Consider the following 115,343-nt stretch of genomic DNA (forward strand, 5'->3'; position numbering starts at 1 on the left):
CTTTTCTATTGCTTTTTTAAACAAACCTACATGGACCTTTTCATCTAAATCAAATTTGTGGTATATATATTAATTTACACTAGTAAATTCACTTGATACTCCAGCATAATCATCCATCAATAATTCTACATAGTATTTATTGTGTCCTAAAACTTTTATTTCTGAGTATGGTTCATCACTTGAGTAGCCCTTTCTCTTGTGCATATCGTAATGTGCATCACTCATAATACATCCTCCTTTAAAATTAGCATATGATATTAATTGTATTCATCAAAGCTTTGACATATAACTTTATTAGGATAGTTAGGGTTTAATAAATAACTTAAATTAATAAAAAATCCATGCTAATAAAAATTAACATGGATTTATATTTACCTTTATATTTGTGCAATTATTTTCTGTATCTATTCATCTTTTCCTGCTACTGATAACTCTTTAATAACAACTGAAGGTGAACCTATACTACTCATTGGAAATTCTAAATCGTCTCCTATAACTTCAATATCTTTTAATAAATCGAAGTAATTACCAGCTAATGTAATTTGCTCTACTGGAAATGCTTTTTTACCATCTTTAATATAAAAACCTTTAGCTGCTAAAGAAAAATCTCCTGTTACTGAATTTGCCCCTGAATGAAGACCTGCAAAACTAGTAACCATCAATCCTTCACCTATATCCTTCATAATTTCATCTAGAGATTTTTCTCCTTTCTCTATATAAAAATTAGTGGGATATATGCTTATAGGTGATGAATATGAAGATTTTATTCCATTTCCTGTAGTCTTTATATTTGCCTTATTGGCTGTCTTTAAGTTATGAAGTAAAGTTATAAGCTTTCCATTTGAAACAACTTCTTTTTTAAATGTAGCTACTCCCTCATCATCGAAAGGAGTAGATGCCATACCATTTTCTAAAAGTGGGTCATCAACTATTGTAACTATAGGAGATGCTATCATATCTCCCTCTCTATCTTTCAACAAAGATAATCCTTTTTGGGCTGAATCAGCATTAAATATTCCAGAAAATGTACTAAGTAAAGATACCATTGCTTCATTAAACAATATAGTTTTATATTTGCCTGATGGTATACTCTTTCCACCTATTTTAGATAAAGCATTTTCAACTCCAAGCTTTGCTATCTCACAAGGCTTTATTTCTTCAATAGAATTTGCTATATTATATCCCACTCCATCATACTTTTGTCCATTGTCTTCTATGATAGGAACTACAAACCCTATAAGCATATTAGTTTTATTACTTAAATCAAGACCTTTAGTATTATGTATACCATTACTTGATACAGAATAAGATATAGTGCATCTAGATAAATTTACTACCTTATCTGAATAAGCTTTAGTCTCTCTTTCCATTTCTAGAGCTAAATCAATCAACTTATCTGCTTCTAAATTTTCTAACTCTTTAGAATAAGTCTTTACATCATTATAGTGCTTATCGCCTTCATATATAAATTGTACATCTTCATTTTCGATAGCTCTTACCCCATCTTTTACATTTTTTATCAACATATCAACAGCTTTATCATCTAAAATTTCTGTATAAGAATAACCTACCTTTCCATTTACCTTACCTCTAAAAGATAAACCAAAAGACTTATCAAGATTGTATTTCTCAACTTCTCCTTCATATATATTTATACTTAAATTTTCCCCTGTGGAATAATACACTTCACACTCTTCAAATCCTTCACTTAGAGCTTTTTTAAATAATATATCCTTAAAACTTTTAAGTTCCATAATTATCCCTCCTATCTTCCACCTACAGTAATTTCTTTTACCCTTATCATAGGCTGACCTACATTAGTTGGTATACTTCCTGATGATGAACCACACATACCCTGAGCTTGTTTTAAGTTATCACCAACCATATCTATATTCATAAGTACATCGCTACCTTTTCCAATTAAACTAGCACCTCTAACTGGCTCTTGTATTTCTCCATTTTTTATCAAGTAACCTTCTGAAACTGCAAAATTAAACTCTCCTGTTACAGGATTTACAGACCCACCACCCATTTTTTTAGCATAAAGTCCATCTGATATTGACTTTATAATATCTTCTGGTTTATCTTCTCCAGCAGCAATATAAGTATTAGTCATTCTCGAAGTAGGAGCAAATTTATAACTCTGTCTACGAGAACTTCCTGTAGGATTCATTCCCATTCGTCTACCATTAAGTTTGTCTATCATATAAGACTTCAAAATCCCATTTTCAATCAGTATATTTTTTTGAGCTGGATTTCCCTCATCATCTATATTCATAGAGCCCCAGTAATTTGGTATTGTACCATCATCTATAGCTGTAATCTTCGTAGATGCAATTTGCTGACCTAATTTATCTGCAAATACGGAGTTTCCCTTTGCAACTGATGTAGCTTCTAAAGAATGTCCACAAGCTTCATGAAATATTACTCCACCAAAGCCATTATCTATTGCTACCATCATATTACCTGCTGGACAATTTTTAGCATGCAACATAGTATGTGCTACTCTAGCTGATTCTTTTGCATAGTATTCTGGGTCTATATCTTCAAATATTTCAAATCCTTTACAACCTCCAGGTCCTTCAAATCCAGTTTGATTTTCATTACCTTTAGATGCAATTGAACTTATTCCCAGTCTGGTTCTTATTCTTCTATCTTCAACATATATACCTTCAGTGTTTGCAATTAATATTTTTTGGTCTTTATCTGAATAGCTAACACTTACTTGAGATATATCACTACTAAATTCTTTTGCACTCTTATATGCAACCTTCATAACATTTACTTTATCTCTATTACCTATTGAATTTGGATAAATTTTTATATTATGTATGTTATTTATTTTAATACTGTCATTTAATATTACACTTTTTCCATCTTCCAATTTACCTAATGCAACAGCAGCTTTATACGCTACATCCAACAAACTATTTAATGAATTGTCACTTGTATAAGCATATATACTCTTTAACCCTTTAAATATTCTTATTCCTATACCATAGGTTCTTCCACCTATTGCATTTTCTACTTTATTATCTATTAAGCCAATAGAATTATTTATAGTGTCTTCTTCAAAAATCTCAGCAAAATCTCCTCCAGTAACTAGACACTTTTCTAATACCTTTGAAGCAATATCTTTTGAAAGCATAAATTTACCTCCTATTTTAAATTTTTATTTAACTTTTATTCAATCTTTTTTACTTGTTAATCATCATTATATACCAAATTGCTTATGAATATATTATACATATGTTTTACACTAAAATGTTATCACATTTTTATTTATACATACCCATTTATATAAGAAATTAAAATGTATAATATTATTTACTATAGAAAATAATACACTCATACATAATAAATTTTAGGAGTGAAATATATGAATCAAGAATATGTAAAAGGTAAACCTATTTTTACCAGTATAAATAAAATTCCAAGACAATTTCCATACCTTACTAATGATATTGATACAGATGTTATAATCGTTGGAGGCGGCGTAACAGGATGTATTTGTGCATACTATTTAGCTAAAAATAATATAAAATCAGTTATCCTTGAAAAAGGAAGGATTGCGCATGGAAGTACTAGTGTAACCACATCACTTTTACAGTATGAATTGGATGACAATTTGATAGATTTGACAGAAGTAATGACTCTAACTGATGCCTTAAAAGCTTATAATCTTTGTGTATCAGCACTTGAAGAGTTAGATAAATTTATAGAATTGCATGGAAATAAGTGTGATTATGCAAAAAGAGATACTTTACTTTACACTGCCAATAAACTTGAAATAAAAGCTATAAAAGAAGAATATGATTTAAGAAAAGAAAATGGATTTGATGTTGAGTATATTGATGAATCTACAAATCCTTTTGGTTTTGATTTAAAGTCAGGATTGATAGCAAAAAATGGTGGACGAGAACTAGACCCATATAAATATAGTCAGCATCTCATTGATGTAAGTCTAAAAAAAGGTCTTGAAGTATATGAAAATACAGAAGTAAAAAAAATAGACTTTTCAAATGATAAAGTAACAGCTGAAGTGTCTTATGGTTACAAAGTTTATGGCAAAAAACTAATTGTGGCTACAGGATATAATACAAGTTTATTTACAAATAGAAATTTTGCAACTAAATCTAATACCTTTAATATAGCTACAAAACCACTTAAAGATATTGATTCTTGGAAAGACAATATTCTGATTAGAGACAATTGTGACCCATATAATTATCTAAGAACCACTAAAGATAATAGATTGATTATAGGTGGCGAAGATGTAGACTTTAGTGATATAGAAGATGAGGCTTTAGCAAATAAAAAATATGATATTTTAGAACAAAGGCTAAAGGGCATGTTTAAGGATATAAAAGATATACAAATTGAGTACAAGTATTGTGGTTGCTTTGCTTCTACTTTAGATAACTTAGGTTTTATTGGACCTGATAACAAAAACCATAACTTATGGTACTGTTTAGGCTATGGAGCTAATGGAATACTTTTTGCAATATTAGGAGGTATAATGCTTAGTAAGCTATACCTTGGAGAAGAAGATAAAAATATGAGATTATTTAAGGTAAATAGATTTGACAAATAGATGTTATTATATATTAAAAGACTGTACTAAAAAAACTTTAGAATTCTAAAATCTTATTTTTAGGCAGTCTTTTATAATAATTTATTTAAAAATACTTTATTTAGAATTAAATATAAAGTAAAATATTAAAATATCACTGATAAAATTTAGTTATGATAATAATCTTTAAGTTTATTTGATGAAATATGGAGGAATTATTATGAAAGAAATACTTGTTATTGCTCCTACTAAAGGAACCTATGAAAAATCGATTCACATAGTAAAAAAATATAAGTATACAAACATTGATGTTGTATTTGGTAATTTAAAAGAAGGAATACCACTTGCCGAAAAAAGTATTAACCATGGTACTAGAATTATCATAAGTAGAGGTGGAACTTACAATATGTTAAAAGAAACATATAACATACCTATAGTTGAGATTAAAGTAGATGCTTATGATATTATAGAAAGCTATAAGGAAGTTAAAAATTCAAATGAACCATTTGGGATAATTGGATTTAATAATGTTATATATGGCTTTGATATTATAGAAGAAATATTGAATAAGAAAATAACGATGATTGAAATTGAAAAGGAAGAAGAAATTTATGATGCTATAGAAAAATATAGAAAAAAAGGCATCAATACATATATAGGTGATACTACTGTTGCACATATTGTTGAAAGACTTAATTGTAAGGGAATATTAATTGAATCTAGAGAAGAAAACATACTTAGAGCCATTCAACAAGCTGAACAAATACTCGACGCAACTAAAGATGAGCAAAAAAGAAGATTACAGATAGAAGCTATGACAGATTTTGTACATGATGGAATAATAACAGTTGATAAAAATTTTAAAATCACATTATTTAATAAGAGTGCTGAAAAAATATTTGGTATAAAAAAAGAAAATGCACTTTATCATAATGTTATAGATGTTATTCCAAACACAGTTTTACCTCAAGTAGTTGAAACCATGGAACCACAAATTGGTGAAATACAGAATATAGGAAGTACAAAAATCATTACAAATAGAGTTCCAATTATCGTTGATGGTCAAATTCAAGGAGCAGTTTCTACATTTCAAGACAGTAAGGAAATAAGTTCATTTGAGCATACAATAAGAAGAAGTCTATTAAACAAAGGTCTATCTGCTAAATACACATTTGATGATATAATCTATGCAAGTGAAAAAACAAAAGACTGTATAGAAGTTGCAAAAAAATATGCTTGCTATGATACTCCAATGATTATTACAGGGGAATCTGGTGTTGGCAAAGAGTTATTTTGTCAAAGTATTCATAATTATAGCAAACGTAAAAATGCTCCTTTTGTTGCTGTAAACTGTGCTGCAATACCTCCATCTTTAATAGAAAGTGAGTTCTTTGGATATGAGGAGGGCTCATTCACAGGAGCAAGAAAAAAAGGAAAAACAGGTGTATTTGAATTGGCACATGAAGGAACAATCTTTCTCGATGAAATAAGTGAAATTCCAATTGAACTTCAAGGAAGATTATTAAGAGTCTTGCAAGAAAAGCAAGTTATGAGAATTGGTGGTGATAAAGTTATTCCCATAGATGTAAAAATAATTTGTGCTTCAAATAAAGACTTAAAAGATATGATGCGTGATGGTTTATTTAGACGAGACCTTTACTTTAGAATAAATATATTAACATTGTATCTTCCTTCACTCAAGGAGAGAAAAGAAGACATCATAAAATTATCAGAATTTTTCATAAAAAAATATTCAGCTAAATACAATAAGATACCTTTAATTATCACTCCAAATATCAGACAAGCTCTTCTTGAAAAAGAATATGAAGGAAATATAAGAGAATTAGAAGGAATAATCGAGAGAGCTGTTATTATAGAATCATTTGATTCAATTTTATCAGAAAAATACAATAGTGAATATGCAAATACTATAAATGATACAGATAAGGCTGATTTTAAATGTAATAACTTAGACTTAAAAACACTAGAAAAGAAATATATCTATAAAGTCTATAATGAAAATAATAGAAACACTACAAAAACTTGTGAAATACTAAAAATCACTCGCTCCACCCTATGGAGAAAGTTAAAAGAAATTGAAAGTGATGTTTAAAAATAATACATATATAATATATCGAAACGTTTTATGTTTAATTTTAATACATAAAACGTTTCTTTATTTCTATTTAAAATTCTACTACATAATAAATAGATTATTTTTTTTGCTACATTTTTCCATATAATTTTTTTAATCTAAGCAATCTACAGTATTTTATACGAATATTAAAAATACTTATAAAAATAAAAACTATATAACACCTCTATTGGCATAGTAATTGCTTTTAAATACTTATATAAAAATTAAAAGGAGTGATACTAGATGCATATCTTAAAATCGGTGAAAAAGATACCAGGAGGACTTATGGTCTGTCCCCTGCTATTGGGAGCACTATTTAATACAGTATGTCCACAGGCTCTTGAAATTGGAGGATTTACAACTTCCTTATTTAAAACTGGTGCAATGAGTATACTTGCTCTATTTTGTCTATGTAATGGCGCTCAAATCAACATAAGACAAGCAGGCAAACCTTTGACTAAGGGCATAGTACTCACGGCAACAAAATTTGTAATTGGTGCAGTACTAGGTATTATTGTTAGTAAATTCATTGGGCCTAAAGGCATAATTGGTATTACACCTCTTGCTATAGTTGCTACTATGACTAATTCAAATGGAGGTCTATTTGCTGCTCTTGCTGGTGAATATGGAGATTCTACAGATGTTGGTGCTATATCTATCTTATCTCTAAATGATGGTCCATTTTTTACGATGCTTGCCTTTGGAGTAACTGGACTTGCAAATGTGCCTATAGTAGCTTTATTTGCAGCACTCATACCAATATTACTTGGATTTATACTTGGTAATCTCGATGAAGATATACGAGAATTTCTTGCACCTGGTACAACATTGTTAATACCTTTCTTTGCTTTTCCTTTAGGAGCTGCATTAAACTTTAACCAAATTATAACTGCTGGATTCCCTGGAGTTATACTAGGTCTTGCTGTAACTCTAATAACAGGTATGGGTGGATATTTTGTAATGAAACTTATACGTGCAGAACATCCAGCAGTAGGTGCAGCTACTGGTACGACAGCAGGTAATGCGGCTGGTACTCCTGAAGCTTTAGCCGCTATTGACCCTACACTTGCTACAATCGCGGCTGTTTCAACAGTACAAGTTGCTGCAGCTATCATTGTTACAGCAATATGCTGTCCAATGCTCGTCTCCTATTTGGATAAAAGAGAAAAAAGAAAAAAAGCTATTTTTAAAACAAATAAAAACATAGAAGTAAACTAATATTTTTAGGAGGTAAAAATATGAATGCAATTATTCATGCAAATGAAAAAGACAATCTAGTTACATGTGTTAGACCTTTAGTTAAAGGTGAAAAAGTTTCAATTGATGGAAAATCTTATATAGTAAATGATAATATTCCTGTTTTTCATAAAATGGCTACAGAAGATGTGAAAAAGGGTGATGTTGTTTATAAATATGGAGAGATTATAGGAATTGCAACAGTTGACATAAAAACTGGTGACTATGTTCATGTACATAATATTGAAAGTACGCGTGGTCGCGGAGATAAAAAATAGGAGGTAATAAAAATGAAATTAATGGGTTATTTAAGAGAAAATGGACAATATGGTATTCGTAATCATATTTTAGTTATTCCAACATCTGTCTGTTCAAGTGAGACAGCTACAAGAGTTGCAGCACTTGTTCCTGGAGCAATAGCTATCCCACACCAACATGGATGTTGTCAAATTGGCTCTGATATAGAGCTTACAGAAAAAACATTGATAGGATTTGGTAAAAACCCTAATGTAGCTGCTGTTTTAGTAGTTGGACTTGGATGTGATGGTATTCAAGCAAAAGATTTAGCATCTGAAATATCTACAACAGGAAAAAAAGTTGACTATGTTGTTATACAAGAATGTGGTGGAACACTAAAAGCAATAGCTAAAGGTGCTGAAATAGCAAGTCAGATGGCTCGTGAAATATCAAAAGAAGTAAGAGTTGAATTTGATATGAGCGAAATTACATTGGCACTTGAATGTGGTGGTTCTGACCCAACAAGTGGAATTGCATCAAACCCTTCAATAGGAATTGCATCAAATCTTCTTATAGATGAGGGTGGCAGTAGTATATTAAGTGAGACTACAGAAGTAATTGGTGCAGAACATTTATTGGCTACTCGCTTTGAAGATGAAAACATGAAAGAAAAATTTCTTAAATTTGTAAATGATGTAGAAAAAAGAGCAATTACTATGGGAGAAGATTTACGTAGTGGTCAACCTACTCCAGGTAATAAAGCTGGTGGATTATCAACAATTGAAGAAAAATCACTTGGCTGTATGTATAAAGCAGGGAACAAACCATTTAAGGGTGCTCTTGAATATGCTGAAATTTTACCTTCAGATAAAAAAGGTTTATATTTTATGGATACTCCAGGTCAAGATATAGATTCTATCACTGGTATGGTGGCAGGTGGTGCACAGATTGTAATCTTCTCAACTGGTAGAGGTACTCCAACAGGAAGCCCAATTTCGCCAGTTATTAAAATTACTGGAAACAGTGATACATACAATAAAATGATAGATAATATCGATATAAATGCAGGTAGAATTATAACAGAGGGCGCTAAAATTAAAGATATAGGTAAGGAAATATTCGATGAAATAGTGGAAGTATGTAATGGTAAACACACTAAAGCTGAAAGCCTTGGCCATAGAGAATTTGGTATTTACAGAATTGCATCTACTTTCTAGTTTGTAATAAATATAAGGTATTGTTTTATGAATTCAATATTTATACATATACTATAAATTAAAAATCTTTTATAAATGTTTTTTCAACCTCAAAAAGGACTGTATCAAAATAGTTAAAATAATTTTGAAAACAGTTCTTTTTTTATTTATAAAATATTCTAATTCATAACAATATTATTTAATTAAATTCCAGTATAAATTATAAGAATAGCTCCTCTACTTTTTAGAATAATTTACATAAGAATAGACGTAAAGATAAAATTTAGTACCTTCACAGATAGAAATATTTGGTATAATATGTCTGAGAGGAATCTTCTTTGTAAACCAATAAAGGATGGAGGATGGAACATAAAAAATGTATACTAAAAGCGTACAAAATAAAAAAATAATAATTACCCTATTACTAACACTCCTTATAATTGTGTCCTTAGTTTGTGTTTCTTTTGTTATGACACTGCGTAAAGTAACTCATCGTGAAACAGAGCGGTATCTTACAGAAATCTCAGAGAGTGTCTCCACTACAATTAATGAAAAATGTAAAAGTATATTTAAAATATTATACTCTATAGGAGATACTTACTTTCAGTTTAGTGATAACAATAAAAATGTCACTGAATATTTATCTAAAAAATCAAAATTACTGAAGTTTGATTGGTTAGGTGTTGCTGATTCTAGTGGGAATTTTATAGGCACTGATGAAAGTACAGGTAATGTTAGAGGGCAGTATTTTTATAGAAAAGCTCTTCAAGGTGAAGAGACAATTACTCCAATCAAATCTCAATCTGGTATATATGGAATTTTATATTCTGTACCACTTTATAAAGATGATAAAATAACTGGAGCTATTACTGCTTGGAATACTCTTGATACTATGAGAACGTTACTAAGCGTGGAGAGTTTTGGTGGTGAAGGATTTTCTCAAATCATTGACAAAAATGGAAATTTCATTGTAAGTTCAGACAACAAAAACGCACCAAAAAATGTTGTGAACTTTTTTGACACAATTAAAAAACATGGAAGCTATACTGGTAAAGATACTCTTAGAGAAATGAAGACAAATTTAAAAGAGAACAAAAAAGGTTCTATGTACTTTACATTGGATGATGGTATTTATAAAGCTATGCACTATGTTCCTCTGGAAGAGGAAAATCTATATCTACTTTCAATTGTTCCAGTAAAGGTAGCAAATGCACAGTTTGATTTACTTCTAAAAAAAGCAGTCTTTATCAACATTTTAATTATTATATTATTTTTATTACTTATCCTATTAATTATATTTATAAATCGCAAAAATAGAGAGCAACTTATAAAAATCGCCTATGTAGACCCTGTAACTAAAGGCTATAGTAAGGCACGTTTTGATATGTAAGCTAAAACAATCATAGAATCAACTTCAGCAGGAACCTATTCATTAGTATCTATAAATATTAATAAATTCAAACTTATTAATGATTCTTTTGGTAGTGATGCTGGAGATAAAACATTAAAATATATACATGATGTAATTGCTAATTATTTGGAACGAAAAGAATTACTTTGTAGAGTTTCTAATGACCAGTTTAATATTCTTATTAAAACTATTTCACAAAAAGAAATTCTTAAGTACATAGAAAATATTACAAATGATATTAACAGTTTCAACAAAGATAAAGAATGTAAATATTTTATAGCTCTTTCTATAGGTGTCTATAAAATTGATGACCCAAATATACCACTAGTATCAATTCAAGACCGTGCAAATGTAGCACGAAAAAACATTAAAGGAAATACTGTAACTCATCCACTTTACACATGTGTATTTTATAGTGATTTAGAACGTTTGAGAATGCTTAAAGAAAAAGAAATGGAAAATAGAATGGAAGAAGCATTAGATAATAATGAATTTGTAGTCTATCTCCAACCTAAAGTAAACCTTAAAAACAATAATATTGTAGGTGCAGAAGCATTAGTGCGATGGCAAGACCCAGATAGAGGTCTTATTCCACCAAATGATTTTATTCCTTTTTTTGAAAAAAATGGCTTCATCATCAAACTTGACCATTATGTGTTTGAAAAATCGTGTGCCATGATACGAAAATGGATAGATAATGGGGAAACTCCAATACCTATTTCAGTTAATTTTTCACGTGCTCATTTAAATAATAAAGATTTTTTAGAAAAATACAAAACAATTCGTGATAAATACGATGTCCCTGCTAAACTTTTGGAAATCGAATTAACTGAGACACTCATCTTTGATAACTTACAAATGTTACTCAATGTAATAGACCAAATCCATGAGGAAGGTTTTCAATGTTCACTAGATGATTTTGGAAGTGGATATTCTTCACTTAACATGCTAAAAGAAATAAAAGTTGATACTCTAAAACTTGACCGAGCATTTTTTAGTTCTCCCAACGCAGATAATGTATCTGAAAATTATGTAATAGAATCTGTAGTTGAGCTAGCAAAAAAATTAAATATGAATAGTGTATCAGAGGGTGTTGAAACAATCTTACAGATGGAATATCTAAAGAAAATTAATTGTGATATGATACAAGGATATGTTTTTTCTAAACCTATACCTCAAGAAATATTTGAAAAAATGACTTTTGGAAAAACACTAGATGAAGTCAATACAAACGATGCTGTAAAATAATATCCTGTCTCTATAAAATGATTTTAATCATTTTGAGACAGGACTTTTTATTTTTCAACATTTTATGCTTGATTCATCTTAAATTCTCGTCTTAAGAACAATAATACAATTATCATAGCAATAAAATCTGCAATTGGCTGTGCTAACCAAACTCCATCTAAATTAAATCGAATTGGAAGTACAATAATTAATGGTATAAATAAGATAAACTGTCTCAAAAGAGTCAAAAACATAGAATGTTTAACTTTACTCACACATTGAAAATACACAGGCCCAACAATAGAAATCCCCATTATAGGTAAGGTGATTAAATTTATATTTATACCTCTTACAGCTATTTCCATTAGATTTGAATCTTTATTGAATATGCCAACAAATACTTCAGGGTATACCTGCACTACTAAAAATCCAAAAGATAATATAACTATAGATACTATGATAGACAATATTAAGGTTTTCTTTGCACGTTCAAATTGCTTTGCTCCATAATTATATGATATTATAGTTTGCATACCTTGATTTAGACCAAATACTGGCATCATAAACATCAATAAAATAGATGTAAGAGCTGTCATAGCTCCAATAGCTAAATCTCCACCATAAGCCTTTAGAGAGTTATTAGTAAATACATGAGTTATACTTATAGCTACTTCCATTGCAAATGGTGTCATACCTATTGCAAATATTTTTTTTATTATATTTGTATCTAATTTTAAATTGTATTTTTTTAATTTTAAATTAGATTTTCCTCTTATAAAATAATGTGCTACCCAAGTAAACACCACTACTTGACAGAGTACAGTTGCTATAGCTGCTCCTTTTATACCTAAGTTAAACACAAATATGAATATTGGGTCTAATATCAAATTTAGTATACAACCTACTATCATTGTTCTAGCTGCTAACTTAGGATTTCCCTCTGCTCTAATTGCATTATTTAAAGAAAATGCAATTAGATTAAATGGAGTTCCAACCAATATAACACTCATATAGTCTTTTGCATAAGATATTGAATCTTTGCTTGCTCCCAAAAGAAAAAGTATGTCTTCTAAAAAAACTAATCCTAATACAGTTATAATTATAGAAATAATTATAGATAGTGTAAGGGCATTACCCAATATTTTTTCCGCTTCTTTTTTATTTCTTTCTCCTAGCTTTATAGACAAGCTTGTACTAGCACCTATTGATACTAACATTCCAAAAGCTATTATCAGTGTAAACACTGGCATAGTTACACCAAGTCCTGCAATAGCTATAGACCCAACTCCTTCCATAGAACCAATAAAGGCTCTATCTACTACATTGTAAAGCGATGTTACCATCATAGCTATGATTGCAGGTATTGAGTATCTAAATAATAAAATCCATATTTTTTCATGTCTTAATGCTTCTTGATTTTCCATGTTGTCACCATTTATACCATGTCATAAGTTATACAAATTGGTTTATTTGTCCTTGGGTCTGTGGCTATTTCTGCATCGATATTAAACAACTCCTTCAGATTGTCTTTTGTCATAACATCGTATGCATTACCTTGACAAACTATCTTACCCTTCTTAATACCTATCATGTGGTCAGCAAATCTTGCTGCATTATTAAGTTCATGTATTACCATGACAATAGTTCTTCCTTGTTTTTTGTTTAATTCCTCTAATAATTTTAGTATTTCTAATTGATGAGCTAAATCTAAATATGTTGTAGGCTCATCTAACAAAAGTATATCAGTCTCTTGTGCCAAAGCCATAGCTATCCATGCTCTTTGTCTTTGTCCGCCTGACAAATCTTCCATATTTCTATCCTTAAATTCTGAAATTCCAGTAACTTCTAAGCTCCAATTTACAATATCTCTGTCTTCTCTACTAGAATTTCCAAATCCACTTTTATGAGGGAATCTTCCATATGAAATTAGCTCTGAAACAGTAAGCCCACTAGGAGCTTGAGGGCTTTGTGGAAGTACAGCCATACTTTTCGCTATCTCCTTAGATTTTTTCTTATATATATCTTCTCCATTTATATATATACTTCCATTTTTAGGACTAATAATTCTCCCTATTGTTTTAAGTATTGTAGACTTTCCACAACCATTAGCCCCTATTATAGTAGTTATTTTTCCTTTTGGTATATTTAAATTTAAATCTTTTATAATATCTGTATTTCCATATGATACATTTAGATTTTTAGTATTTATACAATTCATAGTAACACCCTTTCCTAATCATTTGACAACATTAAATAAATAAAGTATGGTACTCCTATTATGGATACAACTATACCTACTGGTATTTCTATAGGAGCAAGAAGATTTCTAGATATAGTATCTGCCACCAAAAGTAATAATGTACCTATCAGTGCTGATACTGGTATTAGTCTTTTATGTCTCGGACCTATTATCTTTCTTCCTATGTGTGGTGCTATTAAACCTAAAAATGAAATACTACCTGCTACTGATGTTGATACACCAGATAAAATTACTGCATATATTATGAGTCTTCTTCTTTGCTTCTCCACATCTACACCAAGACTTGTAGACACTTCATCACCTAAGTTCAAGACATCAATATACTTAGCCTTATATATAGTTATTCCCATAAAAATCACTATAAATGGAAGTACAGCTATTACATATTTCCAACTAGTTCCCCAAATGCTACCTGATGTCCATACCATAACTCTATTAAATTCTTGTGTTGTAAATTTCAATTGAAATATCGTCAAAATTGAAGTAAAAGCTATATTTACACCTATACCAATCAGTAGTAACCTTGATGAATTTATTCCACCTTTCCATGCAAGAGAATATATCAAAAATGCTCCAAACAAAGCTCCTACAAGTGCAACAACTGGCATTGTAAATACAGTGAGATTACTCATACCTTCATAAACATTACCATTCATAAGATATATATAAACTACTACAAATAATGCTGCTCCTGAATTTATACCCAAAATTCCAGAGTCAGCCAAATCATTCTTTGTAACTCCTTGAAGTATTACACCTGCTGTTGATAATGCTGAACCAACCAATAACGCTATTATTATCCTTGGCAATCTCAGTTTAAATATTGCAATTTCATGATTACGTTGACCTTGTCCTATAAAAGTCTTTATGACATCCATTGGTTCTATAGAAAATGAACCTAAATTTAAACTAACTAGAAAAGCAATAAAAATAAGTACCATTAAAATTGAAATAACAAGTAAAGTTTTAGAATTTGTTTTTATAATATTTTTCATAGCACCTATTTATTCCCCTTTCTAACAAGATATATAAATATTGGAACTCCTATAAGAGCTGTTATAGAGCCCACCGGAGTCTCATATGGAGGATTTATCATTCTACTTAATATATCCGTATATACAAGTAGCACAGCTCCTAGAACCAAAGAACTTGGTATTATATACTTATAATCTGAGCCTACTATTCCTTTAGCTATCTGAGGAACTATAAGACCTATAAAAATAATATTACCTGATACTGAAACAGATGCTCCAGTCATTAATATTACTAATACTATACATATAAATCTAACAATGTCAGTTTTTTGCCCTAACCCTATTGCCACTTCTTCTCCAAGACTTAAGATAGTTATTCTTGGTGCCATAATCATAGATAGGATAAATCCAATACCTCCAACTATAAATAATAGTTTTATCCCTTCCCATGTTACGCCTACAAGTCCTCCTGATATCCAAAAACTTAATTGCTGAGATAGATTAAAGTACATAGATATTGCAGAGGCCAAAGAAATTAACAATGTCCCAAGAGCTACCCCTGCAAGAGCTAATTTTACATTATTAACTCTTCCCCTTGATTTTGAACTTACAAAATATATAAATAAACCACTTATACTTGCTCCAATAAATGCAAATATCATTACACTAAAGTTCCCATGTATAAGTTTAGGAAATTTTTGTTGAAGTACTAATGATATTGCAATAGCAAATGTAGCTCCCTGTGTAATTCCTATAACAGAAGGTTCAGCTATAGGATTTCTTGTTATTCCTTGCATTATAGCACCTGAAACTGCTAAAAATCCTCCAACAAGTGCTGCTGCTATTGCCCTTGGAAGTCTAACATCCTTCACTATTCTCATATTTATTCCATCTTCCATATTTATTAAACTACTTATAACAGTCGATAGATTCATATCTTTAGCCCCAATAGTTATGGATAATACAATTCCAAATACAAGTGCAACTATACTTATTAATATCAACGAATAAGTCAGATTTTTTTTACTAAGTGTAGTCAATTATCCTACCTCCTTTTCCCTTTTAATTCTAGTGCAGTAATATATTTATTAAGTATTTTATGATTTTAAACTTATTAAAAATAGGTGTGAAAAATGAACATCATTATCTCACACCTAATAAGTTAAGAATTACTTTGTTAATTCATTTTTAACTGATTCTAATAACAACTCTTTTCCAATTGGATTATATGATTGGCTGAAAAATGGAGCTGCATCAAGTATTGTTACGTTTCCATCTTTTACTGCTCTCATTTGAGCCCATATAGCACTATTTTCTAAATCTTTTTTATCTGATTCTGTAGCTATCACAATTATATGGTCTGCATCTATATCTGTAAGACCCTCCATACTTACCATTGGCAATGTTATTCCATCTTGCTTTGGCATATTTTTAGGTCTAGCTAATTTCATATCATCATTAATTAAAGTTCCAATTCCTCCATCACTAAACACCATAAATTGTCCTGAACTTGCTAACACTGGTAAATAAGTTTTTTCTCCATTTTTTTCTACAACTTCTTTACCTAGTTTTGTAGCTTTTTCATCATACTTTTGTAACCAATCCTTAGCTTTCTCTTCTTTATCAAATATTTTTGAAACATCAGTTAACTTACTTCTCCAGTCATTTGCATAATCTTTCATCATGACTACAGGAGCTATTTCTTTTAATTGGTCATAGATTTTTTCTTGTCTTTGACTCATTATTATTAAATCTGGATTTGCTTCTAATATAGCTTCCATATCCATAGTATCCATCATAGAGTGACCTACTATCTTTACATCTTTAAGTTCTTCTCTTATGTAACTTGGCAATTTATCAGTTTCATATGAGTCTACATTTGCTGTTGCAATAGGTTTATGACCAGCTATTAACAATTCCTCACTACTTCCTGATATATCAACTATTTTTTTAGGATTTGATGGTATCTTCACCTCTCCCTTAACAGATTGTACAACTCTTGTATCTGATTTTTCTTTATTATCTGTGTTACTATCTGAACATGCCGTAACAAGTACTAACGTAGTTATAATAGATATAAATATTGCTAATGATTTTATTTTTTTCATGATTATTTCTCCTACTTGTTTATTATACTTACATGATATTGATTATCATAAGCACATATTTATTATAGCATTTTTCTAGTTTTAGTCAATATTATTTTGCAAAAGGATAAAAATTCCTAATTAATCTTAATTAAATATACTATAGATAAGGTTTTCTTTCATTGAACAATAAATTTTATATCTGTTCTTTATGTAAATATAATAAATAGAATGACTTTTCAGTTAAACAATGATAAAATGCAAGATACAGAATAGTAATTTAGTAAGGAGGATTTAAAGCGTGGTACATTTAGTATATTGTGATAATGCAGGTAAAAAAGGAGAAAAGGTATTAGATAAAATTTTAGCTGGAACGAAGACAATGGTAATTAGAGGTGCTGCTGGTAGAAAAATACCACATAGCAGAGTATTTCAAGGAGAGTTACTTTATTTTATGGAAAAAGGAACTTCAAGAATTTCTGCAAAAGCTACTGTTAAAAAAGTAGACAACTATATTAAATTAACAGAAGATGAAATTTGTAAAGTTCTAGATGAAAATCAACCAAAACTAAATTTATCTGATAAGCAAAAAGTTCGTTGGCATAAAAAATGCTTATGCTTAGTTGAATTTGAAAATGTTCAAGAAATAACACCTCTTGATTTCGACCATCAAGGGAATATGGATGATTGGCTTATTATTGAAAAAATTGAAGATGTAGTTGTAGGTACTAGTATACCTTACAATTACGAGAAATCTAAATTTTAGAACATTAATAAAAGAATAATAAATTGCTAAGTTATAACTTTTTAACATATTTTAATAAAAAAGAGTGTTTTTAATAATTATAGAAATTATTAAAAACACTCTTTCATAATAGTTAAATTACACTACTTGCTTTCCAATCTTTCATACAAATCTACAAATTCTTCTGCTAGTTGTTGAAAGTTCATAGATGTCATTAAATGGTCTTGTGCATGAACTAATATAACACTCATTTCAGTTTTATTACCACTAGCTTCATTTTGTATTAACTCTGTTTGGAACTTATGTGCTTTATGAATTGACTCTTTTGACTTTTCAATACACTCTCTAGCTTCATCTATATTTCCGTTCTTTGCTTCTTTTATAGCTTCAAAAGCTAGACCTTTTGCATCGCCTGCAAATCCAATTATTCCAAAAGATATTTCTATCATCTTCTCATCCATCTGTATACCTCCTAAATATCTCTATAGCTTGATATGACTAATCCATTTTCTCTCAAAAACTCTTTGACTTTTTTAGATGTAAGTATTTTATGCTCTTTTGTTCTATCAATTGCATAAGATGTAGAATTTAAAATATAATCATCTAAAAAAGCTGGGTGAGACATAATATCTACTACATCATACTTCATTATTTCGTCTATATTTTTTATAAAATACTCTTCACTTACATTTTCCTTATAAAAACTATCAATTAATGGGACTATTTTTGAATACTCCAAATTATATTCAAATCCACCTCTTATTGGAAGATTATATTTATTTACAATCTTCTCTATTACTGGTTTTAAACTTACTAAAGTATGGATATGATGGTGACTATCCAAATGAGATATGTCTATTCCAAGTTCTTTTACTCTCTCTATTTGAGCACAAAGTTCTTCATAAATCTCATCATAATCCATTTTTTTAATAATTTCGTCTGTAATTCTTCTAATAAAAAAACCTTCTTTATCAACAATAGTTTTTAAGTTAGACAATAATGGTCTACCACAACTTAAAGTCATATGAACTCCACAATTTAAATCTCTATTTTCTTTAAGTAGCTTTACTCCATGTTCTACACCAGGCATATTTGCCATCATAGATGTGGACTTAACTATTCCATTATTATGAGCTGATATTATACCATAATTCACAGCTTCGCAATATCCAAAGTCATCTGCATTTATTATAATTTTAGTCATACCATAACCTACTTTCTATAAACTATCTATTAAATCTAGGAAGATAATCTTTATGAGCTTCTAACATTTCATCTAATATAGTTTTTGCCAAATCATCCGATGGAATCAATGGATTTATACAAAGTGCCAATAAAGCAGATTCATAATCTCCATATACAGCTGCTTTGGCTGCTAAAACTTCAAATGACTTAATTTGACTTACTAACCCATGTACAGAATCTGGTAAATAGCCTATACTTAATGGTCTTGGTCCATTTTTTGTTATTACACTACTTACTTCTACCGCCTGCTCATCTTTAAAGTCTCTTATAGCCCCATTATTTAATGTATTAACTACTTGGATGTCTTTTTTATCATTGTAGATAGAACTTATTAGATTACAAGCAGCATCACTATAATAAGCTCCTCCTCTTTTTTCAAGTTGAGGTGGTTTTATATCTAGCTTTTCATCTTTATATAGTTCAAATAATTGTTCTTCTAATTCTTTAACCACTTGACCTCTAGCTTTTCCCTCTTTAAACTCTATTAACTCATCTTCAAGCATTTCTTTAGTTTTATAATAATATCTATGATATGGGCAAGGTATAGCACCTAAAGATTTTATAAAATCAGCATTAAAATCAATTGCCTTTATATTTTGCATACTTATATCTGCTTTAACAAATTTATCTATTGCTTCTTTTGTAACATCTTCTCCGTCTAAAGCTACATTAAGACCATAAACCATATGATTAAGACCTGCAAAATCCATACTTATTCTATCACTTTCTACATTGAATAGTTTAGCTACATCATTTTTTAAATGAATTGGTACATTGCATAGACCTATATATTTTTTAAAGTTAGTGTATTTGAATACAGCTTCTGTTATTATTCCTGTTGGATTTGTAAAGTTCACCATCCATGCATTTGGACATAATTCTTCCACATCTTTTATTATATCAAATATAACTGGTATTGTACGAAGAGCTTTAAACAACCCACCTGCACCATTAGTTTCCTGTCCCATAACTCCATGAGATAAAGGAATAGTTTCATCTTTAATTCTTGCATCTAAAAGACCTACTCTGAGTTGTGTTGTTACAAAATCTGCGTCTTTTAAAGCTTCTCTTCTATCTAAAGTAAGATTTATTTTCATATCTATTCCAGCTTTTTTTACCATTCTTTTAGCTAGATTTCCTACTATCTCTAGTTTTTCTTTTCCATCTTCTATATCTACAAGCCATAACTCCTTTACAGGTAGCTCCTTATATCTATTTATAAAACCTTCTACAAGTTCAGGAGTATAACTTGAACCTCCCCCAATTGTAACTATTTTTAGCCCATTTTTCATCTCATTATACCATCCTTACTTATAATTTAGTATATATTACAGAACTTTATCTATTTATTTCCGAATAAAATTACCTAGTTGTCAATTTTTGTTAATTTTTTAGCTTCCATTTTTTCAGATGCTATAACAAACGGAATATATATTAATATTGACAATATTAAATTAAATAGTGCTAAAGCTCCTCCAGTCCAATCACCTGTAGCCATTGCCCCACCTAATATAGGAGGTGTTACCCAAGGTATTTTAGGTAAAATTACTGGTGCTACTAATCCAAAATCTATTGCTAAATATGATACAGCACTACATACTACTGGTGCAAGTACAAATGGAATCATAAAAATAGGATTTAAAACTATTGGAAGCCCAAATATTAATGGTTCTCCTATGTTAAATATTGCTGGAGGTCCCCCTAACAATATCATCTCTTTACGTCTTCTCCCTGCTATTAATAAAGCTACAATTAATCCTAATACCATTCCTGAACCACCTAAATACACAAATGCATCAAAGAATGAACCTGCAAGTACATGATAGCCTTCAGTTGCACCTGCTTGAGCTAAGGCAGCGTTTTCTCCACCTAATTTCATAAGTATTGTTTCTGTAAAAGGAAGTGCTATATTTGCACCATGAAGACCAACAGTCCAAAGTATATGAATTATAAATGCAATAAGCATTGTAGAACCTAAACTATCAGCTACATTTGATAGTGGTGCTCCTAAGTAAGTATTCAAAATATCTGTTAAGAAATTTCCATCTGAAAGCATTTTTATAAATATTCCTATTACAGTAAATATCATTATAGTCAACATTCCTGGTATTAACTTTGCAAATGATCTTGAAACTGCTGGTGGAACTCCATCTGGCATTTTTATAGTTAATTTCTTTACTTTAGATAATCTTACAAATATCTCAGCAGACAACAACCCTATTAATATAGAAGAAAATAGTGCTGCTGTTCCTAAGTAAGTCTGTTGTATCATTCCCCATCCTTCAACTGCGCTAGTACCACCTTCTGGAACTATCTTACCAATTTGTGGAGCCATTATAAAAAAGATAGATAGTGCTATAAGACCAGCTTGTAATCCATCACTTTCATAAGACTTTGCTAGGAAATAGGCAACACCTATTACTAAAAATACTGCCATCGTACCTATAGCTCCCCACCAAAGGTCTCCTCCAAACATATTCCAATTTTCTCCAAATATACTTGCCATCAGATTTTTATATGCTTCTAATGGCAAGTTGTTTATCAATGTTCCCAATGCACCTACCATAGTTATAGGTATCATTGCTATAAATGCATCCCTTACTGCTACTAAGTGCCTTTGAGCTCCTACCTTTGCAGCTACAGGCACTATATATTTATCCATAAATGACATGAATTTTTCCATTTTACATCCTCCAGTACAACTTTATTTTGAATTATTTAATTCCACTGCTCTATCTAAGACAGCTTTCCCATTACATCTTCCATAATCCATCATATTTATAACTTCTACTGGAATATTATATGGTTTTGCCATTTCAGTTGCTTTTCCTAATACATATCTAACTTGAGGTCCTAAAAGTAAGACATCACAATTTTCTATTTCATTTTTTAAGTTCACTTCTGATATAGCCCATATTTTTGCTTCTATACCGTTTTCCTTCGCGGCATTCTCCATTTTTGTAACCAATAAACTAGTTGACATCCCTGCTGAACAAGCTAACATTATTTTTATCATTTTCTTACCTCCAAATTAGAATTTATTAAGTATCTTTTTAAGTCATAATATCTTTAAACTATACATTTAAAGTGTCCTTATTTATTAATTTTTATTTTAATGTATATATTTTATTTTTAAATGTATATACATTTATTTCTTGATATTATTATATATCAAATGTATATACATTTCAAGAAAACTTTTTCATTTTTTCTTAATTTTTATTCGACAACAGCACTTAAAGTTAAAGTATATCCATGATGATATGTGTGTGAGTATTCAAAAACCTCACTATTTTGCAACTTACAAACTTGATTTATATATAAAAGTGCTTCTGGTTCTTCAATTTCTAAATTAGTCATACATTCCTCATTTGATATTACAGCTTGTACTTCTCTCTCTGACATAGCTATTTTATATCCACATACTTCTTCCACAAAATTATAAAGTGAATTTTCACAATGAATTTTATTTAAATTTGGAAATAACTTAACTGGCATATATGTAATCATATATGAAACCCTCGTTTCATCTGCCAATCTTACTCTTTTTATCTCCCATACATTTTCTCCTAAGCTAATATTCAATTTACTTGATAATTCTTCATCTGCTTGAACTATTTCAAGAGATACCAATATATTAGATACTTTATAGCCTTTACTTTCCATCTCCTTAGTAAATCCACTTACAGAAGATATATTATCGTATATTTTATTTGCGAGTACTATACTTCCTACACCTCTTTGCCTAGTTATATAACCTTCCTTAACTAGATTATTTAATGCTGACCTTACAGTCATTCTAGTCACATTAAATTCTTCACTTAATTGCTTTTCAGATGGGATTAAATCCCCTTCTTTCAAACTATCTGAATTTATTAGTTCTCTTACATGATTTTCTATAACTTTATAAATTGGTTCTTTCATTTAATTCACTCCTCATCAATTCGAACTTTTATATGATAAGTTAATTTTATATACAAATAAACAAAATGTCTATACATTTAATATAAATTAAATTTTATTTAGATACCTTATATAATTTCCCAAGTTTAAGCAAATATATAAATAAACTTATCATTAATATTCCCTTTAATATACTTGATAGTGTTATACTCCACCAAACACCATTTAATCCTAATATTTCTGGTCTAGATATAAAGTAAGCTAGTGGTACTCTTGCACCAGTCAATACAGTAACTATTATAGAAGGTATATAGGTTCTACCTAATCCTTTAAAAGCTCCTGTTGTTATTATTTCTAGACACATAAAAAATTGAGAGTATCCTAATATTTTAAGATACATAGCTCCTTTTTCTATTGCTTCACTTTCATCTATAAAAACAGAAAAAATACTTCCACCTGCAAATATCAATACTAAGGTTGTCATTATTCCAAGTATAGAAGATACAATTATAGCTATTTTACATCCTTTATTTATTCTAGAATACTTTTTGGCTCCATAATTTTGTCCAACAAAGCTTCCTAATGCAACAGCTAATCCTTCAGCAGTCATCCATGATATTGCTTCTATTTGTGACCCTACTTTTTGCACTGCAACTGCAACAGGCCCCCATGAAGCCACTATTACACCAAGCAACATTGAAAATATTGTAAACATTCCACTTTGTATAGCTACAGGAAAACCTAACTTATATAACACTTTATAGTATTTAAGTTCTATTTTTCTGAAGATTTTTATCTTAAAATACTCCTCTTTACTCTTAAGTATTATATATAGAAAACATGTAGTAACTACTATTTGTGCAAATACAGTAGCAATAGCAGCCCCTGCAACTCCAAGTTTTGGAGCAGGTCCCCATCCAAAAATTAGCACAGGGTCAAGTATAATATTAGTTATTAGCCCTATTGTATTGATGCAAAAAGGTGTTCTACTATTCCCAAGTCCATTGAAAATTGCAGTAAATACTGGATTGATAAAATAAAATACCATACCTAAAGCTACTATTATTAAATATTGTCTGGACATAGATATAACTTCTAAATCTCCCAATCTGAAAAAACCTATTAGTTGTTTATTGAGTACTATCAAAACCATAGTATATATTATTGCCAACATAAGGTTTATTTCTACTGCTGATTTTATATATGATTTAGTAGTGCTTATATTATTTTCTCCTATACTTTGTGCTACCTTTACTTCACCACCTACTTTTGAAATCATAATAAATGCCATTGCAAGCCATGGAAAAAATCCCGCTGTCCCAACTGCAGCTACTGCTTTACTTCCAGCTTTACCAACCCATATCATGTCTATCATGTTATATCCCATTTGTATAAATGAAGTCCCCATTATTGGGAGTGATAGTTTAAGTAACTTTTCAGTAATACTTCCTTCTGTTAAATCAAGTCTATTTTTCACTTTCCACCTCTTTTATATTATAATTATAAAATTAAAAAGCCCTTTAATTGTACACTTAAATCAACTACTATGTTTATTTAAGTAAATTTACCATCATAAATAAATTTATTATATTTAAACTCAATAAGTTGAAATAAAGTTACTAATTTAAAATGATTTTTAGCTTCTACTTTTCTAATCTACCATATATTATTTCTCTATAACAGTACATTTAACACCTTGAATATCTATATTATTCTTCCCAGTCATTAATACAAATTCTACTCTGTACAATATACCCCATTTACAAGAATTTACTTATAATATAGCATTTTTAGATTATTTAATATATATTACCTGTCTATGTAGTTTCAAATTGTGTTAACTATAATAAAATATGGTAATGTTTATCATTGATTTTCAGCAATAGATATAATTATATCACTATCTCACCACTATGGTTCTTATTTTAATACCATTAAGTAAATATATCAAAATCACCAACAAACTTGTTATATAGGCCAATATATTCCACTATATTTTCCAAAGATTGACAAGTTTTTTTGGGGTTGATATACTAATACTTAAAATATTTTAAATTCGTATGAGGTGAAGCAATGAACATAAATGAATATATCAAAGACTCTGTTTTAGTTTTTGATGGTGCAATGGGTACATACTATTCCAAACTAAAAAATAGTCCTTTCAATTGTGAAATAGCCAATATAAATGATGCATCTACAATATTGTCTATCCACGAGGAATATATAAAAGCTGGATGTATGGCTATTAAGACAAATACTTTTGCAGCAAATGAAACACTTCTAGAGTGTGATTTTAAAACTGTCAAAGATATTATAAAAAGTGGGTATGAAATTGCATTAGAGGCAACAAGAAATACAGATGTATTTATATTTGCTGATATTGGTCCAATACCTGCTCTAAATGATAGAAATTTGTTACCTGACTATAAGAAAATAGTAGATGTATTTTTAGAAATTGGAGCAACTAACTTTCTATTTGAAACATTTAGTAGTGATGAATATTTACCAGAAATCTCAAGTTATATAAAAGAAAAACAACCAAATGCATTTATCTTAACAGAATTTGCAGTTAATCCAGAGGGCTTTACTAGACTTGGAAAAAGTGGAACTAACATCTTTAAATCTATTTCCAAGGACAAAAATATTGATGCATTAGGATTTAATTGTATCTCTGGCCCACACCATTTATTACATTTTATAAAGACACTTGATATTAATGACAATATAGTTTCTATTATGCCTAATGCAGGCTATCCAACTATTATCAATAATCGTACATTTTTTGAAGATAACTCAGACTATTTTTCAGAACAGATGCTAGAAATATTAAATCAAGGGGTTCATATACTAGGTGGATGCTGTGGTACAACACCTGAATTTATCAAAAAAACTGTTAAAATAATAAATTCTTTATACAAAGGCAATGTTGCCATAAAAAATGATATTTCTCCAAAAGAAAAAATTAAATCTGTAGCAAAAAACGAGCTCTTAGAAAAGCTTGATGGAGGTAAAAAAATTATAGCAGTTGAATTAGACCCTCCTATTGATACAGATATTGAATTTTTTATGAATAGTGCTGAAAAACTAAAAAACTACGGAGTTGATGCAATAACAATTGCTGACTGCCCTATAGCAAGAGCAAGAGTTGATAGTAGTTTATTAGCTTGTAAAATAAAGAGAGAGTTAGACATCACTCCTATTCCACATATGACATGTAGAGATAGAAATATTAATGCTACAAAAGCTCTTCTTTTAGGATTAAATATTGAAAACATAAACAACGTGTTAGTAGTAACTGGAGACCCTATACCTTCTGCTGAAAGAGATGAAATAAAGGCCATGTTCAGTTTTAACTCTTCTATACTAGCAAATTACATAAAAACTTTAAATAAAGATACCTTTAATACTCCATTTAATATATTTGGAGCTTTAAATATAAATGCAACAAACTTTGATTCTCAACTTAAGCACGCTAAGATTAAAATAGAAAATGGGGTTACTATGTTTTTAACTCAACCAGTTTTAACAGAGCAAGCTTTATTAAACTTAAAAAAAGCTAAGGAAATACTTCCTGCAAAGATACTAGGTGGAATTATACCTGTAGTAAGTTACAAAAATGCTTGTTTTATGAATAATGAAATTTCAGGAATTACTGTTTCACAAGACATTATAGACATGTACAAAGATGCTTCAAAAGAACAATCTACTAAACTTGCTATCAATATATCAACTCAAATAGCAAAAGAAATTGAACCTTATGTAGATGGTTATTATATTATTACACCATTTAAAAGAATTGACATAGTATGTGATATATTAGCAGGTATTAATAAATAAAATAATTATAATATAAATACTATTAAGATATTATAATGTTTATTTATTAAAGTATAGTGTAATTTTAAAAAGCCTTGTATTTGAATCTTTTAAGCTAAATTATAGATTGTAATTTTTAGATGATTTTGATAATATAGATGTATATTATGGTAATATTTATAGATATACATTAATTATGGGGAGATTTTGTGAAATATTTTTTTACAAAAAATTTGGGATATGGAAATAAATAAAAAATTCAATAGAGTTGATATGCAAGTTTCAATACTTACTGCAATTATTGTAATAATTTCTTCTTCATGTGTTTATTTTTTTAATTATGCACTCACTTATAATGATATGATTTATACTTTAAGTGAGAGGTCAAGACATATATATAAGTATGTAGAAAAAAATCTTGATAAAGATACCTTTATTGAAATTAATTCTGAAAAAGACCACTCAAAAGAGTCTTATAAAAGTGCTAAAGTGCTATTGGAATCTGTAAAAAATACTACTGGAGTTATGTACTTATACACTGCAAAAAAAACAAAAGATGGCTCATTAGTATATGTTGTTGATGGTTTAGATTCATCTAGAAGCGATTTTAGAAATGCTGGTGATTTGATAGAAAAAGAGATTTGGGGTGACCTTAACAAAGCACTAGATAATAATATATTGCTACCTAAAAAAATAAAAAAAACATCTTGGGGACATATATTTATATCGTACTTTCCCATCCATAATGATGTTGGTAAAGTCGTTGGAGTAATGGGAATTGAATTTGAAGCAAAACATCAATACAATACCTTTAGATTTATAAGTATAGTTACTCCTTTTATAGCTTTATTAACCTGTTTAATATCAGCATTAGTAGCAGTAATCCTGTTTAAACGTATATCTAATCCTACATATACTGATTTTGCCAATACTGATTATCTAACAGGATTAAAAAATAGAAACGCTTTTGAAATAGATATGAATAACTTAAACAATTCAAATCTTAAACAACCAATTTCTATAATGTCAATAGATTTAGATGGCCTTAAAAAAATCAATGATAAATTTGGCCATCAAACAGGAGATTTATACATTAAAAATGCAAGTAAAATTATACAAGATGTAATAAATAAAAAACATATAGTTTATCGCGTTGGTGGAGATGAGTATATAATTATTTTAAAAGATTCCTATCATGAAGAAATAGATAGTATTGTCAATAAGATTAATTTAAAAATAATTGAAGAAAACGCTACTAATGAATTAAATTTATCCATGTCTATTGGATATGCAGTTTTCGATGAAAACTTAGACAACTCTTTATTTGATACATACCATCGTGCAGATTCTGAAATGTATTGTAACAAAAGAAAAATTAATAAAAACGATTAATATTTATTTTAAATTTATATAAAAAAGTCTATTCTATAAACAATAAATTATAAGAATAGACTTCTTTAATATGTGTATTTTTATACAATAACTTCTTTAGTTAAAATTTGCTCTTTTTTCCAAACGATTTTTTATAAATTCATGTATTACCTTAACTAGTACATTTGTAATTAATATCAATACAGCTAGTGCTGCTGCTTGTGCTGTACTTCCCTTATCATCTAACTGTACAATTGATATAGCTGCTACCTTTGAACTTGCTGTATATATAAATACTAGTGCTGATATTGTTACCATAGAATTTAAGAAAAAATACATAAAGTTTTCTAAAACTGCTGGTAAACAAAGTGGTATTGTTACATTCTTAAGAATTGATGCACTATTTATTCCCATTGATTTTGCCACCATGTCTAATTCTTTGTCCACTTTCTTAATAGCTGTAGTTGCAGTTATAAAAGCTACTGAGAAAAAATGTACCACATTGCATATAACCATAATAAATAATGTTCCATACAATCCATTAAACAAGTTCTTAATGTATATTGTATCCATTAGATTAAACTCTAATTTATTAAAGAATAGTACATAAGCTATACCTAACACTAACCCTGGTAATGCCATAGGCAATGTACTTAAAAAATACCCAAATGATTTTAAATATGGAGCTTTTTCTGTTTTTTCGTTTAGATATGCAAATAAGAAAACAAAACTTGTCCCAAGAATAGCTGTCAGTAATGACATTTCTATTGAATTTATAAATGGCTTAATTCCATCAATACTACTTTTCATAGAAAAGTGTTCAAGTGTAAGTCTTAAATCATATGGCCAAACAGATATTAGTGAAGATAAGATTACAGTCAACATTACAGCTATTATTCCAAATGCAATAATTCCTACAATGACTCCAAATATACTGTCTCTTAACTTATTAAATTTAACCTTATATGGGATTGATTTTGAATTTATATATGAATTTTGATTTTTTTCGATTTTTTTAGTTACTATAAAAGATATTATTGCAGGTATCAAAAGTAATATTGATACAGTTGCTCCCATAGGCATATTTTGCTGCCCTATAATTTGCTTGTATACATCTATTGATAATACATTGAAATCTCCTCCAATAACTTTTGGAGCTCCAAAGTCTGTAAAGCACAATGTGAATGATACAAATGCTGAACTTATTAAAGAGTACTTAATGCTAGGTATCGTTATACTTAAAAACTCTCTTATCTTGCTTATTCCCATAGCATTGCTAGCTTCATATAATCTATAATCAGTTGAATTTAGTGATATATAAAGTATCTGAAATGATTGAGGAAATACATATATAATTTGTGCTAATACTATTCCAATTGAACCATATATCGGAATATTTATTCCAAGTAAATTAGTCACTACCCCTTGATTTCCAAATAAATATACCAACCCTATAGCATGCATCATTGTAGGGGCAAACATAGGAAACATCGCTATAGATTTAAGAAGTCCTTTAAACTTAATCTTTGTTCTTGTTAGTGCATATGCATACACTAGTGCGAGAGTTAAAGATATTACAGTTGATATAACAGATACAAATATTGTATTTTTCAGAGAATTTAACAGTGCTTCAGAAGCTAAATACTCTTTAAAATTTTGTAATCCAACAAAAACTCCATCTTTATCTAAAAATGCTTGTACAAACAGATAGATTATGGGCGCCAATAAAAATATTACCAAAGACATAACTAATACTGTAAGCATACATTTTTTTATATCTAAATTCATTTTAGATTTAATATTTAAACTTTTAGAACTTATAGCATTATTATTCATATATTTATGCTCCTTTAACTTTTGGATACTTTAAATAGTATTTTTCATCTATACTTACACTTACAAAGTCACCCTCTACTAAATTTAAATTAACCCATTCTTTTATAGAAACATCACTTATTATAAAATTTTCATTTAATTTATCTTTTATTTCTACTCTCAATAGATTCCCTCTAAATTCTATATTAGATATTGTTCCATGACAATTTTCTTTTGTTGACTTTTCTATTTGAACATATTCTGGTCTTACAGTTAATATAGAATCGCCTCTATCAAAACAGTTTGTATCTCCTATAAATTGAGCTGTAAATAGGTTTTGAGGATTTTGATATATTTCTTCTGGAGTCCCTATTTGCATTATGTCACCGCCATTTAAGATTGCAATTTTGTCTGCCATAGTTATAGCTTCTTCCTGGTCATGTGTTACCATTATTGTTGTTATATTTAATTCTTTCTGTAGTTTTTTAATGTCCATTCTAAGTTTGTGTCTAACTTTTGCATCAAGTGCAGACATTGGCTCATCTAAAAGTAAAAACTTTGGCTCAAGTGCTAATGCTCTTGCTATTGCAATTCTCTGTTGTTGACCTCCTGACAATGCTTTAGGATACTTATGAGCTTCATTACTCAATCCAACTGTTTCAAGCACTTCTCTAACCTTCTTATCTATCTTTTCTTTTGGTACCTTTCTTTCTTTAAGCGGAAAAGCTATATTATTATATGCTGTCATATTTGGAAATAATGCATATGATTGAAATACTATCCCAAAACCTCTCTTTGATGGCTCTAACTCTGTTATATCTTTATCTTGAAGAATTATAGCTCCACTATTTACATCTTCAAGCCCTGCTATTATTCTAAGTAATGTAGTTTTTCCACATCCACTAGGTCCAAGTAAACATAGAAACTCACCTTCTTCAATATCTAAACTAATATTGTTTAACACTCTTTTTTGGTCATAACTCTTGAACACATTATTTATTTTTAAGTAACTCATATCTAATCTCCCCTTATACAATTATATTTGTTTTTTTAATTTTATATTTTAATTTTTCTTATAAATTTCTTTTCTCTATTTCTATTAAAAAATCCATTTAACTTTTACTTACTTTCAGATTTTGAACCATACTTTGATTCCCAAGTTTTTAACACTGCACTTCTATTTTTTGATGCAGAGTTTAAATCAACTTCTTTAATCAGCTGTTCTAATGGACGTTTAGAGTAACCTTTTGGTACAGGATTATCTGTCTTTATAGAAGTCACTGCTACTTCATGTGCATATCTGTCCATAGCTGAATCACTTATTGCCCAATCTAAAAACAATTTTGCTTCTTTTTTTATATTATCTTTCTTAACCAAAGCATTTGCTTCTAAATCCCAACCTGAACCTTCTTTTGGAAATACTACTTCTATAGGTTCTCCACTAGACAATTGCTGTGTAGCTCTATATCCAAGTGTAATGCCTATTGGGTATTCTCCTGAACCAGCTAGTTTTGCAGGTTTCGAACCTGAATGTGTATATGTAGCTATATTCTTATGTAGTTTATCCATGTAATTATAAGCTTCTTTTTCACCCATCATTTGAATAAGTCCTGATACTGTAAGATAACCTGTACCAGATGATGCTGGATTTGGCATTGTTATAAGACCTTTGTACTCTGGTTTTATTAAATCATTATATCCTTTTGGAACATCTAGACCTAATTTTTCAAGTTCTTTGTAATTAACTACTATTGCTGTCTCTGGTACACTCATACCTACCCATGATACATCTTTTCCAGTATCCTTAAATCTCTTATCTACCTTGTCATAATTTTTAGGCTTATATGCTTCAAGTGCCCCATCTTCTTTTAGTTCTATCATATTCATTGCTGATAATCCCCATATAACATCTGCTTGTGGATTATCCTTTTCTGCTAATAATTTTGAAGCTATTACACCATGAGAATCCATAACTATTTCTACATCAATATTAGGATACTCTTCTCTAAATCCTTCCATATAGTAAGTTATTTGCTCTTCTTCTAATGCTGCATATATTGTAAGTTTATTATTTCCTTTTCCTTGAGTAGTTTGTGGTGTTGTTGATATGCAACTTGTCATAAATGCAATTACTACAATACACAGACAAGTAAATATAAATTCTTTCATATCTTCCCCCTTTTTGTGTTTTTGTCTTTTTTTAATTGTTTTTTATTGTTTTTGCTTATGTTTATATAATACACCTAATTTGTTAATACGAAGTTAAGTGTAAATTAACAGTTCGTTAATTTTTAGAAATTTTTGTTAAATTTATTATTTTTTTACAAAGTTCTAGGCATATAGACCATTATATCTTCATAAAAATTCTTATAAAAAACACCCTTTTACCCATATGAGTATGATTTTATTTGAGCTTTTTTATATACAAGGTAGAATATACATAACTTTTACATCTGGAGTATTGAAATGAATATTGAGAGATTAATAGGTAATTAATTGATACCGCCAATTCCGAATATGTGCTTACTTGCACTAAAAAGCCTAACTCCTATAAACTAGGATGTTAGGCTTATTTTTATAAGTATTTAATTATCCAACCAAATCATTTTTCTTTTTTTCTTCAAGTGCTTTTTTAAGCACCATATCCTTAACCTTCATAAGTCTAGTAGTACTTGCTCTCTCATTTTCTTCAAGCTTCATAGCAATATACTTAATAGTTTCAATGTAATTTGGTATCATTACATTTTCAAGAGCATTAACACGTCTACGTGTCTTTTCTATCTCTTGTGCAAGAAGCTGTGCACTTTTTTCACTTTCTGCAAGTCTTAAAAGTGGTTCCATTGCATCTGAAAATGCTTCCATAGCAGAATCTAATTCACCTGATGTAAAAGCAAGACCATAAGGATAAATATCACTTTGATTGTTTTCAGTTTTAAAGTCAAACACAGGAACATCAACACTCATTATGTTTCTTGTAGAAACACCTACAGAAACAGATTGTTTTGGCATCATAAGTGCTGAACCTAGATACTCCTGACTCATAACTGCCCTTGCAATTATAAAATTTTTATAAGCAGCATCGAGAGCATTTTCTGCTTCTTCACGTAATCGCTTATTTTCTCTTACAATTTCAAGAAATTGTTTCATAAGTTCATCAAGCTTATCTTTAAGAAGCTTATGACCTCTTGTCGCAGTTTTAAGGAGTTTCTTAAGTCTAGTCATTTCCATACGTGTTGGATTTATATTTAATCTAGCCACAGATATCACTCCTTAGGCATATATTTTTCAAAATATTCATCACGAATACGTTTAAGTTCACTTTTTGGTAACATACTAAGAAGCTTCCATCCAATTTCTAATGTTTGCTCAATAGTTCTGTCAGTTCTAAATCCTTGTGAAACGTATTCTTTCTCAAATTCATCTGCAAATTTTGCATACATTAAATCAATTTCAGAAAGTGCAGATTCACCCAATATTGCCATAAGTTCTTTTGCATCTTTACCTCTTGAATATGCTGCAAAAAGCTGGTTCATTGTATCTGCGTGGTCCTCACGAGTCTTACCTTTACCAATCCCCTTATCTTTAAGACGAGAAAGTGATGGTAAAACATCTATAGGAGGTTGTATATCTTTTTTATAAAGTTCACGGTTAAGTATAATTTGTCCTTCTGTAATGTATCCTGTAAGGTCAGGAATTGGATGTGTTTTATCATCCTCAGGCATTGTAAGTATTGGAATCATTGTTATAGACCCTTCATGTCCTTTCATTTTTCCTGCTCTTTCATACATTGTAGCAAGGTCAGTATAAAGATAACCTGGATATCCACGACGTCCTGGAACTTCTTTTTTGGCTGCGGAAACTTCACGTAATGCTTCTGCATAGTTTGTAATATCTGTTATTATAACAAGTACATGCATATCTTGCTCAAAAGCAAGGTATTCTGCTGCTGTAAGTGCCATTCTAGGTGTAGATACACGCTCTACTGCTGGGTCATTTGCAAGGTTTACAAATACCACAGAACGGTCAATTGCTCCTGTTGCTTTAAAATCACTTATGAAGAAATCTGCATCTTCAAAAGTTATACCAACAGCTGCAAATACAACGGCAAACTTAGAGTCAGTTCCACGAACTTTTGCCTGTCTTGCAATTTGAACTGCAAGATTAGCATGTGGCAAACCAGAACCTGAGAATATAGGAAGTTTTTGCCCTCTAACCAAGGTATTAAGCCCGTCTATAGCAGAAACACCAGTCTGTATAAACTCAGCTGGATAATCACGTGCTGCTGGATTTATAGGTGCACCATTTATATCAAGTCTTTTATCTGGTATAATTTCTGGTCCACCATCAATAGGTTTACCCATCCCACTAAAAACACGACCTAATATGTCTGGTGAAACTCCAAAATCAAGACTCTTTCCTAAAAAACGTACTTTACTTTCAGCAAGGTTTATACCTGTTGAACTTTCAAAAAGTTGAACAAGTGCAGTATCTTCATTTACTTCTAGAACTTTACAACGACGAATTTCTCCACTTGAAAGCTCAATTTCTCCAAGTTCATCAAATTTTACACCTTCTACGCCGTTTATTAACATAAGAGGACCAGCTACCTCTTGTATTGACTTATATTCCTTTATCATAGTTCTTCAGCCCCCCTCTTTTTAATAAGGTCAGCAAGCTCGTTGTCTATTTCATCTTCAATTGCATCGTAAGCAGCATCTAGTTTATCTTCTTCTACATACTTAGCACGACCAATCTTTTCAAGAACTGAAAGCTTGATAATATCATTTATAGTAACATTTTGCTTAATAGCATCTTGTGCTGACTTATAGAATTTTAGAATAAGCCCCATCATTCTATACTGTTTGTGAAGTGATGTATAAGTATCAACTTCATGGAAAGAGTTTTGATGAAGGAAGTCCTCTCTTATAGAACGAGTGACTTCTAGTATCAATCTATCTCCATCTGAAAGTGAGTCAACACCAACCAATTGAACTATCTCTTGAAGCTCAGATTCAACTTGCAAAAGTTTCATAGCTTGAGCTCTTTGAGCTGAGAAATTATCATTTACATTTTTATCTGCCCATACATCAACTTTCTCCTGATAAAGTGAATAACTTGTTAACCAGTTAATTGCTGGGAAGTGACGTTTATATGCTAATGAAGCATCAAGTCCCCAGAATACTTTTACTATACGAAGTGTTGCTTGGCTAACAGGTTCTGATGTATCACCACCAGGAGGAGAAACAGCACCAATTGCTGTAAGAGTTCCTTCTCTATCATCCATACCTAGACAGTTTACTTTCCCTGCTCTCTCATAGAATTGAGCAAGACGCGAACCTAAATACGCTGGGTAACCTTCTTCACCTGGCATCTCTTCCAAACGACCACTCATCTCTCTAAGAGCCTCTGCCCATCTTGATGTAGAATCTGCCATAAGTGCAACACTGTATCCCATATCTCTAAAATATTCAGCTATTGTAATACCAGTGTATATAGAGGCCTCACGCGCAGCAACTGGCATATCTGATGTATTAGCTATAAGTACTGTTCTTTGCATAAGTGACTCACCTGTTCTTGGGTCTTTTAGTTCAGGGAATTCAAGAAGAACATCTGTCATTTCATTTCCACGTTCTCCACATCCTATATATACAACTATATCTGCATCTGCCCATTTAGCAAGCTGATGCTGTGTAACAGTTTTTCCACTTCCAAAAGGTCCTGGAATAGCTGCTACCCCACCTTTTGTAATTGGGAAAAATGTATCTATAACTCTTTGACCTGTAACAAGAAGTGAATCTGGTGTTTTCTTTTCCCTATATGGTCTTTCTTTTCTAACTGGCCATTTTTGCATCATAGTTACAGCTATATCATTACCTTTTTCGTCTGTGATAACACAAACTGTATCCTCAACAGTAAATTCTCCAGAATATATTTCTTTTATAGTACCTTTTACGCCATAAGGAACCATAATCTTACATTCCACTACAGCAGTTTCTTGAACTACCCCAATTATATCTCCTGCTACGACTTTATCACCAGCAGATTTTTTAGGTTTGAATTCCCATTTAATTGTTCTATCAAGTGAAGATACTTCAACACCTTTAGTTATATTAGTACCTGAAATTTCATACATTTTTTCAAGTGGACGTTGAATACCATCATAAATAGTTGAAATAAGACCTGGCCCAAGTTCAACACTCATAGGCATTCCAAGAGAAACCACTTCTTCTCCTGGTCCTAGACCAGAAGTTTCCTCATAAACCTGTATAGAAGCCTTATCTCCATGCATTTCAATAATCTCGCCTATAAGATGTTTATCAGAAACTCTTACGACGTCAAACATATTCGCATCTCTCATGCCCTCCGCTACAACAAGCGGTCCTGACACCTTTACAATTGTGCCTGTTTTCATATTCTCTCACCTGCAATCATATACTTTATCAAAATTTAAATATTCCCTCCTATATTTTATCAATACATTTTTTAGCATTAACAAAATTTGAGATTGTCTCTTATTCAATTTGCATCTATTCTTTAAATAATATATCTGCACCTATAGCACGTTTACTAGATTCTCTTACTTCATTCATACCTAATCCCATACTTCCTCCAATACCTGGAATAACTATAATAGCAGGAAGTTGATAGTCTTTGTATTTTGCTATTGATTCTTTTGCAAGCAATGACGCCTGTTCTGTAATATAAATTATCGCATATTCATCTTCAACCAACTTATGTATACTTTTTTTAATTTCGTCACTATCATAGGCTGGGAAGATATCTATTCCAAGAGCTAAAAATCCCATGATGCTATCTTTATCTCCAACTACTCCTACCTTATACATAAGCATCCCTTAGCCTTTCTTTTATAGTATCTGCGTCTATATTATTAAGCTTACTAGTCAAAATAATTCTTATTGTTTTTATCTCTGATTCTTTAGCATATAAATATGCAATTAGCGGTTCTAGTGTAAGAGGTTTAAATTTTGCATCTCTAACATATTCCATAAGATAATCATCACAAAGTTTTTCAAAGACAGTAAATCCACTATCCATGCCATTTTTACAGACATCAGAGTAAGAAGTAGATTTAAAACATGATGCTGGAGTGTCTGAAGAAAAAGCTTCTAAGAATTTTTCTTTATCAAGTGAGCCACCTGAAACAAACACATTCATAAACATATCAAAATCTTTCTTCATGTTTTTAACTCTTATAAAACTCTTTAGATTTGTTAAATCACAAACTTTCATAACATAATCTATTACAAATTTATTTTGACTTTCTGTAGCTGTCTCTTTCATACTTGAAAAAGTTGCTTTATCTAAAACAATATCAACCATCTGACCATTTTGTGTTTTACTATAAATATCAAATGCATCTATTATTGCTCCTGCCATTATCTTAGGTAAATCACTAAAACTACGATTTGCTAAAGATTCTTTAAGCTTCGCAAGTGAAATTGTACCTCCATCAATTAAGTACTTTTCACCATCTACACCAGAAATTTCTTCTTTAATCAAAACTTTTAAGTTATGATAATCATTTTTATAAAGGAATACATCAACAAATTTTTCTTCAGGGGCTAGACCTTTAAGAATTTCATATGTTTTAGATAATTCTTGAGTCAAAACATTCTCAAAATTGTGAACATTATTATTTGACGAATCCGTATAACCCGCTTCTGCTATAATTCTTAAAGAGTCTTCAGGGCTTTTAGCTTCTGCCATTTGAATAAACATTTGTCTGTTAAGAAGCTGTTTTTCAAGCACTCTTATTCGTGCCACGGCATAGGGATAAGTTTTTTCTTCTGCCATCTTTTAACCCCCCTCCTTAATTAAACAAAATTTCTGCTGCAATTTGCTCAATATCTTCATGCTCTACTGCAATTATAGCTTCAAACGAATAATTATACTCAATGTCACCTTTTTTAACTATAAAACCTCCAGTAATATCTCTAGTTTCATCAGATACTTTAATGCCTTTTTTAGATAATACATCTTTTAATGTTTTTCTATCTTTTTTAGATAATACTATCTCAGATCCATCTGTACAATTCGCTTTTTCAATCATATTTAATATAATTTGTTCATATTCACTATCTTTAAGATTTAGAAGTTTATTTTTAGCTTCTAAAATTACTGCTTCTAATATCTGTTGTTTCTTTGATAATATTTGTTTCTTAGCCTCCATATAAGCTCCTGATATTTCCTTAGAAGCTGCTTTCTCTGCTTCTGCCTCTGCAAGCTTTGTATAGGAAGCCATTTCCTTTTCAGCTTTTTCATTAGCTGAACTTATCTTTAAATCTGCTTCACTTTTAGCTTTATCCAATATTTCTTGTGCCTCTTGTTTGGCATCAGCTATAATTCTGTCAATCATTTTTTGTTCATTACCCATAGGAGTGCTTCCTCCTTTTCATTTTTTTTACTTATGAATTATATTCTATAATTAACCAACTGCAATTCCATTGTAAGCTAAGAAAGAAACAAGTAGTCCTAAAAGAGCATATGTTTCAACTATCGCTGCAAATGTTATAGCTTTACCAAGTTCTTCAGGTCTTTTAGCAACTATTCCAACCCCTGCTGCTGCTGCCTTACCTTGTGCAATACCTGATACTAAGCCAACTAGACCAATTGGAAGTCCTGCCATAAGAAGTTGTAAACCTTGAGCTGATGTTGGTATCGCATCTCCACCAATAATTCCTGCTTTTGATAAAATAAGGAAAGCTATGATAAATCCATATAGACCTTGTGTACCAGGAAGAAGTTGCAAAACTAGAAGTTGACCGAATTTACTAGGGTCTTCTGTTACAACACCTGCTGCGGCTTGACCTGCTATTGAAGTACCTTTAGCAGAACCCATACCTGCAAATAACGCTGCTATAGCAGCTCCTGATATTGCCAAAAATTGACCATTTCCTAACGCGTTTAAAAATTCCATATTTACATCTCCTTTTTATTAATGCTTGTATATTTTGTTTTATACTTAAACGGAACAAAAGGAACTCCTCCGCCTTCATAAAACTTATTGAAAAATTCTACATACTGTAACCTACTTGTATGAACATATGCACCTAGTGCATTTATAAGAAGGTTTATTGTGTGTCCTACAACACCAATTACAACTGCAAATATTGGACCAGCTATAGCCCCTAAAAGATTGATAACCTGCCCTATAACTCCTGTTGTTAGACAAAGAGCCATAATTCTTGTATAAGATAATATATCAGCAAAATAACTTGTTATACCATAAAGACTTGAAAATCCTTTAAAAAGCTTAACAGGAACACCTTTAAAGCTTCTTCCTTGAGTAAGGATAAGACCTATAGCACCTATAATTGCTAAATATTTACCTACTTCAGAAAATACGCCAATATCTCCTGCAACAAAAGGTATTATAAGTAGACATACCCCTGTTATACATAAATACCAAAACCCTATATCAAAAATTGCATCTATTACCTTTCCATCTCTTATTAATGTATATGCTTTAATTCCCAAACCTACATATATATGGATAATACCGAACAGTAATGACATCCCCATAAGTACCATAACATCCTCTAAAGGATTAATTAAAGCTTTTATAGGAACTAAATCCCCCAAAATACCCCCGAATATAAGACCCCATATAGTAGTTGAAACTCCACAAATACCAATAAGTTTAACTAAATTTCCTTCACCCTTTTTCATTTTTGATTTGTATACAATAAATCCACAAGCTAGGGCAATTATTATCCCATATGCAGCATCACTTAGCATCATTCCAAAGAATACAACATAGAAAAAAGTCATAATCGTATTTGGGTCAATATCTTTTGTGCTTGGACAACTGTACATGTTTGTTACACTTTCAAAAGGTGTTACAAGTTTATTGTTTTCAAGTAGAATCGGGAAACCTTCTTCTTTGTTTCCTTCCTCTGTTTGAACACAACAATCAAACTTTTCTGTGATTTCACTAATTAGGTCGCTTGCACTTTTACTTGGTAACCAACCATTAAGACAGAATGTTGTTTTTGTTTTTACAAGTCTCTCTATAATCTTTTTCTGGTCTCTTTCTATAGTGTAAAAGTCATATAGATTTTCAAGCATGTGTATATTATTTCCATGATTTTTGATTTCTTCTGTCTTATTTTTAGAAACGTTTTCCTGTCTAATTATCATTTCATTGTATTTCTTGATAGCTTGTGATGGTGTCCCTTCCTCACTTGGTAATGTAACTATTGTAAAATTAAATTCTTTAAGAACTTCTGTAGCATTATCAAAAGTTTCTTTTAAAGTAATTAAATAAACATAGTTCATTAACTTGTCAGAATCAATAATTCCAAGAACACTTTCTGGCACTTCATCCTCTAGTCTAACTCTTAAAGCATCAATATTTGCATTTGTGGGTATAGTTCCTAGAATAGTTTTTGTATACTTAGTTTCCATCTTTTCAAAAGGAACATCAAAGTTTACCCATGGCTCTAACATACTTTTATTATTATTTAATAAATTTATGTTACTCCTTATTGTACCTATCTCTTTATTTAGATTATTTAACTCCAAAACTTCAGCATAAATTTCATCTTCTTTTTCACTGTCAGTTTTGTTAAATTCTCTTTTTGGTGCAAACATAGCTTTCTTTTGTTTCACTAGTGAAGAAACAATGTCAATCGCTTGATTCACATGTGCCATCTTCTGTTCTAGCATTATAACCTCTGACTCCTCACCATCTTTTGTAAGATGATTTTTTAACTCATCCATTTCAGTAAGAAAGGCACTATCATCAATCTGAACAAATCCACGGTTCATAAGTAGCTTTAAAATTTGGCTTTTTTGAGCTTCTAAGCCAACAATAGATATCTTGTTCATATTAACTATTGCCATATTATCTCACTACCTTTCCAATAACCGCTTCGATTGCCTTACTTCGTCTTTCTGTCGCAGTTTTTTCAATTTTCAGACATTCACTTTTAGCATCTGCCAAGATTTTATCAACCTCTGCTTTACTGTCGGTGACTGCCTTCTCAACAAGAGTTTCTTCCATAAGCTTTGCTTGCTTTTTTACATCAGTCAAGATGCTTTCACATTCGTTTACAGCATCAGCTCTGATAGACTCTGCATCAGTAACAGCTTTTACTTTAATACTGTCTGCTGTCTGCTCTGCCTCAACAATGCTTTTTATTATTTCAAAAGCCATCCAAATCACCTCTCTTACCTTTTTACTATGTATATAACTAATTAGAGTTTTTTATTCTAATTAGATTACTACCTCATTGTTAAAGTATAAACAGCATTTTTATATAATAATTAATTTTTTTCAACATTTATTTTTTAATAAAACATATTTTAGAGTAGTACTTGCTTAGACTTACATTCTTTTTTGACTTACTTTTAGACTATGACATGAGTATGATTTTTAAATATCATTATTTTCAATAATTATAATTTAAAGCAATATGGTTTGTCAATAGCGTTATTTTGTTTTGAAATTAACGGTTTATCGACATTTTCAATTTTTATTCCAATTTTTTTTTACATATAACTTTATTTATTCCATATAAATTATTTTTATCTTTTTTTTCAACACATAGAATGATAAAACTTATTGTTTTTTTTGAATTTTTAGAAATATCTTATATTTTTTCATCTAACTTTTATAAATCATCAGCTCATATCGATTTTTGTCAGCTTATTTTAGTTTAATTTTTTCTAAATTTATTAGATATAAGTTAATCCTTTTTTAAGATTGATAAAATTTACACTTATTTTTAAATACTTTAGTCCCTCAATCATTATCTTAACTTTAAATAAGTAATACCACTAATTAGTTTATATATTATATATTCGCCAACATGATGAAAAAATCCTCGAACCAATCACTCCAATCTTCAATAGGATATGCAGCTCCTCCATTTACGCTTTTTAAAAGATTGGATGTATATTCTTCTCCTATAGAAAAAAGTTCACCTATCGTTATATCATATCCTCTAGATGTAACTACTTTACAAAATGAATCCATAACATCACGTTGTTTTCTTGTTTCCATAATCTCTTTCTTAAACTCTGAATCGTTCTTTGCTTCATCTAAAATTTTAATTAATTTTTCATTCATTATATACATTCCTTTCTATATAAAAAAGAAGCCATCTAAAAAAACTAAGATGACTTCACTTAATCGTTATAAACAATATTTTTACTAGTATAAAATAATTGGTGTACCTGGTTCTATATTTTCATAGATTTTCTTTGCCTTAGAAAAAGGTGTGTTTACACATCCATGTGAACCTGAAGATCTATATATACCTCCACCAAAAGAACCTCTCCAAGTAGCATCATGAATTCCTATATTTCCATTAAATGGAAGCCAATAACTTACAGGTGAACTATAGCCTTGACCAGTTAAAGAAACATTTCTAGCTTTATAGTTAAGAGGATATATCCCTGATGGGGTAGCAAATCCTCTACCTAAATCGCCTGTTACAACATCTGTTGATACAAGCATTTCTCCATTCTTAAAGAACCACATGTGTTGGTCAGAAAGACTAATCTCAACATATGTATTACCAATATCATCTTTATTACGAGATACAGCTTTTTGTATGTAGATAGGTTCTCTTGTAACATTTTTTCCAGCTTTTACAACATCAACTAAAGCTTCTGCTTCTTTCTTTTTATCTATCAACCATCCATAAATTCCACCTGAAATAGTAATCTCTTTGCCAGTTGCAGTTTTAAATGGTCTTGAATCTCCAAAAGTACTATATTTTTTGCTTAATCCTCTTGTATACTCTACCATCACATCATTATCGAAAGTTATGTCATAATTTTTTTCTGAGTCTACCTTTAACCACTTATTAATCTCAGAACCATCTAAAGTTTCCTTACGGTCACTAAAATCATATGTAACAACTACACTGACATATTTATCTAATGTCTTAATAGCCTCTTTTAACTTTTCTGAATCCTTTGTATTGTTTGGAACTTCATATAATTTACTCTCCTCTAAAGAAACAGAAGTAACACCAGAATTAATTGATTTTTTTACTAATTTATAAAAATCATCTTTTTTTACTTTGTTTCCAAGTACTTCTGGTACTATAACATAAGCATTTTTACTGCTATCATACTTAGGGTATGCACTCTTAGGCTCTACAACATTTTTACTATCAAAACAAGATAAAGCATTAAACCCTTTTTCTAGTAAATCTTTATCATATGAAAGAGTTACCATATTATTATACTCTTTAGATTTAAATATTCCACCAATCCATCCAAACGCACTTTGGCTATCTTTTATTTTTTGAACCTTATCATCTGGTGTAAACTTTAAATCTATATCTTTTGCTTTTATTTGTTCTTTTTTATTGTTTCTTTCCTCTAGACTTAAAGTATAAGAATTAGTACTTGATGTTAATAAATCATTTACTTGTTCAACTGTCTTTCCTGAAGCTTTCACACCATTAATAGTTGTACCAAAGTAAAAATGATTTCTAAAAAAGATTGCCATCCCTATATAAGCTACAATCAAAACACCTACTACTATAGCTATCTTAACTTTTAGATTTTTTTGCCCACTTTCTTGTTTTGCCTCTTTTCCTTCAATCATAACTAAATCCTTTCTTCATTATAATTACCTATGTACTTTACTAGTTTTAAAAAACCTTATTTCTTCTATATACCCAAACTATTATATTATTAATTTATATTTTTAAAGATAGAGTTATTTACATGATATCAATTTATATTTCAGATAAAATGATTATTGTCAATTCCCCCTTTCAAAATCCCTTAAATATAACCTCTGCTATAATAATATATTACCATACTTTTAAGCATCAGTGTGGCTATCTGTCTATTTTTGTTACATTAAACTACTATTTCCAAAAAAAGAAACTAATATCTTGTTAGTTTCCTTTTTTGATTCATTCTTATATATTAGTCTCCAACTTAACATAACGTTGTTATATACATTTTATATAATTATTATTTAATTATTTTAGTTTCTATATCCTTTCCATCTGCATACTCTTTAAGTAAATCCTTAGCGTATCCAAAGTACTCTTCAATATCTGATTCCGAACTAAATGAAAATATACAAATTAGTATTTCAATTGCATCTGTTGTTATCATAGCTCTCTCGGAATCACTAGTTGGGCTTCCAAATTTACCTAATGAATCAGATAATATAGGTAGATTTTCTATATTTATCAACTCTTTTCCAATACCTTTATACTGCTCGCCTTCATCACCTACAGTAAAACATATTGGTGGATGTAGTTTACTTACATTATATGTACCAACTGGATATAATGATTTTATAGATATTAGATTATTTATTTCAACTATATTATTTATTGTATATAGACCCTTACCTTGAACAATTCTTCTAACTAATGCTTCTGAAGACGTTCTATATCTACTTGGATTTTTACCAAGTTCTTTATATGCATCTCTTGCATCTTTAATCTTATCCAATTTCGTAATATCTTCAATTTCTAGCTTTTGATTCAAAATATCACAAAACTCATTTATCCCATTTATTAACTTTTCTGAGCTTTTATTTACTACTACTTTTGCTTGGATACATCCTAATTTTGCATCAGGCCATTTGTCCTTAAGTTTTTTATCAATGCTTATATCTATCATACTCAAACAACTCCTATCATTAAATTTTTATTTAAGTTTTTTATCATCTATACATTATAGTACTATTCTTTTGTTAATAACATATTTATATCCAAAATAATTTATTTTTAACAGATTTTTATAAAAGATAATTACTTTCCTCATATCTGAATCTTACAAAATAAAAACACTAATTATCTAGCAAGCATTTATTAAATCCAAGCATATATAATAGTGTTTTATATGAAAAAATAAATTTTATTTTTAAAGTAATTTCATAAAATTTTGAACTGGCATTGGTCTTGCAAAATAAAACCCCTGAACTAAATCACATCCAAATTGCTTCATTAACTCAGCCTGTTTCTTACTCTCAACGCCTTCTATAATTACAATTAAATCTAATGATTTTGCTAGAGATACTATAGACTTTGCTATATTACGACTTTTCTCATCATTTTCAATACCATTAAGAAAAGACTTATCTAATTTTAATACATCAATTGGCATGTCCCTTAGACAACTAATAGAAGAATAACCTGTTCCAAAATCATCCATAGAAATTGAAAATCCATGCTTCCTTAATTCATTTAAAACACTTTTTAGTATATTTAATTCATTAATAACTACAGTTTCTGTTATCTCTAATTCAATTAAATTTGAATGTATGTTATATGTTTGGATAGTACTATTGATAAATTTTACAATATCTGGTTGATATAACTCAACTCTAGATAGGTTTACTGAAACTGGTACTAATTTTTTCCCTTGTTTTTCCCATTTAGATAAATCGCTACAAACTCTTTCAAATACAAATCTACCTATTTTTAAAATCAATTGACTTTTTTCTGCTATTGGAATAAATATAGCTGGACTTATAAACCCATGTTCAGGATGATTCCATCTTATCAGTGCTTCACTTCCTATCATCTCACCATTTACAAGTGAAAACTTAGGTTGATAATAAACTTCAAATTGATTCTTTACTAATGCTGTCTTTATATCATCTAAAATTATAGATTCCTCACTAAGCTTATTTCTAACATCTTCATTATAAATAGCATAGTTTATGTTTTTACCTTTGGCAATAGACCTTGCCATATTAGCTTTATTTACAGCCTTTTGAGCATCTACTTCTCCTTCTTCTACGAAGTAAATACCCACACAAAGAGAAATTTCAAATACTGTATTTAGATTATTTTCAATATTACTTCGTATACTATCAATTTTTTTTATAATTTTATTTCTTCCATTTTTGTATTCACAAAAAATAGCAAAATAGTCACTTGAAAGCCGTGCATATATTTCACCTTCTGTTAGTTCCTCTTTTAAAGCACTTGCTATAGTAATTAATAGATTATCACCAAATTCATATCCAAAAGTATCATTAATCATTTTAAAATTATCAATATCAAAATATACTATAATATAATTTAAAGATGGTTTATTTAAAAGATACTTACTACATTCTCTATAAAATTTATTTTGATTTCCTATATGTGTAACTCTATCTTCATATGCTAAACTTAATATTTCTTTTTCATTAGATTTTTTTATGTACATTATATAGAAAATAATTGCAATAAACACAAATATAATCAATAATACTGCATATACAGCTCTCTTAATAATTTGCTCAGAATTACGGAATATAACATTTTCTGGAATTGAAAAAATCAAGTTCCAATCCTTTATATAATTATCTTTTTTCTTTCCATTATCCATAGTAGCATATCCTAGGTATCGTCTTTCTCCTGACATATTTAAGATTGCAGCACCTGTTTTATTTTCTTCTAATTGTTTTTTTAATTGATTTACATCTTTAATATCATTATCCTGCTTTAACAATTCATAAATATTTCTTGATAATCTATCTTGTTGAGGATGAAGTATAACTGTCCCATTATTTTTTACAACATAAGATATACTATTATTTTCATAAAAAGATACATTTATAAGTTTCATTAGAGTATTGACATCATAAGTACAATACAAAACTCCAACTACTTTATCATTATTTAATATTGGTACTGAGATAGTAATCTTTTTTACAGACTTATTTACTTCATCAATATATGGGCTTGAAACATACTTTTTACCATTAATTGAATTTTTGAAGAATTCTCTATCCTTAACAGAAAACTTATTACCCTTAGTATTTTCTGCATTCCCATTTATATCAACAATTGCCATAGTATAAAATTTTTGGTTTTCCATTTCATCTAAAAGCTTTTTTATTTTTTCTTCATTAGACATGTTAGGATTTGAAGTATAATAACTTGAAAAAATATTTAAAATATCTAAATCTTTTTCAATTTGTCTTTGTGCTAACTGAGAACCTTGTATCGCAACTTCTTTTATATGTACTTCTGCCTCTGATATAAGAAGTTTTCTTGTATCTTCTATATATAGATATCCTAATATCAGAAATAATGATGCCATTAAAAGAATTATAATTAATGTAACACTTTTATTTCTTTTAGTCATCTTACCCCTCCCTTAATTAGTCAACACTTTATATCCCTATTTATATCTTTATTAATACAAATTTATTACTTATCTTACATACAAATATACCCAAATATTACATATAGATTCATTCTAATTATTATAATAACATTATTTAATTGAATTTTGAATTAAAGTTTCAAAACTATTTATGTTTTTTTAAATGAAAAATCCCATATACAATGATATTATATATCTAATGTATACAGGATTTTAGTTTATTTATTTTATAGTAAGTTTTATAGTAAATTTATTTTCCATAATATGAATTTAAATACATTTCTTTTATTTCATTCATAAGAGGATATCTTGGATTCGCACCTGTACATTGGTCATCAAAGGCTTGAATCACCATTTCATCTAGTGAATCTATAAATTTAGATTCCTCAACACCAAATTCTTTTATAGTTTTAGGAATACCAACTTTACTCTTTAAATCTTCAATAGCTATCAATAAACTTTGGAATTTTTCTTCATCAGAATTTCCTTTTAATCCCAAGAATGAAGCTATTTCAGCGTATCTCTTTAATGCCTCTGGATACTTATATTGAGAGAAAGCTCCCATTTTCTTTGGTGCATTAGAAGAATTAAATTTCATAACACCTGTTATTAAAAGAGCATTTGCAACACCATGTGGTACATGATGGAAAGCACCTAACTTGTGAGCCATAGAGTGACAAACACCTAAAAATGCATTTGCAAAAGCCATTCCTGCCATTGTAGAAGCATTTGCCATTTTTTCTCTTGCTTCTGAGTCTTTTGCTCCATTATCGTATGCACGTGGAAGATATTCAAATATGCTCTTAATAGCTTGTAAAGCTAGACCATTTGTATAGTCAGTTGCAAGCATAGATACATATGCTTCTAATGCATGAGTCAAAGCATCAATACCAGAAGCAGAAGTTAATCCTTTTGGCATATTCATCATCATATCCGCATCAACTATAGCCATATTTGGCATCAACTCATAATCAGCTAATGGATATTTAACACCTGTATCTTGGTCAGTTATAACTGCAAATGGAGTTACTTCTGAACCAGTCCCTGCTGATGTTGGTATAGCTACAAAACTAGCTTTTTCACCCATTTTAGGGAACGCATACACTCTTTTTCTTATATCCATAAATCTCATTGCTAGGTCTTGGAAATCTACTTCTGGATGCTCATATAATGTCCACATTATCTTACCTGCATCCATTGCACTTCCTCCACCTATAGATATTATTACATCTGGATTAAACTCTCTCATAGCTTTAGCACCTATCTTAGCACATTCTAAAGTTGGGTCTGGTTCAACTTCAAAGAAAGTAGTATGCTTGATGTTCATTTCATCTAATAAGTCAGTAACTGTCTTAGTATATCCATTATTGTAAAGGAATGTATCTGTTACAATAAAAGCTCTCTTTTTATTCATTACATCTTTAAGTTCTTTTAACGCCACTCCTAAACAACCTTTTTTAAAATAAACTTTTTCTGGTGCTCTAAACCAAAGCATATTTTCTCTCCTCTCAGCTACTGTCTTAATATTAAGTAAGTGCTTAACTCCTACATTTTCAGATACTGAATTTCCTCCCCAAGAACCACATCCTAAAGTAAGAGAAGGAGCTAGTTTAAAATTATATAAATCACCTATACCACCTTGAGAAGAAGGAGTATTAATTAAAATTCTACAAGTTTTCATAGCTTTAGTAAATTTATCAAGCTTTTCTCTCTGATTTACATCATCAATATATAATGAAGATGTATGACCAAACCCTCCATCTTCTACCAATTTTTCTGCTTTACTAACTGCATCATCAAAGTTGTTTGCTTTATACATTGCAAGTACTGGTGAAAGTTTTTCATGAGCAAAAGCTTCTTCTATTTCAACTGATTCAACCTCACCTATTAAAACTTTAGCATCAACTGGAACTTCAAAACCTGCTAATGTTGCTATTGTGCAAGCTGTTTGACCAACGATTTTAGAGTTTAATCCCCCATTTACTAAAATTACATTTCTTAATTTTTCTGTTTCTTCTTTATTTAATAAGTAAGCACCACGCTCTTTAAATTCTTTTTTAACTTCATTATATATATTTTCCAATACTATAACTGATTGTTCAGAAGCACATATCATACCATTATCGAATGTCTTAGATACAAGAATTGAATTTACAGCAGTTTTTATATCTGCGCTGTCATCAATTATTGCTGGTGTATTACCTGCACCGACTCCAATAGCTGGTTTTCCAGATGAATATGCTGATTTAACCATTCCAGGACCTCCTGTAGCAAGAGTTAAGTCAACTTCCTTCATAACAGTCGTAGTTAATTCCAAAGATGGCTCATCAATCCATCCGATTATACCTTCAGGAGCTCCAGCCAGAACAGCAGCTTCAAGAACTACCTTTGCTGCCTCTATAGTAGAATTTTTTGCTCTTGGATGTGGAGAAAATATTATTCCATTTCTAGTTTTTAGAGCTAAAAGTGATTTAAATATAGCAGTAGAAGTTGGATTAGTTGTAGGTATAACTGCTGCAACAACTCCTATTGGCTCAGCTATTTTAGTCATACCAAAGGCTTCATCTCTCTCTATAACACCACAAGTTTTAGTTTCTTTATATGCATTGTATATATATTCTGATGCATAGTGATTCTTTATAACTTTATCCTCAGCAATTCCCATACCAGTTTCTTTTTGTGCCATTATAGCTAGAGGAACTCTTTGCTTATTAGCTGCTAAAGATGCTGCTAAAAAAATCTTATCTACTTGCTCTTGAGTGTATGTAGCAAAGATTCTTTGAGCTTCTCTAATTTTTGCTAATTTTTTAACTAAATTTTCAACATTATTTACAACGCATGCATTATCTGCCATAGCTTCTTCTCCCCTTTTATTTTCTATTATAATCTGTTCTTTATTAGCCATTTCAATGCCCTCCTAGAATAGTATAATCTTCTTTTTCTGTTAATTTATTAACAGTATAGCATGTTATCTTCGCATTTTCAAGTTATTTTTTTAACATTTTATTTTTTGTTTAGTATTATATTATTTATATTAATAATAATATGCTTTACAAATATCTAGATTAACTATATATTACTTTATTTTTTATATAAATTGTGAATAAATTCATCTCAATACTTAAGGATAACGTTATTATTTTAACACTTGTATTTTCATTTTTTAATGAAAAAATTAAAAGATTTTTTTCAAGTATAGTATTGTATAAAAGTTATAAAGAAAAAAATACATTAAGAAGAAAATAAAGACTTAAAGAGTAAATTAAATACTCTGAGATATGCAAACAGTTATAATATGTATTATAATTAGAGATATACACACTGATAATTTTTATATACTGTGAAATAAAATATACTTAATATATTACAAGTTAAAGTCCAGCAAATAAGATTGCTGGACTTTGTTAATATTACTAAATATACATGTATATCAGATTACATCATTAATCTATTGATGTGGACTTTTTATAACAGGTTGTAACTGTTTATTATCAAGAGCAAGCTCTATTGTTGGAATTATTAACTCTGTATGTGCAATCATAGAATTAGGCTTTGCATTACAATTATCTTGACCAAAAGGTACAAAATATATGTTTTTAGAGTTAAGAAGAGTTCCAATGTTTTTGAAATTAAAACTTAGAGCATCATTAGTTGATATTGATACTACAAGTGGTTTATCATTGCGAAGATGACCTTTTGCTGCCATCAATACTGGAGAGTCTGTAATGCCATTTGCTAGCTTAGCAGCAGTATTTCCAGTACAAGGGGCTATTATTATAATATCAGCAATTCCTTTAGGTCCAAATGGTTCTGCTTCTTCAATTGTAACAATAGGTTTATTTCCTGTCAGTTCATATGCTTTTTTCATAAATTCCTCAGAATTTCCAAATCTACAATCTATATTTTGTGATACATCTGAAAATATAGTGTGTACATTTGCTCCTGCTTTTACCAAATTCTCTAACTCTATAAATATTTTATCATAAGTACAAAACGAACCAGTAAATCCTACTCCAATTGTAAGTCCTTCAAGTCTCATCTCTAATCCCTTCTTTCATTTATAATATTTTCTATAGCGTTAACAAGAATTTCACCAGATGTCTTTGGTGAGTATTTACCAGGAAGCCCAAGACAAAGATTTGCATTAATACCTAAATTTTGTGTAACAGAATAATCTAATCCACCAGGAGAAGAAGCTATATCTATAATAGTTACTTCTCTTGATACTTTTTCTAATTTTTCTTTTGTTAAAATACATTCTGGTATGGTATTAAAAATATAATCAAACTTTAAAAGATTTTCATCAAGTTGATTTAAAGAAATACTAGAATACCCAAATGCATTAGCCGTACTCCTTGCATCATTATTTCTTGCTCCAACACATACATTTGCATCTAAAGCATATAATTTTTTAGCAAGTATTTGTGCACACCTTCCAAAGCCTAGTACTAGACAGTTACTTTGGTGCATATTGATTAGACTTCTTTTAATCGCTTCTGCTATAGCTCCTTCAGCTGTAGCAACTGCATTTAAAATAGCAACATCATTCATCTTCATAAAATCATAAACCTGAATAGAGTGTTGCTCACAAAATTTGTAAACTTTAGTTGGTATGTTTCCTCCAAATAGTATTTGATTAGGAGATAAGTTAATTAACAAGTTATCAATAGTAGCATCGAGACAACCATCAGTATTTTCAATACTAAATTGATTTTTTGTAAATGGAATTGGACATAAAATAATGGAACTTTTGGATAGTGCTTCAGCTAGTGAAGTTGCTTTTCCAGCGATTCCATTTATAATTTCATTTGCTATTCCATATATAACTACAGAATATCCTTTATTAATTAGTTTTTTTACCATGTACACTTGTCGCAGGTCTCCGCCTATAACAGTTATATCGTATTGATTTGACATATTGTAAGCCTCCTTTACTATATACAATATGTTTTTATCAATATATTGGTTCACTAAAATTATTAAATATTATACTTCTAACATTTCTAATAGTGCCAATCTATCTATCTTTTCAGAAGATGTATATGGTAATGAATCTAAAAAAATAATTTTTCTTGGAATTTCATTTCTAATTAAATAATTTCTAATCTTAATCAATAAATCCTTTTTTGTAATCTTACCTATGGTTGTTACAAATAATGCAATTTGACTTCCCCTTATAGTATCTAAATAAGGTAATGCAACTGCATCTTCAACTTGAGGAATTCTTTTTACTATATTTTCAAGTTTGATAGAACTGACTTTAAATCCACCAATGTTTACAACATCATCACTTCTTCCTTCAAATATCAAATATCCATCATCATCAAAATATCCAATGTCATTGACAGAATAAGGCTCTGATGCATTATATACTGCATATTTGGTATTTACAAAAATTATTCCATCCTTAATATATACATCTATTTTTGGAAATGGTTTACCTACACTTAGTGGTTTCTCAATCAATTCATCATAACACAAATATGTAATGTAGTTTAATTCACTTGCTCCATAATATAAAATGATTTCAGAATCTGGCATATATTTTTTTATTTTTATTGCTGTATCCTCAAATAACAATTGAGAACCTGTAAAAACACTTCTAACTTTAACTATTATCTCACTTAAATATTTAACCAGTAACTGAAGCTTTGTAGGTATAAGATATATATTAGTTATATTATATTGTTTTATTACATTTATCCATGTTTTACAATTTAAACCTGAATTTATTACAACACTACCACCTTCATATAGTGCTGACATTATAGAATTTAGATTTCCTGTAAAACTAAGTGTTCCATTGATAAATAAAATAGAGTCCTCAGAAATATGGAAAATTTCATTTTGTATAGGAAAAAATCCAGCCCAGCTTTCATATGTTCTATATAATACTTTTGGTACATTTGTAGAGCCTGAAGATAAAGCTCCCATACAAATCTCTTTATCTAAATAGTTTAAAATATTATTATATTGATATACATTTATACTATAATGTTCTGTAGAAGAATTAGCTACCTTTAATATTCTATTGCAACTACCATTAGATAAATAATTTATATCTATATTCTCATCTGATATAACAATTGAAATATTATTCTTTATTAAAATATCACTTAATACTATTTTAGAAAGATTATAATGACAAATGATAGGAACATTATTTGAATAGTTAACACCTAAAAAACTTACTAATTGGAACTTTATATTTTTAGAATAAATTAAAACAGGAATATTTTCACCTATAGAAATCTGTCTCCCAATCTCCTCACTATCTCTTAATATATTGTCATAAGTATACTTTTCTCCATCTATAATCAAAAAATCTTTATCTTTATAGTTGTTTCTTTTTACTTTTAAAAGTTCATAGTAATTCATAATCTACACCCTTTCAATCAATAAAGCAGAACCCAATCCTCCAGCAGCTGCTATAGAGCAAATTCCATACTTCCCATTAGTCTTTTCAAGTGCTTTTAAAAGATGTAACGCAATAATTGCACCAGAAGCACCATATGGATGACCATATGCTAAAGCCCCTCCAAATATATTATATCTATCAATTAATTCTGGATATTTTCTTTGAAATAAAACATCTATAACTGCAAATGCTTCATTAAATTCAATAGCAGATATGTCCATATAGTTAAGCTTTTCTATATCCAAAAGCCTCTCCATAGCTTTTATAGCAGATGTTGGACTTAATTGTGGCTCTGTTCCTATTGTACAAGAATTGATAACTTTAGCCTTTGGATTCTTTTTTGTATTCTCTAAATATTTTTTAGAACACAGAATAAGAAATGAAGCCCCATCATTAATAAGACATGCATTTGCTGCATTTGTAATACTTCCCTTTCCTAAAATTGAAGGTATCCTATCTAATAATCTTTGGCTCATTTTATCACGTATACCTTCATCATATGTATTGCTATCTATAGGAAATATAATATCTTCAAGAAATTTTTCTTCTCTTGTGTTTTTTGCTCTTCTATGACTTTCTTTCACCCAATAATCTAATTCTGCTTTCTCAATTTTATATAACTTTGCCACTCTTTCTGCACCTTCAAGCATACTATTCTCACTATTATTATCTGGAGAAAATTGAGCAACTGCATAGCTTGGATTATTAATATTATATCTCCTATCGTTTTTATGATATGTACGCATTGGTTGTAGAGAACTACTCTCAAAACCTCCTGCAATAATTAAATCGCATTGCCCAGATTTAATCTTTGAAAATGCTATATCTAAGCTCATCATAGCAGAAGCACATTGCATATCTACAGTAAAAGCAGGAACTTCACTTTCTATTCCCGCTGTTAAAGTCATTAATCTTGTGATATTTCCTCCTGTACCAACTGCATTTCCACATATAATCTCATCAATCTTATCAATCTCATACTTTTCAATTAGGTGTTTTAAAACCTTTGCTCCTAGTAATTCTGGTTGAACACATTGAAAAATTCCATTTTTTAGACCAATATGACTTCTTAATCCTCCTAGTATAAAAACATCTTCCATACATTATATCCTCTCTTCATCATAGATTTCTTTTTAGTACGTTATTTAATTTAACACCTAAAAAAGATGCAATAATTGCTTTTATTGTATCTCCAATTAAAAATGGTACAACAGCTGCAAAAAGTGCTGCTTCTACCGTCATTTGATTAAAGTAACACATAAATACTGTTCCCATAAAATATATAATAGGCATACCAACAAAAATTGTTATTGGTATATATCTCTTAATATCATTATTTTTACCTTTTAATAAGCTAATAATTAGTGCTGCAAATAAAAATCCAAAATAAAAACCACCTGTTGGACTTAGTAATTTACCAATTCCAGATGCTCCTCCTCCAAATACAGGTATTCCAATTAAACCTATCATTATGTATACACCAACTGTACTAAATGCTTGTCTTGGTGTTAATATTAAAGCTATTAGATTTATCATTATTGTTTGTGCTGTTACTCCTGCTGGTGTAAATGGTAATGGTATATATATGTATGATGATATACATAATAATGCTACACATATTGACATTTTAGTTAAATCTTGAATATTTACTCTATTATTTTTCATTTTCATAATTCCCTTCATATGTCTTATTCAATTTAGTTTATATGTACATATACAAATCTTCTATTAAAGCTTTGTTTTAGTATAAAAGAAAGCTGTTTTTTTGTCAACCTAAAATATTGTATAGGTTTACATTCAACTTATAAGTAAACTTGCTTCTAATCCTTTATGTTTTAATGGTTATTTATAAAATTTTACTTATAAACAAATCTATTTGCCCTATACTTGTAAATTATAATATGATATATTTTATATGAGATTTTATTTCATATAATAAATTAACAAGGAAGTGACAATATGAAAACTAATGAAAATCAATTAAACAACATAGATAAAGAACTAGATGAACTTAGTAAAAAAGTTTATCTAGAATCCCCAGATTTTTGGATAAGTATTTCTGATAAGATAGTAGATAAAGTTTTTGATGAAATGTTATTATTTTTTGCAGTAAAATATGATTATTACAATATACTATCTTTTGCAATTGAAAACAATTATATAGATTTAAATATGCCATCAAAAAATAAAGACTATCCAGATATAATGAGTCATTTTTTATACACAGCAAAACAAAATAAAGATAAAAAGATTTACAATTACCTTTTAAACTTAAATAAAAAATATACCATAGGTGAAAACTCCTCTTTAGATGATTCAAATCGCAATACTGAAAAGGACACTTTTGAAAAAAAAGATGTATATATTCCAAAATATATGTGTCCAAATTGTAATACAAATATTTTTGATACAGGCTATAGAGTGTCAAATGATATAACATATAAATTTTCTTTTCAAGATGCTGAACCGATTGAAGTATCTAATGAGATTTCTTCTATTAAATGTTGTAATTGTGATAAATTAATAGAGAATGTAACTACTGACAAATTGTATAGTATTTGTAAAATTCAAAACTGTGATAATTGTGGCTCTAGCTTAACTAAAGTAGGAATTATTGCAAAGAAAAAAATGGAGTTTAATGAGAATACTGAAGAATTTGGGTATGTTTCAACGTCTTATTGTTGTAGCAATTGTGGTTCTGAAATAGATTCTTCTCAACGAGAATATTTTAAGCTTTAATATTTTATATTTTAAAAATAATTTCAAATAAGAATACTATGTTATTAAATATTATTATAGAAATTTTTGTGGACATATTTGGAGATATAATTTAAATGCTTTTTACATAGACACTTTAATAGTAATTAAAATTGCTATGAAATTAGATATTATTAAACTAATTTCATAGCAATTTTTAGTAATATAATTTTTATTAATTTTGGACAAATTTTATTTTCTATCTCTTTAATGTACCGACCATAACTCTTAAATCAATTATTATATTAGATATCCCTGACTCTATCAACCTTAAAATCTCTTCTTCATCTGATGTTGATGTTAAAGGAGTCATTTTAACTAAGTTCATTAAATTTAATATATTGATATCAGTTTTATAATTGATTCTATTTTCATAAATTACATCAAGGTGTTTTTTAAATCCAGCTACAATGTTTTTATTATTATAATCATTATTCTTTATATTTCCCTGTATACTTTTCCTTATTTCTTTTAAATAATTTGATTATTGTACAATCTTTACTATTATTCCATCATCATTTAAAGCCCTTGTAAATTCCTTATAATTTGCAGGAGAAATTATATTTAATATTTTTATCTTCATATAATTTATTTAAGAAATATCCTTCTCCACATCCAGCATCTAAAATGTGGTTATGCATTACATACTTTGTTTCTTCTATTAAATTATCATATACTTTAGAATTATATATTTCATGTCTTGATTCAAATAATTCTTTATCATAAATAGTTTTAGTATTACTATTCAATTTAAACAGCACGAAATTATGGCTACTTATATAAGGTATATTTTTCTATCTTATATAAAATTATGTTATAGGTTTTTGTAAAATAGCCACAACTTGTGCGCTATCCTCTTATTCTAAAATAATACATAAATGCTCTTTTATTCATTATTTTATCCTCCCATAGTTATATATTTTGTAATATTGATTAAATTACAAGCATATATAATTCATGATTTTAAAGTTTACTATTATAAAAATACATCTATTCGAGTAATAAATTCTTTTATTACTATTCTAATGTGAATATACTAAAGTTGTTTACTATATTCCATTATATATTCTTTAAATCCTGAATCTTCATTTATTTGTTCTTTTACTATATTAAAACCTTTTTTGATATAAAATACAACTGCCTTTTTATTATCTTTATATACTGCTAAACTTAGATTTTTATATTCTTTAAGTGCATAGTCTAAAAGTTTACTTCCTATTCCTAAGTTTTGATAATTTGTACTTATAAACAATGCTCCTATAAATTCATTGTCTATAATACTTATAAATCCTTTTATTTCTTCTTCGTCATCATATACAAAAGTTTCAGATATAGGCATATATTCGTTTTTGACAGTATTGTAGTTATTTTTCCAATAATCTTTATTTATAAAATCATGTGCTTTGATTGTACTTTCTTCCCATATTTCCATTATTTTTTCTATATCTTTGTTATTTGATTTTCTTATCATAAATTTTATTTCACCTCATTTTTTTATTGCTTTCTTATTATTATTTATAGAATATGTATGTTTTATTTAGATATTATTTAGTTAATATAAAACCTAATAGCTTTGAAACTTCTTCTACTTTCCAATCCACTTTACATACAACTTAGTTAATATAAAACTACTATCATGATTAAAAGACATAAATCGTACACAAATCTCTCTCAACTACTATATTAACACTAGACCGTGAACTATACCTGTCTTAATATAAAACTAATTAAAAAAATTAGTAAAGTTTTCTCAATTTTTCAATTTCAGATAGGATATCATTCTTCAGTCTCTCAGGTTCTATGACTTCAACATAAGCTCCCATACTTAAAATCCAGCTTTTTATTTCCTCATAACCTCTCATTTTAGCTTTAAACAATATAGATTCTTCATCAACATCACTAATTTGTTGATTATTAACCCATACCTTTTCCCTTATAATTGTTGCAAATGGTTGCTTAATTTTTATAGCTATATTAATTTCTTCTCCTTTGTAAATACCTATACTATTCTTACTATATTCGTTCCAATTGAAATTTCTATCTACAATATATTTTTCGTCTAAAACAATATAATCTTTAATTCTACATAATTTAAAATCTATAAACTTAAGTCTTTTTTCACAAAAAGCTACCATATAAGTATCTGATTTATAGTTAAACAAACCATATGGATGTACAACTCTTTCACTATTTCCAGAATTCAAAGAATAATATTTTATCTTAATTTTACGTTTTGTTGTATATGCTCTAGTTATTTCATTGCATTTCTTTTTTTCAAATCCATAATCACAATTACATTTTGCTTGTATTGTGAAATAATCCATATATGTATCGCTTTTTTCCCCTGTATTTAATACTGCTTTTATTTTGTCTACAATATTATTAAATTCATTTTTATAAATATCATTATTATACTTTAGTTGTGAATTTATCATATCTAGAATTGAAACTTCATTATCTAATAATCTAATGTATGAAAGGCTATTACATTTATCTATTTCATAACCACCATAAATTCCAGGTGTTGAGTTTACAAATATGCCTGCTTGTTCCAAATATTCTTTGTAACTTTTTATTTGCCTTTCACTTACTTCCAACTCTTCTGCTAACTCTTTGCATTTCATTTTACCTCTACTTTGAATTAATATCATCATTCTCAATGCATTAGCTAATTTACTAATAAATAACACCCCCTAATAACATTAATTAATATTTTATATTATTTATTTCTACAGATATGTGCATATAACCTCTTTATACTTTATATAAGTAGAATATTTTTATAATTTTGACATTTATTATGTCATATTCGTATAGAATCTTAATAATTAATACAATAAAAAATATTACTGAAAAAATAAACATTTATAATTTCAGTAATATTAATTAATTTTAAACCTTTTTGTTATTAGTTAATTATATCCATTAAAAATTGACTAAATTTAATCTTATCTCTTTTAAATAACTATTTCTTACAAGTAAGAAATACACTATTTGAACTATAAACAAGCTTCCCATTACTAAAATCGCAGATGACGCAACCTCTATATCAAATGAATTTTTCAGTGCAGTAAGTGCAAATATCGAATGTATAACAGCTACTACATAAGGTAACAAAAACACAATCCCAATCTCAATGGTTGAAGCTCTCTTAATCTCCTTATATGTCATTCCCAATTTATTTAACTGTTCATACTTTTTCTTGTCAACTTGACAATCCATATAAAACTTATTATATAAGAAACTGCTTGTAGTAACAAAGAAAATTAAACCTATAAATATTGCTAAAAACATAAATGTAGAATATGTTAGTTTACCAGTTTCTATCATTAATTCTTTGGAGAAAAACAAATATGGTTGCATTCCAGACTCATTATCAAATTTATCTTCGAATTGTTTACATACATCTATAGTTTCACTTGAACCTTTTACCTCAAATGCTGAGAATCTATCTACTATAAATTTTGATTTTATACTATCATAAAAATTATCCTTTACCACATACATATTTTTATAATATGCTGGCATAACACATTCTTCTACCTGTTTTGCCACTCTTAAGCTTATATTCCCTATAATGACATTTTCTTTTACCTTTTTATTACCAGGTAGTCCTGATGAAAATAATGATATACATTCATTATCTTCAAAATTTATAGGCTTAACCCCTATACTCTTCGTAATTTCTAAGTACTTGGATTCTTTAATTATTCTTACATTAAAATCACTTTTCTTAGGAAATACAGTTTTAAACTCACCATTAACTCTTTCATAATCTATACCTTCTTTTTTTAACTTACTTTCTATAAAACTCATTCTTTCCTTATCTTTCTCTTTACTATCAGGTTTATTAGTGTCATTATGCAGAGTCATTGTTGAATAATATATTGTGTTAGGGTATATTAAATTAATTTGACGTTTTACATCTTTCCAAAATGAGTAAACTGTACCTATAGCAGTGAATGCCACTGCAGAAGTTATAGTTATCAAAAAGAATATCCTAGCATTATCCTTTACCTTATAAATTAAATTTGAAATCCAAAGCATATTTGTATTTCTTCTATAAAAACTTTTCTTCATCTTCAATTTTTTTATAAAGTACACACTAAATTGAGAAAAGAATAAATAAGTTGCTACTATAGTAAGAGATGTAACTGGAACTAATCGTAAATAAGTTGTATACTGGTCAGTTGATGTAACAGCACTATAATATGCTATTACAAACAGACAAATACTTAATATAGCAAGTATTAGTGATGTTTTAGGCTCTGGTTTTGGAGTTTTTGTACCTTTAAGTAACCTCAATACTTGATTTTCTTTAATTATAAAAGAAGTAAATATAGATGTTAATATAGCTAAAACCATAAAATAAATTAAAGTGGAAAACATTGCATTTAATGGTATATAAAAGTTTAGAGGTGATAATTCTAAAAAGGTAGACATAACTACTAAAAATACCTTTGAAAAAATTAAACCTACTATTATTCCAATTACAGAAGATACTATATTTATTACTATATTTTCTATAAGAACCAATTTCATTACTTGTCGTTTTGATATACCTGTAATATAGAGTATTCCAAACTCTTTATATCTACTTTTAAGAAAAACACTCACTGAATAAAATACAAAGAAGAATAAAAACAAATATGCAATTATTTTACTCATCTTAAGCCCTTCTTTTAAATAGTCAGGAAATTGAGATATATCTAAATCTGGATGACCTGTAAACATAATAAAAGAAAAAAGTAGTGACGAGGATATAACAATACTTGTTAAATATCCTAGATATGCTTTAATATTTCTTGAAATATTATTAATGGCAAATTGTTTTATGTTCATTAATTATCTCCTCCCAATAATGTAAGCACATCCATTACTTCTTGATAAAATTGTTCTCTACTATTTTCCTTATATATTTCATTGTATATAGCTCCATCCTTTATAAATAAAATACGATTACAATAGCTTGCTGCTAATGGGTCATGAGTTACCATCATAGTAGTGACTTTATTGTCTTTATTTATCTTTTGAAATAGTTCCATTACAGTCTTTGATGACTTTGAATCTAAATTACCTGTTGGCTCATCTGCCAAAAGTATTGATGGTTTATTGATTAAGGCCCTAGCAATAGCAGTTCTCTGAGCTTGACCGCCAGACACTTCAAAAGTTCTTTTATTTAATAAGTCTTCTATACCTAAAATTTTAGATACTTCATTTAGCTTTTCATCTTGCTCTTTTACACTTACCTTATCCAATGTCAATGGCAATACTATATTTTCGCCAATAGTTAAAGTATCCAATAGATTAAAATCTTGAAATACAAACCCCAACTCTCTTCGTCTAAATAATGCAAGTTCTTCACCTTTTAGTGATAATGGATTTTTACCTTTTAATTCTATTTTTCCTGTAGTTGGCTTATCTATAGTAGAAATCATATTTAAAAGAGTGGTCTTTCCACTTCCAGATGGTCCCATAATTCCTACAAATTCTCCATCATCTATACTAAAACTTATATTGTTTAATGCATTAAAAATCATTTTTTTACCATATACCTTGCTCAAATTACTCACAATTAAAGTTTTCATTATTTATAGCTCCTTTATAAGTTATAAAATGACATGCAGTATATATTAAATACTACTCATATTAATTAAAGAAATTTTATATAAATACTGAATTTATTTTAGTTTATATACTAATTATGTTAGTAAAAGCTAATACAGCAAGTACTATACCTGCCACTATTCTATATACAGCAAATACTCTCATTGGTTTTTTCTTTAAAAAATTTACGAACTTTTCCATAACTACTATAGACACAAGAAAAGCTACTATAAACCCAACAATTAAAGCAATCCATAAAGTTGGTGTCATTATTGAATAATCAAATTCAAATAAATCTAGTCCTGAAGAAGCTACCATTGCTGGTATAGCTAAGAAAAAAGAAAATTCCGCTGCTGTAGGAGAATTAAGCCCTGCTATCCATCCACCCATAATAGTGGATGCACTTCTTGACATTCCCGGCCACGCAGATAAAACTTGTAATATACCAATCTTCAAAGCTTGTACTGGAGTAATTTTATCTATATTATCTGTTGAGTGCTTCTTTTTTCTGAATAGAGTTTCTACAACTAATAATAAGATTCCTCCAACTATAAACCCTACAATTACAGATTGTAAATTAAACAATGCTTTTATGTTATCATAAAATATAACTCCCACAATTCCAAATGGTATGCAACCTACAATAACATTTATTCCAAACTTAAATCCAGTTTTTCCTTCCTTTCCTCCAGTAAATATAAATTTAAAAAACTCTATAACACTATTCTTTATTTTTTTCCAATAAAGTACTACTACTGCTAGGATAGCTCCAAGTTGTATTACAACTTCAAACATTTCAGCAAATTGACCTTTAAAATCTATCAAACTTCCCACCAAAATCATATGACCTGTAGATGATACTGGAATAAATTCTGTAAGTCCCTCCACTATAGCTATTATGATTGATTTTAATATAAAAATGATATCCAAACTCATTGATAAACACCCTTTCCTTACTATATAATCTTCTTAAAATTTCTTTTCTTATGTCATTTCTTATACTAATTTTAATTGACATTAGAAAGTTTCACTATCTACAAACATTACACAAACATTACATCTATGTAATGTTTGCAAAAAATAAACTATTTTAAAATTAGATTGTATAATTATAAATCTCATTAAAATATATGGACATATTAATTTTAACAAGATATTTAAATTATAAATACAATATTAATCCATCTTAAAATAGCCTCTTATTAGTTTATATTATCTTTACTGAATATTATTGAAACTTCAGTTCCTTTCCCAACTTCTGATTTTATATTGACCATATGACCTAAGTTGTCACATACTTTTTTTACTAAATAGAGTCCCATACCTGTGGATTCTCCAAATTTACGTCCATTTTCTCCTGTAAAAAATGGGTCAAATACTCTTTTTATATCTTTAGATACAATTCCAACACCTTTGTCTATTATACTTAAAATTATAGACTTATTATTTTCTTCAGATTTTATAATTAAATCTTTACTGTAATCTTTGGAATATTTAACTCCATTTGTAATTAACTGATTTATTATAAATTTCATCCATTTTATATCTGTATAAATATAAATAGATTTATCTATATGTATTTTAGGAATTATACCATTCTTTATGAATAATCTCTTTTCCTCATTTATAGTATCTACTATGATATCATTCAAATTAGCTTTTTCAACCACAAAATCTTTCTGAAATTCATCCACTCTTGCGAAATACATGGCCATGTTTAAGCCTTTATTAAGTCTATCTATCTCTTTTTTTATATTTTCAGTAACTTCTTCACCTTCATATTCCTGAAGTTGAAGACTTATAACTGATATTGGAGTTTTCATTTGATGAATCCATTGGTTGATAAAAGTTAAGTGTTCACTATGTATTTTTTTATGTTCTTGAATCATTGATTGATATAATCTATGTTGTTGTTTTAAAATAACTGATATGTTTTCTCCGAAAAAAGAGTTCCCTAAATATAAAAAGGATTCATCTAAGGAGTTTATACCTTTTGTAAATATAGTATATACTTCTCTGTTTTTATAATATTTATATACCAAAAAACATAATAATATAAAAGTACTAAACAATAAGATATACAAAGCTTCTTCTACATTAATAAATTTCATAAGACTACAATAAATAATTGTCATAGATATTCCTAAATAATATATAAAAATATAGCCTTTACAATCTTTAAATAATAATTTCATATTTTCTCCTTACCAATTTTTATTTAATTTATATCCTACTCCTCGTACAGTTTGAACAGCATCATTTATACCTAACTCCTCAAATCTTTTTCTTATTCTGCTAACATTTACATTTAGAGTATTTTCCTCTACAAACTCAATATCATCCCATATCTTTTCTAATAGATAATCTCTACTTACTACTTTAGGGTATTTTTTTATAAGACACTCAAGTAATATTCCTTCTTTTTTGGTGATAACCAAAGTCTTATCCTCTAACTCTATCTCTAATCTTTCTGGATAAAATTTTAGTCCATCTAGTTCTAATATTCTCTCATCTATTTTAGGCGAATATTCACCATATACCCTTCTTATCTGACTTTTTATCTTTGCCATTACTACATCATAATAAAAAGGCTTTGTTATATAGTCATCTGCTCCACTTTCTAAAGCTCTAATCTGGTCTAAATTACTATCTCTAGCTGATACAAAAATTATAGGAATGTTTGACTGTTGTCTAATACATCTACACCAATAGAATCCATCAAATTTTGGTAAATTTACATCTAAAAGCACTAAGTCTGGCTTGAAATTTGCAAATGTAGTAATTATATTATCAAAGTTTTCTTCAACCATTACTTCAAATCCATATTTCTCTATATAATCTTTAAGTAATGTACTTATTGATATATCATCTTCTACAATATATATTTTATGACTCATATAATTCCTCCATATTTTAGTTTTCTTATTTACCATATATTCATATAACTTTCACATATGGCTTTATGTATAGTATAGATACCTACTCAGATATCTATCAATTTATTAAATTTCAAAATACAGTATATTAATATTTATTAACAATTATTGGTAATATTTATACTTATAATTTTCTAATTTTTTGTTTGATATACACTTATTTACATAATATTATATATTATATTTATACCTGTATACTATCTATATTAAGCATGATATCTTTGTATCTATATATAATAAAATATTATTGTTAACTTTATTAATATAATTGTATTATAAAATACCTTATATAAAATACTATAAAAATATCTTCTTCTATCTGTAAATAAATATATTATATATTTAAAAACACTCTAATAATTTAAAATTAAAACATATCTCTTCGCTATATAAACATACCATTAGCATATATTTTTATCAATAGAATAGAAAAAGTTACCTTAATTAAGGTAACTTAAACTTTTAACACTATTATCACTACTACTTAGCATTATATATTAATTCTTTTATGTTTACTTTTTTCTCTTGTAATCCATTTTTTATTAAGAAGTCTTGTGTCTCCTCAAGAGAAGATATATCTTTGTCTGTTATATCTAAACTAAAATCATACCAAGCATATAATTCTTTAGTTTCTTCAACGCTTAAATCAACTTCTTTTGCTACCTTTTCCATAGCTTCATCAAAGTTATTATCTACATATTCTAAAGTTTCTTTTTCAACTTTCATAAATCTTTCAACTACCTCTGGATGTTTTTCAGCAAAATCCGTACTAACAGCAGTTACTATTATGCCATCTACTAAACCTTCACCATTTGCTACAAGTTTACTTCCAGACTTCATGGCTTTAAGAGCTGCTGGTCCAGCAATCAATGCAGCATCAACACTACCATCAGAAAGAGCTGCTGATGCTTCTGGAATACCCATGTTAACAAACTCTACATCATCCATACTTAATCCTTCTTTATCAAGTGCTGCAATTAATACTTGATGTAATATAGTCCCTTTTGGTCCTGCTACTTTCTTACCTTCTAAATCTGCTGCTGATTTTATTGAACCATTATTTGTTAAAATCATAAATCCTTTTGGTGACCTACTATAAGTGTTTAGTATCTTTAATTCCACTCCATTAGATGCAGCTATCAAAGCTGATGTACCACCTAATGCATGTAAAAAGTCTATTTCTCCAGCAGCTAAAGCCTGTGTTTGCTCTGGTCCTGTAGTAATTTCATGAAAATTAACTTTTATATTATCCTTTTTAAATTCTTTCCCAAATAAATCATCCTGTTTTTGAATTATAGAAGGTACATTTAGTGGTGATTTTACATAAGTTAAATTTATTTCTGAAAGATTTTCACTATCATTCTTTTTTGCACATCCAGCTAAAGATGCTGTCGCAAGTGTCAATATTGTTATACCTATCAATAGTTTTTTTAATTTCATATTTTACTCCTTAAAATATTATTAATTTCTTTAAATGCCTTTATTTGATTTCATTGTCATTAAAATATCTTTTTTTAATTTAATATAGTAATTTGAAGTTAAATCTCTATTATAATCATCCTCTATATTAAATTCTTCTATTTTTCTTTCATTTGTAAAAACAACTATTTTCTTGCCTATCTTTAATGCTTCATCAATATCATGAGTTACAAATATTACACCTTTATTGGTTGACTTATGTATTCTTACAACTTCATTTTGCATATCAATCCTTGTAAAATAATCTAGTGCTGAAAAAGGCTCGTCCATAAACAACATATCTGGATTAAAAGAAAGTGCTCTAGCTATACTTACTCTCTGTGCCATACCTCCTGAAAGCTCATTTGGATAAGAATTTTTAAACTTCTGTAAGTTCATCATTTTAAGATATTTTTCTATATCAATACTGTCTTGCTTATTTGATTCACTTACTTTGTTCTTCTCATTTAAATAAATATTATTATCACGCCTATCTTTATTAATGGTACTTTTTGAGGGATTTAATTTATTGAATATTTTATTTAAAAGATTACTTTTTTGTTGATTGTGAAAAGCTATGTTTTCGCTCACATTTAGCCAAGGCATCAATCTACTTTCTTGAAATACAAAACCAACATTAGGTTTATACTCTTTATTATCTTTTACAAACCTAATATCACCACTATTTATATCTTCAAGTGATGCAATTGCCCTAAGTAAAGTAGTCTTCCCACATCCACTTTCACCTAAAATTACAGTTATATGACTTCTGTCTATATCTAAAGAAATATCACTAAGCACTACATGTTCTTCATTATCAACTTTATAACTTTTAGATAGATTTCTGATTATATACCCAGAATTACATACTGTATTACTCATATGCTTCCACCATCTTTCCCTTACTTACCTTTTTTACAATAATTGAAAATATATAGTCTGTAATTATTCCTAGAAGTCCAATTACAATTATTCCTACAATAACAACATCTGTCCTAGACATTTCTTTTCCATCAGATATTAAGTATCCAAGACCAGACGAAGCAGCTACAAGCTCAGCTCCTATAATTGCTCTAAAACTATATCCAAGTGCTAACTTTAGACCAACAGCAATATCGAGAATTGCATTAGGAATAATTATTCTAAATATTATCTGAAGCTTTGACAATTCAAATACTCTACCTACTTCAATTAACTTTGAATCACAATTTCTAATCCCCTTTAATGTACTTGTAAAGATTGGGAAAAAAGATGCCAAAATTATAATTATTATTTTTGATTCTTCACCTATACCAAACCACAATATAAGCATTGGTATTAAAGCAAGTGGTGGTGTATTTCTCAAAAAATTTATTAATGATTTAAAGTACTCATAAACTTTACCATAAATTCCAAAGAATATACCTAAAGGAACACCTATAATTGTACTTATTACAAACCCTATCAAAACTCTTTTCATACTTGCATATACATTAACAAATATTGAACCATCATTTATCATATTTAAAAATGTACTATACACTTTTTCAGGTGGTGGTAATATATATTCACTCCAAATACCAAGATAATTTGTAATTTTCCACAATACAAGAATTATAAAAAATATCAAAACACTTTTTATTAACCTTAAAAGTTTATCATTAATTTTATTGCCCATTTACAAACCATCTCCATTATTACATCCATCTTTACAATAAAACATTTCTACTATATCATACTTATCCTCAGAGCCATTTTTAATTTCTTGTATTTTACTTAATATTTCATCTTCGCTTGACACTTCAAGAACTTTTTCAAAAGAATCCTTAAAATACCCTAATGGAATTGGAGATTCATCTATTTTTCCAAGTGATTTTATACCTTCTTTTTCAGCAAATTCCTTCCATGTATAAAATAGAGCATTATCTTTATCCTTAAATTTTTCACTAGCAAAATCTCTTAATTGTGTACATGGACAGGTTACTATTAACATATCCTCTTTACTCTTAATATATTTTTCGTATAAAACTCTACAAGTCCTTACTAATATTGGTTCTATCATAGGAACTTCAAAACCATCTATCAAATTATTTCTTTTTAAAAGATTTATGCTTTCTGGACATCTACAATCTAATATCGTGTTTTCAGTCTTTTTTGCATATTCTTTGTACTGATTCTTTACATATTCTAATTGTGCCTCACATTCAACCATTATGTACCCTTTTTTTATCAAAGTTTCTTTAATAGTATTAAACTTTTCCTCATACATTTTTTCTGCTACTGGATTTATTAGAAGATATTTATTCATAGCTCCTCCTATTATTTAATATTGAATATTATTCTCAACTATTAGTTTAAATGAGTACTTTATTTTTGTCAATATATTAATTTTTTCTTTAAAAAATAATGTTTATTTACAATTTTTCACTTTTTTACTTACAATATTAAAATAATACATTCAATTTATTTTAACAATAAGATATACATTTTACTATTAATCTACTTATAATGACAAATATATAATTAGTTTCGATAATTTGATGTCAATGTTACACATGTAAAAATATACATATTATACAAAAATCAAACTGGGTTTTACCAGTAAACTAAAAAAGTGAAGTCTAATTAATACTTCACTTTTTACAATAATTATAAATATTTTATTTTAATATCATCAACAATCTGTAAAATCTTATCTCTAACATCTATGGGTTCTAATACTTCAATGTGATTTCCAAAAGAGAGCACATATCCATAAATCCAATCATTTTGAGGATACTGTACATTTACAATAAAATTTCCATCGTTATCGTATAATATATTATCAATATCAAATTCATCATAAACTCTATATGCTATATCTTTAGAAATTTTCAATTTTAAAATAATATTTTTATTCTTATCTTCTTTTATCTCTCCCACTTCAATTGGTATGCTTCGTATAAATGTCTGCTCACAAATACAGATATTCTTCATCCTTACGACCTTAAAAATTCTATAATCATTTTTTTGACGACAATAAGCTTTAATATACCATGACTTTTCTTTAAACCAAAGCATAAGTGGCTCTACACAACGTTTAGTTATCTTTCCATAAGTATTTATATACTCAAAAGTTATAATATTACAATCTAATATAGCTGATTTTATCTTTATAAATTTATCTTTTTCTACATTATTACTACACCAATGAGAAAAATCAACAGTTATCCAATTTAAATCTGATTTACAAAACAAGGCTCTAAGTTTTGCTAATGTAGAATTCATATCTGGATATTTAAGCATATTTAAACCCTCTAGTGATGCTAGAATTTCTTTCTGCTCTTGCTCAGATAAAATAGATTTATCAAAAGTAAAATTATCTAAAATACCTATACCACCATTTCTACCTTTATCAGTATAAATTGGAATACCAGAAGATGACAATATTTCAATATCTCTACAAATAGTTCGCCTAGATACTTCAAAGTGTTCAGCTAACTCCGTTGCAGTTACTCTTTTCTTATCTAACAGGATATAAATAATTTCAAATAATCTATTACTTTTCATATAATCACCTCATTACTTTATTATAGTATAAAAATAAAGCAATCTAATATCATAATATAATGTTTACATTTCCCTTTCTACTTCAAAACGCAAAACAGTTTTCAATGACTCAGGAGATACTTTTCTAGCATCACTTATATAAATTTCACGATGTATATAAGATTTTCTTAGAAGCTTATTTTTTTTACAAAATTCTCTCATAATGTCAAAGCTTTCTGGTTCATCATCATATGAGCCTATATGAAGCATTTGAACACATAGACCTTCATTAATAGACCCAAATCTAACTTTTTCAAGAAGATTATGTGGTTTCTTATTTTTTAATATATCAATAGCTTTATTTAACAGGTCTTGTGTAACAAAATCTGGCTGACGTATCATTATAGTATAAATCAAATCTTCTTTAATAAGTATATCTGAGCATTTGCTTTTTTCTCCCTTATCCCATATACCTTCTAAAGGAAAAACAGTATAATCAAAATACCCTTCTGGTACAATTCCCTTTTGGGGCATGGTTTTTATTGCATATGCCAAAGAGTAAAGTACTCCTATTGCTTCAGTAAATTCTTTAGTATTTGGGTCTCCACTCCCTTTTAACATGATAAATTTCTGCTCTGGTACTTCAACTATCACAGGATTCTTCTTAGGTAAATATAACTCTTTATCTTTTTTTCTCCATTCATATTTCATAAAAAATACCTCCGTATATACATTTTATACATTGATATTATCATGCTAAAGGTGACATCAGCGTGTCACATTTTATAAAATAAATTATATTATAAAATCTTCATCTTCTAACTCTTCATAGACCCCTTTTTGATATCCATTACCTTTAGTTGAAAAGAAATCATGTGTTTTAGTTTCAGTACTAAGTCCATTTAACACAATTGGATTGATAGCATTTACATTATAGAGTCTTTCAAATCCTAAATTTTCTAAAGCTCTATTTGCATTGTATTTCAAAAAATCTACAACCTCTTCTTCAAGTCCACTATCTTTATATATTACATTTGTATACTCTATCTCATTTTCCATAAGACTAGCAAGTATAGAATACATCTTATCTTCTAATTTTTTCTTATCAGTATTATTAAATGAATTGTATATCTCTTGTGCAAGAAGCCCTATGTATTTACCATGTAAAGATTCATCTCTAAGAATAAGTGATATTATTTCTCCACTAGCCACCATTTTTCCTTGACCAGACAGATACAATGGATAAAAGAATCCTGAATAAAACAAGAAACTCTCCAAAAACACGCTTGTAACCATTGATAAATATAAATTCTTTTGGTTTGTAGTATTTTCATATTGAGCTAGAACTAAATCAGCCTTTCGTTGTAATGTTGGCTCTGTTTCTATCCATTCAAATAAATCATCTATCTCGGAGTTAGAAAGCAAAGTCATAAATATGGAAGAATAACTTTTTGCATGTATTTCTTCCATAGTACCCATAAAAGATAAAACTGCTTTTCTTTGAAGATTATCTGTTAAACCCATCATTGATGGAATTCCATTATTCCCTTGCTTTGTATCCAATAATGTCAGTCCACCTAACACTTTTTTATATAAGTCTTTTTCATTATCATCTAATTCATTCCATACCTTAATATCTTTAGAGACAGATATTTCTTCAGGAAGCCAAAATTGTTTTACATTTTGTTCCCAAAAAGTCTGTGTGAATCCATCTTCTTCTTTATTCCAATTAACTGCATCATGTGTTTTATGTAATTTAAATGTCATATATTTCTCTCCCTATACTGAACATACTAGACACTCATGAGTATCTCTTGTCATCTTTGTTCTTGTGTAATATAAACTTTTAAGACCTTTTTTATATGCATATATGTAATGTCTAGCTATATCTCTAGTTGTCTTTTCATCTGTAACAAACAATGTTGTTGATATTCCTTGGTCAACATGTTGTTGAACTATTGATACTAAATCTATAACTTTCCTCATATCCATTCTATATGCTGATTGATAATACAACATATTTTCATTAGTTAAAAATGGCATTGGATATATTGTAGTTGAATCTCCATATGTTCTTACTTCTACTGGCTCAGTAATTGGCATTATACTTGATGTTGCATTTTGGACATAACTAATGCTTTGAGTTGGGGCTACTGCCATTAAATATGCATTATATATACCTTTTTCTTTGACCTCATCCAATAATTTTGTCCAATCTTCTTTTGTTGGTATATAAATACCTTCAAATAATGCTTTTACCTTTTCTAGCTTAGGTAGATAAGATTGTTCATAGTATTTTGATAATACCTTGCTTTTTCTTCCCTTAGCATATTCTGATTTTTCAAACCCTTCAAAAGTTTGATTTTTTTCTATAGCTATTTTCATAGATGCTTTAATTGAATAATATCTAATCATTGCAAAAAATACATCAGAAAACTCTACAGCATCCTCTGAAGTATATAAAATATTTTCTCTTACTAAGTATCCATGCAAATTCATAGCTCCCAATCCTATAGAATGAGATTTGCTATTACTATTATTTACAGTTGGCACTGGCTTTATGTCTGTTTTATCTGCTACAAATGTCAATGCTCTTATTGATGTCTCAACTGTGCTTTCTATAGTTTTATTGTCCATAACATTTGCTATATTTAAAGAACCAAGATTACAACTTATATCTTGACCCCATTTATTTTCTCCACCATAGCCTTCTATTTCTGAAGATGTTTGATACTGGAAGATTTCACAACACAAGTTAGACATTTTTACCATACCAACCTCTTTCAATGTATGTTCCCTATTGGCTGTATCTATATACACTACATATGGATATCCACTTTCTTGTTGCATTTGTGCTATTTTAGTCAACATTTGTCTAGGATTTATTTCTTTTTTTCTTATATCTTCATCATTAACTAATCTATCATACCACTCACTCATTTCTATCTCATCAAGGTAAACTCCATACTTTTTATACACAGTATGAGGATAAAATGCATAAGCTACTTCATTTTTTTCTGCTAACTCCATAAATTTATCAGGTATAATAGCTCCCAGCGATAATGTAGCAAGTCTTATTTTTTCATCAGCATTTATCTTTTTAGTATCCATCAATAATTCAAAATCAGGATGAAATACTGTGAGATAAACTGCACCAGAACCTTGTCTAGCTCCCATCTGATTAAAATAGCTGAATGATTGTTCCAACATTTTAGCTACTCCAACAACACCTCCAGCTGCACCTTCTATATCTTTAATAGATTCACCTGATGCTCTAAGCTTAGATAAGTTTAACGCAACTCCTCCACCTATTTTTGATAAATGATTTGATGAAGATATCGCATATGAAATACCTTCTGTGCTATCTTCTACAGATAGTAAAAAACATGATACCATTTCTCCTGCTCTCTTTCTTCCAGCATTTAAAAATGTAGGTGTAGCTGGTTGAAATTCTTGTTTTACTATTTTGTCTGCCAAGTTTAAAGCTAGACTCTCATCACCATTTCCTAATGTTAAAGCTACAATTAATACTTTTTCATTATATGTTTCTAATATCTCTTTTCCATCATTACTTTTTAATGCATAATTTTGATAAAATTTATTTGCACTCATATATGATTGAAACTTAAATTTATGTTCCTCGATAAGTTTGTATATCTTTTTGATAAAATCCATGCTATATTTATGTATTACTTCTTCTAAATAATAACCTTCATCCATTAGATACTTCAATCTTTCTTCTAGATTATTAAATTTCTTTAACTTTGGATTTATAAATTCTTCTATGTAACTACTTAGGGCTTCCTTATCCTTTTCCAGTTGATATTTCCCTTGTTCATTTTTAATTATCACTTGATTGTTAAGCTCTATCCAATTCATTATTTACCGTCCTTTTAACATAATCTTGTGCTATAATTTCATTTAATTTACTTATTATTTCTTTTAATATTTATCAGCGTAAATTCCAAAAACAACCTATAATTATAGAGTATAATAAGTATTTTTCAAAAACAAAAGCACTACATATAGTTAGTGCTTTATCTATTATATACTACATATAGTATATACACAAATTTTTTTATATCTAAACTTTTATTATTGTATCACTGATATTATTTTATTCCTTAAATAAAACCATAAAAATGTTTACCCAATATTTATATGTTACTAGAGATAATAAATCTTCAATAATATATTTAATATTTTATATATTATTTAGAAGTTTTTTATTCATTGTTATATAATTAAATATATGACTATTTTGCTACTAAATATATAAAAATAAATTTGTGAAGGTGATTTTAATGAAAACTATTTCTAAACAAGAATTAGAAAAAACACTTGAGAAACATTATTTGTGGCTTAAAAATAATAACGATGGAGAAAGAGCTGATTTAAAAGAAGTAAGATTAGAAAATATGGATTTAAGAGGATATTATTTAAGTAATATTGACTTTTCGTGGTCTGACCTTATCAATTTAAATTTAGAAAATGCAGATTTAGAAAACTCTAGCTTTAAGAATTCTTATTTTTCAGATTGTTCATTAAAAAACTCTATATTAAAAAATACAGACTTAAGTGGTGCAAATTTTAGATTTTGTAATTTATCTAACTCAGATATTAGAGGTACTAATCTAGAAAATTCTAATTTAGAATATGCTACATTGGATGGAGTAATATCAGATGAAAGTACTCGTTTTTTTAAATTATACTGTCCTGAAACAGGAGCATTTATAGGCTATAAAAAATGTTTTAATTTTAGAATGGTACAATTATTAATACCAAGTGACGCAAAAAGAGTATCTGCTACATCAAATGCTTGTAGATGTGATAAAGCAAAAGTACTGTCGATTACAAGTATAGATGGCAAAGAATCTTTTAAAACTGCTCGTGCATATGCTGATGAAAATTTTATATATAGAGTAGGAGAAATGGTGGTAGCTGAAAATTTTCATGAAAATAGATGGAAAGAATCAACTACAGGAATTCACTTTTTTTTAACTAGAGAAGAAGCTGTTGGTTATCTGTAAAGTATTATTTTTTTATTGAAGTGTGTAATTGAAAATACACAATAAAAAAATGTATTACTAAATAAATATTTTCTAAAAAAGAGTATCTAGAGATTTAAAAAATGCACTTTAAAAATCTCCTTATGATACTCTTTTATATATTTTATCATTTCTAAATATGCCATAAGTTACAATTTACAGTAAATTATTTATATCAATACTATCCACCATTTTAGAAACTTTATCTACATATTCTATATTATTACTCAGACTCTTATAATACTTATTACTCTCACTTTTATTTCTAAATGAATAAACTTTTTTATTTATTTTTAAAGCCTCTTTTATAATATCTATATTTCTTTTATTAGTTTCTCCTACGCTAAATCCTGTGTCTATTATAATCTTAGAATTATTTAAATTTCTAATAGCCAAATCGAAACTTTCATCACTTATTGACTCAAATGGCTTTTCTGTAAACAACTTTATGCCCATAGTCCTACCAATTTCATAATCAATATCATTTTCATGTATTATGCCAGAATATATACCTATGCCTCTTTTAGTAAAAGCTCTGTAGATTGGTGTTGCTTTACCGCCTCCACCAATTATAAAAACTTCATTTTTTGATTTATTGCTAATTTCTACTGCACCTAATAAACTATTAAAATTTTTATCCTCTAATTCATAGAGTGAATTTATCATATTTTCGTCTACCATATCTTCTGGCTGACCATAAGCTATAACTTTGTTATTTTTTACAAGAGCAACCTTATCACAACTTTTTAGTGCTATATCTATTTCATGTAATGAAAGTATTACTGATATTGATTTTTCCTTACTTAGTTTTTTTAGTATATTCATAAGTTCCAATCTATGCTTTATATCTAAATGGGTTGTAGGTTCATCTAATATGATTATTTCTGGCTCTTGAACTAATGCTCTTGCAACCAAGACTTTTTGTTTTTCACCATCACTAAGTTCATCAAAATATCTTTTTTTTAAATGAAGAGCATTTACAGATTTTAATGAATCATCCACCATCATTAAATCTTTTTTAGAGAGATTTCCAAAAAATCCTGTATAAGGATATCTCCCCATATTAACTACATCTTGTACAGTCATTAAATCTCCTAATAATCTATTTGTAAGTACTAAAGCCATCATTTTAGACAATGTCTTTCTGGATATATGCCTTATATCCATATCGTTTAAATATATTTCACCTTTTATCGGTGTTATAAGTTTAGATAGAGACCTTAATATAGTAGTTTTTCCAGCTCCATTGCTTCCCAAAAGACATAATATTTCTCCTTTTTTCACCTCTATGTTTATATCACTTACAACCACTTTTTTATCATATCCAACACTTAAATTGTTAGTTTTCAACATGTCTAAGCCCTATCCTTCCTTTTCATCAATAACATTATTACAATTGGAGCACCTAATAATGAAGTTATTGCACTTATTGGTAATTCTATTGGTGACAAAATTACTCTGGATACTAAATCACAAAGAGCTGTAACTATACTTCCTAAAAGAATTACTACTGGTATCAATACTCTATTGTCTGATGTTTTAAATATCAATTTTGAGATTTGTGGTACTGCAAGACCAATAAATCCTATAGGACCTGCAAATGCTGATACTATTGCCGCTAGTATACTAGATATAAATACTACCAAAAATCTAAAAAATTTTATATTTACACCAATACTCTTTGCATATTCTTCTCCTAGTAAAAAAGCATTTAAAGGTTTTATTATGAATATAGTCATCAAAAGACCTAATATCCCAACTATCATAAGTATTTCTACTTTTTCCCATGTAAATCCAGAAAAACTACCCATAGACCACATAGTAAATTCCTTCAATTTTTCATTATTTGCAAATGATTGTAATATATTTGTAATTCCACTACATACATAGCCAGTCATAATTCCTATCACCAAAAGTGTTGTTATATTTTTTACTTTGCTGGCAAATAGAATAACTATAGACATTACAATTAAAGCTCCTACAAATGCTGCTATAAATATACTCATTGAATTTATACTTTCAAATCCTAATGTATATCCTCCTAAAATCATAAGTGCTACTGATAAAGTCGCTCCTGAAGACACCCCTAATATATATGGTTCAACTATTGGGTTTTTAAAAAATATCTGTAGTAAAATACCAGATACTGCTAAACATGCACCTCCCACCATAGTTGCAAGGACTCTAGGAATCCTTATATTATAAATTATTTTATAGTGTTCTGTACTATCCATTCCTCTTAATACAACATCTATTATTTCTTTAAATTCGATTTTTACAGAACCAAATGCTACACATATCAAAAAAGTAAGTATTATACCTACAATTAAGGTTATAAATATAGTAGTCTTTTTAATTCTGTTTTTATTGGTAAAGTCCATCTATATACTCCTCTTAATAAAACTAGATTAACTCAAATTTATAAAGTTTTCTTGTTAATTTAATCTTATTTATTATTTATCATAATTTATATAATGCTTAATCTTTTCACCTGTAGTACCTGGGTGAAATATTTCAACTAAATCCACTATTAATTCATCTGTCTTATCCACTGATTGATAATAATCCGGAGCAAACACCCATAAATTTCCATTTTTGACAACATCTAAATCAGATAACACTGGTGCACTAGATTTTATAGACTCTAAATTTGGTGCATAATCTGAACTTGATGAATATACAAATATATCTGCATCTTTTGCCACTTCATGTAATTGCTCAATACTTACTCGCCCTTCATTTGAATCGATTGAAGCACAAGCATTTATTCCACCTGCCATGTTTATCATATTATCTACATATGAATTTTTAGGTGCTATATAAGCATTACCTTCATATACAGATGCCCATACAACTTTAGGTTTACTTTTGTTTTTTATTTTTTTACTAACCTCTTCTATTTTTTGTACTGTTTTATCTAATTCACTAGTAGCTGTATCCTCTTTATCATAAAATGCAGCTATCAAGCTTGTCCACTCCATTCTTCCAAATGGATTTTGTTCCTTATATTCATTATCTACAACATAGTTAAGTCCCAATTCTTCTAATTTATCTATAAATTTTGTATCCGCTTCTGATAAACCACTACTCACTATAGTCAAGTCAGGATTTAAGTCTACTATTTTTTCATAATCTGGTGCTAAATTTGAACCAACATAATGTATCTTCCCATCCTTCATTAAATTTTTAATTTCTTTGATAGTCCAATATTGTTCTTCTGTTGTTACTGCTTTTATACTATCTAACTCACCTATTGTCCTTAAAGAACAAGCTTGTGTTGTAGATGCTATCAATACATTATCCACAGGTGTTCTAACTATATTTGTATTCTTGTATTTTTCAGGTATTTTTATCTTTTTAGGAATCAAAATTAGTTCTCTATTATCTCCATCAACAACCTTTTTAATTCCATCTTCTAAATTCTCAACACTAAATCCACTTGCATATTTTAATTCTAATTTTTTCCCATTACTAACTTGTTCATTAGTTTTGTCTTTTTTGCTACAACCTACAATACCTCCTGCCAAAAAAATTACCATTACAACTAAAAAAAACTGCTTTAAAACATTTGACTTGAATTTCATCACTTTCACTCCATTATTTTATTTTTTATGAGTGGCTACACATATTTTAAAAAAATATTTTACTAAAATTAATTTTATAAATATAGCTTTTTAGCAAAATAAAAAACCTCTCCTAAATTAGCAAGGAGAAGCTTCTATATCAATTTTATAAAAAATGAATTGATATCTCATTTTATTATAAACTACAATCTCCACCCTAAATTGTATTTATGTAATACTGGGCAGGTCTCCTGACTCACGGCCTGTCCTCCATCAACCTTCCCAAAATTATTATGAATCTCAGTGGATTTGATTTTGTATCCGTATACAGTAGCGGGGGCTGTAGTGAATTTACATCACTTTCCCTATTAAACTAAAATAGTACCCTAGTATTATTTACATTTAATTTTTCATTAAGATAATTGTAGTTTATTGTTAATTACTTTGCAAGGTTGATTTAATATATCCACTCAAAAAGAGGGCTTAAAATGACTATAAAAATCAATCTAAAACCCTCTTTATCTTCTTAGTTTATATTTAATTCATCCATCAAAGTTTTAATTTTACATACTTGATTTTCATCTGGTTTTATAAATGGAGCAGTTACGTAGTCACTTATTTCTAATCCTCTAATATTCATAGCTTTCTTCATTGCTGGTATAAATGGATTTGTTATTAAATAAAAATCCATTGCTTTATTAATATATTTTTGAATTTCGATAACTTTATCCATATCCTTATTATTATAAGCTTCAGCCCATTTGGAACATACTTCTGGAATTAGATTTGATAATCCTCCTATACATCCTGCTCCTCCAGACATTAAGTTGTGTATAAAATTTTCATCATATCCACTGTATATCTTGAAGTTTGGGAACTCTGTTTTCATAGTATTTATTAAATCTCTAGTATGTCCCATTAAAGTTACTGTATCTTTATATCCAACTATGTTTTCATGCTTTCTTGCAAGCTTTAATGTAAGTTCTGGACTTAAATCATAACCAGTTCTATCTGGATAATTATATAGGTATATTTCAGCATCTGTGTTCTCAGCTATCTTACTATAAAAAAGTTCAATACTATCATCATCAAGCGAGAAATAATAAGGACTTATTATCATAATTCCATCTGCTCCACTATTATGTGCATAATTTGAAAGTTCTATAGACTCATCTGCACACATACGACTTGTACCTATAAACACTTTAACCCTCTTATCGACATGATTAACCACTAAATCTATAAGTTCTTTTTGCATATCCATAGACATATTAAAGAACTCTCCAGTACTTCCCATTATAACTAGACCATCTACTCCCCCATCTATAAGGTAATCATATACTTTTTTGTTTCCTTCTCTATCTAAATTTCCGTCTTCATCAAATATTGTAACAACTGGTGTCAAAAATTCTGCTTTCATAATTTAAACTCCTAAAATTTATTTTGATATGTTCATTTAATATGCTTATAGCCTATGTTTTAAGATTATATATAATAAAACATTTACTTAACATAATTTTTCAATATTCCAATACTTTCAATCTCACATTCAATTACATCTCCACTATTCATATATAGAGGAGGAGAAAAGCCCATCCCTACTCCAGAGGGTGTTCCAGTTGCTATAATATCCCCTGCCTCTAAAGTCATCCCTTTTGAAAGTTCTGAAATTATATCTGAGATATCTGATATGAATAACTCTGTATTAGAATTTTGTCTTTCTTCATCATTTACTCTACTATATACATTAAGTTTTACTGGAAAAGAAACTGCACTTTTATGTAAGATACATGGCCCTAAAGATGTAAATGTATCTAATCCCTTTCCCCTAAACCATTGAACATGTTCTTTTTGCAACTTTCTAGCAGAAATATCATTTATCACAGTGTAACCAAAGATATAATCTTCTACATCTTCTTTTTCTATATTAACACCTGTTTTACCTATTACTACTCCAAGTTCAACCTCATAATCCAACTGATTATTTATATCAAAGTGAGCATCTATCTCATCTTCTGGACCTATCGCCTTTGTCACACGCTTTGTAAAATAGACTGTTTTCTCAGGTTCTTCAAAGCTACTATCAAAATGAGTTTGAGTTTCTTCAAGATGTTCTTTATAGTTTACTCCTACACATAAAATATCGTGTATTGGCTTTTCTATAGGAACATGTATAGTGCACTCCTCTTTTTTAAAAACATTATAGTCATTAAATGATTCTTCACTTATAATATTTTTTAACTTAATAATATCATCCTGAGATATACCTTGAATTAAATCATTTACATCTATAAAAAATTTGCTAAGACTTATGGAATTGACATCAATAACAAACAATTCATCCTTTGAGAGAATTCCTACCTTTTTAGATGTATCTTCTATACTACTAAAACTAACAAACTTCATACTATCACCCTTTAGTAAAATTCTAAGTGCATACTTTTTTAAGTCTTATATTTTATACATAATTACATACTCTAGCTATTGCCATTTCAGTATATCCAAGTGATTCTGCTTTTGATTGCTTACCATTTGCTACATCTACAACTAGATTTAATAAATCATCTGTCAATTCTTCCATTGTCTGTGGTCCATATATAACTGGACTAGCATCAAAATCCATATTATCTTCCATATTTGCAAAAGTTATTTTATTTCCAGTTATTTTTATTACTGGAGCTATTGGATTTCCTGATGGAGTCCCTCTCCCTGTACTAAATACTACTACTTGAGCTCCTCCTGCAACCATACCCGCAACAGATGAGGCATCATTTCCTGGTGTATCCATTATTACAAGACCCTTCTTATCAATTTGCTTTGCATAATCATATACTTCACTTATTACTCTGTGCCCACCTTTGTGTATACAGCCTAGTGATTTTTCTTCCAAACTTGTAAGTCCACCAGCTATATTTCCAGGAGATGGATTTCCTTCTCTAACTTCTTCTCCAACTAATTTTAATGAATTTTCATATCTATGTACTATATGTAGTATTTTTTCTTTTACTTCTTCATTTACTGCTCTTCTAGCTAATATATGTTCTGCTCCTATAAATTCAGTAGTTTCACTTAAAATTGAAGTAGACCCTAAATCAACAAGTCTATCACTTAATTCTCCTATTAGCGGATTAGCAGCTAGCCCACTTGTTGGGTCAGACCCCCCACATTCAGTCCCTAATATAAGTTCAGATATTGGGAATTCTTCTTTTCTAAGTATAGAAGCTTCTTGTGCCATTTCTCTAGCATAACGAACAGCTTTTTCTATAGTTTTTAAAGTTCCATGCTCTTCTTGTATTACAAGAGTCTTTATTGGTTTATTTGTTCTCTCTTTTATTGCATCAACTACCAAGTCATTTTGACAATTTTCACAACCTAAAGACACAACTATCACACCATATACATTAGGATTTGCTGCATATCCAGCCATAACATCCATAGTTAATTGTTGGTCTGAACTTACTTGAGAACATCCATTTTGATTATTAAAAGTAACAGCTCCTTGAACTTGTGAGGCTATAATTCTCGTTGTATCTGATGCACACACACTTGTAGGTAATATTAATATGTGATTTCTTATGCCAACTCTTCCATCTGGTCTTTTATATCCATAAAATTTCATATTGATTTCCTCCTAAAATAGTCTATTTATCATACTTTATTTGATTTTCTTGTACTATAAATTTTATTCTTATTGCTAATTAGATAACTATAATCCTACTTATTTAATCATTTAATACTAAACACTTTAATCATTTAATACTAAATATGACTTTTATTGAATTATAAATGTTACTTTATATGTTCGATACAATTTGTTTATCTAAATCTTCTCTAACACTTTTAACATTGTGAATATGTACATGTTGACCAATTTTTATTTCTTGATTAGCTTCTCCTATGTGTTCTCCATATTTAGTAACTTTATCTCCCTCAGCCATATCCTTTATAGCCAATTTATGATAAATAGTTATATCATCTAAAGCTGTTATTGTCTTTATCGTTTTATCTTTTAATTTAAAATTAATTTCATTATTCTTAGATATTTCCTCAATAGCCACTGCAACATTATCTTTTTCATCAATTATCACTGCATTTATCATTATCTTTATTCTCCTTTATAAATAATATAATTTTATTAATATACAAAATCATCTTAGCAATTATATATCTGTATTCATCAGGCTACTATTGTCCCATCATCTTTTTGTTTTGGGAATTTAGGACATCCATATTTCTTGGCCCACCAGCTAGTTATAAGAGGAACTAATATTGCAGTAACAACTACTGCAGCTGCTACTTGAGTTGTAGCTGTTGCAACATATGGTTGCCATGTTGGGTCAACTAATGCAACAGCAGCAGGAACAGCAATTGCATTCCCTGCAGTTGTAGCTACAGCCCATCCTGCATACCCTGGACGTTTACCTATAAATCTATCACAGAATACTATAAATACACCTCCTACAAACACAGATATTAATCCAAGTAATACTCCAGATAGTCCTCCTTTTAATATACTTGCAAGATTTATGCTACTTCCAAGTGCAAAACCTACAAAGGGTACTAATAAATTACATCCTGGTTCTAAAAATTCTTTCATCTTTTTGTCAAAATTACCTATTATCATACCAACAAGTATTGGTACGATTGCAGCTAATAATGACATTAATGGAACATTTGCAAGTCCTGAAGTCCCAAGAGCTATCAATGTAAAAAATGGACCATCATTCAAAGTAAGTAAACTCATAGTTGCACAATCTGTTTCATCTCCATATGAAGTCATTAATGAAAGATATATACTACCATTACTATTTGTAACTGCACTTATAACTGCCAAAGTTGTAAGACCTAATACTCCATCCATTCCAAATAATTTTCCTATAAGTATGCCTATTAAAGCACCTATAGCAAATTTAGAACCAAGAAGTATTCCTCCTCTTTTTAATACTTTTGGCATTTCTTTAAATTGAAGCTGAGTTCCAAGACATACTAGTTGAACCCCTATTATAGTTGCAGAGCCAACACTTGAGAATACTGCTGTTGTAAATGAACCTATTTGTACAATATCTGGGCAAAATGTATTAATGAAAGCTGCTATAAACATTGGAACTATCATCATACCTGCAGGAATTTTTTTAATAAAATCCATTATCATAAAGTTACTCCTCCTAAAACATGATATTTAATTACTTGTATTAAATTTTTTAGCTTTAATTTTAACGGCCGTTTCGGTTCGTATTTAAGAACTAAGTTTTTATTTACGAATCTTTGAATTAATGATAGCATTTTCCCAATTATGAGTCAATAAAAAAAATAAATTTTTGTCAAAATTTTTTCAAATTATCTGATAATATAGCAATAGTTAGCAATTATCTTCATTATATGCAAAATATAAAAAGTAATTTTTCTCATTTCACATCTATATATCCCAATTTATATAATCTAAATTCACAATATTTCGATATTTTTATATAAAATACGATTATTATTGTCTTATCTTAAATTATATAGCTAAATACAGTTCACTTTCTCAGGTATATTTTGGAAATTATTTCAAGTTTTTAGTATGAATTTTCATCAAAAAAATCATCTATAAATATTTATAATTAAAGCTTATTTGCACATACTGTCATATATTTTATTTCTACATTGTAAATTATCACACAGTATGCTAAAATCAACATATTCTAACACTTTAAATTAACAAAGATAGGGGGAAATTTATGACTTCAGATAATCATCGCCCAACAGCTAGGATATTAGATATTTTAGAAGCATTAGCTGAATCTGAGAATGGATATACTCTTACAGAAATAGCAGATGCTATCAATGCTCCAAAAAGTAGTATCTTTCCTATAGTTCATACACTTAATGCTAGAAAATACATTACTATTGATAAAAATACATCTAAATATTCCATAGGTATACGTTCTTACACATTGGGGTCTTCGTTTTTTGAGAAAAGAACTATTTTTAACTACATAATTGATGAAATGACTAATATAGTTAATTCTTGTTCTGAAACTTGTCAACTTGGTATACTCGACAATAACGAAGTTCTTTATATTGGAAAAGTTGACTCTCCAGAGCCAATTAGACTTATTTCTTATGTTGGTAAAAAGATACCTGCTAATTGTACAGGTCTTGGTAAAGCACTTTTATGTGATTTTGATAAGGAAAAACTAATAAATTTATATCCAGACGGATTAAAAGGATTTACAAAAAAATCAATTACTGACTTTGATATTTTATATGACCAGCTTCTTGAAGTTCGTGAAACTCAAATAGCTTCAGAATGTGAAGAATCAATGGAATACCTAAAATGCCTTGCTGTACCAATAAGAAAAAACGGATGTATAAGGGCCGCTGTTAGCGTAACACTTCCACTTTTTAGGTCTAGTGAAGAAAAAATAGAACTGATAAAAAAATTACTTCTAAATGCACAAAAAAATATTCAATCTATGATGGAAGAACGTAATGAAGATATTATAATAAATTAGATTGATAAAAACAAAGTTGCTGACTTAATTACAGCAACTTTGTTTTTTTATGCTCTTTTTTATTTTTAATATTTTTATTGACATGATAAAAATACTATGTTAAATTCTAATCATAATCGTAATTACGAACTTAGTTCTTATATAAAAACTCACGATATATATTTTAACCTCAAAAACCAATATCTAATATGTGAATTAGTATAAGACTATTGTAGGTATGTATATTGTACATAAAAATTAATTCAAAAAAGGAGATTTTAACTATGAGTATCTATTATGTACCACCAATAAACTTACTTGGAAAAGGGTGTCTTATTGAATCTAAAGACTCAATTAAATCCTTAGGCACTAAAAAAGCATTTATCGTTAGCGATAAATTTCTAACTTCAAATGGTACTGTAAAAAAAGTAACAGATATGTTGTCTCAAATAGGTGTGAACTTTGCTATTTATGATGAAGTTAAACCAAACCCAACTGTGACTAATGTCAATAATGGACTTGAAATACTAAAATCAGAAAATTGCGACTTCGTTATAACTATAGGTGGTGGTTCTCCACAAGATTGTGGTAAAGCTATTTCTATATTAGCTACCAATGGCGGTGACATTAGAGATTATGAAGGTGTAAATAAAACTTCTAAAAAATGTCTTCCTATAGTTGCCATAACTACTACTGCTGGTACATCAGCTGAAGTTACAATAAATTATGTTATAACGGATGAAGATAGGCATGTAAAAATGATAATGGTTGATACAAATGCACTAGCTACAATGACAGTTAATGACCCAGAATTAATGATTAGTAAGCCAGCTAATTTGACAGCAGCTACTGGTATGGATGCACTGACTCATGCTATAGAAGCTGTAGTGGCTAATGGAGCTTATGATGTTACAGATTCAACTGCGCTATATTCTATAAAGCAGATATTTGAATATCTTCCTAGAGCTGTTAAAGATGGTAATGATATAGATGCTAGAGAACAAATGTGTTATGCTTGTTTTCTAAATGGAATTGCTTTTAGTAATGCAGGTCTTGGAAATGTACATGCTATGGCTCATCAATTAGGAGGTTTATATGATTTACCTCATGGAGTATGTAATGCTATGTTGCTACCAATAGTTGAAGAAGAAAATGCTAAATCTGCACCTTCTAAATTCCGTCCAATAGCTGAGATCATTGGAATGAATATACATGGCAAATCAGATAAGGAATGTGTTGATTTTGTAATAGATAAAATAAAAGCTCTTTCAGAAGAGGTAGGAATTCCAAAATCTTTAAAAGATGTTGGTGTTGATAATCCTAATTTTGAGTTGCTTGCTGAAAATTCTATGAAAGATGCTTGTGCTGGAGCCAATCCTGTTTTCTTTGATAAAGACAAAATTATAGAATTATTTAAGAAAATCTCTTAATATAATCACACTTATAAATTAATTATGTATATTTATAAGGGAGTGTCTCAAAATATTTTTATTTGATTATAGACACTCTCTTATTATCTAAACTAAATCCATATTTTTAATTTAATTTCAAACTCTTTAAAATTAATAAATAGTATTTTTAATGAATTATAACTGTTGTTGTGTCTGGTATATTGTCATATATCCACTTAGCATTTTCTGTACTTAGTCTTATACATCCATGGCTAAGAGCTTCACCAAGCCTAGCATCTATTATATAACTTCCTGTTGAATTATATAACACAGAATGATAATAATACCCACCTTTAATTCTAGTAGCGTACTTAACTGAATACTCATCTGTTCCAAAAGAAGGTTTTCTCCCACTTATATAAAAAATACCTGTTATAGTTGGAGTTTCAGGTTTACCTATAGTACATTCCCATTTATATAATTGACCCCAACCTCCATTATCTTTCTTAAAAATATAAGTGTATTTATTTTTAAGGTCTGTGGTAATTAGATAGTCACTAGTACTTTTAATGTTATTTTCATTAACAAATTTAGTCATATCAGTGTAAAAATACTTATAATCTAATTCATTAGGTTTATTTCCATCACTTGACAAGAAATAATTAAAAACATAACCTGTTTTATCATCATATATAACTTTACTCCAGTCCCCTTCTACCTGTAGAACTTCGACTCTAGACTTTTCAGGAATTACTGTAATTATAGTAGAAGTTGTAGACTTATCTTCTCTTAAATTTAAATTACTCCAAGCATATTCGCTTACTGATATTAAATCTCTGTATACATACCCTTCTTGAAAATTGTAGATTACTTTAATCCAATCATCTTCTTCATCTAGAACCTCTAATTTAGAACCTTTAGGTATTACAGTTATAATACTTGAACTTGTAGATTTCGCAGACCTCAAATTTACATTTACTAAAGCATATTTATATATAGGTGCTCTGTATTTTTTAATGTTTATTTTAAATAGCTTCACACATACCCATCCTCTCATATGTCTTTTTACAATACTTTATGAAATTCGATATATATTCGTTCTTCTATTTTTAAACTTACTCTGTATAATTAAAGGTTATTATCCATTTAAATTTACAATATTACAATCTTTAATATATTCTTCAATTATACTTCTAGCTACATTAAAATAACTTATACATTTATCAACTATAACAGCATCACTGCTAACTACTCTATCAAGTTTTTCTAATATAACATCTGCATTTTTTACTAGCTCTACTTCTGTTTCAATTTTCCATACCCTGGCATGTTCTAATATCTTATATCTTAGATTTCCAGAATTAGAAACTGGTGCATCTAAGTAAAATTTAATTTTTGTAGCCTTATATTTATTAAAAAACTTTCCTATTAGATTTAAAGCTTCTTCTGTTTTATCTATAATTTTATATGTTCCTCTAAGACCTGCTAAATCTCTTATATTTCCATCTCTACCTATGACTAGAGTTCCTCCAGATAATGCTACTTCTAGAGCTATTATCAAATTAAAACCATCTATGTATATAATTCCTTCATTTATTTTATCTAAGGAAAGTATCTTTGATTGTCTTATTTTATTTTTTTCATCAGTACATACTGCTCTCTTTAGTGCATCTCTTTGTCTTATTGAAAACTGATATCTATCTCCCACAAAAGTTACAACTGGGTCTATTTTATAATCTCTATTTATTAACCATTCTATTTCTTCTTGAGCCTTTACAAGTCTTACAAGTTCTTTACTTGAAAACCATCGTTTATCACTCTCATCAAAGCCTCTTTTAGATATTTTATTCATAGAATATTTCACCGCCTTAATATGAAGTTTGCTAATATTATCTTATCCATTTATATTATTCAATATTTAGATTATACCTTTTAATACTCTCTTAAATACAAAATAATTACTTTTTTACTATATTTATACTTTATAATGTAAAGAAAGGATACTATTAGTAACTTCTCATAGTATCCTTTCTTTAAAATTTATTTATAATGATAATTTTAGGCTTTATTTATATATTACACTTATTCTATACTTCCTTTATCATATTAGGAGATAAAACATCATTAAGAGCCTCTGTCATAGTTGGATGTGCATAAACACGGTCTCTTAAATATGTATATTCTACTTCTAAATCTATGGCTAACTGAATTAAATGTATAATCTCACTAGAATCTTCACATATCATGCTAGCACCAAGTATCTTATTGGAATTTTTATCTATTACGATTTTTATAAATCCATCTGTCTTTCCAATTTGTTTAGCTCTTGGAATTGCCTCAACTGGCATCTTTGCTACTAATACATCATATCCTTTTTCCTTTGCTTGTTTAACATTAAGACCAACTCTTGAAAATGCTGGACTTATGAATATAGCATTTGGTATATTTTTTCTATTACTAGTCGTTCTAGTCTTATTTCCAAATAATTGATTGATTATTATACGATAGTCATCTAGTGATATATAAGTAAATTGAGGACCTCCATTTATATCTCCTATAGCCCATATGTGTTTTTTATTAGTCTTAAGGTTATCTGATACTTTAATAAATCCTCTTTCATTTAACTCTATGCCTGCATTTTCAAGTCCTAAACCTTCAGTATTTGCTTTTCTACCTGTAGCAACAAGTATTATATCACTTGTTATTTCCTTTAATTCACTATTTATATCATATTCTACTGTAGCTAAATTAGAAACTTCCTTAATCTCTTTTACCTTTGCATTATTTATAATTTTTACATTTCTCTTTTCAAGTAATTTTATTATTTCTTCTGAATCTTCAATATCTTCATTTGGTAAAATCCCATTATTTGAATTTAATATTGTAACTTCTGTTCCAAAGGAACTATAGATGCCTGCAAATTCTAAACCTATAAACCCAGCACCTATAATTGTCATTTTTTTAGGTAAGGTTCTTAAATTCATAAGAGATTCACTATTATATACTATCTTATTGTTTTCAATACCTTTTATATTAGGTATAAATGATTTTGAGCCAGTATTGATAAATATATTCTCTGATACTAATTCATAAACTTCATTTTCAGTTTTTACTTCTACTGTATTTTCATCAATAAAAGTAGCCATTCCTGTAAATATAGTTACATTATCATTTGAATTTAATTTATTATAGTTAGCTTCTCTAAGCTTTGTAACCAAAGTTTCTTTTTTTTCTATAGCTTTTGCATATTCGATTTGTGCATCATTCCAAGAGTTTATATTTTTTACATTGTTTGCTGAATTTTCTAAGCTTTTAGTTGGGATACATGCTACATTTATACATGTTCCTCCATACATTTTATTTGACTTTTCTACTAAAGCTACCTTTAATCCTCTATTAGCTAAATCTCCTGCTAATGTCTTTCCACCTTTTCCAAATCCTATTATTATTGCATCAAATGTTTTTTTCATATAAATTTCAACCCTTTCCTTTGTTATTTATACTCTTACTATAACAAGATTTTCTAGGTGGTACAATTAGGTACTTTTTTGTAACCTTCTATATTAATACTTTTTATTTTTTTGATTTTCAATGAAAGACATCATAGTCTCTTTATTCATTGCTCCTGGAATGTACTGTGTTACATATCCTTCTTTATCAATTATAAATGTAGTTGGAAAAGCATTAATTCCATATTGATATGCTAATTCTCCATCTTCATCAAGTGCAACGGGAAAAGTATAGCCTTCATCTTTTAAAAAGTTAATTACATGTTCTCTTGAACCTTCTCTACCTAAATTAGGTGATGCTACACCTAAAATTACTACATCTTCATTATTTTTCTTATAATCCTTGTACAACTGCTCTATATGAGGCATTTCCTCTTTACATGGAGGACACCATGTAGCCCAGAAATTTAAAAACACAACCTTACCTTCATAATCACTTAATTTATGTGTTTTACCATATTGGTCAGTTAAAGTAAAATCAATAGATTTTATTCTCTCTTCATCATTAGAGCCGTTATCACTATTTTCATTATTAGATTCTTTTTTATTATCTCTGTTACCAGACTCTTCTTGTGTATTGCCATTAGAATTTCCTTGTTTATTATCTTCTTGATTCACACTTTGATTATTTTCAACTTTATTTTTTTGTGGAACATTAAAATGCTTGCTCACACTTTCAAACCCATTTATCATCATTAATATTCCTGATATTATAAGTATAGCTCCACCTATCTTTTTAATAATTTCCATATTAGATTTTATTTTATCTATAGTCTTAAATAACTTACTATAGAACATAGCTGTAATTATAAATGGCAAAATAAATCCAATGGTATATACTACTATTAAAAGATTTGCATTCAAATGATTAGTTGAACTAGAAACCATTACTAATACAGATGCTAATATTGGCCCAATACAAGGTGTCCACCCAAAACTAAATGTAAAACCAAGTAAATATGCTGTTATTGCTCTCATTTCTTTAAACTTTACATTTAATCTTTTTTCTCTATTTAGTATTGAAGACTTAATTATTCCCATATAAAACAATCCCATGATAATAATTATAATCCCACCTATAAACATTATTAAGTCTTTATTCTCATTAAAAAACATACTCAATACTCTTACTGATGAACCTAATATAAAAAAGGTTGTTGAAATTCCTAGAGTAAATAAGATAGTATTTTTAAATAGAGAACTTTTTATAAAATTAGTTTTTCCTTCTTTTAAATTTTCCACACTACTATTTGACAGTATACTTAGATAAATAGGTAGTATTGGTAATATACATGGCGAAAAAAACGATAATATCCCTTCTATAAATACCACAAATAAATTTATATTTTGCAAATTAAAGCTCCTCCTCATTCTATTTACATTATTACAATAAAAAATTATGTCCTTTTATTGCTTTTACTTTTATTCTCACGATAGCCTAATTAAGTCACTGTAAATTCAAAAGTAATTTAAAAGCTTACTTATCGCAATTTAAATTATTATTGCTCCACATAATCATCTTTTCCATAACAGGAAGTAATAGTACCCCTGACTCACTTAAAAAATATGTTGATTCTACAATATTATTAATTGATTTTTTATTGTTGATTATAATTCCTTGCTCAATTAAAAAATCTAATTGTTGAGTCAACATTTTCTTACTACATTCTGGAATGGCTCTTTGTAATTCTCCAAATCTTTTTTTATCTTTTTGTAACTCCCATATTATTATAGCTACCCATTTTTTACCTAATATGCTTGATAATGCCTCTACTGGACAGTCATATATCATATCATCTATATTATACATTTTATCTCCTCTTTCTTTTTATTAATTATTAAGACATGCTTTTATTTAATTTATAAATGTTACAAATGTGTTGAGATTTACTAGTTTAAGGTTGTTAATATATATTTTAGTTTTAAAATATTTCTGAGGTTTCATATAATTACTATATCAGTTTTATAAATGCATCACAATTGGGTACTTTTTTGTAACTACATATTTATAACTACATAAAATATTTATAACTACATAAAATTAAAGTTAACTATATTAAATAAATTTAGCTCTTATATAATAATTCTTTATCTAAGTTCTTTATCCTGTTTTAATAATTTCTATATACAACATCAAACCCATACCTTGATATCTACCCAAAATTATACAAATTAAAAAATCTGACAGATATTTATCTGCCAGATTATTAAATGATAAACTTACTTTTACACTTATAAATCTAATAATATTGAAATAACTTCAAAAGGTGCTATTTCATATATTTGTTGTTCCTCTAATTCTTCTATTGCATTTATAACTTTCCCGTTTCTATCTTTAAATATTTGCTCATCTAATATCAACTTCTCACTTGTTGGATTTTCTAACCTTATTACAAACTTCTCTTTATCATAGTAAGAAAGATAACATGCTGATACAAGATAATTTTCTGGTAAAGATATTATCTCTAACTCTCTGTTCACAGATTTTTCAACAATTGACCTTTGAATCTTATTATCTATACGATATAAAAAGAAGTTATAATCCTGTAATTGATAATTTATAGATTCTTGCAAATAGTTATGAGTTAAACTTGCAACTTCTGATTCCGCAAAAGATTTAGAACTCATATATATTGCAAATGAAAACTCTACTTCTCTAAGTATTTGTGCCTTTTCAGTTTTAATTCTGATATGTCCCTTTTTAGTGGTATCTCCAGAAGCACGTCCTGGTCTATATAATAAATCAGGTTTTCCTAATTCATCTGTAGTAGCAAGTAAAGTCAGTGCTATTTCATCATTGACATGTTGATACTCCTTTATTCCTCTAGTAAAGACAGTACAACTTCTCTTATCATTAGTAAGTGTAATATTACTTTCCAAAGGTTCCAAATCTATAGGCATTTCACTATAAGTATTTTCCCAATTACTTAAAACCCCATTTTCTCTTGTTATATATCCAAATGGTAATGATGCTATATTTTTATTATCATTTATATCCGTTTTTACATGAACACGTAATCTATGATTACATATTGTATTGTTGACATGAAGTTTTACTTCTATCAATGGATTATCTTTTGATAAAATAATGCTAGCTCTTACATTTAATTTTCCATTGAGATTTTTATCTTTTCTATCTTCCAGTGTAAGTGGTAGTAAAGTTGTACCTTCAACTACTATCTTTTCATATCCTAAAGTTCTTTTTGTCGAAACACTATTAAACAAAAGTTCTATCTCGTCATCATCTTGTAATGGTGAGAAATCATAAGTATCTCCTGCATTTCCGCTATCTTTTAAAGTTAAAAAGTTTGATATATAAGTTCCATCTTTAAGTTGTAAATCCAAGCTTCCATCTTTATATATTACCTTGTATTTATCGTTAGATATAAAGGTATTATTAGACTCACTAAGTGACAACATCTCTTTATTACTTGTTTCAAAACTAATAACTTTATAACCAAGTGCAGGAAGTTGTATATTTATTCTTACTTTTAGTATATAATAACCTGGTTCTTCAATAAATATATTACCAGCAGGTGTCTCTTCCAATACATTTTCTCTTGGTTGTATGTAAGTTTCTTCAATTATAGTAGCATCTAAATTTTCTTTAAAACAAATATTTTTACTATTACTCACTACTTGTATTTCTTTATATCCATTAAATCTTTTAGCTTCTGAATTAAACACTAATACATCATTTTGAGATAACTTAAGCCCTTCTGAAATTTTCTTTACAATAGTATTTTCAATGCTATCACAGATTTCATTAGCTTCTCTTATACGGTGAAGAATATCATCTGTTACAGTATCAGTTACACAACCAGCCAAACTGTCATGAGCTTGCCCTTCTAAAAGCTTTTTCCATGTGTTTATTAATAATTGATTGCTTATTTCTATTCCACTCTTTTTAGCAATTACTAGTAATGGCTCTATTCTCTTAATTAATTTATTTTCAAGTTTATCACATGCTAATTTTATATCCATTCTACTAGAACCAATTGATTTATGTATTCTTGCAAGCACTGGTTCTCTAAATTCACCTCTGTAGCTTTCTAATGATTCTATGGATTTTACATATTTCAAAAAGTCTTGATATGAACTTGTTATATAAGAATACTTTCCAATATTATTAATCTCTTCAACTTTATTTTTAAAATCACCTATTATATTTAATTGGTCATTTCCTGAAGGTATTAATACCTCTTCTACATCACTATATGATTTAATAAAATCAATAGCGGGGTCTAATCGTCCATTGACATACTTTGGTGAAGGTTCTAAAAGCATACCAGTTCCATATCCATGTGGCATATTTACAGCATATATATACTTTTCTCCATTTAAACTTTTCCATTTAAAATACGGTGATTGAACTTGCTTTCCTAAGTGGATACCCCTCCAAAAGAAAATATTATCAATCCCTACATGTCTTAATAAAATAGGCATCTGTGCATTAAAACCAAAGGTATCTGGTAAATACCCGATTTTCATGTACTCACCATACTTTTTACTTTCAAATATTCCAATCATTAAATTTCTTAAAATAGATTCCCCTCTAGCGAAGAATGCATCTGTTTGTGTAAACCATGGTCCGATATATAATCTTTTTTCTTCTATTAATTTTTTAATACTTTCTATTTTTTCTTTATGTACTTGTGTATAATCATCCAAAATAGAAAGTTGTCCATCAAGTACAAAACTTACATCTGGATTACGCTCTAACTCATCAATTATATCTGTAAATAATTGCTCACTAAGTACTAATGCATCTCCAGAAGTAAAATACCACTCTCTGTCCCAGTGTGTATGATTAACAATATGTGCTTTTATCATTTATGCTCCTCTATTTCTTCATTTTAATATTTTTAGGCTGTAATCAAGACTCAACAATACTCAAAACTTATACTAACTATAAAATTTATATTAAACCTAAATTATTACTTTTCTTAAATTTTTATTGAATTTTAAGATTCCCATTCTGCTTCATCAAATTCATCATCTTCAAATTCATCATCTTCGATAACTGGATTTCCACGTAATATTATAACTAAACCTGCTACAATTACTGTTCCTACTGCAATTGATAATACATACATTGGCCAGTTTTCTACTGTAAACCATCCATAAAATCCACTAATTGGAGTTGCATTCACTGAACCTAATCCAACTGCCATAGCTGAGGCAATTGCTGTACCAATTACACATGATGGTATTACTTTTAATGGAGATTCTACTGCAAAAGGAATTGCTCCTTCACTAACTCCAATCAACCCCATTATAAGAGATGATTTACCAGCTTCACGCAGCTGCTTATTATATTTTTGTTTTGCTAATATAGTAGCAAGACCTAAGCCTAGTGGTGGTATAACAATTCCTACCATTGCTGCTGTATTAGGTGCGTAAATCCCACTTGTTAATAATGCAAGTGATGTTGTCAAAGCTGCTTTATTAACTGGCCCACCTAGGTCAACTGCCATCATTGCTCCAATAATAGCTGCCATCAATATCTGATTTGTACCTGATAATCCATTTAACCAATTTTCTAAGCCAGTATTTAATGTTGCAAAAGGAATACCTATGACATAATTAATTAATATAACAGTTATTAATGTTCCAAATACTGGTACTATAAATATTGGTACTATTGAAGCTGCTGACTTTGGTAATTTAACATTATTTTTAATAAATAAACATGTATATCCTGCGATTAAACCAACTGCTAAAGCTCCTAAAAAACCTGCTCCGATATCCTTAGCAATCATACCTCCAACAAGTCCTGGTACTATAGCTAATTTATCAGCTATAGAAAATCCTATAAAGGCTGCAATTACAGGAAACATTAATCCTAAAGCAGTGCCTCCAAAACCATCTAAATCATGTAATAATCTAACAATACTACTAGCACTTTCTGCATATTTAACGTCCCATATATCTGGTATATTATATAAAGAACCCCCTACACGAGATATTGCCATTATCATAGCACCTGCAATTACTAATGGAATCATATATGAGATTCCTGTTAAAACATGCTTTTTTAACTCAGAGACTATCTTTTTTAACATTATATTTCCCTCCATTTATTTAGTGTCAATTAACTTTAGTGCATCATTGATTACCTTTTCTGCATCTTTTATAGGTGCATTAACTGGTACTTCTAATATTTCTTTGCCTTCAAAACGTTCAGCATTTCTAACTTTAGTATCTACAGCAAATATTACTACTTCTGCAATTTGCGCATCTTTTTCAGTTAATTCATTGTCAATTCCAGTTGCTCCTTGTGTTTCAACTTTTATAAGATGACCCATTTTTTTTGAAGCCTTCTTTAATGCTTGTGCTGCCATATATGTATGTGCAACCCCTGTTGCACATGCTGTTACTGCTATAATTTTTCTTTTCATCTCTACATTTCTCCCTCATTAAATATTTTAATTACTTCTTGTGCTGAATCAGCTAATTTTAATGCATCCACATTGTCATCATCCATTAACTTAGTTGCCAATTTAGACAATAAGACAAGGTGGTTACTGTCTTTATCAATGTTACTTATAGCCAACAAGAAAATGCTATCTACTGGTTTTTCATCTAAGGCTTCCCATTCAATTTTATTTTTGGATTTTGCAAATATTATAGAAGATTTCTTAACAGCATCACTTTTCCCATGAGGAATAGCAATACCATTCCCAATACCTGTAGTTGCATGTTCTTCTCTTTCTAAAACAGACTTAACATATTCTTCTTCATTATCCACAATCCCATTTTCAACAAATATACTACTTAATTTTTTTATTGTTTCTTCCTTGGTAGTTGCATCAAGATTAAAAACAATCTGCTCTTCCTTCAATACATCTGATATTTTCACTATATATTCTCCTCCATTAGCAAATCGTACACTTCTTTTGGTGAAGTTGCACTTAATATGTTATTTATATTTTTTTTATTGTCAATGAAGTCATAAAAAACTTCATATATTTCATCAAGCTCCAAATTTTTGTCATTTTCTAATGAAATAAAGAAAACAACTTCTACATTTTCATTTCCCCATATAATAGGATTTTTTAAAGTTGCAACAGATATATTAGATTTTTTAATATAACTAGGATTAGCATGAGGTGTAGCTATATATTGAAAAGATGTGTAAGATAAATTTTCTCTTTCAATCGCACTTTCAGCTATACCTTCTTTCGCATAACCTCTTTTTATTAAGTTATCTGTTATACATCTAATTACATCTTCATAATCTGATGCCTCAATATTTAACAAAATATTTTCCTCAAATATTAACTTTTTAAAAGATTTAGATTTTCCAGAAGTAGTTCTTGGAACATTTTGTATGTTTTTCTCTAAAGTTCTTATATCATTTTCATTTAAAATAGGGCTAACTACTATAGTTGGAATAGTTTCTAATTCTAAATAAATAGTACTGATTACTAAATCTGCATCAATTTTACTAGATACTAATTCTTGGACAGAAAGTATCTTTTCAATCTTTACCATAGGGAAGTATTTTTTTAACCTTGCAGATAATAACCTAGAAGAACCCAACCCTGTACTACATACTAGAATTACCCTAATGCTTTGTGGTAGTTCTTTCATTCTTTCTCTAAAAGCTTCAAAATGTAGTGCTATATAAGCACATTCGTCATCATTTATTCGAATATCATATATAAATTCAATTACTTTTTTCAAGTTTAAAGCTTGTTCAAATGATAGAGAAAAGTTTTGCTTAATTGTGTTTACATATGGGTTTTTGATACTAAGACCATATGTCAATCTATTTATCGACGAATGTATATGTGTAGTTAATCCATCAATTAAATCTTTATCATAGGCTGTCTTATACAATGTATTTTTGATAATTTCTCGAAGATTTGAGATATTGTTTGTATTCGCTTCATAAGGTTTACTTGAATTACTTTTTAGTTCAGTAGTGTTTCTATGCTGGTCAGCAGCTACTAAGTGCAGATTTATATATCCAATTTCAGAATTTGGCAATAATATTGAAAATTTTTCTTCTAGTTGCTTTGCTAGATAATTTGTATTTGGCATTTGATTATTTTCTATCTTATTAGTATATAAATTTTCTTCTATGTATTCACCTTTTCTAATTCTTTCTACTGCTATAGCTAAATGAATAACCAGTGATTGAAATTCATAATCAGAAAACTCAAATTTTCTTTCCTCACTAAAAGTTCTAAGAATCTCAATAATGATAGATAAATCATCCTCAAAAAAGATACCATTCACATCTGCTTGTATCTTTTCAAAAGCTTGATAAAAACTTTCTTGTTCTTGCTTAATATACCAATTTCTACTCCAAAATTTATGTATAAACTTAGCAGTAAGCTGTCTTTTGTCTCTTTCACTTATATTCAATTTAATTCCTTTACTAGGTTTCTTATATATAGAAACTCCTTCACTTTTTAGTAATTTTTCAACCTCAGCTAAATCTCTTTCAATTGTTCCTCGACTTATATATAATTCTTCAGAAAGTTGTTGTATAGTAATATAATCATTACTTTTTAACAAAATTGAGTATATATATATAACTCTCTCCTCTCTTGTTGTAGGAATTTGACTTCCTTTATTATCTAGGTAAGGAAGTATTTTTCTTAAATCTCCTTCAATATAAACACCTATTTTAGGTTTTCTCACTAAAGAAAGACCTATCTTTTTAAGTACTATTTCTACTTCTTTGAGAGATTTTGAAACTGTTTTTTCTGAAACATCTAAATCATCTGCTATTGCTTTAACAGTTGTATGACCTTCTTTTAATAAAAACTTTATTATTCTAATTTCACGATTTTGAATCATATCAGTTAACATTTTCAAACTTACTCCTTCCCTTTGTTTTTATTTTAATGGAAAATGTTTTTCTACAAAACTACTAATATTTCCTGATTAAATACGGTAATTTTTATGTATTGAATACTTTAATTTTAGATGATAAATTAAAAACTGTCTAAATTTAATATGAAAGGAAATAATTTAATGCTGACAATAATTATTGCATTACTTCCTGTAATAGGGTGGGGATTAATGCCCATAGCTGCAAACCTCAAAAAAAGTTCTCCCTACGAACAACTTTTAGGTACCTCTATAAGTGCGTTTATATTTTCCACTATAATAACTTTGGTTATGCATCCTGAGATTACATTTTTTTCATTTTGTGTGAGTATGATTTCTGGGATATTTTGGAGTTTAGGTCAGTTAATGCAGTTTAAAGCAATTCAAATTGCTAGTGTATCTAAAGTAATGCCAATTTCAAATGGTTCACAATTAACTTTTACAACTTTACTAGCTGTAATCTTATTTAATGAATGGACTAGTTCTAAAATGTTTTTGATTGGCACCTTATCAATCTTATGTATAATAATAGGTATACTTCTCACAAATTATCAAACAAAAAAATCTACTAATAGCAATATGTTGAAATGTATTGGAGTTACATTATTATCATCCTTGTTTTTAGCATTATATGTTGTAGCCAATCAAATATTTTCAATTGAAGGATATAGAATTATATTGCCTCAATCTGTTGGGATGTTAATAACTGCATCAATTATTGTTAAGTATTTTTCTAGAGAGACTTTACATAAGGAAAATGTTTTATTTAATCTAATTACTGGAGTATTGTGGTCAATAGCAAATTTAGGTATGTTTATTACAACCAATACTTTGGGAGTTACGATAAGTTTTTCTATTTCTCAGAGTTGTGTTATAGTAGCTACTTTAGGAGGAATTATCTTCTTTAAAGAAAAGAAAAATAAAAGAGAGTGGCTTGCTATTTTTCTTGGAATAATATTAATCATGTTTGGTGTTTTTATGTTAAGCACAATAAAATAGATATTTATTTATATAAATTAAAATGAAAAATTGATTATCCTCTAAAATACTGTGTTTATCACTGATTTAGCTATAATTAAGAGTCTATATTGCCACTAATTTATCACTTATGAATGAATCTTAATAAGACCATAAATAGTAATAAATATTAAAAGAGAGAAGCTAAACAGTACAATTACTGAATTGCTTCTCTCTAGAGCATTGTCATAACCCCATACATTTTATAGTAATTATTATCTTATAGAAAACATCTATTTATACTTGTTCTATTATTACAATTTTATATTTTTTTAACACATTAAAATAGTGTTTATTTTACATTTACTTTTTTATATATTTTTTCAACATATTAAAGTAGTAACCATTTTATATTTACTTTTAATCAAATATACTAATCTGATTATTATTGTTTTTATCTACTTTAATAGTCTTCATATTTCTAACAGTTATTTTTTCATCTTCTCTTATAGCACCTACAAGTACTCTATTTTCTTCATTATATAGTCTACAATTTTCTTCTACTCGTGTATAATTAAAATTAGCATAACAATATAAACAATAATGTCTACAAGTATTGTACTGCCCTATATCAATACTCTTAACACATCCACAAATATCCCTTTGTGTATCATCCTTTTTGACTTTCACTTCACTACCTATAATCTTTGATATTAACTTATCATCAATACATTTACTTTTTCCAATGCCAAACTTACTTAAATTATATTCATCACAACATATTTCAAGTGTTATATTATACTTATTAGATATTCTAAAAAGTTCCTTCGACAATATTTCTATTTCTTTAATTTGTATAGGTTTTATATGTAATGACTTTGTATTAACTTTTGTTTTCTTGTATAAATCTATAAAACTTATTATACATTTTTCTGTAAATCCATTAAGTTGACTGCATAATCTCTCAAATGCTTTTATATGATAATCTAAGTTATACTTTTCATTTAGAAAAATTGGGTCATATCTCAAAATTACTCTTTCTTTTCCTATGCTTCTAGACAATTCTTTAAATGACTCTATTATCTTCTTTTTATCTAAAATTCGTGTTTCTACATCTTTACCATATGGAGTTATAGTATAGTGAAAATAATATTTGTAGTCTTTTAATTTGTTCAAATCACATATCATTGGAGTTGCATCTTTTGTCCAAAATATAAAGCAATCAACAGTATGTGGATTTAACTCTATCTTACTGACTTGTTTTGGATTCATCGGATTAACAACATACACAAAACCCTCTTTAAGTCTGTTAAAAAACCACTTACTATAAAAAGCAGGTATATCAGTTCTTCTACTTACACTTACTATCATAATTTAACCTCCATCTAAAAGTATAGCTGATATCACTCTTAGAATTGTCCAGACCACATTCTACACACACATTATTTACTAGTTTTCATTCACACAGAAAACATCTTTTTTATAGCTTATTATCCCTAGACAATATATGATGTATTTTCTTTGCAAAGTTTTTCCATTTTATCATACACAACACTACTGTCTCTCTCATCTGTCATGGTAACAATTATATCACTTGCCTTAAGAATTGTTTTTCCTTTTGGAATAATTTCTTCTCCTCCTCTTTGAATGGCTACCAAAAGACAATTTTCTGGCCATTGAATATCCTGAATTGCTTTGTTAGCAACAGGAGAACCAAACATAATGGAAAACTGATCTAGTATTTTCTCTCCCCTCTCTCTATGAACAGGTTCTCCATTTTTCTCAAGTAATCTCTCCAGAAGACTTTCATAAATCGGCTTAGATTTCAGAAGTGTAGCCACAATATACGCCACAATTGAAATAACGGATAGGGAAAGCATCTGGCTGACAGAACCTGTCATTTCAAAAATCAATATAATTCCAGTCAAAGGCGCACGTACAATGGCAGTAAAATACCCTGCCATAGCCAGAAGTATAAAATTATTGACATAGTCTAAGTTCATTCCAAAAAACTGTACACCTACCATTCCGAACATTCCCCCAATAAAGGCTCCTAAAACAAGTAGCGGGAAGAAGATTCCTCCTGGCGCACCAGACCCAAAACTAACAGCCGAAAATACAAAACGGATGACAAAAATCAAAACTACCATTCCCAACAAATATTCATGGCTTGTTAGTGCTTCCACCAGATTATGCCCACTTCCAAGCACCTCAGGCATCAAAAGACCCAAAATACCAGCCATAAAAAATGGAATCAATATTTTTCCAAATATACCTATTTGGGGAATCTTTTTATATAAAGACTGAACAAATAAGGTAAACCAATTATAAAATGCCCCCATAACGCCAAGCACAACACCTAAAATCAGTATCAACCAATAATAACTCTGTGGTAACACATTTCCAATATCAAACTGGAACACTGATTCCATTCCTAGAAAATTAGCTGATATATAGTCCGCTGTTAGAGATGCTGTCATCACAGAAATCAAAACAGACACTGAAAAGTTTTTATGTATTTCTTCCAGTGAAAACATGACGCCTGCCAGTGGTGCATGAAAGGCTGCTGATAATCCTGCACTTGCCCCACAAGTAAGCAAGAACTTTTCCTCTGTCTTTCCTCTATCAAGAGCTCTGGAAATACCCTTTCCTGCCATAGCACCAAGCTGTATAGAAGGTCCTTCTCTTCCCAAGGCAAGACCACCCATAAGCGATAAGAATCCTCCAACAAATTTGGCTGGCAACACACGCCACCATACTTGCTTGATTTTCCCTGTCATCTCTCCTTCTAGCTGAGGAATACCACTACCTGAAATCATTGGCTCCCAATTTACTAGCCTTGATACAATCCACGCAAGCAGTGCAAGCACTGCAAACCAAACTGCTGTTTTCACAGTTGAACCTTTTGCAAAATTTAATATTTGGTTAAGCCAGATACCAGCCTGCCCCAAAAGTATCCTATATAAAAGTACAATCAAACCAGCTATAGCGCCTACAAGAAGCCCTTCTCCAATCAAAATGACCTGAAATCGCTCGGCCCGCTTAATTACATGAGATGTATCTTTTTTCATAATCTTTCTCCTCCACTCCATAATTCGGTGTAATATGAATAAATATATTTTTTAGTTCATTTCACACAAAATCATATGTTACTTTTCTTCTATGTTTGATACACATAACCAACTTATAATGTAATGTAAATACTGAATAATTATTGTTATCCAACTTAATTTCATCGTATTTACCACTGAATCAATAATACAATACATTTTTAGAAAAATAAAGAAGGACATATTATTTTATTTTTACTTTATTCTTGACTTTGATAAAAAACATGATAATATTAATCCTAATTCAGACTATCATTAACATCAGTCTAAATTATTATATTTAATAATATTAAAAAGGGTGCAATTATCAAGCACCCTATAAGCTTATTTTTTTAAGAAAGCTAAAATACAATAAAAATATCTATCTTATATCTAGATTATAGTTTTTGATTTGCATATTTCAATGACCATTGGCAATTTACCATACATTTTAAAACACAAAAACATTTAGAAATATCGATTATAGACTCTCTTCCCCCTTGAAAAGTCCAAGCATTTCCATGTATAGCTTTTGCAGGGCATTTTTCTACACAAACACTGCAATCACCACATTTTGAAGCAATCAAAGGATGCTTTTCAACAGAAATTGGTGCATCCGTAAGTACTGTACACATGCTAAAAGCACATCCAAATTCCTCAGTGATAAATAAATTATTTTTCCCCATGAATCCAATACCACTAATATTTGCTATTGTCTTATGTGGTAAAGGGCTAATACCTGATTGCATCTTAGGGTCAATATATCCTCTTTCAATGTATCTGTGTTCTATATTATTTTTTTCTGATTGAGCATAAGCACTATAACCTTTTTTTTGAAGATATTCAGAAATCCAATCAGCTAGTTTTTCCACCTTTTCCTCTTTTTCCAAAAACTCATCTCTGTCTGTAGGTAAATTATTATATATATCTTTAATAAACTTCTTTGATAATCCTATACAAAATAAAATCGCCTTAGAAAAGCCTAGTGTTTGATTTATTGGAAATTCAGATATATCAACAAAACGAATAATGTCTACACCTTCATTGTACAAAATAGATTTCAACTCATCATTCATTTTTAACTCCTTTCACATCTAATCAAGCAAGAAATAGCTTTATATACTGATAGGTTTTGGCTTTTTATTATGTTAACCAATACTTTGTACATTCTTTATTTCTACTCATAAAACCATATTCAATTAAATATCTTCTAATCGTTGCAAAATCATAATATATAGACTCTAAAATTTGATTAACTTCTTTTTCTGAATATTGCTTTCCTTGCTCAAATTGTTCTAAAATTTTAGACAAAATAACAACTTTTTTCTTTTCTTTTGATGAAAAAGCTTTTAATTTTAGAGGATTCATACTTTCAAATGATATTTCTAAAATGTGTTTTCTTTCTTCTTCAGTTACTACGTATCTCTCATCCACCATTTTGGCATGTTCGTGGATTGGTATTATAATACTATCTCTATTAGATTTATCTTCAAATACAGATTCATATAAAGCCAAGTATAGCTTAGCTTGTTTTGCTTTTTCTCTAAACATAAATTTTTGATGACGTATTGTAGAAGTAGATACACCAAGCTCTTTTGCAATTTCTTTATCTGATAAATCACTAATAAATAATTTAAATAATTGTTTTTGATTATCTGTTAATGTATTGTACTTTGAATCATTATTGACCAATTGTTCCAAATAGTTACCATGTTTTAATTCTGTATGCAATTCAATAGCTCTTGATGCTTCAAAAAATCTATCACCAACTCTGTATATTTCTCCTACTTCATACGTTTTTCCACAAATAATGCAACTATAACAATTTAAATCTGCATTGAATACATAACCTTTTTTGATATCTTTAATAGAAAGATTTTCAATCTTCATATTATTCACCTCCAGCATATGGTTTATTATTTCAATAAACATATATTACTAAAGTTTATTATAATTGTCAACATTTCTATTTTAAGTTTATGAAGTTCATATATTATACAACGTTTAAATTATAATGTATCTCAAAACAATATATTTAAATCTCTATTTGAACAATTATTATTTATAATTAGCTATTCTTATATACAAAGAGAAGAGTATAAAACTAATTACATAAAAAAGTGTAAAACTAATTACAAAAAATAAAAGGAACCACTCAATTTAAAATCAAGTAAGTCCCTTTTTATCTAACATATTTATATTAAATTTACATTGTACAACATAAGTTTATAGACAGTAATCTTTTATTTTATACTTTTTATTTAAACTCAATTACAGTATCTTTTCCACCCTCTACATTATTACCTACATTATATGTATTCATATTGTACTCCGAATGATTAGTTATTGTAACTGGAGTAATAAGTGAGATACCATTTGATTCAATTAATGAACGGTCAATTTTTAACATTGGTGTCCCCTCTTTTACTTGGTCTCCTACACTTACTAATGCTTCAAATCCTTCACCTTTTAAGTTTACAGTATCTAAACCAACATGAATAAGAAGTTCCATTCCATTTTCTAATTCTATAACAAGTGCATGTTTAGTTTCTGCTAAAACTGCCACCTTACCATTAGATGGAGCATAAACAATATCACCTGTAGAATCTATAGCTACACCTTCGCCCATAAGTTTTTGAGAAAATACAGCATCTGGTATTTTAGATAACTCTATTACCTTTCCTGATATTGGTGATTTTATTGATTTTTTCTTAAACATTTTAAACATAAAATATACTCTCCTTTTTACTTTTAACCATTATTAGCTGCCTTTAGTTTTTCACCTAAACTTCCTCCTGGATGATATTTATAAAAATCAGCTGAGTCAAAATTACTGTTTTTAGATAATGCACATGCAATAGAATCTCCTAAAACCAAAGTAATCGTAGATGATGTTGTTGGTGCTAAATTTAAGTGGTCAGCTTCACCCTTTGCAGGATATATTAAAGCATAATCGCACTCCTTTGCCAATACTGAATTTCTATTTGAGGTAAAAGCAATTGTTTTAGAACCTATTGCCTTAACATATTTTATACAATTTACAACTTCCATAGAATTACCACTATTTGAGATTAAAATTGTAATATCTCGACTTTCAATCATTCCTAAATCTCCATGTACTGCCTCTGTTGCATGTACAAAAAAACTTGGTGTACCAGTACTTGCAAATGTAGCTGCCAATTTTTTACCTATATGTGCAGATTTACCTACACCCATAAAAATCACTTTACCTTTACAATTTGCAATTTCATTAACTATATTTTCATATTCAATACCTGCTTCATCTATTAAACACTTTATAGCATTCATTTCAGTAGTCATAACATCAACCATTGTTTTTAAATAGTTCATAATCATCTCCCCTTCTATATTAAATATTTTTTGCAATATAATCTATAGTTTTTTTAATTCTATTTAAACCATCTTCAAGTTTTTCTCTTGAACATGCCACATTTAACCTCAAATAAAACTCACTTTCTTCTCCATATACCTTGCCTCCCATAATAGCAACTTCACCAATATCTATTAATAGATTTTGGAATTTTTCACTACTTATTTTAAGCTCCGAGAAATCAATCCAAGCAAAGTAACAACCTTCTGGCATAACCAATTTTAATGGCCTTAAATTATCTTCTATATAGTTAATTGTATATTGAAGATTCTCTTTAATGTATTTCAGTAACTCATCTAGCCAATATTCACAGTCATTATAACAAGTCATTGTTCCCAAAATAGCTAGTATAGCTGGTGAATTTACAAAATCACGATATCTAGTTATATTTTCAAACTTAGTTCTTATCTCTTCATTAGGTATAATTACATATGACCCAGTCAATGCTGGTATATTAAAAGACTTAGATGCTGATGTACAAATAAATATAGACTCCAAATAATTGTCTGCCACATTTAAAACAGGTGTCATTTTACTATCATATACAATATCCATATGTATATCATCTGATATTATTTTTACATTATTTTCCTTACAAATCCTTACCATCTTAATAAGCTCTAATTCACTCCACACCCTACCTGTTGGGTTATGAGGATTGCATAAAATAAATATCTTAGAATCTTTACATTTTTTCTCAAAATCATCAAAATCAATAGAGTAAAATCCATTCTTATTTGTAAGAGGAGATTTTATAATATTGCGATTGTTATTTCCTATTACTTCATAAAAAGCATTGTATGCAGGAGTGTTTAGTAATACTCCATCTCCTTCATCACTAAAAATTTCAATGAGTTTACTAATTGAATACATTACACTTGGACTGTAATATATCCAATTGCTATCAATACTGCAATTAAATCTCTTAGAGTACCAATTTCTGATAGAATCTTTAAAATCATCGTGCTTCCATCTGCTATATCCTAATACTCTATGATTTAATCTTTCTTTCAATACTTCTGTTATCTCATTTGGAAATTCCAAATCCATATCTGATATTGTAAAAGGAAGTAATCCTTTTTTTCCAAATCTATCTTCTACATAATCCCATTGGGTACAATATGTACCCAATCGGTTTACTTTTTTATCAAAGTTAATCATTACATTCCTCCAAATGACCTTCCATCGCCTTATCCATTTGCTTTCTTAAAGAATACACTTGAGTACCTATAATTACTTGAATTGTGTGTTCATCTAATTTAACAACTGCTATACCACCAGCTTCTTTAATTGCATCTTCATTTATTAGTGATACATCTTGTAATTTTAAACGTAATCTAGTTACACAATTATCTAATGATAGTATGTTAGATTTCCCTCCTAGCGCTGCTATCATTTGCTGACCTTTGTATGTAGATAGATTTTTAAAATCTGAACCATTTCCTTCAGAAACTTTTATTTCTTTATCTTCACGTCCTGGAGTTTTTATATTAAATTTAATAATTGCCCATTTAAATACAAAGTAATATATTGCAAAGTATAAAGCTGCTACTAATACTGCTATTGGCCATCCTGTAGCTGTTCCTCTCAAGACTCCAAAACTTATAAAGGCTATTAAATCTCCTGTGAATCCCATCAATACACCTAAGTATGGAAGTACCATGTTTGCTAAACCATTCATAAATGTATGGAAAGCAAATAATGCTGGTGAGATAAATAAGAATAAAAACTCTATTGGTTCACTTATTCCACCTATAATAACTGTCAACACTCCTGATATTAAAAGTCCTTTAAGTGCTTTTCTATTTTCTGGTTTTGCTGTACGATATATAGCTAATGCAGCTCCAGCTAAACCATATTGAATCATTAATTTACCTTGCTCCATTTTACCAGCTAAATCAAGAGGTATAATCTGATTATTCTCCACATATGCCATAAACATATTCAATGTTCCAAAGTATGTTTCTCCATCAATAACAGCAGTTCCACCTATTGGTGTAAAACGGAATACAGATGTTACAAGGTGGTTTAATCCAAATGGTATTGTAACCCTTTCAGCTACTGCATATGAGAAATATCCTAATGGTCCTGCTGAAGAAATCCATCTTCCTAAACTTTGGAACGCATTGAAAAATGGTGGCCAAACAATAGGTATTAATAATCCCACAATACTCATAACTATTAAACTAACAATTGGAACTAATCTTGGTCCACTATAGAATCCTAGTGATTCTGGTATTTTCAAATTACTAACTTTATCATACATTGCATAAACAATTAAACCTGCTATAATACCACCTAAAACACTTGTGTTATATGTTTGTATACCCATAATCATGGCTTGACCATTAGTTGACATCTGGTCTGCTGCTACTAATAAATCAGCTCTTGTTAAATAAAAATTTGTACCTATATGCATTGCTATAAATCCTACTAAACCTGAAAATGCACCAAACTCTTTTTCTTTTTTTAATAATCCTAATGGAATTGCCATTGCAAATAATGCTCCCAAGTTATTAAATGCAAATAATCCTATTGTTAACATGAAATTTAAAATCATATTAACATATTCATTTCCTAGAAATGGAACCATTGCAATCATCTTAGGATCTGTAAAACCAGCCCCAAGACCTAGCATCATACCAGAAACACTAAGTAATGCTATTGGGAACATAAACGTTTTTCCTAACATTTGGAAGAAATTCCATAGACCTAACTTATTTTTTTTCATATTTTCACCCTCCTATTTTTATATAAAAAACATAATCTAATTTATAGAAAAACCTAAATCAAAAAACTTAATCCAATAACTAAGTTCAATGATTTAGGTTTTGCCTGCTCAACCAGTTACAACCCTAAAAGTCACTGTTTGTATTTAATAAAAAAGCCTAAATCAAAAAACTTAATCTAATAACTAAGTTCAATGATTTAGGTTTTGCCTGCTCAATCAGTTACAATCCTAAAAGCCATTGTGTTTATTTAATAAAAAAACCTAAATCAAAAAACTTAATCTAATAATTAAGTTCAATGATTTAGGTTTTGCCTGCTTAACCAGTTACAATCCTAAAAGTCACTGTCTGTATTCAATAAAAAAGCCTAAATCAAAAAACTTAACTAAAATTAAGTTCAATGACTTAGGTTTTGCCTGCTTTATCAGTTACAATCCTAACAACCACTGTTTGTTATTTTATTTATATGAATCATTAGATATAATTCTTCTTCTTTACTAATTTTATATTCAAATCTGTCTAATACCAATGCTGCAATTTCTTCAGTACATACTTTAGGTTTATTATAGTTTTTATTTACTAGTTTATACATATCTTCAACATCACTATCTTTGTAAGTTTCTTTTCTTAAAATTCTTTGAACGAAAAACTTTAAGTGAGTTATAAGCCTAGAGTAATTCAGTGAGTTTACATCTAATTTAAATCCATGTACTTCTTCTATTATCTGAACAACTTGTTTTGAAAACTCTAGTATATTAATACCTTCATCTTTTTGAGAATTTTCTAATCCATTGATTATATGAATAGCAATATACCCTGCTTCATCTTCAGGCAACTTTATACCTATCTTTTTTTCAATTTCATCAATTGCCCATAATCCAAATTCAAATTCTTCTCTATAAAGTTGTTTTGTTTCATTAAGTATCAGGTTTGGTAATTTTATACCCTGTTTTTCTCTTTGGACAGCGAATTCTATGTGACTAGTTAAAGCCAATATTATTGAATCATTTACTTGAGTATTTAAAACTTCATTAGCTTTTTCTATAATTTCTTCTGAAATTTTAAAATATTCAATTGAGGTTTTATTAAGTATTTGATTGTATTTGTCTTTTTGATTATCTTGAACAAAATATTTCTTAGAAATCAAACTTTCATCTATCAAATCTCCTACTTTTTTCTTGAATCCAACTCCAGCACCAGTTACAATTATTTCTGTGCCATCTTCTAGGGAGCTTACTACTACATTGTTATTAAATACTTTTTTTATATTCACTATAAATCCCCTCTGAAAAAAATGTTTCATCACACTTACATAGTATATTATATTTAATTTAATGTCAATATTTAAAATTTTACTTTCGCATATATTTTGCATTTTCCCCTATAATACTACAATTGCAAAATATTTTAATTGTGCACTATATAATTGTCGGTTTTTGTATTTTTTTATTTAAATATATTTAAATATTTATTATATATATTCAATTCTTTAAAGTTATTCAAGATTTTTTATTACACCATATATTTTCCAGTATTTTCAAGTATCTAAATGTGCATTTATTCAGTATTTATTGAAATTCAGATTATATTGTATTATAAGTTTTTTTAAATAGATATACCTAAAAATCAGATTAATATAAAATATTCTTTATATGAAATTTTTATAAAATATTTTTTAAATTGTATTTTTATTTTATATTTATGAATAGGTTTCGTATTTTTTCCTAAATTGCTGTAAATACATTAATATTTTAATACCTTATATAATATTTTCCAATTATTTATAATACATTTTTTCATTAATTTTCTTTAATTATAACTTTATCACTTCTAATAATATCTAAGCAATTATAACATTTAACATTTTATGTAAAATTTATAAAAAAATGTATATAATCTAAAATAAGTGACTATACTAAAAATATGATACGGATAACCAATAAGTTCAACCTATCTCCCCCAAAATAGAATGAGCTACAGTTCCCCTCAACTGTAGCTCATTTTCGTGTAATTTAAATATTTTTCATATAATTTCAATCTAAACTGAAACAACTTCTTTAAAGTTTAATCCATATTCTTTTCTTTACTTTTTATAAACATTAATTTTCCATTATTTATTCCCCATATCTCATCCGCAAATAAAGCAACTTCCTCTGAACTTGTTGCTATTATCACACATTTATTATCTTTATGTGCCAAATTGTAAAACACATTTATTAGACTTTCTTCACTTTTATCATCCGTGCTTTCTATAATATCATCACATACTATTAAGTCAGGATTATTAGATAATGACTTAGCAATACACACTTTTTGTTTATCATAATAAGATAAGTTTTCTACTCTATCCAGTACTTTTTCTCTATCAATTCCTACCTTTTGTAGAATTTTACATGCTATTTCCCTCTTATTCTTTTTCTTATTTTCACTAATTCTCATTGGTAAAAACATATTCTCCAAAATAGTTTCATTATTTAATAAGTTATAATCTTTAAATATGACTCCTACATCTTTATTTCTATACATATCCTTATTTATATCTCTTAAATCCTTACCCTTGTAAATAATACTTCCATCAGTATAATCATCAAGACCTGATATTATAGATAACAAAGTACTCTTTCCTGCCCGAGGCTTTCCTATAGCAACATACATTTTTCCAGTTTCAAATTTGGCACTTACATCTTTTAATACATATTTATTACTTCCCTCATACTTGTAATTAACATCTATCAGTTCTAGTATTACCAATCTACATCACCTAATTTCTATCATAAATTATCTGTATTGGTTTATATACAATTGTACTATATATGGCCACTATGTTAGTTAATAATATCAATATTATCGCTACAATAATTATCTTAAATATCAGATTTGGAATCAATTTATCTCTTAAACTTTTTATTTCTTGTTTGATATCATCACTATTTATATCTATATTTTTATATTCTCTATTATTCAGTAAATCAACATTATGTATTACATTATATTGATTTTGATATTCAAAAACATAATTTGATAGTTTTGAAGCTGATATACTTACAATTCCTCCTCCAAGTATAAGGCATACTAAAGTTATCATAATACTTTCACATATGAAACTCTGAACTATCTTAAATTTAGGCATTCCAGTTAATATTAACACACTAATGTAATACTTTATTTTTTTTATTGATATTATAGAATTTATCATCAATAATATCGAACCTAATATTAATATTCCAAGCGTAACTGTAAAAGCTATATTAGACAAATGTTGCATTGGAGTTATTAATTTACTGTACGCAAACTCATCTATAGTAACTTTATAAATGTCACTTAGACCTTTATCTCTTACCTCTTTCTCAAAATCTTTTCTACTATTAGAGTCTATCAATAAAAATCTAGCATTTGTATAAATTATTGAATTTTCTGATTCAATCTTCTTTTCAAATTCTACTAAAGTATTATACGTAGTTAATATATTATCATATATACTTTCATCTTGAGCTATTTCTATATCGTTAACATTCTTATTATCTTTTTTCTTATATGTTCCTACTATTTTTAAATTCAGTTTTGTATTAGTACTATAATCACTTAATAGAGATATCGTGTCTCCAATTTTCAACTTATTAATATCAATAAATTCTTCGCTTACCATACATTCATTATCTTTTTGAAATAATCGCCCTTTTACCTTTTCCAGATTATAGTGCTTAAGACTTTCATTCTTTTCTGTATATCCCATAATCCCGCAATTTTCAGCCCTCATATCATCATATAAGATTTGTCTGTCATCATTAGAATTATATTTTTTATTATCAAAGTGTGCTGTGATATTTCCAATAAAAGATACTTTTTTTACATATTTTGACTTTGCAAAATTTAAATAATCATTTACACTCAAGTTACTATATTTTATTAGAGATTCTCCTGAATCACTTTGAACAATCTTTTTAGCATCAAGCTTAATTTGAACTTCTGATTCAAATTTTTTCTCATAATTCGCCTTTATCACATTAACGTTTGAATTTATTATTGAGGAAATTAATATTGCTAAGACCATCAATAATATAACAACTGTACTAAATGAATTACACAATTTATTTCTAAGTAAGTTTTTGATTGCATTATTTAAAATATACACTTCACATCTCCTCTTACCAATTCAATAGTGTCTTAGAGTTATTATATCTATCTTAATTTATTCTTTATATTCTTTAAATACTAAATAAAAAATTGACCCTTTACCTTCTTCACTTTCTACCCATATAAATCCATTACATAAGTTACATACATGTTTTACTAAACTAAGACCTATACCATATCCATCTTTATTTAATTCATTTATTCTATATCTATCGTAAAATATTTTTTTCATACTCTGTTTGCTCATTCCAATGCCATTATCTCTTACTGATACAATAACACTACCTTTTTGATTTTTCACATTTACACATATATCTTTACCTTCACCATATTTTATTGCATTGTCTAAAAGATTGGATACACCTCTATAAATCCACTTTTCTTTCCCATAGATACTCATATTTTCATCTTCATCAAAATCAAAACTTAAATTAGCATATACTTTAGAATAGTGGTCACATACTTGTGCACATATTAAAGCTATGTCAACTTCATACATATCTTCATTATTTTTTGTATCACTTATTGCAAGTACATCTTCTACATTATTTGCAACTTTATTGAGAGTATTCAATAGTTCTTCATTTCCGCTTAATTCTAAGCTTGTTCTAAGTATTGCTATGGCATTTTTTTGTTCATGAGATAAATATGAATTTAATCTTTTATAATCTTCAATATGAGAATCAAATTTATCTTTTAAATCTTTATATACTTTAGACATAATAGGGTCTATACTCAACACTTCGTCTTCATCTTCTATATTATTTATATTATTTAATATCTCCATTCTTTCTTTAAACTCTAGTCTATTCAATATTGATAAAAGGATAAAGTTAGAGGTTACTGTAAAGGCAAAAAATAACATTATAATTATATTAAAGTTACTATTAAGTACAGTATTATAATCAAAACTTAATCTTTTATCTAAAGTCTTATCTTCCATAGTGTTATAAGTATTATCTATATTCGTTCCATAATATGAATTTGAATCATTAGCTATTAATTCTTTACTTGTATTAGATATATTTATAATATATTTCAAACCTACTGTAAAAATTATAAAGACTATAACAGAATATAAAATTAAAACTATAGTTTTTTTATCTTTTAATCCTTGCATATAGAATATCCTATCCCTCTAGTAGTTATTATTATCTCTTTTCCTGCAACTTCTCTTAATTTCTTTTTTAATCTAGCTATATGCACCCTTAATACAGATGATAATGGGTCAAAGTATTCATCATAAACATGTTCTGATATATCTATACTTGATACAATATCTGGATATCTACTTGCAATATATTCTGCTATATCAAATTCTTTAGTTCCTAAGTTTACTTCTTTGTTATACACATACACTTTTCTAGATGATGGACTTATTGTAAGAGGACCTGCCTCTATATTTGAATTTGTCCTACCATAAAATCTTCTTATAACTGCTTGTATCCTAGCTCTCAATTCTATAATTTGAAATGGCTTTACTATATAATCATCAGCTCCCAAATCAAGACCTTTTGCCAATTCATTTACTCCATCTCTTGCTGTTACAATTATTATAGGAGTATTTAGATTATTACTTCTAAAAAATTCTAATATCTCTATTCCATCTCTATCTGGTAAATTTAAATCTAATAATATAGCATCATAGTCATTTATAAATGCTTTCTCTTCTCCATCTAATCCGCAATTTGCTATATCTACTACTAATCCTTCATTTTCCAGCCCTATCTTCATATTATAAGAAAGCTCTTTATTATCTTCTATTATTAATACTCTCATATAATCATCTCCTAAATAAAATATCAACTTAATCATTATATATAATTAATGTTTATTGAATGTTAATTATATTATAATTATTTAATTCTTATATAAAATCTAACCTTATTATTATTCAAATATTCATACTTGTCAAATTTATGCTTAATTACTATTCTATTTAATATCCCTACCAATATAACTATTAACTTGTCCATCATATTTAATAATTCCAAAATAGAGATTAATAAGAATTAATTAACAAAATTCTTTACAAGAACATAACCTATATTAAACAAGCTCATAACTAAAACTTGAGTTTATTAAATTTAAAAATACGAAAGAGAATTATTTATATGCTATTAAAAATTTGGCTTTTAAATAAAATTTTTTTATTCCTTTTTAGTAATAGATAAGTAATAG

General features: G+C 28.6%; 100 protein-coding genes and 1 riboswitch. Of the genes, 15 read left to right on the plus strand and 85 right to left on the minus strand.

Translation table 11 applies throughout. From position 1 onward, the window contains the following. Window positions 1–69: 69 nt before the first annotated feature. The 3 genes from IC218_RS10155 to IC218_RS10165 form a co-directional block, all read right to left on the minus strand. The gene (locus tag IC218_RS10155; RefSeq protein ID WP_227824345.1) at window positions 70–225 is read right to left on the minus strand and encodes a hypothetical protein; all 156 of its coding nucleotides are present in this window, start codon (window positions 223–225) and stop codon (window positions 70–72) included. A gap of 179 nt (window positions 226–404) precedes the next feature. Then, the gene (locus IC218_RS10160) at window positions 405–1,754 is read right to left on the minus strand and encodes a TldD/PmbA family protein (protein ID WP_227824346.1); all 1,350 of its coding nucleotides are present in this window, start codon (window positions 1,752–1,754) and stop codon (window positions 405–407) included. 11 nt (window positions 1,755–1,765) lie between these two features. Further along, window positions 1,766–3,148, minus strand: a complete 1,383-nt coding sequence (locus IC218_RS10165) for a TldD/PmbA family protein (RefSeq protein WP_227434337.1) — start codon at window positions 3,146–3,148, stop codon at window positions 1,766–1,768. Between the two features lie 231 nt (window positions 3,149–3,379). Here IC218_RS10165 and IC218_RS10170 point away from each other — a divergent pair, with 231 nt between their 5' ends. The 7 genes from IC218_RS10170 (at window position 3,380) to IC218_RS22205 (ending at window position 12,038) form a co-directional block, all read left to right on the plus strand. Beyond that, window positions 3,380–4,594, plus strand: a complete 1,215-nt coding sequence (locus IC218_RS10170; RefSeq protein ID WP_227824347.1) for an NAD(P)/FAD-dependent oxidoreductase — start codon at window positions 3,380–3,382, stop codon at window positions 4,592–4,594. Between the two features lie 199 nt (window positions 4,595–4,793). Next, the gene (locus IC218_RS10175) at window positions 4,794–6,686 is read left to right on the plus strand and encodes a sigma 54-interacting transcriptional regulator (protein ID WP_227434335.1); all 1,893 of its coding nucleotides are present in this window, start codon (window positions 4,794–4,796) and stop codon (window positions 6,684–6,686) included. A 267-nt stretch (window positions 6,687–6,953) separates the two neighbouring features. Next, window positions 6,954–7,928: a 2-keto-3-deoxygluconate permease gene (locus IC218_RS10180; RefSeq protein ID WP_227434334.1), complete on the plus strand. Its 975-nt coding sequence runs from the start codon at window positions 6,954–6,956 to the stop codon at window positions 7,926–7,928. A 20-nt stretch (window positions 7,929–7,948) separates the two neighbouring features. Then, window positions 7,949–8,224 carry a UxaA family hydrolase gene (locus IC218_RS10185; protein ID WP_009891186.1) on the plus strand — a complete coding sequence of 92 codons (276 nt, stop codon included), beginning with the start codon at window positions 7,949–7,951 and terminating at the stop codon, window positions 8,222–8,224. Between the two features lie 12 nt (window positions 8,225–8,236). Then, window positions 8,237–9,400, plus strand: a complete 1,164-nt coding sequence (locus IC218_RS10190) for a UxaA family hydrolase (protein ID WP_227824348.1) — start codon at window positions 8,237–8,239, stop codon at window positions 9,398–9,400. Window positions 9,401–9,848: 448 nt separating this feature from the next. Continuing rightward, on the plus strand, window positions 9,849–10,769 hold the full coding sequence (locus IC218_RS10195; protein ID WP_227824349.1) for a cache domain-containing protein: 921 nt from the start codon (window positions 9,849–9,851) through the stop codon (window positions 10,767–10,769). A gap of 12 nt (window positions 10,770–10,781) precedes the next feature. After that, window positions 10,782–12,038 (plus strand): GGDEF domain-containing phosphodiesterase, encoded by a 1,257-nt coding sequence (locus tag IC218_RS22205; protein WP_227824607.1) that lies wholly within the window; start codon window positions 10,782–10,784, stop codon window positions 12,036–12,038. 62 nt (window positions 12,039–12,100) lie between these two features. Here IC218_RS22205 and IC218_RS10205 read toward each other — a convergent pair whose 3' ends face one another. The 5 genes from IC218_RS10205 to IC218_RS10225 form a co-directional block, all read right to left on the minus strand. After that, window positions 12,101–13,441 carry an MATE family efflux transporter gene (locus tag IC218_RS10205; protein WP_227824350.1) on the minus strand — a complete coding sequence of 447 codons (1,341 nt, stop codon included), beginning with the start codon at window positions 13,439–13,441 and terminating at the stop codon, window positions 12,101–12,103. Window positions 13,442–13,452: 11 nt separating this feature from the next. After that, the gene (locus tag IC218_RS10210; RefSeq protein ID WP_227433986.1) at window positions 13,453–14,235 is read right to left on the minus strand and encodes an ABC transporter ATP-binding protein; all 783 of its coding nucleotides are present in this window, start codon (window positions 14,233–14,235) and stop codon (window positions 13,453–13,455) included. Window positions 14,236–14,249: 14 nt separating this feature from the next. Beyond that, window positions 14,250–15,272: a FecCD family ABC transporter permease gene (locus IC218_RS10215; RefSeq protein WP_227433985.1), complete on the minus strand. Its 1,023-nt coding sequence runs from the start codon at window positions 15,270–15,272 to the stop codon at window positions 14,250–14,252. Between the two features lie 5 nt (window positions 15,273–15,277). Continuing rightward, window positions 15,278–16,291, minus strand: coding sequence for a FecCD family ABC transporter permease (locus IC218_RS10220; protein WP_227433984.1), 1,014 nt, complete (start codon window positions 16,289–16,291; stop codon window positions 15,278–15,280). 129 nt (window positions 16,292–16,420) lie between these two features. Continuing rightward, window positions 16,421–17,359, minus strand: a complete 939-nt coding sequence (locus IC218_RS10225; RefSeq protein ID WP_227824351.1) for an ABC transporter substrate-binding protein — start codon at window positions 17,357–17,359, stop codon at window positions 16,421–16,423. Between the two features lie 280 nt (window positions 17,360–17,639). Between IC218_RS10225 and IC218_RS10230 the strand changes: the two genes are divergently transcribed. Beyond that, entirely contained in the window at window positions 17,640–18,104 is a 465-nt protein-coding gene (locus IC218_RS10230) for a hypothetical protein (RefSeq protein ID WP_227482040.1), read from the plus strand. Between the two features lie 122 nt (window positions 18,105–18,226). Here IC218_RS10230 and IC218_RS10235 read toward each other — a convergent pair whose 3' ends face one another. The 7 genes from IC218_RS10235 to IC218_RS10265 all read right to left on the minus strand — a co-directional run bounded on the left by IC218_RS10235 (window position 18,227) and on the right by IC218_RS10265 (window position 24,708). Further along, entirely contained in the window at window positions 18,227–18,544 is a 318-nt protein-coding gene (locus IC218_RS10235; RefSeq protein WP_227433981.1) for a PTS lactose/cellobiose transporter subunit IIA, read from the minus strand. Between the two features lie 11 nt (window positions 18,545–18,555). Beyond that, window positions 18,556–19,287 carry a chitin disaccharide deacetylase gene (chbG, locus tag IC218_RS10240; RefSeq protein ID WP_227824352.1) on the minus strand — a complete coding sequence of 244 codons (732 nt, stop codon included), beginning with the start codon at window positions 19,285–19,287 and terminating at the stop codon, window positions 18,556–18,558. 22 nt (window positions 19,288–19,309) lie between these two features. Next, a complete protein-coding gene (locus tag IC218_RS10245; RefSeq protein ID WP_227433979.1) occupies window positions 19,310–20,620 on the minus strand; it encodes a 6-phospho-beta-glucosidase in 1,311 nt (436 codons plus the stop codon). Between the two features lie 74 nt (window positions 20,621–20,694). Further along, on the minus strand, window positions 20,695–22,011 hold the full coding sequence (locus tag IC218_RS10250; protein WP_227482038.1) for a PTS sugar transporter subunit IIC: 1,317 nt from the start codon (window positions 22,009–22,011) through the stop codon (window positions 20,695–20,697). A 21-nt stretch (window positions 22,012–22,032) separates the two neighbouring features. Then, complete coding sequence (locus IC218_RS10255) at window positions 22,033–22,344, minus strand: PTS sugar transporter subunit IIB (protein WP_227433977.1); 312 nt, start codon at window positions 22,342–22,344, stop codon at window positions 22,033–22,035. Window positions 22,345–22,547: 203 nt separating this feature from the next. Beyond that, entirely contained in the window at window positions 22,548–23,252 is a 705-nt protein-coding gene (locus tag IC218_RS10260; protein WP_227433976.1) for a GntR family transcriptional regulator, read from the minus strand. 94 nt (window positions 23,253–23,346) lie between these two features. Beyond that, entirely contained in the window at window positions 23,347–24,708 is a 1,362-nt protein-coding gene (locus IC218_RS10265; RefSeq protein ID WP_227482037.1) for an MATE family efflux transporter, read from the minus strand. 596 nt (window positions 24,709–25,304) lie between these two features. Between IC218_RS10265 and IC218_RS10270 the strand changes: the two genes are divergently transcribed. Together IC218_RS10270 and IC218_RS10275 are read left to right on the plus strand one after the other, a co-directional pair. Next, window positions 25,305–27,068 (plus strand): bifunctional homocysteine S-methyltransferase/methylenetetrahydrofolate reductase, encoded by a 1,764-nt coding sequence (locus tag IC218_RS10270; RefSeq protein WP_227482036.1) that lies wholly within the window; start codon window positions 25,305–25,307, stop codon window positions 27,066–27,068. Window positions 27,069–27,287: 219 nt separating this feature from the next. Next, entirely contained in the window at window positions 27,288–28,439 is a 1,152-nt protein-coding gene (locus IC218_RS10275; RefSeq protein ID WP_227482035.1) for a GGDEF domain-containing protein, read from the plus strand. 96 nt (window positions 28,440–28,535) lie between these two features. Here IC218_RS10275 and IC218_RS10280 read toward each other — a convergent pair whose 3' ends face one another. The 22 genes from IC218_RS10280 to IC218_RS10385 form a co-directional block, all read right to left on the minus strand. Then, window positions 28,536–30,254 (minus strand): putative 2-aminoethylphosphonate ABC transporter permease subunit, encoded by a 1,719-nt coding sequence (locus tag IC218_RS10280; protein WP_227482034.1) that lies wholly within the window; start codon window positions 30,252–30,254, stop codon window positions 28,536–28,538. Between the two features lie 4 nt (window positions 30,255–30,258). After that, on the minus strand, window positions 30,259–31,248 hold the full coding sequence (locus IC218_RS10285; protein ID WP_227433971.1) for an ABC transporter ATP-binding protein: 990 nt from the start codon (window positions 31,246–31,248) through the stop codon (window positions 30,259–30,261). A gap of 104 nt (window positions 31,249–31,352) precedes the next feature. Further along, on the minus strand, window positions 31,353–32,402 hold the full coding sequence (locus IC218_RS10290) for a putative 2-aminoethylphosphonate ABC transporter substrate-binding protein (RefSeq protein ID WP_227824353.1): 1,050 nt from the start codon (window positions 32,400–32,402) through the stop codon (window positions 31,353–31,355). Window positions 32,403–32,822: 420 nt separating this feature from the next. Next, window positions 32,823–33,491, minus strand: coding sequence for a V-type ATP synthase subunit D (locus IC218_RS10295; RefSeq protein ID WP_227482033.1), 669 nt, complete (start codon window positions 33,489–33,491; stop codon window positions 32,823–32,825). A gap of 5 nt (window positions 33,492–33,496) precedes the next feature. Next, on the minus strand, window positions 33,497–34,870 hold the full coding sequence (locus IC218_RS10300; RefSeq protein ID WP_227433968.1) for a V-type ATP synthase subunit B: 1,374 nt from the start codon (window positions 34,868–34,870) through the stop codon (window positions 33,497–33,499). Then, on the minus strand, window positions 34,867–36,645 hold the full coding sequence (locus IC218_RS10305) for a V-type ATP synthase subunit A (RefSeq protein WP_227433967.1): 1,779 nt from the start codon (window positions 36,643–36,645) through the stop codon (window positions 34,867–34,869). The genes IC218_RS10300 and IC218_RS10305 overlap by 4 nt, the downstream gene beginning before the upstream one ends. A gap of 115 nt (window positions 36,646–36,760) precedes the next feature. Then, the gene (locus tag IC218_RS10310; protein WP_009893746.1) at window positions 36,761–37,078 is read right to left on the minus strand and encodes a V-type ATP synthase subunit F; all 318 of its coding nucleotides are present in this window, start codon (window positions 37,076–37,078) and stop codon (window positions 36,761–36,763) included. After that, window positions 37,071–38,048, minus strand: a complete 978-nt coding sequence (locus IC218_RS10315) for a V-type ATP synthase subunit C (RefSeq protein ID WP_227824354.1) — start codon at window positions 38,046–38,048, stop codon at window positions 37,071–37,073. Before IC218_RS10315 ends, IC218_RS10310 begins: the two co-directional genes overlap by 8 nt. A 16-nt stretch (window positions 38,049–38,064) precedes the next feature. Continuing rightward, window positions 38,065–38,628, minus strand: coding sequence for a V-type ATP synthase subunit E (locus IC218_RS10320; protein WP_227433964.1), 564 nt, complete (start codon window positions 38,626–38,628; stop codon window positions 38,065–38,067). 51 nt (window positions 38,629–38,679) lie between these two features. Next, window positions 38,680–39,171: a V-type ATP synthase subunit K gene (locus IC218_RS10325; RefSeq protein WP_021385913.1), complete on the minus strand. Its 492-nt coding sequence runs from the start codon at window positions 39,169–39,171 to the stop codon at window positions 38,680–38,682. A gap of 2 nt (window positions 39,172–39,173) precedes the next feature. Continuing rightward, the gene (locus IC218_RS10330; protein ID WP_227824355.1) at window positions 39,174–41,099 is read right to left on the minus strand and encodes a V-type ATP synthase subunit I; all 1,926 of its coding nucleotides are present in this window, start codon (window positions 41,097–41,099) and stop codon (window positions 39,174–39,176) included. A gap of 1 nt (window position 41,100) precedes the next feature. Next, window positions 41,101–41,412: a hypothetical protein gene (locus IC218_RS10335; protein ID WP_227433997.1), complete on the minus strand. Its 312-nt coding sequence runs from the start codon at window positions 41,410–41,412 to the stop codon at window positions 41,101–41,103. A 639-nt stretch (window positions 41,413–42,051) separates the two neighbouring features. Next, window positions 42,052–42,327 (minus strand): Nif11-like leader peptide family natural product precursor, encoded by a 276-nt coding sequence (locus IC218_RS10340; RefSeq protein ID WP_227482030.1) that lies wholly within the window; start codon window positions 42,325–42,327, stop codon window positions 42,052–42,054. Window positions 42,328–42,411: 84 nt separating this feature from the next. Continuing rightward, window positions 42,412–43,821: a L,D-transpeptidase family protein gene (locus IC218_RS10345; RefSeq protein ID WP_227433961.1), complete on the minus strand. Its 1,410-nt coding sequence runs from the start codon at window positions 43,819–43,821 to the stop codon at window positions 42,412–42,414. A 377-nt stretch (window positions 43,822–44,198) separates the two neighbouring features. Beyond that, window positions 44,199–44,861: a B3/4 domain-containing protein gene (locus IC218_RS10350; protein ID WP_227433960.1), complete on the minus strand. Its 663-nt coding sequence runs from the start codon at window positions 44,859–44,861 to the stop codon at window positions 44,199–44,201. Window positions 44,862–45,104: 243 nt separating this feature from the next. After that, on the minus strand, window positions 45,105–47,324 hold the full coding sequence (locus IC218_RS10355; protein WP_227824356.1) for an EAL domain-containing protein: 2,220 nt from the start codon (window positions 47,322–47,324) through the stop codon (window positions 45,105–45,107). A gap of 271 nt (window positions 47,325–47,595) precedes the next feature. Next, window positions 47,596–50,199: a bifunctional acetaldehyde-CoA/alcohol dehydrogenase gene (gene adhE / locus IC218_RS10360; RefSeq protein WP_227824608.1), complete on the minus strand. Its 2,604-nt coding sequence runs from the start codon at window positions 50,197–50,199 to the stop codon at window positions 47,596–47,598. A gap of 594 nt (window positions 50,200–50,793) precedes the next feature. Further along, entirely contained in the window at window positions 50,794–51,384 is a 591-nt protein-coding gene (locus IC218_RS10365) for a dipicolinate synthase subunit B (RefSeq protein WP_227433958.1), read from the minus strand. Between the two features lie 2 nt (window positions 51,385–51,386). Further along, window positions 51,387–52,262, minus strand: coding sequence for a dipicolinate synthase subunit DpsA (dpsA, locus tag IC218_RS10370; RefSeq protein WP_227482028.1), 876 nt, complete (start codon window positions 52,260–52,262; stop codon window positions 51,387–51,389). Window positions 52,263–52,331: 69 nt separating this feature from the next. Next, window positions 52,332–53,723, minus strand: a complete 1,392-nt coding sequence (locus tag IC218_RS10375) for an AMP-binding protein (RefSeq protein WP_227824357.1) — start codon at window positions 53,721–53,723, stop codon at window positions 52,332–52,334. 3 nt (window positions 53,724–53,726) lie between these two features. Then, window positions 53,727–54,863 carry a thiolase family protein gene (locus IC218_RS10380; RefSeq protein WP_227482026.1) on the minus strand — a complete coding sequence of 379 codons (1,137 nt, stop codon included), beginning with the start codon at window positions 54,861–54,863 and terminating at the stop codon, window positions 53,727–53,729. A gap of 19 nt (window positions 54,864–54,882) precedes the next feature. After that, the gene (locus IC218_RS10385; RefSeq protein WP_227433954.1) at window positions 54,883–55,428 is read right to left on the minus strand and encodes a biotin transporter BioY; all 546 of its coding nucleotides are present in this window, start codon (window positions 55,426–55,428) and stop codon (window positions 54,883–54,885) included. A gap of 294 nt (window positions 55,429–55,722) precedes the next feature. On the opposite strand from IC218_RS10385, the gene IC218_RS10390 reads away from it, so the two are divergent. Then, entirely contained in the window at window positions 55,723–56,502 is a 780-nt protein-coding gene (locus tag IC218_RS10390) for a hypothetical protein (RefSeq protein WP_227824358.1), read from the plus strand. Between the two features lie 217 nt (window positions 56,503–56,719). Here IC218_RS10390 and IC218_RS21895 read toward each other — a convergent pair whose 3' ends face one another. The 17 genes from IC218_RS21895 to nrdE all read right to left on the minus strand — a co-directional run bounded on the left by IC218_RS21895 (window position 56,720) and on the right by nrdE (window position 73,907). Next, on the minus strand, window positions 56,720–56,848 hold the full coding sequence (locus tag IC218_RS21895; RefSeq protein WP_255616384.1) for a hypothetical protein: 129 nt from the start codon (window positions 56,846–56,848) through the stop codon (window positions 56,720–56,722). A 211-nt stretch (window positions 56,849–57,059) separates the two neighbouring features. Then, window positions 57,060–57,281, minus strand: a complete 222-nt coding sequence (locus IC218_RS10395; RefSeq protein ID WP_227433952.1) for a hypothetical protein — start codon at window positions 57,279–57,281, stop codon at window positions 57,060–57,062. 275 nt (window positions 57,282–57,556) lie between these two features. Beyond that, window positions 57,557–57,991: an N-acetyltransferase gene (locus IC218_RS10400; RefSeq protein ID WP_227824359.1), complete on the minus strand. Its 435-nt coding sequence runs from the start codon at window positions 57,989–57,991 to the stop codon at window positions 57,557–57,559. Window positions 57,992–58,256: 265 nt separating this feature from the next. Continuing rightward, the gene (locus IC218_RS10405) at window positions 58,257–59,210 is read right to left on the minus strand and encodes a WYL domain-containing protein (RefSeq protein WP_227433943.1); all 954 of its coding nucleotides are present in this window, start codon (window positions 59,208–59,210) and stop codon (window positions 58,257–58,259) included. A gap of 235 nt (window positions 59,211–59,445) precedes the next feature. Beyond that, window positions 59,446–61,362: an FtsX-like permease family protein gene (locus IC218_RS10410; RefSeq protein WP_227824360.1), complete on the minus strand. Its 1,917-nt coding sequence runs from the start codon at window positions 61,360–61,362 to the stop codon at window positions 59,446–59,448. Next, entirely contained in the window at window positions 61,362–62,108 is a 747-nt protein-coding gene (locus IC218_RS10415; RefSeq protein WP_227433941.1) for an ABC transporter ATP-binding protein, read from the minus strand. Before IC218_RS10415 ends, IC218_RS10410 begins: the two co-directional genes overlap by 1 nt. Before the next feature lie 103 nt (window positions 62,109–62,211). Then, the gene (locus tag IC218_RS10420; protein WP_227824361.1) at window positions 62,212–63,063 is read right to left on the minus strand and encodes an undecaprenyl-diphosphate phosphatase; all 852 of its coding nucleotides are present in this window, start codon (window positions 63,061–63,063) and stop codon (window positions 62,212–62,214) included. Between the two features lie 266 nt (window positions 63,064–63,329). After that, on the minus strand, window positions 63,330–64,322 hold the full coding sequence (locus IC218_RS10425) for a sensor histidine kinase (RefSeq protein ID WP_227433939.1): 993 nt from the start codon (window positions 64,320–64,322) through the stop codon (window positions 63,330–63,332). A gap of 9 nt (window positions 64,323–64,331) precedes the next feature. Next, complete coding sequence (locus tag IC218_RS10430; protein WP_227433938.1) at window positions 64,332–65,024, minus strand: response regulator transcription factor; 693 nt, start codon at window positions 65,022–65,024, stop codon at window positions 64,332–64,334. A 519-nt stretch (window positions 65,025–65,543) separates the two neighbouring features. Next, complete coding sequence (locus IC218_RS10435; RefSeq protein ID WP_227824362.1) at window positions 65,544–66,503, minus strand: ABC transporter substrate-binding protein; 960 nt, start codon at window positions 66,501–66,503, stop codon at window positions 65,544–65,546. 30 nt (window positions 66,504–66,533) lie between these two features. Further along, window positions 66,534–67,403, minus strand: a complete 870-nt coding sequence (locus IC218_RS10440) for an ABC transporter ATP-binding protein (RefSeq protein ID WP_227433936.1) — start codon at window positions 67,401–67,403, stop codon at window positions 66,534–66,536. Continuing rightward, entirely contained in the window at window positions 67,396–68,178 is a 783-nt protein-coding gene (locus IC218_RS10445; RefSeq protein ID WP_227824363.1) for an ABC transporter permease, read from the minus strand. The genes IC218_RS10440 and IC218_RS10445 overlap by 8 nt, the downstream gene beginning before the upstream one ends. Continuing rightward, the gene (locus IC218_RS10450; RefSeq protein ID WP_227482012.1) at window positions 68,179–68,808 is read right to left on the minus strand and encodes a hypothetical protein; all 630 of its coding nucleotides are present in this window, start codon (window positions 68,806–68,808) and stop codon (window positions 68,179–68,181) included. It abuts the gene before it with no gap. A 341-nt stretch (window positions 68,809–69,149) separates the two neighbouring features. Further along, window positions 69,150–70,049 carry a helix-turn-helix transcriptional regulator gene (locus IC218_RS10455; RefSeq protein WP_227824364.1) on the minus strand — a complete coding sequence of 300 codons (900 nt, stop codon included), beginning with the start codon at window positions 70,047–70,049 and terminating at the stop codon, window positions 69,150–69,152. Between the two features lie 63 nt (window positions 70,050–70,112). Then, entirely contained in the window at window positions 70,113–70,739 is a 627-nt protein-coding gene (locus tag IC218_RS10460; RefSeq protein WP_227824365.1) for a GyrI-like domain-containing protein, read from the minus strand. Window positions 70,740–70,823: 84 nt separating this feature from the next. Next, window positions 70,824–71,795, minus strand: coding sequence for a class 1b ribonucleoside-diphosphate reductase subunit beta (nrdF, locus tag IC218_RS10465; protein ID WP_227824366.1), 972 nt, complete (start codon window positions 71,793–71,795; stop codon window positions 70,824–70,826). A gap of 12 nt (window positions 71,796–71,807) precedes the next feature. Then, window positions 71,808–73,907: a class 1b ribonucleoside-diphosphate reductase subunit alpha gene (gene nrdE, locus IC218_RS10470; protein ID WP_227824367.1), complete on the minus strand. Its 2,100-nt coding sequence runs from the start codon at window positions 73,905–73,907 to the stop codon at window positions 71,808–71,810. Between the two features lie 425 nt (window positions 73,908–74,332). Between nrdE and IC218_RS10475 the strand changes: the two genes are divergently transcribed. Continuing rightward, the gene (locus tag IC218_RS10475; protein ID WP_227824368.1) at window positions 74,333–75,058 is read left to right on the plus strand and encodes a pentapeptide repeat-containing protein; all 726 of its coding nucleotides are present in this window, start codon (window positions 74,333–74,335) and stop codon (window positions 75,056–75,058) included. Window positions 75,059–75,232: 174 nt separating this feature from the next. Here IC218_RS10475 and IC218_RS10480 read toward each other — a convergent pair whose 3' ends face one another. The 8 genes from IC218_RS10480 to IC218_RS10515 form a co-directional block, all read right to left on the minus strand. Then, window positions 75,233–76,429 (minus strand): ABC transporter ATP-binding protein, encoded by a 1,197-nt coding sequence (locus IC218_RS10480; RefSeq protein ID WP_227433928.1) that lies wholly within the window; start codon window positions 76,427–76,429, stop codon window positions 75,233–75,235. Window positions 76,430–76,431: 2 nt separating this feature from the next. Beyond that, window positions 76,432–77,457 carry a FecCD family ABC transporter permease gene (locus tag IC218_RS10485; RefSeq protein WP_227433927.1) on the minus strand — a complete coding sequence of 342 codons (1,026 nt, stop codon included), beginning with the start codon at window positions 77,455–77,457 and terminating at the stop codon, window positions 76,432–76,434. A 72-nt stretch (window positions 77,458–77,529) separates the two neighbouring features. Further along, window positions 77,530–78,660 carry an ABC transporter substrate-binding protein gene (locus tag IC218_RS10490; protein ID WP_227824369.1) on the minus strand — a complete coding sequence of 377 codons (1,131 nt, stop codon included), beginning with the start codon at window positions 78,658–78,660 and terminating at the stop codon, window positions 77,530–77,532. A 202-nt stretch (window positions 78,661–78,862) separates the two neighbouring features. Further along, window positions 78,863–79,043, minus strand: a riboswitch (cobalamin riboswitch). A 122-nt stretch (window positions 79,044–79,165) separates the two neighbouring features. Further along, a complete protein-coding gene (locus IC218_RS10495; protein ID WP_227824370.1) occupies window positions 79,166–80,059 on the minus strand; it encodes a dihydrodipicolinate synthase family protein in 894 nt (297 codons plus the stop codon). Window positions 80,060–80,142: 83 nt separating this feature from the next. Continuing rightward, window positions 80,143–81,045, minus strand: coding sequence for a fumarylacetoacetate hydrolase family protein (locus tag IC218_RS10500; RefSeq protein WP_227433924.1), 903 nt, complete (start codon window positions 81,043–81,045; stop codon window positions 80,143–80,145). Between the two features lie 52 nt (window positions 81,046–81,097). After that, window positions 81,098–82,258 (minus strand): UxaA family hydrolase, encoded by a 1,161-nt coding sequence (locus tag IC218_RS10505; RefSeq protein ID WP_227433923.1) that lies wholly within the window; start codon window positions 82,256–82,258, stop codon window positions 81,098–81,100. A gap of 175 nt (window positions 82,259–82,433) precedes the next feature. Then, entirely contained in the window at window positions 82,434–82,739 is a 306-nt protein-coding gene (locus IC218_RS10510) for a UxaA family hydrolase (protein ID WP_227824371.1), read from the minus strand. A 77-nt stretch (window positions 82,740–82,816) separates the two neighbouring features. After that, window positions 82,817–83,791 (minus strand): 2-keto-3-deoxygluconate permease, encoded by a 975-nt coding sequence (locus IC218_RS10515; protein ID WP_227433921.1) that lies wholly within the window; start codon window positions 83,789–83,791, stop codon window positions 82,817–82,819. A gap of 568 nt (window positions 83,792–84,359) precedes the next feature. Between IC218_RS10515 and IC218_RS10520 the strand changes: the two genes are divergently transcribed. Together IC218_RS10520 and IC218_RS10525 are read left to right on the plus strand one after the other, a co-directional pair. Next, on the plus strand, window positions 84,360–85,136 hold the full coding sequence (locus IC218_RS10520) for an IclR family transcriptional regulator (protein ID WP_227433920.1): 777 nt from the start codon (window positions 84,360–84,362) through the stop codon (window positions 85,134–85,136). A 263-nt stretch (window positions 85,137–85,399) separates the two neighbouring features. After that, window positions 85,400–86,545 (plus strand): iron-containing alcohol dehydrogenase, encoded by a 1,146-nt coding sequence (locus IC218_RS10525; RefSeq protein WP_227433919.1) that lies wholly within the window; start codon window positions 85,400–85,402, stop codon window positions 86,543–86,545. A 148-nt stretch (window positions 86,546–86,693) separates the two neighbouring features. Here IC218_RS10525 and IC218_RS10530 read toward each other — a convergent pair whose 3' ends face one another. From IC218_RS10530 to IC218_RS10575, 10 genes are all read right to left on the minus strand, one after another. Beyond that, window positions 86,694–87,563, minus strand: coding sequence for a L,D-transpeptidase family protein (locus IC218_RS10530; RefSeq protein ID WP_227433918.1), 870 nt, complete (start codon window positions 87,561–87,563; stop codon window positions 86,694–86,696). Between the two features lie 81 nt (window positions 87,564–87,644). Then, window positions 87,645–88,358 carry a DUF434 domain-containing protein gene (locus IC218_RS10535; RefSeq protein ID WP_227433917.1) on the minus strand — a complete coding sequence of 238 codons (714 nt, stop codon included), beginning with the start codon at window positions 88,356–88,358 and terminating at the stop codon, window positions 87,645–87,647. Window positions 88,359–88,593: 235 nt separating this feature from the next. Then, a complete protein-coding gene (locus IC218_RS10540; RefSeq protein ID WP_227824372.1) occupies window positions 88,594–89,976 on the minus strand; it encodes a dihydrolipoyl dehydrogenase family protein in 1,383 nt (460 codons plus the stop codon). Window positions 89,977–90,069: 93 nt separating this feature from the next. Next, window positions 90,070–91,368 carry a cytochrome c biogenesis protein/redoxin gene (locus IC218_RS10545; RefSeq protein ID WP_227433915.1) on the minus strand — a complete coding sequence of 433 codons (1,299 nt, stop codon included), beginning with the start codon at window positions 91,366–91,368 and terminating at the stop codon, window positions 90,070–90,072. Between the two features lie 124 nt (window positions 91,369–91,492). Beyond that, a complete protein-coding gene (locus IC218_RS10550) occupies window positions 91,493–91,825 on the minus strand; it encodes a winged helix-turn-helix transcriptional regulator (protein WP_227433914.1) in 333 nt (110 codons plus the stop codon). 422 nt (window positions 91,826–92,247) lie between these two features. After that, window positions 92,248–94,848, minus strand: a complete 2,601-nt coding sequence (locus IC218_RS10555) for an alpha-mannosidase (RefSeq protein ID WP_227824373.1) — start codon at window positions 94,846–94,848, stop codon at window positions 92,248–92,250. Between the two features lie 131 nt (window positions 94,849–94,979). Continuing rightward, the gene (locus IC218_RS10560; RefSeq protein WP_227433912.1) at window positions 94,980–96,080 is read right to left on the minus strand and encodes a PTS fructose transporter subunit IIC; all 1,101 of its coding nucleotides are present in this window, start codon (window positions 96,078–96,080) and stop codon (window positions 94,980–94,982) included. A gap of 15 nt (window positions 96,081–96,095) precedes the next feature. Next, window positions 96,096–96,416 carry a PTS fructose transporter subunit IIB gene (locus tag IC218_RS10565; protein WP_227433911.1) on the minus strand — a complete coding sequence of 107 codons (321 nt, stop codon included), beginning with the start codon at window positions 96,414–96,416 and terminating at the stop codon, window positions 96,096–96,098. Between the two features lie 2 nt (window positions 96,417–96,418). After that, window positions 96,419–96,877 (minus strand): PTS sugar transporter subunit IIA, encoded by a 459-nt coding sequence (locus tag IC218_RS10570; RefSeq protein ID WP_227433910.1) that lies wholly within the window; start codon window positions 96,875–96,877, stop codon window positions 96,419–96,421. Continuing rightward, window positions 96,877–98,841 (minus strand): BglG family transcription antiterminator, encoded by a 1,965-nt coding sequence (locus IC218_RS10575; RefSeq protein WP_227433994.1) that lies wholly within the window; start codon window positions 98,839–98,841, stop codon window positions 96,877–96,879. The genes IC218_RS10570 and IC218_RS10575 overlap by 1 nt, the downstream gene beginning before the upstream one ends. Window positions 98,842–99,006: 165 nt before the next feature. Between IC218_RS10575 and IC218_RS10580 the strand changes: the two genes are divergently transcribed. After that, window positions 99,007–99,861, plus strand: a complete 855-nt coding sequence (locus IC218_RS10580; RefSeq protein WP_227433909.1) for a GRP family sugar transporter — start codon at window positions 99,007–99,009, stop codon at window positions 99,859–99,861. A 378-nt stretch (window positions 99,862–100,239) separates the two neighbouring features. Here the strand turns inward: IC218_RS10580 and IC218_RS10585 are convergent, their stop codons facing one another. The 13 genes from IC218_RS10585 to IC218_RS10645 all read right to left on the minus strand — a co-directional run bounded on the left by IC218_RS10585 (window position 100,240) and on the right by IC218_RS10645 (window position 114,941). Further along, complete coding sequence (locus tag IC218_RS10585) at window positions 100,240–101,190, minus strand: DUF1848 domain-containing protein (RefSeq protein ID WP_227824374.1); 951 nt, start codon at window positions 101,188–101,190, stop codon at window positions 100,240–100,242. Between the two features lie 125 nt (window positions 101,191–101,315). Further along, entirely contained in the window at window positions 101,316–102,890 is a 1,575-nt protein-coding gene (locus IC218_RS10590; protein ID WP_227824375.1) for a ClC family H(+)/Cl(-) exchange transporter, read from the minus strand. Window positions 102,891–103,306: 416 nt separating this feature from the next. Then, window positions 103,307–103,984, minus strand: coding sequence for an epoxyqueuosine reductase (locus IC218_RS10595; RefSeq protein WP_227824376.1), 678 nt, complete (start codon window positions 103,982–103,984; stop codon window positions 103,307–103,309). A gap of 67 nt (window positions 103,985–104,051) precedes the next feature. Next, a complete protein-coding gene (locus IC218_RS10600; protein WP_227824377.1) occupies window positions 104,052–104,798 on the minus strand; it encodes a DUF2087 domain-containing protein in 747 nt (248 codons plus the stop codon). A 367-nt stretch (window positions 104,799–105,165) separates the two neighbouring features. Beyond that, a complete protein-coding gene (locus IC218_RS10605; RefSeq protein WP_227433904.1) occupies window positions 105,166–105,636 on the minus strand; it encodes a PTS glucose transporter subunit IIA in 471 nt (156 codons plus the stop codon). A 23-nt stretch (window positions 105,637–105,659) separates the two neighbouring features. Then, window positions 105,660–106,259 carry a KpsF/GutQ family sugar-phosphate isomerase gene (locus tag IC218_RS10610; RefSeq protein WP_227481991.1) on the minus strand — a complete coding sequence of 200 codons (600 nt, stop codon included), beginning with the start codon at window positions 106,257–106,259 and terminating at the stop codon, window positions 105,660–105,662. A 19-nt stretch (window positions 106,260–106,278) separates the two neighbouring features. Continuing rightward, window positions 106,279–107,460: a MalY/PatB family protein gene (locus IC218_RS10615; protein ID WP_227824378.1), complete on the minus strand. Its 1,182-nt coding sequence runs from the start codon at window positions 107,458–107,460 to the stop codon at window positions 106,279–106,281. After that, entirely contained in the window at window positions 107,453–109,030 is a 1,578-nt protein-coding gene (locus tag IC218_RS10620; protein WP_227824379.1) for a PTS transporter subunit EIIC, read from the minus strand. Before IC218_RS10620 ends, IC218_RS10615 begins: the two co-directional genes overlap by 8 nt. 434 nt (window positions 109,031–109,464) lie before the next feature. After that, on the minus strand, window positions 109,465–110,301 hold the full coding sequence (locus IC218_RS10625) for a PRD domain-containing protein (protein ID WP_227481988.1): 837 nt from the start codon (window positions 110,299–110,301) through the stop codon (window positions 109,465–109,467). 791 nt (window positions 110,302–111,092) lie between these two features. Beyond that, window positions 111,093–111,779, minus strand: coding sequence for an ATP-binding cassette domain-containing protein (locus IC218_RS10630; protein ID WP_227824380.1), 687 nt, complete (start codon window positions 111,777–111,779; stop codon window positions 111,093–111,095). 10 nt (window positions 111,780–111,789) lie between these two features. Next, window positions 111,790–113,160: an FtsX-like permease family protein gene (locus tag IC218_RS10635; RefSeq protein WP_227824381.1), complete on the minus strand. Its 1,371-nt coding sequence runs from the start codon at window positions 113,158–113,160 to the stop codon at window positions 111,790–111,792. A 57-nt stretch (window positions 113,161–113,217) separates the two neighbouring features. After that, the gene (locus tag IC218_RS10640; RefSeq protein WP_227433897.1) at window positions 113,218–114,282 is read right to left on the minus strand and encodes a sensor histidine kinase; all 1,065 of its coding nucleotides are present in this window, start codon (window positions 114,280–114,282) and stop codon (window positions 113,218–113,220) included. After that, on the minus strand, window positions 114,270–114,941 hold the full coding sequence (locus IC218_RS10645) for a response regulator transcription factor (protein ID WP_227433896.1): 672 nt from the start codon (window positions 114,939–114,941) through the stop codon (window positions 114,270–114,272). Before IC218_RS10645 ends, IC218_RS10640 begins: the two co-directional genes overlap by 13 nt. Between the last annotated feature and the right edge of the window lie 402 nt (window positions 114,942–115,343).

The organism is Clostridioides sp. ES-S-0005-03 (assembly GCF_020658455.1).
In the GTDB taxonomy this organism is placed as follows: domain Bacteria; phylum Bacillota; class Clostridia; order Peptostreptococcales; family Peptostreptococcaceae; genus Clostridioides.

Coding starts and splice junctions, on each gene's coding strand:
- IC218_RS10185 (WP_009891186.1), top strand. CDS start 7,949: ATGAATGCAATTATTCATGCAAATGAAAAAGACAATCTAGTTACATGT.
- IC218_RS10495 (WP_227824370.1), bottom strand. CDS start 80,059: ATGAAAGCAGAATTTTTGACACCAGTTGTTACAATATTTGATGAAGAC.
- IC218_RS10540 (WP_227824372.1), bottom strand. CDS start 89,976: ATGAAAAAAACATTTGATGCAATAATAATAGGATTTGGAAAAGGTGGA.
- IC218_RS10225 (WP_227824351.1), bottom strand. CDS start 17,359: ATGAAAAAAATAAAATCATTAGCAATATTTATATCTATTATAACTACG.
- IC218_RS10250 (WP_227482038.1), bottom strand. CDS start 22,011: ATGGAAAAATTCATGTCATTTATGGATAAATATATAGTGCCTGTAGCT.
- IC218_RS10180 (WP_227434334.1), top strand. CDS start 6,954: ATGCATATCTTAAAATCGGTGAAAAAGATACCAGGAGGACTTATGGTC.
- IC218_RS10525 (WP_227433919.1), top strand. CDS start 85,400: ATGAGTATCTATTATGTACCACCAATAAACTTACTTGGAAAAGGGTGT.
- IC218_RS10175 (WP_227434335.1), top strand. CDS start 4,794: ATGAAAGAAATACTTGTTATTGCTCCTACTAAAGGAACCTATGAAAAA.
- IC218_RS10640 (WP_227433897.1), bottom strand. CDS start 114,282: ATGCAAGGATTAAAAGATAAAAAAACTATAGTTTTAATTTTATATTCT.
- IC218_RS10420 (WP_227824361.1), bottom strand. CDS start 63,063: ATGAGTTTGGATATCATTTTTATATTAAAATCAATCATAATAGCTATA.
- nrdE (WP_227824367.1), bottom strand. CDS start 73,907: ATGAATTGGATAGAGCTTAACAATCAAGTGATAATTAAAAATGAACAA.
- IC218_RS10620 (WP_227824379.1), bottom strand. CDS start 109,030: ATGAAAAAAAATAAGTTAGGTCTATGGAATTTCTTCCAAATGTTAGGA.
- IC218_RS10535 (WP_227433917.1), bottom strand. CDS start 88,358: ATGAATAAAATATCTAAAAGAGGCTTTGATGAGAGTGATAAACGATGG.
- adhE (WP_227824608.1), bottom strand. CDS start 50,199: ATGGCAGATAATGCATGCGTTGTAAATAATGTTGAAAATTTAGTTAAA.
- IC218_RS10480 (WP_227433928.1), bottom strand. CDS start 76,429: ATGTTGAAAACTAACAATTTAAGTGTTGGATATGATAAAAAAGTGGTT.
- IC218_RS10520 (WP_227433920.1), top strand. CDS start 84,360: ATGACTTCAGATAATCATCGCCCAACAGCTAGGATATTAGATATTTTA.
- IC218_RS10320 (WP_227433964.1), bottom strand. CDS start 38,628: ATGGGTAATGAACAAAAAATGATTGACAGAATTATAGCTGATGCCAAA.
- IC218_RS10600 (WP_227824377.1), bottom strand. CDS start 104,798: ATGAAGATTGAAAATCTTTCTATTAAAGATATCAAAAAAGGTTATGTA.
- IC218_RS10435 (WP_227824362.1), bottom strand. CDS start 66,503: ATGAAATTAAAAAAACTATTGATAGGTATAACAATATTGACACTTGCG.
- IC218_RS10365 (WP_227433958.1), bottom strand. CDS start 51,384: ATGAGACTTGAAGGACTTACAATTGGAGTAGGATTTACTGGTTCGTTT.
- IC218_RS10385 (WP_227433954.1), bottom strand. CDS start 55,428: ATGAAAAATAATAGAGTAAATATTCAAGATTTAACTAAAATGTCAATA.
- IC218_RS10195 (WP_227824349.1), top strand. CDS start 9,849: ATGACACTGCGTAAAGTAACTCATCGTGAAACAGAGCGGTATCTTACA.
- IC218_RS10285 (WP_227433971.1), bottom strand. CDS start 31,248: ATGAGTTACTTAAAAATAAATAATGTGTTCAAGAGTTATGACCAAAAA.
- IC218_RS10270 (WP_227482036.1), top strand. CDS start 25,305: ATGAACATAAATGAATATATCAAAGACTCTGTTTTAGTTTTTGATGGT.
- nrdF (WP_227824366.1), bottom strand. CDS start 71,795: ATGACATTTAAATTACATAAAACACATGATGCAGTTAATTGGAATAAA.
- IC218_RS10645 (WP_227433896.1), bottom strand. CDS start 114,941: ATGAGAGTATTAATAATAGAAGATAATAAAGAGCTTTCTTATAATATG.
- IC218_RS10335 (WP_227433997.1), bottom strand. CDS start 41,412: ATGGCTTTTGAAATAATAAAAAGCATTGTTGAGGCAGAGCAGACAGCA.
- IC218_RS10310 (WP_009893746.1), bottom strand. CDS start 37,078: ATGTATAAGGTAGGAGTAGTTGGAGATAAAGATAGCATCATGGGATTT.
- IC218_RS10315 (WP_227824354.1), bottom strand. CDS start 38,048: ATGGCAGAAGAAAAAACTTATCCCTATGCCGTGGCACGAATAAGAGTG.
- IC218_RS10590 (WP_227824375.1), bottom strand. CDS start 102,890: ATGAAAAAAGATACATCTCATGTAATTAAGCGGGCCGAGCGATTTCAG.
- IC218_RS10485 (WP_227433927.1), bottom strand. CDS start 77,457: ATGGACTTTACCAATAAAAACAGAATTAAAAAGACTACTATATTTATA.
- IC218_RS10275 (WP_227482035.1), top strand. CDS start 27,288: ATGGAAATAAATAAAAAATTCAATAGAGTTGATATGCAAGTTTCAATA.
- IC218_RS10255 (WP_227433977.1), bottom strand. CDS start 22,344: ATGATAAAAATAATGTTAGCTTGTTCAGCAGGGATGTCAACTAGTTTA.
- IC218_RS10210 (WP_227433986.1), bottom strand. CDS start 14,235: ATGAATTGTATAAATACTAAAAATCTAAATGTATCATATGGAAATACA.
- IC218_RS10390 (WP_227824358.1), top strand. CDS start 55,723: ATGAAAACTAATGAAAATCAATTAAACAACATAGATAAAGAACTAGAT.
- IC218_RS10325 (WP_021385913.1), bottom strand. CDS start 39,171: ATGGAATTTTTAAACGCGTTAGGAAATGGTCAATTTTTGGCAATATCA.
- IC218_RS10380 (WP_227482026.1), bottom strand. CDS start 54,863: ATGGAAGATGTTTTTATACTAGGAGGATTAAGAAGTCATATTGGTCTA.
- IC218_RS10205 (WP_227824350.1), bottom strand. CDS start 13,441: ATGGAAAATCAAGAAGCATTAAGACATGAAAAAATATGGATTTTATTA.
- IC218_RS10170 (WP_227824347.1), top strand. CDS start 3,380: ATGAATCAAGAATATGTAAAAGGTAAACCTATTTTTACCAGTATAAAT.
- IC218_RS10440 (WP_227433936.1), bottom strand. CDS start 67,403: ATGAGTAATACAGTATGTAATTCTGGGTATATAATCAGAAATCTATCT.
- IC218_RS10605 (WP_227433904.1), bottom strand. CDS start 105,636: ATGTTTAAAATGTTTAAGAAAAAATCAATAAAATCACCAATATCAGGA.
- IC218_RS10410 (WP_227824360.1), bottom strand. CDS start 61,362: ATGAACATAAAACAATTTGCCATTAATAATATTTCAAGAAATATTAAA.
- IC218_RS10280 (WP_227482034.1), bottom strand. CDS start 30,254: ATGAATAATAATGCTATAAGTTCTAAAAGTTTAAATATTAAATCTAAA.
- IC218_RS10290 (WP_227824353.1), bottom strand. CDS start 32,402: ATGAAAGAATTTATATTTACTTGTCTGTGTATTGTAGTAATTGCATTT.
- IC218_RS10235 (WP_227433981.1), bottom strand. CDS start 18,544: ATGGATGAGAAGATGATAGAAATATCTTTTGGAATAATTGGATTTGCA.
- IC218_RS10560 (WP_227433912.1), bottom strand. CDS start 96,080: ATGTTAAAAAAGATAGTCTCTGAGTTAAAAAAGCATGTTTTAACAGGA.
- IC218_RS10345 (WP_227433961.1), bottom strand. CDS start 43,821: ATGATTGAAGGAAAAGAGGCAAAACAAGAAAGTGGGCAAAAAAATCTA.
- IC218_RS10415 (WP_227433941.1), bottom strand. CDS start 62,108: ATGAAAACTTTAATTGTGAGTAATTTGAGCAAGGTATATGGTAAAAAA.
- IC218_RS10505 (WP_227433923.1), bottom strand. CDS start 82,258: ATGAAATTTTATGGATATAAAAGACCAGATGGAAGAGTTGGCATAAGA.
- IC218_RS10165 (WP_227434337.1), bottom strand. CDS start 3,148: ATGCTTTCAAAAGATATTGCTTCAAAGGTATTAGAAAAGTGTCTAGTT.
- IC218_RS10585 (WP_227824374.1), bottom strand. CDS start 101,190: ATGATAGTAAGTGTAAGTAGAAGAACTGATATACCTGCTTTTTATAGT.
- dpsA (WP_227482028.1), bottom strand. CDS start 52,262: ATGTCAAATCAATACGATATAACTGTTATAGGCGGAGACCTGCGACAA.
- IC218_RS10350 (WP_227433960.1), bottom strand. CDS start 44,861: ATGATAGATATAAGCATTGATAAAAAACTTAAGGACAAATGGCCTGAT.
- IC218_RS10615 (WP_227824378.1), bottom strand. CDS start 107,460: ATGATTAACTTTGATAAAAAAGTAAACCGATTGGGTACATATTGTACC.
- IC218_RS10530 (WP_227433918.1), bottom strand. CDS start 87,563: ATGAGAGGATGGGTATGTGTGAAGCTATTTAAAATAAACATTAAAAAA.
- IC218_RS10155 (WP_227824345.1), bottom strand. CDS start 225: ATGAGTGATGCACATTACGATATGCACAAGAGAAAGGGCTACTCAAGT.
- IC218_RS10375 (WP_227824357.1), bottom strand. CDS start 53,723: ATGAATTACTATGAACTTTTAAAAGTAAAAAGAAACAACTATAAAGAT.
- IC218_RS10565 (WP_227433911.1), bottom strand. CDS start 96,416: ATGAAAAGAAAAATTATAGCAGTAACAGCATGTGCAACAGGGGTTGCA.
- IC218_RS10500 (WP_227433924.1), bottom strand. CDS start 81,045: ATGAAGTTTGTTAGTTTTAGTAGTATAGAAGATACATCTAAAAAGGTA.
- IC218_RS10160 (WP_227824346.1), bottom strand. CDS start 1,754: ATGGAACTTAAAAGTTTTAAGGATATATTATTTAAAAAAGCTCTAAGT.
- chbG (WP_227824352.1), bottom strand. CDS start 19,287: ATGACTAAAATTATAATAAATGCAGATGACTTTGGATATTGCGAAGCT.
- IC218_RS10580 (WP_227433909.1), top strand. CDS start 99,007: ATGCTGACAATAATTATTGCATTACTTCCTGTAATAGGGTGGGGATTA.
- IC218_RS10355 (WP_227824356.1), bottom strand. CDS start 47,324: ATGACTAAAAGAAATAAAAGTGTTACATTAATTATAATTCTTTTAATG.
- IC218_RS10610 (WP_227481991.1), bottom strand. CDS start 106,259: ATGAACTATTTAAAAACAATGGTTGATGTTATGACTACTGAAATGAAT.
- IC218_RS10595 (WP_227824376.1), bottom strand. CDS start 103,984: ATGAATGATGAGTTGAAATCTATTTTGTACAATGAAGGTGTAGACATT.
- IC218_RS10430 (WP_227433938.1), bottom strand. CDS start 65,024: ATGAGTCATAAAATATATATTGTAGAAGATGATATATCAATAAGTACA.
- IC218_RS10455 (WP_227824364.1), bottom strand. CDS start 70,049: ATGAAAAGTAATAGATTATTTGAAATTATTTATATCCTGTTAGATAAG.
- IC218_RS21895 (WP_255616384.1), bottom strand. CDS start 56,848: ATGAACTTAGTTAAAATGACTCCTTTAACATCAACATCAGATGAAGAA.
- IC218_RS10550 (WP_227433914.1), bottom strand. CDS start 91,825: ATGTATAATATAGATGATATGATATATGACTGTCCAGTAGAGGCATTA.
- IC218_RS10450 (WP_227482012.1), bottom strand. CDS start 68,808: ATGAATAAATATCTTCTAATAAATCCAGTAGCAGAAAAAATGTATGAG.
- IC218_RS10475 (WP_227824368.1), top strand. CDS start 74,333: ATGAAAACTATTTCTAAACAAGAATTAGAAAAAACACTTGAGAAACAT.
- IC218_RS10305 (WP_227433967.1), bottom strand. CDS start 36,645: ATGAAAACAGGCACAATTGTAAAGGTGTCAGGACCGCTTGTTGTAGCG.
- IC218_RS10245 (WP_227433979.1), bottom strand. CDS start 20,620: ATGAAAAATGGGCTAAAAATAGTTACAATTGGGGGAGGTTCAAGTTAT.
- IC218_RS10555 (WP_227824373.1), bottom strand. CDS start 94,848: ATGATAAAAGCACATATTGTTAATCATACACACTGGGACAGAGAGTGG.
- IC218_RS10190 (WP_227824348.1), top strand. CDS start 8,237: ATGAAATTAATGGGTTATTTAAGAGAAAATGGACAATATGGTATTCGT.
- IC218_RS10340 (WP_227482030.1), bottom strand. CDS start 42,327: ATGAATGAAAAATTAATTAAAATTTTAGATGAAGCAAAGAACGATTCA.
- IC218_RS10260 (WP_227433976.1), bottom strand. CDS start 23,252: ATGAAAGAACCAATTTATAAAGTTATAGAAAATCATGTAAGAGAACTA.
- IC218_RS10425 (WP_227433939.1), bottom strand. CDS start 64,322: ATGAAATTATTATTTAAAGATTGTAAAGGCTATATTTTTATATATTAT.
- IC218_RS10460 (WP_227824365.1), bottom strand. CDS start 70,739: ATGAAATATGAATGGAGAAAAAAAGATAAAGAGTTATATTTACCTAAG.
- IC218_RS10215 (WP_227433985.1), bottom strand. CDS start 15,272: ATGAAAAATATTATAAAAACAAATTCTAAAACTTTACTTGTTATTTCA.
- IC218_RS10575 (WP_227433994.1), bottom strand. CDS start 98,841: ATGTTAACTGATATGATTCAAAATCGTGAAATTAGAATAATAAAGTTT.
- IC218_RS10515 (WP_227433921.1), bottom strand. CDS start 83,791: ATGATAATGGATTTTATTAAAAAAATTCCTGCAGGTATGATGATAGTT.
- IC218_RS10445 (WP_227824363.1), bottom strand. CDS start 68,178: ATGGGCAATAAAATTAATGATAAACTTTTAAGGTTAATAAAAAGTGTT.
- IC218_RS10510 (WP_227824371.1), bottom strand. CDS start 82,739: ATGATAAATGCAGTGATAATTGATGAAAAAGATAATGTTGCAGTGGCT.
- IC218_RS10300 (WP_227433968.1), bottom strand. CDS start 34,870: ATGATAAAGGAATATAAGTCAATACAAGAGGTAGCTGGTCCTCTTATG.
- IC218_RS10490 (WP_227824369.1), bottom strand. CDS start 78,660: ATGAAATTCAAGTCAAATGTTTTAAAGCAGTTTTTTTTAGTTGTAATG.
- IC218_RS10400 (WP_227824359.1), bottom strand. CDS start 57,991: ATGATAAGAAAATCAAATAACAAAGATATAGAAAAAATAATGGAAATA.
- IC218_RS10330 (WP_227824355.1), bottom strand. CDS start 41,099: ATGGCAATAGTTAATATGAACAAGATATCTATTGTTGGCTTAGAAGCT.